The 101,317-nt window shown below is 70.8% G+C and carries 78 protein-coding genes, 1 tRNA gene and 2 pseudogenes (1 of these 81 running past the window's edge); 57 read left to right on the top strand and 24 right to left on the bottom strand.

Annotated elements, in window-relative coordinates; translation table 11 throughout:
* From C7444_RS09920 to C7444_RS09890, 7 genes and pseudogenes are all read left to right on the top strand, one after another.
* A pseudogene (locus C7444_RS09920) lies at nucleotides 1-91 on the top strand (amino acid ABC transporter ATP-binding protein); the annotation flags it as partial.
* 50 nt (nucleotides 92-141) lie between these two features.
* A complete protein-coding gene (locus tag C7444_RS09915) occupies nucleotides 142-2,118 on the top strand; it encodes an ATP-binding protein (protein WP_211317514.1) in 1,977 nt (658 codons plus the stop codon).
* Nucleotides 2,108-3,466, top strand: a complete 1,359-nt coding sequence (locus C7444_RS09910; RefSeq protein WP_110400690.1) for a sigma-54-dependent transcriptional regulator — start codon at nucleotides 2,108-2,110, stop codon at nucleotides 3,464-3,466. The genes C7444_RS09915 and C7444_RS09910 overlap by 11 nt, the downstream gene beginning before the upstream one ends.
* Before the next feature lie 74 nt (nucleotides 3,467-3,540).
* The gene (locus C7444_RS09905) at nucleotides 3,541-4,722 is read left to right on the top strand and encodes a vWA domain-containing protein (protein ID WP_110400689.1); all 1,182 of its coding nucleotides are present in this window, start codon (nucleotides 3,541-3,543) and stop codon (nucleotides 4,720-4,722) included.
* Nucleotides 4,719-6,770, top strand: a complete 2,052-nt coding sequence (locus tag C7444_RS09900; protein WP_110400688.1) for an autotransporter assembly complex protein TamA — start codon at nucleotides 4,719-4,721, stop codon at nucleotides 6,768-6,770. Before C7444_RS09905 ends, C7444_RS09900 begins: the two co-directional genes overlap by 4 nt.
* Before the next feature lie 16 nt (nucleotides 6,771-6,786).
* Nucleotides 6,787-11,205 (top strand): translocation/assembly module TamB domain-containing protein, encoded by a 4,419-nt coding sequence (locus C7444_RS09895; protein ID WP_146219370.1) that lies wholly within the window; start codon nucleotides 6,787-6,789, stop codon nucleotides 11,203-11,205.
* A 45-nt stretch (nucleotides 11,206-11,250) separates the two neighbouring features.
* Nucleotides 11,251-11,325: transfer RNA gene (locus tag C7444_RS09890), tRNA-Arg, on the top strand.
* Nucleotides 11,326-11,426: 101 nt separating this feature from the next.
* Here the strand turns inward: C7444_RS09890 and C7444_RS09885 are convergent.
* Nucleotides 11,427-12,425, bottom strand: coding sequence for a Bug family tripartite tricarboxylate transporter substrate binding protein (locus tag C7444_RS09885; RefSeq protein ID WP_110400686.1), 999 nt, complete (start codon nucleotides 12,423-12,425; stop codon nucleotides 11,427-11,429).
* A 181-nt stretch (nucleotides 12,426-12,606) separates the two neighbouring features.
* On the opposite strand from C7444_RS09885, the gene C7444_RS09880 reads away from it, so the two are divergent.
* A complete protein-coding gene (locus tag C7444_RS09880; protein ID WP_245909489.1) occupies nucleotides 12,607-14,784 on the top strand; it encodes a PAS domain S-box protein in 2,178 nt (725 codons plus the stop codon).
* Nucleotides 14,781-15,386 (top strand): response regulator transcription factor, encoded by a 606-nt coding sequence (locus C7444_RS09875; protein ID WP_110400685.1) that lies wholly within the window; start codon nucleotides 14,781-14,783, stop codon nucleotides 15,384-15,386. Before C7444_RS09880 ends, C7444_RS09875 begins: the two co-directional genes overlap by 4 nt.
* 73 nt (nucleotides 15,387-15,459) lie before the next feature.
* Here C7444_RS09875 and C7444_RS09870 read toward each other — a convergent pair whose 3' ends face one another.
* Nucleotides 15,460-17,010 carry a methyl-accepting chemotaxis protein gene (locus tag C7444_RS09870; protein ID WP_110400684.1) on the bottom strand — a complete coding sequence of 517 codons (1,551 nt, stop codon included), beginning with the start codon at nucleotides 17,008-17,010 and terminating at the stop codon, nucleotides 15,460-15,462.
* Between the two features lie 213 nt (nucleotides 17,011-17,223).
* Between C7444_RS09870 and C7444_RS09865 the strand changes: the two genes are divergently transcribed.
* On the top strand, nucleotides 17,224-17,700 hold the full coding sequence (locus C7444_RS09865) for a methyltransferase family protein (protein WP_110400683.1): 477 nt from the start codon (nucleotides 17,224-17,226) through the stop codon (nucleotides 17,698-17,700).
* Between the two features lie 19 nt (nucleotides 17,701-17,719).
* Here the strand turns inward: C7444_RS09865 and C7444_RS09860 are convergent, their stop codons facing one another.
* Entirely contained in the window at nucleotides 17,720-18,829 is a 1,110-nt protein-coding gene (locus tag C7444_RS09860; RefSeq protein ID WP_110400682.1) for a patatin-like phospholipase family protein, read from the bottom strand.
* Nucleotides 18,830-18,918: 89 nt separating this feature from the next.
* On the opposite strand from C7444_RS09860, the gene C7444_RS09855 reads away from it, so the two are divergent.
* A complete protein-coding gene (locus C7444_RS09855) occupies nucleotides 18,919-21,402 on the top strand; it encodes a UvrD-helicase domain-containing protein (protein WP_110400681.1) in 2,484 nt (827 codons plus the stop codon).
* Nucleotides 21,403-21,432: 30 nt separating this feature from the next.
* Here the strand turns inward: C7444_RS09855 and C7444_RS09850 are convergent, their stop codons facing one another.
* Nucleotides 21,433-21,651, bottom strand: coding sequence for a hypothetical protein (locus tag C7444_RS09850; RefSeq protein ID WP_110400680.1), 219 nt, complete (start codon nucleotides 21,649-21,651; stop codon nucleotides 21,433-21,435).
* A 216-nt stretch (nucleotides 21,652-21,867) separates the two neighbouring features.
* Between C7444_RS09850 and C7444_RS09845 the strand changes: the two genes are divergently transcribed.
* Nucleotides 21,868-24,075, top strand: a complete 2,208-nt coding sequence (locus C7444_RS09845) for a PhoX family protein (RefSeq protein WP_110400679.1) — start codon at nucleotides 21,868-21,870, stop codon at nucleotides 24,073-24,075.
* Nucleotides 24,076-24,149: 74 nt separating this feature from the next.
* On the opposite strand, the gene C7444_RS09840 is transcribed toward C7444_RS09845, so the two are convergent.
* Nucleotides 24,150-24,833 carry a glutaredoxin family protein gene (locus tag C7444_RS09840; RefSeq protein ID WP_170130695.1) on the bottom strand — a complete coding sequence of 228 codons (684 nt, stop codon included), beginning with the start codon at nucleotides 24,831-24,833 and terminating at the stop codon, nucleotides 24,150-24,152.
* Nucleotides 24,834-25,035: 202 nt separating this feature from the next.
* On the opposite strand from C7444_RS09840, the gene C7444_RS09835 reads away from it, so the two are divergent.
* The 9 genes from C7444_RS09835 (at nucleotide 25,036) to C7444_RS20890 (ending at nucleotide 35,192) form a co-directional block, all read left to right on the top strand.
* Entirely contained in the window at nucleotides 25,036-25,512 is a 477-nt protein-coding gene (locus C7444_RS09835; protein WP_110400677.1) for a type IV pilin protein, read from the top strand.
* Nucleotides 25,506-26,081, top strand: a complete 576-nt coding sequence (locus C7444_RS09830; protein WP_110400676.1) for a pilus assembly FimT family protein — start codon at nucleotides 25,506-25,508, stop codon at nucleotides 26,079-26,081. The genes C7444_RS09835 and C7444_RS09830 overlap by 7 nt, the downstream gene beginning before the upstream one ends.
* A 12-nt stretch (nucleotides 26,082-26,093) precedes the next feature.
* Nucleotides 26,094-26,519, top strand: coding sequence for a type IV pilus modification protein PilV (gene pilV / locus C7444_RS09825; RefSeq protein WP_110400675.1), 426 nt, complete (start codon nucleotides 26,094-26,096; stop codon nucleotides 26,517-26,519).
* On the top strand, nucleotides 26,516-27,721 hold the full coding sequence (locus C7444_RS09820) for a PilW family protein (RefSeq protein ID WP_110400674.1): 1,206 nt from the start codon (nucleotides 26,516-26,518) through the stop codon (nucleotides 27,719-27,721). Before pilV ends, C7444_RS09820 begins: the two co-directional genes overlap by 4 nt.
* Nucleotides 27,718-28,305, top strand: a complete 588-nt coding sequence (locus C7444_RS09815) for a hypothetical protein (RefSeq protein WP_110400673.1) — start codon at nucleotides 27,718-27,720, stop codon at nucleotides 28,303-28,305. The genes C7444_RS09820 and C7444_RS09815 overlap by 4 nt, the downstream gene beginning before the upstream one ends.
* 19 nt (nucleotides 28,306-28,324) lie before the next feature.
* Entirely contained in the window at nucleotides 28,325-32,167 is a 3,843-nt protein-coding gene (locus tag C7444_RS09810; RefSeq protein WP_110400672.1) for a pilus assembly protein, read from the top strand.
* 35 nt (nucleotides 32,168-32,202) lie between these two features.
* Complete coding sequence (locus C7444_RS09805) at nucleotides 32,203-32,901, top strand: hypothetical protein (RefSeq protein WP_110400671.1); 699 nt, start codon at nucleotides 32,203-32,205, stop codon at nucleotides 32,899-32,901.
* A 56-nt stretch (nucleotides 32,902-32,957) separates the two neighbouring features.
* Nucleotides 32,958-33,932, top strand: a complete 975-nt coding sequence (locus C7444_RS09800; protein ID WP_110400670.1) for an MBL fold metallo-hydrolase — start codon at nucleotides 32,958-32,960, stop codon at nucleotides 33,930-33,932.
* An 87-nt stretch (nucleotides 33,933-34,019) separates the two neighbouring features.
* The gene (locus C7444_RS20890) at nucleotides 34,020-35,192 is read left to right on the top strand and encodes a GGDEF domain-containing protein (RefSeq protein ID WP_110400669.1); all 1,173 of its coding nucleotides are present in this window, start codon (nucleotides 34,020-34,022) and stop codon (nucleotides 35,190-35,192) included.
* Nucleotides 35,193-35,259: 67 nt separating this feature from the next.
* Here C7444_RS20890 and lpdA read toward each other — a convergent pair whose 3' ends face one another.
* The 3 genes from lpdA to aceE all read right to left on the bottom strand — a co-directional run bounded on the left by lpdA (nucleotide 35,260) and on the right by aceE (nucleotide 41,585).
* Nucleotides 35,260-37,077: a dihydrolipoyl dehydrogenase gene (gene lpdA / locus C7444_RS09790; protein ID WP_110400668.1), complete on the bottom strand. Its 1,818-nt coding sequence runs from the start codon at nucleotides 37,075-37,077 to the stop codon at nucleotides 35,260-35,262.
* A gap of 114 nt (nucleotides 37,078-37,191) precedes the next feature.
* The gene (gene aceF, locus C7444_RS09785; RefSeq protein ID WP_110400667.1) at nucleotides 37,192-38,856 is read right to left on the bottom strand and encodes a dihydrolipoyllysine-residue acetyltransferase; all 1,665 of its coding nucleotides are present in this window, start codon (nucleotides 38,854-38,856) and stop codon (nucleotides 37,192-37,194) included.
* A gap of 23 nt (nucleotides 38,857-38,879) precedes the next feature.
* On the bottom strand, nucleotides 38,880-41,585 hold the full coding sequence (gene aceE, locus C7444_RS09780) for a pyruvate dehydrogenase (acetyl-transferring), homodimeric type (protein ID WP_110400666.1): 2,706 nt from the start codon (nucleotides 41,583-41,585) through the stop codon (nucleotides 38,880-38,882).
* Nucleotides 41,586-41,809: 224 nt separating this feature from the next.
* On the opposite strand from aceE, the gene C7444_RS09775 reads away from it, so the two are divergent.
* The 3 genes from C7444_RS09775 (at nucleotide 41,810) to folD (ending at nucleotide 45,903) form a co-directional block, all read left to right on the top strand.
* Nucleotides 41,810-44,329, top strand: coding sequence for a PAS domain S-box protein (locus C7444_RS09775; RefSeq protein WP_110400665.1), 2,520 nt, complete (start codon nucleotides 41,810-41,812; stop codon nucleotides 44,327-44,329).
* Nucleotides 44,326-44,949 carry a response regulator transcription factor gene (locus tag C7444_RS09770; protein WP_110400664.1) on the top strand — a complete coding sequence of 208 codons (624 nt, stop codon included), beginning with the start codon at nucleotides 44,326-44,328 and terminating at the stop codon, nucleotides 44,947-44,949. The genes C7444_RS09775 and C7444_RS09770 overlap by 4 nt, the downstream gene beginning before the upstream one ends.
* A 90-nt stretch (nucleotides 44,950-45,039) precedes the next feature.
* The gene (gene folD, locus C7444_RS09765; RefSeq protein ID WP_110400663.1) at nucleotides 45,040-45,903 is read left to right on the top strand and encodes a bifunctional methylenetetrahydrofolate dehydrogenase/methenyltetrahydrofolate cyclohydrolase FolD; all 864 of its coding nucleotides are present in this window, start codon (nucleotides 45,040-45,042) and stop codon (nucleotides 45,901-45,903) included.
* Nucleotides 45,904-45,934: 31 nt separating this feature from the next.
* On the opposite strand, the gene C7444_RS09760 is transcribed toward folD, so the two are convergent.
* On the bottom strand, nucleotides 45,935-47,881 hold the full coding sequence (locus tag C7444_RS09760) for a B12-binding domain-containing radical SAM protein (RefSeq protein WP_110400662.1): 1,947 nt from the start codon (nucleotides 47,879-47,881) through the stop codon (nucleotides 45,935-45,937).
* Between the two features lie 183 nt (nucleotides 47,882-48,064).
* Here C7444_RS09760 and C7444_RS09755 point away from each other — a divergent pair, with 183 nt between their 5' ends.
* Nucleotides 48,065-50,137: a M3 family metallopeptidase gene (locus C7444_RS09755; protein WP_110400704.1), complete on the top strand. Its 2,073-nt coding sequence runs from the start codon at nucleotides 48,065-48,067 to the stop codon at nucleotides 50,135-50,137.
* Nucleotides 50,138-50,394: 257 nt separating this feature from the next.
* Entirely contained in the window at nucleotides 50,395-53,244 is a 2,850-nt protein-coding gene (gene ileS, locus C7444_RS09750; RefSeq protein WP_110400661.1) for an isoleucine--tRNA ligase, read from the top strand.
* Nucleotides 53,245-53,327: 83 nt separating this feature from the next.
* On the opposite strand, the gene C7444_RS09745 is transcribed toward ileS, so the two are convergent.
* Entirely contained in the window at nucleotides 53,328-53,831 is a 504-nt protein-coding gene (locus tag C7444_RS09745; RefSeq protein WP_110400660.1) for a ribonuclease HI family protein, read from the bottom strand.
* A gap of 112 nt (nucleotides 53,832-53,943) precedes the next feature.
* Between C7444_RS09745 and lspA the strand changes: the two genes are divergently transcribed.
* Together lspA and C7444_RS09735 are read left to right on the top strand one after the other, a co-directional pair.
* A complete protein-coding gene (gene lspA / locus C7444_RS09740) occupies nucleotides 53,944-54,456 on the top strand; it encodes a signal peptidase II (RefSeq protein WP_110400659.1) in 513 nt (170 codons plus the stop codon).
* Nucleotides 54,457-54,573: 117 nt separating this feature from the next.
* Nucleotides 54,574-55,449 (top strand): DUF2189 domain-containing protein, encoded by an 876-nt coding sequence (locus C7444_RS09735; RefSeq protein ID WP_110400658.1) that lies wholly within the window; start codon nucleotides 54,574-54,576, stop codon nucleotides 55,447-55,449.
* 26 nt (nucleotides 55,450-55,475) lie between these two features.
* Here C7444_RS09735 and C7444_RS09730 read toward each other — a convergent pair whose 3' ends face one another.
* Nucleotides 55,476-56,459 carry a quinone oxidoreductase family protein gene (locus C7444_RS09730; protein ID WP_110400657.1) on the bottom strand — a complete coding sequence of 328 codons (984 nt, stop codon included), beginning with the start codon at nucleotides 56,457-56,459 and terminating at the stop codon, nucleotides 55,476-55,478.
* 140 nt (nucleotides 56,460-56,599) lie between these two features.
* Here C7444_RS09730 and C7444_RS09725 point away from each other — a divergent pair, with 140 nt between their 5' ends.
* A complete protein-coding gene (locus C7444_RS09725; RefSeq protein WP_110400656.1) occupies nucleotides 56,600-57,544 on the top strand; it encodes a DMT family transporter in 945 nt (314 codons plus the stop codon).
* 18 nt (nucleotides 57,545-57,562) lie between these two features.
* Here C7444_RS09725 and C7444_RS09720 read toward each other — a convergent pair whose 3' ends face one another.
* From C7444_RS09720 to pmbA, 3 genes are all read right to left on the bottom strand, one after another.
* Nucleotides 57,563-58,492 (bottom strand): DMT family transporter, encoded by a 930-nt coding sequence (locus C7444_RS09720; RefSeq protein ID WP_110400655.1) that lies wholly within the window; start codon nucleotides 58,490-58,492, stop codon nucleotides 57,563-57,565.
* A gap of 141 nt (nucleotides 58,493-58,633) precedes the next feature.
* Nucleotides 58,634-59,716 carry a TRAP transporter substrate-binding protein gene (locus tag C7444_RS09715; RefSeq protein ID WP_110400654.1) on the bottom strand — a complete coding sequence of 361 codons (1,083 nt, stop codon included), beginning with the start codon at nucleotides 59,714-59,716 and terminating at the stop codon, nucleotides 58,634-58,636.
* 132 nt (nucleotides 59,717-59,848) lie between these two features.
* The gene (gene pmbA, locus C7444_RS09710) at nucleotides 59,849-61,228 is read right to left on the bottom strand and encodes a metalloprotease PmbA (protein WP_110400653.1); all 1,380 of its coding nucleotides are present in this window, start codon (nucleotides 61,226-61,228) and stop codon (nucleotides 59,849-59,851) included.
* Between the two features lie 165 nt (nucleotides 61,229-61,393).
* On the opposite strand from pmbA, the gene yjgA reads away from it, so the two are divergent.
* On the top strand, nucleotides 61,394-61,990 hold the full coding sequence (gene yjgA / locus C7444_RS09705; RefSeq protein ID WP_245909488.1) for a ribosome biogenesis factor YjgA: 597 nt from the start codon (nucleotides 61,394-61,396) through the stop codon (nucleotides 61,988-61,990).
* On the top strand, nucleotides 61,977-62,573 hold the full coding sequence (mog, locus tag C7444_RS09700) for a molybdopterin adenylyltransferase (protein ID WP_110400651.1): 597 nt from the start codon (nucleotides 61,977-61,979) through the stop codon (nucleotides 62,571-62,573). The genes yjgA and mog overlap by 14 nt, the downstream gene beginning before the upstream one ends.
* Nucleotides 62,574-62,582: 9 nt before the next feature.
* Here mog and cysE read toward each other — a convergent pair whose 3' ends face one another.
* The gene (gene cysE / locus C7444_RS09695) at nucleotides 62,583-63,362 is read right to left on the bottom strand and encodes a serine O-acetyltransferase (protein WP_110400650.1); all 780 of its coding nucleotides are present in this window, start codon (nucleotides 63,360-63,362) and stop codon (nucleotides 62,583-62,585) included.
* A gap of 84 nt (nucleotides 63,363-63,446) precedes the next feature.
* Nucleotides 63,447-64,172 (bottom strand): RNA methyltransferase, encoded by a 726-nt coding sequence (locus C7444_RS09690; RefSeq protein WP_375136924.1) that lies wholly within the window; start codon nucleotides 64,170-64,172, stop codon nucleotides 63,447-63,449.
* A 253-nt stretch (nucleotides 64,173-64,425) separates the two neighbouring features.
* On the opposite strand from C7444_RS09690, the pseudogene C7444_RS09685 reads away from it, so the two are divergent.
* The 14 genes and pseudogenes from C7444_RS09685 to C7444_RS09620 form a co-directional block, all read left to right on the top strand.
* Nucleotides 64,426-65,215, top strand: a pseudogene (locus C7444_RS09685) (inositol monophosphatase family protein); the annotation flags it as partial.
* A 501-nt stretch (nucleotides 65,216-65,716) separates the two neighbouring features.
* Complete coding sequence (mutS, locus tag C7444_RS09680) at nucleotides 65,717-68,371, top strand: DNA mismatch repair protein MutS (protein ID WP_110400702.1); 2,655 nt, start codon at nucleotides 65,717-65,719, stop codon at nucleotides 68,369-68,371.
* A complete protein-coding gene (locus C7444_RS09675; RefSeq protein WP_110400649.1) occupies nucleotides 68,368-69,192 on the top strand; it encodes a proteasome-type protease in 825 nt (274 codons plus the stop codon). Before mutS ends, C7444_RS09675 begins: the two co-directional genes overlap by 4 nt.
* A gap of 5 nt (nucleotides 69,193-69,197) precedes the next feature.
* Nucleotides 69,198-70,025, top strand: a complete 828-nt coding sequence (locus tag C7444_RS09670; RefSeq protein WP_110400648.1) for an alpha/beta fold hydrolase — start codon at nucleotides 69,198-69,200, stop codon at nucleotides 70,023-70,025.
* A 159-nt stretch (nucleotides 70,026-70,184) separates the two neighbouring features.
* Entirely contained in the window at nucleotides 70,185-71,039 is an 855-nt protein-coding gene (panB, locus tag C7444_RS09665; RefSeq protein ID WP_110400647.1) for a 3-methyl-2-oxobutanoate hydroxymethyltransferase, read from the top strand.
* Between the two features lie 46 nt (nucleotides 71,040-71,085).
* Nucleotides 71,086-71,934 carry a pantoate--beta-alanine ligase gene (panC, locus tag C7444_RS09660; RefSeq protein WP_110400646.1) on the top strand — a complete coding sequence of 283 codons (849 nt, stop codon included), beginning with the start codon at nucleotides 71,086-71,088 and terminating at the stop codon, nucleotides 71,932-71,934.
* 141 nt (nucleotides 71,935-72,075) lie between these two features.
* Nucleotides 72,076-73,731 carry a CTP synthase gene (locus C7444_RS09655; RefSeq protein WP_110400645.1) on the top strand — a complete coding sequence of 552 codons (1,656 nt, stop codon included), beginning with the start codon at nucleotides 72,076-72,078 and terminating at the stop codon, nucleotides 73,729-73,731.
* Nucleotides 73,732-73,766: 35 nt separating this feature from the next.
* Nucleotides 73,767-74,624 carry a 3-deoxy-8-phosphooctulonate synthase gene (gene kdsA / locus C7444_RS09650; RefSeq protein ID WP_110400644.1) on the top strand — a complete coding sequence of 286 codons (858 nt, stop codon included), beginning with the start codon at nucleotides 73,767-73,769 and terminating at the stop codon, nucleotides 74,622-74,624.
* Between the two features lie 134 nt (nucleotides 74,625-74,758).
* Nucleotides 74,759-76,042, top strand: coding sequence for a phosphopyruvate hydratase (gene eno, locus C7444_RS09645; protein WP_110400643.1), 1,284 nt, complete (start codon nucleotides 74,759-74,761; stop codon nucleotides 76,040-76,042).
* Nucleotides 76,043-76,057: 15 nt separating this feature from the next.
* Complete coding sequence (locus C7444_RS09640) at nucleotides 76,058-76,333, top strand: septum formation initiator family protein (protein WP_110400642.1); 276 nt, start codon at nucleotides 76,058-76,060, stop codon at nucleotides 76,331-76,333.
* Between the two features lie 60 nt (nucleotides 76,334-76,393).
* A complete protein-coding gene (pnuC, locus tag C7444_RS09635) occupies nucleotides 76,394-77,038 on the top strand; it encodes a nicotinamide riboside transporter PnuC (protein ID WP_110400641.1) in 645 nt (214 codons plus the stop codon).
* Nucleotides 77,031-77,732 (top strand): AAA family ATPase, encoded by a 702-nt coding sequence (locus C7444_RS09630; RefSeq protein WP_110400640.1) that lies wholly within the window; start codon nucleotides 77,031-77,033, stop codon nucleotides 77,730-77,732. Before pnuC ends, C7444_RS09630 begins: the two co-directional genes overlap by 8 nt.
* A gap of 81 nt (nucleotides 77,733-77,813) precedes the next feature.
* Nucleotides 77,814-79,103 (top strand): acyltransferase family protein, encoded by a 1,290-nt coding sequence (locus C7444_RS09625; RefSeq protein WP_110400639.1) that lies wholly within the window; start codon nucleotides 77,814-77,816, stop codon nucleotides 79,101-79,103.
* Nucleotides 79,104-79,181: 78 nt separating this feature from the next.
* The gene (locus C7444_RS09620; RefSeq protein WP_110400638.1) at nucleotides 79,182-79,784 is read left to right on the top strand and encodes a MarC family protein; all 603 of its coding nucleotides are present in this window, start codon (nucleotides 79,182-79,184) and stop codon (nucleotides 79,782-79,784) included.
* Between the two features lie 55 nt (nucleotides 79,785-79,839).
* Here the strand turns inward: C7444_RS09620 and C7444_RS09615 are convergent, their stop codons facing one another.
* Nucleotides 79,840-80,649 (bottom strand): ferritin-like domain-containing protein, encoded by an 810-nt coding sequence (locus tag C7444_RS09615; RefSeq protein ID WP_110400637.1) that lies wholly within the window; start codon nucleotides 80,647-80,649, stop codon nucleotides 79,840-79,842.
* A gap of 74 nt (nucleotides 80,650-80,723) precedes the next feature.
* Between C7444_RS09615 and C7444_RS09610 the strand changes: the two genes are divergently transcribed.
* The 4 genes from C7444_RS09610 (at nucleotide 80,724) to C7444_RS09595 (ending at nucleotide 84,045) form a co-directional block, all read left to right on the top strand.
* Nucleotides 80,724-81,248, top strand: coding sequence for a gamma carbonic anhydrase family protein (locus C7444_RS09610; RefSeq protein ID WP_110400636.1), 525 nt, complete (start codon nucleotides 80,724-80,726; stop codon nucleotides 81,246-81,248).
* Nucleotides 81,249-81,252: 4 nt separating this feature from the next.
* Nucleotides 81,253-82,254, top strand: a complete 1,002-nt coding sequence (gene hslO / locus C7444_RS09605) for an Hsp33 family molecular chaperone HslO (protein ID WP_110400635.1) — start codon at nucleotides 81,253-81,255, stop codon at nucleotides 82,252-82,254.
* Nucleotides 82,255-82,422: 168 nt separating this feature from the next.
* Nucleotides 82,423-83,265 carry a basic amino acid ABC transporter substrate-binding protein gene (locus C7444_RS09600; protein WP_110400634.1) on the top strand — a complete coding sequence of 281 codons (843 nt, stop codon included), beginning with the start codon at nucleotides 82,423-82,425 and terminating at the stop codon, nucleotides 83,263-83,265.
* Between the two features lie 27 nt (nucleotides 83,266-83,292).
* Entirely contained in the window at nucleotides 83,293-84,045 is a 753-nt protein-coding gene (locus C7444_RS09595; protein WP_110400633.1) for an amino acid ABC transporter permease, read from the top strand.
* Nucleotides 84,046-84,373: 328 nt separating this feature from the next.
* Here the strand turns inward: C7444_RS09595 and C7444_RS09590 are convergent, their stop codons facing one another.
* From C7444_RS09590 to C7444_RS09580, 3 genes are all read right to left on the bottom strand, one after another.
* Complete coding sequence (locus C7444_RS09590) at nucleotides 84,374-85,279, bottom strand: porin (protein WP_110400632.1); 906 nt, start codon at nucleotides 85,277-85,279, stop codon at nucleotides 84,374-84,376.
* Nucleotides 85,280-85,568: 289 nt separating this feature from the next.
* A complete protein-coding gene (gene xerD, locus C7444_RS09585) occupies nucleotides 85,569-86,516 on the bottom strand; it encodes a site-specific tyrosine recombinase XerD (RefSeq protein ID WP_110400631.1) in 948 nt (315 codons plus the stop codon).
* Nucleotides 86,513-87,508, bottom strand: coding sequence for a tripartite tricarboxylate transporter substrate binding protein BugE (locus tag C7444_RS09580; protein WP_110400630.1), 996 nt, complete (start codon nucleotides 87,506-87,508; stop codon nucleotides 86,513-86,515). Before C7444_RS09580 ends, xerD begins: the two co-directional genes overlap by 4 nt.
* 184 nt (nucleotides 87,509-87,692) lie before the next feature.
* On the opposite strand from C7444_RS09580, the gene C7444_RS09575 reads away from it, so the two are divergent.
* Nucleotides 87,693-88,604, top strand: coding sequence for an AEC family transporter (locus tag C7444_RS09575; protein WP_110400629.1), 912 nt, complete (start codon nucleotides 87,693-87,695; stop codon nucleotides 88,602-88,604).
* Between the two features lie 22 nt (nucleotides 88,605-88,626).
* Here the strand turns inward: C7444_RS09575 and queG are convergent, their stop codons facing one another.
* Nucleotides 88,627-89,742 (bottom strand): tRNA epoxyqueuosine(34) reductase QueG, encoded by a 1,116-nt coding sequence (gene queG / locus C7444_RS09570; protein WP_211317513.1) that lies wholly within the window; start codon nucleotides 89,740-89,742, stop codon nucleotides 88,627-88,629.
* A 3-nt stretch (nucleotides 89,743-89,745) separates the two neighbouring features.
* Here queG and tsaE point away from each other — a divergent pair, with 3 nt between their 5' ends.
* A complete protein-coding gene (tsaE, locus tag C7444_RS09565) occupies nucleotides 89,746-90,234 on the top strand; it encodes a tRNA (adenosine(37)-N6)-threonylcarbamoyltransferase complex ATPase subunit type 1 TsaE (RefSeq protein ID WP_110400628.1) in 489 nt (162 codons plus the stop codon).
* A gap of 2 nt (nucleotides 90,235-90,236) precedes the next feature.
* Entirely contained in the window at nucleotides 90,237-91,673 is a 1,437-nt protein-coding gene (locus C7444_RS09560) for an N-acetylmuramoyl-L-alanine amidase (protein WP_110400627.1), read from the top strand.
* Between the two features lie 41 nt (nucleotides 91,674-91,714).
* Here the strand turns inward: C7444_RS09560 and C7444_RS09555 are convergent, their stop codons facing one another.
* Nucleotides 91,715-92,371 carry a DedA family protein gene (locus C7444_RS09555; RefSeq protein WP_110400626.1) on the bottom strand — a complete coding sequence of 219 codons (657 nt, stop codon included), beginning with the start codon at nucleotides 92,369-92,371 and terminating at the stop codon, nucleotides 91,715-91,717.
* 98 nt (nucleotides 92,372-92,469) lie between these two features.
* Between C7444_RS09555 and mutL the strand changes: the two genes are divergently transcribed.
* Nucleotides 92,470-94,338: a DNA mismatch repair endonuclease MutL gene (mutL, locus tag C7444_RS09550; protein ID WP_110400625.1), complete on the top strand. Its 1,869-nt coding sequence runs from the start codon at nucleotides 92,470-92,472 to the stop codon at nucleotides 94,336-94,338.
* Nucleotides 94,339-94,349: 11 nt separating this feature from the next.
* Here the strand turns inward: mutL and C7444_RS09545 are convergent, their stop codons facing one another.
* A complete protein-coding gene (locus tag C7444_RS09545; RefSeq protein WP_110400624.1) occupies nucleotides 94,350-97,247 on the bottom strand; it encodes a GspE/PulE family protein in 2,898 nt (965 codons plus the stop codon).
* 125 nt (nucleotides 97,248-97,372) lie between these two features.
* On the opposite strand from C7444_RS09545, the gene C7444_RS09540 reads away from it, so the two are divergent.
* Entirely contained in the window at nucleotides 97,373-97,801 is a 429-nt protein-coding gene (locus C7444_RS09540; protein ID WP_211317512.1) for an SRPBCC family protein, read from the top strand.
* A 36-nt stretch (nucleotides 97,802-97,837) separates the two neighbouring features.
* Here C7444_RS09540 and C7444_RS09535 read toward each other — a convergent pair whose 3' ends face one another.
* Nucleotides 97,838-98,089, bottom strand: coding sequence for a hypothetical protein (locus C7444_RS09535; RefSeq protein WP_110400622.1), 252 nt, complete (start codon nucleotides 98,087-98,089; stop codon nucleotides 97,838-97,840).
* A gap of 522 nt (nucleotides 98,090-98,611) precedes the next feature.
* On the opposite strand from C7444_RS09535, the gene C7444_RS09530 reads away from it, so the two are divergent.
* The 3 genes in view from C7444_RS09530 to C7444_RS09520 are tightly spaced (at most 8 nt apart) and all read left to right on the top strand, a layout consistent with a single transcriptional unit that may run on beyond the window.
* Complete coding sequence (locus tag C7444_RS09530; RefSeq protein WP_110400621.1) at nucleotides 98,612-99,871, top strand: glycosyltransferase; 1,260 nt, start codon at nucleotides 98,612-98,614, stop codon at nucleotides 99,869-99,871.
* An 8-nt stretch (nucleotides 99,872-99,879) separates the two neighbouring features.
* Nucleotides 99,880-100,956, top strand: coding sequence for a polysaccharide biosynthesis/export family protein (locus tag C7444_RS09525; RefSeq protein WP_110400620.1), 1,077 nt, complete (start codon nucleotides 99,880-99,882; stop codon nucleotides 100,954-100,956).
* Nucleotides 100,940-101,317, top strand: the beginning of a protein-coding gene (locus C7444_RS09520; protein ID WP_170130694.1) for a hypothetical protein. The gene runs 1,830 nt beyond the window's last position; the window shows 378 of its 2,208 coding nt (coding positions 1-378); it begins with the start codon at nucleotides 100,940-100,942; its stop codon lies beyond the right edge, outside the window. The genes C7444_RS09525 and C7444_RS09520 overlap by 17 nt, the downstream gene beginning before the upstream one ends.

The following is a 101,317-nucleotide window of genomic DNA, read 5'->3' as shown; positions in this document are numbered from 1 at the left end:
CGAGGACTGCAGGAAAGAAGACTTCTTCGGCAACCCCGACGCCCGTTCCCCTCGCGCCAAGGACTTCCTCTCCAAGATCCTCCAGCATTGAGCGCCTCCGCACGCGCGGCATGCGGATCGGAGCTGGCCACAGAATACGGGGTGAGCAGCGATCCGACCCCGTCCCAGACCATGCAGCGCCATGCACCGATGTGGCGGCGCGGCGCGGCCGCGCTGCTGGCGGTGCTGGTCGTGCTCGGCAGTGGCTGGGCCGGCTACGCGCTGAGCCTGAAGCAGGGCCTGCAGGCGCTGCGCCTGGAGTCCAGCCACCGGCTCGACCTGTTCGCCTCGGCGGTCGAGGGGGTGGTCAAGCGCCTGGAGCATGTGCCGGCCACCATCCAGCTCAACCCGGAGGTGCTGGCGCTGCTGCGCTCGCCGTCGCGCCAGGACCGGGTGGACGCGGTCAACATCTACCTGCGCCGGCTCAACGCCCACCTGGGCAGCCTGGCGGTGTTCGTGCTCGACGAGCGTGGCGTGGTGCTGTCCTCGAGCAACGCCGACAAGGGCGACGACAGCCTGGTCGGCGAGGACCTGGCCTTCCGGCCCTATTTCCTCGAGGCGCTGTCGGGCCGGGTCGGACGCCATTTCGCGATCGGTGCCAAGAGCCGCGAGCCGGGCTACTTCGTCTCGCACCCGATCCGCGACGGCGCGCGGGTGGTCGGGGTGGCCACGATCAAGATCAGCCTGGAGCCGATCGAGGCGACTTGGGACATGCTGGGCGCGCCGGCGCTGCTGGCCGACCTCAACCAGGTGGTGATCCTGTCGTCGCAGCCGGAGTGGCGCTACACCGCGCTGACGGCGCTGACGGTCGACCAGCGGGTCGACCTGCAGATGAGCCGGCTGTTCGACAACCTGCGCATCGAGCGTTTCCCGCTGCAGGTGCAGCTGTCGATCGACACCGACAGCCAGGTGCTCGAGGGGGTGCTGCCGGGCGGGCAGTCCGGGCGGCCGCGCGCGGGCAGCGGCGGCAGCTCCGACATGCTGGTGCTCGGCCGGGCGCTCGACGGCATGGACTGGCGGCTGCTGATCTTCTCGAGCCTGCGCGGGGTGCAGAACCAGGCGCTGCTCCATGCGATGCTGCTGGCCATCGCGGCGGGCTTCGTGCTGCTGCTGGCGCTCTACCTGAACCAGCGCCGCCGCATCCTGCGGCAGAAGCTCGACACCCAGCGCATGCTGCGCCAGGCCAACGTCGACCTGGAGCAGAAGGTCAACCGGCGCACGCGCGCGCTCAGCGAGACCAACACCCGCCTGCGCCACGAGGTGGCCGAGCGCCAGCAGGCCGAGCAGACGCTGCGGGCCGCGCAGGACGAGCTGGTCCATGCCGGCAAGATGGCCGTGCTGGGCCAGCTGGCCACCGGCATCACCCACGAGCTGACCCAGCCGCTGGGGGCGATCCGCACGCTGTCGGGCAACGCCAGCGAGTTCCTGCGCCGCGGCGACCTGAAGGCGGTCGCGGGCAACCTGGGCATCGTCGCGCGGCTGGCCGACCAGATGGGCAGCATCATCGAGCCGCTGAAGGGTTTCGCGCGCAAGTCGGCCGCCGTGCCGGCGGCCACCGACGTGGCCCATGCGCTGGGCAACGCCCTCTTCCTCTACGACCAGCGCCTGCGCAAGGAGCAGGTCGAGGTGCGCCGGCACTGCCGGCCCGGCCAGGCGATCGCCTGGTGCGATCCGAACCGGCTCGAGCAGGTGCTGATCAACCTGGTCGGCAACGCGATCGACGCGATGGCCGACGCCCCGGTGAAGGTGCTGACGCTCGACATCGCCGAGGCCCCGCCCGGCGAGCCGGCGCTGGCCCGGGCGCCGCACGGCGAGCTGCGGCTGCAGGTGCGCGACAGCGGCGCGGGGTTCACCGAGGCGCAGCGCCTGCGCCTGTTCGAGCCTTTTTTCACCACCAAGGACGCCGGGGTCGGGCTCGGGCTGGGACTGGCGATCTCCCGCGATATCGTGCGGGAGTTCGGCGGCGAGATCGAGGCCGAGCGCCCGGCCGAAGGGGGCGCGCTGTTCACGGTGCGCCTGCCGTGCGCCCCCGGCTCGCCCGCCGCTTCCCCGGCCACAGGAACAGATGATGCAGATTGAACTGACGGTGCTGATCGTCGAGGACGACATCCACGTGCAGCTGGGCTGCGTGCAGGCGCTGCAGCTCGCGGGCCTGCCGGTGGAGGCGGTCGACTCGGCCGAGGCCGCCCGGCAGCACCTCGCGCCGGGCTACGCGGGCGTGGTCGTGACCGACATGCGCCTGCCGGGCGCCGACGGGCTGAGCCTGGTGCGCCACTGCCGCACGCTGGACGCCGACCTGCCGGTCATCATGATCACCGGCCACGGCGACGTCAGCCTGGCGGTGGAGGCGATGCGCAGCGGCGCCTACGACTTCCTGCCCAAGCCGTTTTCGCCCGAGGTGCTGGTCGAGGTGGTGCGGCGGGCGCTGGAGAAGCGCCGCCTGACGCTGGAGGTGGCCACGCTGCGCCGGGCGCTGTCCACGCGCGAGGGGCTGGCCGGCCGGCTGGTGGGGCGCTCGCCGCAGATCGAGCGGGTGCGCCGCCTGGTGACGGACGTGGCGGACTCGCCGGTGGACGTGCTGATCCGCGGCGAGACCGGCTCGGGCAAGGAGGTGGTGGCGCGGGCGCTGCACGACCTGTCGCGGCGCCAGGGCGCACCCTTCGTCGCGCTGAACTGCGGCGGCGTGCCCGACAACCTGCTCGACAGCGAGCTCTTCGGCCACGAGGCGGGCGCCTTCACCGGCGCGCAGAAGCGCCGCATCGGCAAGATCGAGTACGCCCACGGCGGCACGCTCTTCCTCGACGAGCTCGAGAGCATGCCCATGGGCATGCAGGTCAAGCTGCTGCGGGTGCTGCAGGAGCGGGTGGTCGAGCGGCTGGGCTCCAACCAGGGCCAGCCGGTGGACGTGCGGGTGGTGGCCGCGACCAAGGACGACCTGCTGCAGCGCTCGCGCGAGCAGACCTTCCGCGCCGATCTCTACTACCGGCTCAACGTCGTCACCATCGACCTGCCGCCGCTGCGCGAGCGGCGCGAGGACATCCCGCTGCTGATGGAGCATTTCATGCTGCTGGCGGCCAGCCGCTTCCAGCGCCCCCAGCCCGCGCTGGACACCGAGCAGCTGCACCGGCTGATGGCCCACGCCTGGCCGGGCAATGTGCGCGAGCTGCGCAACGTGGCCGACTGCCTGGTGCTGGGCGTGCGCCAGGACCTGCTCGGCGACGTCGACGCCGCCGGGGCGGCGGGCGACCGGCTGGCCGGGCTGTCGCTGGCCGAGACGGTCGACGGCTTCGAGCGCAGCCTGATCGCCGAGGAGCTGCGCCGCCAGCAGGGCCACGTCGCCCGCACGGCCAAGGCGCTGAACATCGCCAAGACCACGCTGGCCGACAAGATCCGCAAGCACGGGCTGGCCGGCAACGACCCGGGCTGAGGCGCAGGCAGGTCGCCGCCGGCGCGGCATACTGCACGGATGATCCATCGCCCTCCTCCGGCCGCTGCGACACCATGCTGATCGACTTCTTCCAGACGCTGCGCGCGGCCCGGCTGCCGGTGTCGATCCGGGAATTCCTGGTCCTGCTCGAAGGCCTGCAGGCCGGGGTCCTCGACGACGATGGCGGCCCGACGGTGGACAAGTTCTACCACCTGGCGCGCACCACGCTGGTCAAGGACGAGGTGCACTTCGACAAGTTCGACCGGGCCTTCGGCGCCTACTTCAAGGGCGTGCAGGCGCTGACCGACTTCACCGGCGACATTCCGCTGGACTGGCTGCGCCAGGTGCTCGAGAAGGAGCTCAGCGCCGCCGAGAAGGCCGCCGTCGGCAAGATGGGCTGGGACGAACTGATGGCCACGCTCAGGAAACGCCTCGAGGAGCAGCAGGAACGCCACGAGGGCGGCAGCAAGTGGATCGGCACCGGGGGCACCAGCCCCTTCGGCCACGGCGGCCACAACCCGCAGGGCATCCGCATCGGCGGGCCGGGCAGGAACCGCAGCGCGGTCAAGGTCTGGGAGCAGCGGGCCTTCCGCGACTACGACGACACGCTCGAGCTGGGCACGCGCAACATCAAGGTCGCGCTGCGCCGGCTGCGCCGCTTCGCCCGCGAAGGGGCACAGAGCGAGCTCGACCTGGACGGCACCATCCACCACACCGCCGCCAACGCCGGCCTGCTCGACATCCGCATGCAGGCCGAGCGGCACAACCGGATCAAGGTGCTGCTGCTGATGGACGTGGGCGGCACGATGGACGAGCACGTCCACCGCGTCGAGGAGCTGTTCTCGGCCGCGCGCAGCGAGTTCAAGCACCTGGAGTTCTACTACTTCCACAACTGCGTCTACGACTTCATGTGGAAGGACAACCGGCGCCGCTACGGCGAGAGGACGCCGACCTGGGAGATCATCCGCAAGTACAACAAGGACTGGAAGCTGATCTTCATCGGCGACGCGACGATGAGCCCCTACGAGATCACCCAGACCGGCGGCAGCGTCGAGTACGGCAACGAGGAGCCGGGGGCGGACTGGCTGCAGCGCCTCACCCACGCCTTCCCGGCGTTCGCATGGATCAACCCCGAGCCGCCCGGCGTGTGGGACTACCGCCAGAGCATCGCGATGATCCAGCAGCTGATGAGCCAGCGCATGTTCCCGCTCAGCCTGCAGGGGCTGGAGCAGGCGATGCGCCTGCTCTCCCGATGAAGGGCCGGGGCCTGACGGCGATGGCACGCTGGCTGCTGATCCTGCTGGTCTGGGCCGCGACCGGGAGTGTGCGGGCGCAGGACGCGGCCCCGGCCCCGGCCGCCCCCGCCAGCGCCGTGCCGATGCCCTCGGGCCCGGCGGCGGACCTGCCGCCCGAGGACCGCAGCCTGCGCTGGGTGCTGCAGGTCGAGGCCCCCGAGGAGCTGCGCCTGCTGCTGGAGCGCCACCTCGACCTGGCCCGCTTCCAGCGCACCGCGCAGGACGAACTGATCACCCGCTCCGAGCTGCTGCGCCTGCTCGAGGCCACGCCGGCCGAGGCGCGCGCGCTGCTGGAGACCCAGGGGCATTTCGAGGCCGAGGTGCAGGCCAGCCTGATTGACCCGCAGCGCCCCGACGACCGCTCGGTGACGGTGGGCAGCACGGCCGGCAGCGGCCCGGGCGGCCTGGCCACGCGGCTGCTGGGCGACGTCGACGCGCTGCTGCAGAACATCCCCGGGGTGCGGCAGATCACCGGCAGCGGCAGCGGCGCCAGCACGCAGGAAGTGGCCAGCGTCACGGTGCGGGTGACCGTCACGCCCGGCCCGCGCACCCGGGTGCGCCAGGTGCGCATCGAGTTCGAGGGCGCGCTCTCGGTCGAGGCCGATGCGGGCGACCCGCGGGCGCTGGCGCTGGTCGAGCAGGTGCGCCAGCAGTGGTCGCTGCCCGTCGGTCGGGCGCACACCCAGGAGGCCTGGAGCGGCGCCAAGACCGCGGTGCTGGCCCTGCTGCGGGCCGAGGGTTACCCGCGCGCCACCTGGAGCGGCACGGTCGCCCAGGTCGACGCCGCGCAGCAGCAGTCCTCGCTGTTCCTGGTGGCCGACAGCGGGCCGCTGCACCGCTTCGGCGAACCGGTGTTCACCGGGCTGGCGCAGGTGCAGGCCGGCTCGCTGCGGGCGCTGATGAACTTCACGCCCGGCGATCCGCTGCGTGAGCAGGACCTGCTCGACTTCCAGGACCGGCTGATCAAGACCAACCTGTTCGACAGCGTCTCGGTGATGGTCGACCCCGACGTGCAGCGCACCGAGGCCGTGCCGGTGCAGGTCACGCTGCGCGAGAAGGCCCGGCTGCAGACCACGCTGGGCGTGGGCTACTCCGACACCACCGGCCCCCGCCTGACCGTCGAGCACACCGACCAGAGCCTGATGGGCCTGCCCTGGCTGGCCAAGACCAAGCTGCAGCTGGGCCGGCTCAACGGCAGTGCCTCGATCGACCTGACCTCGCACCCGCTGGGCAACGCCCACCGCAACCTGATGTCGGGTGCGCTGACCTATGCCCGCGAGAGCGATCTGGACGTGCGCAGCATGCGCGCCCGGGTCGGCCGCACGCAGGACAACGACCGCATCGAGCGCCTCTACTACCTCGAATGGCTGCGCGCGGCCACCAGCGAGCTCGACGGCACCACGGTCGACGACACCTCGGCGGTGACGGTCAACTACCAGTGGGTCTGGCGCCAGCTCGACCACCCGATCGTGCCCACCACCGGCTTCAGCGTCTCGGCCTCGATCGGCAGCGGGCGCTCCTATGCCGCCTACCCGCGCGACAACGGCTGGTTCACCCGTGCCACCGGCCGTTACACCGGCTACTGGATGATGGGCGAGCTGTGGCATGGCCAGGTGCGGCTGGAGCTGGCCGAGGTGTTCGCGCGCGACTCGGTCGCCGTGCCCTACACGCTGCTGTTCCGCGCCGGCGGCGACGATTCGGTGCGTGGCTACAGCTACCAGGGCCTGGGGCCGAGCAACGCCTCGGGCACGGCCGTCGGCGGCAAGGTGATGGGCACGACCAGCCTGGAGCTGGCCCGCCCCTTCGTGCGGCGCCAGCCGTCGCTGCTGGGGGCCGTGTTCGTCGACGCGGGCAACGCCGCCAGCAGCTGGAAGGAGTTCGGCCTGGTCAAGGGTTATGGCGTGGGCGTGCGCTGGCGCAGCCCGGTCGGGCCGCTGCGGCTGGACCTGGCCTATGGCGAGAAGGTCCGGCGGGTGCGCATGCACATCAGCGTCGGGCTGACGTTCTGAACCGGTGGCCACCGCCATGACCCCTGACGACACGAACCCGCCCGCCCCCGCGCCGACCGCAGCGGATGGGCCCCGGCCTCGGCGGCGCCGCTGGCCCTGGGCGCTGGCGGTGGTCGGCCTGCTCGGGGCGGCGCTGGGCGGGCTGGCCAGCCTGCCGTTCTCGGCCACCGGATCGCGCTGGCTGCTGGAGCAGGTGCCGGGACTGGCCGTGACGGCGCCCCGGGGCGCGCTGGCGGGTGACTTCCAGGCCGCCCGGCTGAGCTATCGGCTCGGTCCGGGCCGCACGCTGCTCATCGACGACCTGGCCTGGCAAGGCTGGCAGCGGGTGCCCGGCGGCCTGCGGCTGGCGACGCTGAAGGCCGGGCGCATCGACCTGCAGGGCAGCGCGCCCCCCGACGACCGCCCCACGGTGCTGCCCACCCGGCTGCAGCTGCCGTTCGGGCTCGAGGTGCAGCAGCTGCAGGTCGGCCAGCTGGTGGTCGACGCGATCCGGGACCGGCCGGTCGAGGCGCTGCAGGCCCGGGTGGCGCTGCGGGGTGGTGACGCGGCGACCCACGAGCTGCAGCTGCAGCACCTGGCCTGGGACCGGCTGGACCTGGCCGGCCGCGCGTCGATCGGGGCCGCGGCACCGCTGAACCTGGCCGCACGGCTGCAGCTCGGCACCCGTCGCGACCCCGGCGCACCGGCCGATGCGGCGGCGCCGGCCCTGCCGGCCGACACCTCGCTGCAGCTGCAGGCCGATGGCCCGCTGGCGCGTTTCCAGCTGCAGGCCGACCTGCAGGCCAGCGGCCAGTCGCTGCAGGCCCGGGCCGAAGTGCAGCCGGCGCAGCCCCTGCCGGTGAGCGCGCTGCAGGCCCGCCTGAAGGACCTCGATCTCGCCCCGCTGGCCACCGGCCTGCCGCAGACCGCGCTGAGCGGCCTCGTCGACCTGCGGCTGCAGCCCGGCGCCGGCACGGCGCCGGGCTCGGCACCGCTGCGCATCGACCTGCAGCTCGACAACCCCGCAGCCGGCCCGTGGGAGGCGCAGCGGCTGCCGGTGCGCCGGCTGCACGTGAGCGCCAGCAGCCGGGCCGACCACCCGCAGGCGGGTGAGCTCGGCACGCTGCTGGCCGAACTGGGCAGCACGCGCCAGCCCGCGGGCACGCTGCGGGGCAGCGGCCAGTGGCGCTTCGACGGCGGTCAGCCGCAGACCGCCCGGCTCGAGCTGCAGCTCGAGCAGATCCAGCCCATGAACCTGAGCGCGGCCGCCCCGTCGATGCGCATCAGCGGCCCGCTGTCGCTGGCGCTGCGCCGGACGGCGCCCCCCGTGGCGACCGGGGCGGCCGCCTCCAGCCCGGCCGACCGCCCGGCGCTGCTGCCCGCCGGCCTGTCGCTGACGCTGGACGGTGACCTGCAAGGCCAGCTGCTGTCGGCCGCCGGTCTGCCCCCCGCCGCACGCCAGGCGGTGCGGGTGCAGCTGGACACGACGCTCGAGGGGCAGCGCATCGAGGTCCGGCGTTTCATCGCCGAAGCCGGTGCGGCCCGGGCCCAGGCCCGCGGGGACCTGAGCCTCGAGGCCACCGGCGACACGGCCCGCTGGCAGCTGCGGGGCGACGCCGGGCTGACCCGATTCGATCCGGCACCGTGGTGGCCCGCCGCTGCCGCCTGGGGTGCCAGCCGGCTCGACGGCCGGCTCGAGGCCGACCTGAAGCTGCCGGCCCGCTCCGCTGCGGCGCCCGCGCCCGCCGCCCGCACCACGGCGGCGGACACGGCCCCCATCGAGCGGCTGCTGGCGTCGCTCGGCGGCTTGACGGGCCAGGCCCGGCTGCTGCTGTCGCCCAGCATGCTGGCGGGCGTGCCGGTGCAGGGCGACCTGCAGATCCGGCGCAGCGGCACCCAGACCGCGCCCCAGGCCCTGCTGCAGTTCGAGGCCGATGGCAGCCGGCTGGACGCCGAGGTGCAGCTCGACCGTGACGGCACCCGGGACCGGGGCCACCTGAGCCTGCAGAGCCCGGCGCTCGAACGGCTCGCCCCCTGGTGGCGCCTGGTCGGTGCCGACCTGCGGGCCAGCGGCGACCTCCAGGGCCGGCTCGACTGGCAGGGCCGCTGGCCGCAGCTGCGCAGCACCGGCCGCCTCGACAGCCAGCGCGTGCTGCTGCAGGGCCCGGCCGGCGCCGCCACCGCACCGGTCAAGAACGCCGCCGGCGGGCCGGCCGCCCCGGCGCTGACGACGCTCGCCAGCCTGCAGGCACTGCAGGCGCAGTGGGACCTGGGCAGCGCCGACGACGCCCCCTGGAGCCTCGAGCTGCGCGCCAGCCAGCTGACCCAGGGCGCCAACCGGCTCCAGGACGTGCAGGGCCAGCTGACCGGCACCCTCGGCCAGCATCGGCTGGAGCTGCGCTCGGGCCTGGACCGCGCGGCCGCCACCCCGCCCCCCGCGGGCACCCTCCCGATGCGGCCGCTGCAGGCCCGGCTGCAGGTCGACGGCGGCCTGCAGCGCAGCGCCCGGGCCTGGCGCTGGAACGGCCGCCTGCAGCAGCTGCTGGTGCAGGAAAGCGCCCCTGCCCGGCCCGCCACCGGGGTGGCGCTCGCGCCCCTGGCGGCCGCCAGCCCGCGCCACCTCGAGCTCGCCGACGTGCCGCTGCAGATCAGCGGGCAGCGGGACGCCGACGGCCACGCCAGCCTCGAGGCGCAGGTCGGCCCGGGCGTGCTGAACCTGTCGCTGGCGCGGCTGCAGCTCCAGCAGCTGCGCTGGCGCTCCGAGCAGACCGGCAGCGAGGCCGCGCGGCAGAGCCTGCGGGTGCTGGCGCAGCTGGAACCGCTGGCGGTGGCACCGCTGCTGGCCCGCTGGCAGCCCGATTTCGGCTGGGGGGGCGACCTGCTGGTGGGCGGGCGCATCGACATCGATGCCACCCCCGAGCAGATGCGCGCGGCCGTCGAGCTGCGGCGCGAGCGTGGCGACCTCGTCGTGCTCGACAGCGGCCGGCCGCTGCAGGTGCTCGGCCTGAGCGAGCTGCAGCTGGGCCTGACGGTGCAGGACGGCCTGTGGCGCCTGAGCCAGCGCATCGCCGGCCAGCGGCTGGGCAGCGTCACCGGCGACCAGAGCCTGCGCACCCGGGCCGGCGCCTGGGCGCCGCCGGCCGACGCGGCGCTGCAGGGCCAGTTGCGGCTGCAGGTGGCCGAGCTCGGCAACTGGGGCCGCTGGCTGCCCGCCGGCTGGCGCCTGACCGGCCAGCTCGCCGGCCAGGCCGACGTGGCCGGCACGCTCGGCGCGCCCGCCCTCGGCGGCGAGCTGAACGGCCAGCAGATCGCGGTGCGCAACCCGCTGCAGGGGGTGGACTGGCGCGACGCCCGGCTGAAGGTCGTCATGCAGGGCGAGACCGCCCGCCTCGAGCAGTTCCAGGTCCGCGGGGGCGACGGCCAGCTCGTCGCCAGCGGCGATCTGCTGCTGGGCGCCAGCCCGTCGGCGCGGCTCGACGTCAGGGCAGAGCGTTTTGCCGCGCTGCAGCGCATCGACCGCAAGCTGGTCGTCAGCGGCAGCACCCGACTCACCGTCGACGCCACCAGCACCCGCATCAGCGGCCAGCTGCGCGCCGACGAAGGCCGCATCGACTTCAGCCAGAGCGACGCTCCGTCGCTGTCCGACGACGTCGACGTGCAGCGCGGCGACACGGCCGGGGCGCCCCGGCCCGCCACCGGCGGCACCGAAGGCGACGCCACCAGCGTGCCACGCAGCCTGGTGCTCGACCTGCGGGCCCAGCTGGGCGAGAACTTCCGCCTCGTCGGCCGTGGCCTCGCCACGCGGCTCACCGGCGAGCTGCACGTCACCAGCCCGGCCAACCGCCTGGCGGTCTCCGGCGACATCCGCTCGGTGGACGGCACCTACGCCGCCTACGCGCAGAAGCTCACCGTCGACCGCGGCGTGATCACCTTCACCGGCACGCCCGACAACCCGCGCCTCGACATCCGCGCCGTGCGTCCCGACCTCGAGGACCGCATCGTCGGCGTCGCCATCACCGGCACCGCGCAGAACCCGCGCATCCGCCTGTTCAGCGAACCCGAGCTCACCGACACCGAGAAGCTCTCGTGGCTCGTGCTCGGCCGCGCCCCCGACGGCCTGGGCCGCACCGACCTGGCCGTGCTGCAGCGTGCCGCCTTCGCGCTGCTGACCGGCGAGGACAGCAGCCCGTCGCTGGTCGAGCGCCTCGGCCTGGACCAGCTCTCCGTGCGCCAGACCGACGGCGACACCAAGGAGACCGTGCTCTCGCTGGGCAAGCAGCTCTCGCGACGCTGGTACGTCGGCTACGAGCGCAGCCTCAACGCCGCCACCGGCACCTGGCAGCTCATCTACCGCCTCGGCCAGCGCTACACCCTGCGCGCCCAGACCGGATCGGACAACGCCCTCGACCTGATCTGGAGCTGGAAGTGGGGAACCGGCGACAACCGCACCCCCTGAAGCGATCCACCCCCCGCGACCGCGCTTAGAATGCCGGCTCCGCGCCTCGCCGTAGTTCAATGGATAGAACGAGTGCCTCCTAAGCGCTAGATACAGGTTCGATTCCTGTCGGCGGGACCAACCAAGGGTCCCAGAAGGTCCGAGGAAATTCACAAAGCCCTAGAGAATCAACGCTCTAGGGCTTTTTTGTGTCCGCCGAGGGCCGGGGGCAAGCGCAGGGATCAGTCGATCGTGGCGCCGCTCTGTTTCACGATGCGATCCCACTTCGCGGCTTCGGTCTTCACGAACTGCGCGAAGTGCGCGGGGGTGTCTCCCACGTATTCGGAGCCCGTTTCGGCCAGCACGCGCTGGAACTCGGGCGACTTCATCACCTGCAGCGCGGTGGCGTTGAGCTTGTCGACCACAGGCTGGGGTGTGCCCGCCTTGGCAAAGAAGCCGTACCAGGCGTACGACTCCACGCCCTGCACACCGGCTTCGGCCATGGTCGGCACGTTGGGCAGCAGCGGCGAGCGCTTGGCACCGGTGACGGCCAGCGGCTTGACCTTGCCCGACTTGATGTGCGGCATGATGGCCGCGAGGCTGTCGAACATCATCGGCACATGGCCCGCCAGCACGTCGGCGATGGCCGGTGCCGAGCCCTTGTAGGGCACGTGGTCGAGCTTGAGCTTGGCGGCGTCACGGAACAGCTCGGCCGTCAGGTGCTGCGGCGTGCCGTTGCCGGAGTTGGCGATCACCATGCCTTCGGGCTTGCTGCGCACCTGGGCCAGCAAGCCGGCCAGATCGTTGACGCCCGAGCCAGGGTGAGTGACCAGCACCAAGGGCATGCGCAGCACATTGGTGAGGGGCTGCAGATCCTTGGCCGCGTCGAACGGCATCTTCTTGTAGAGGCTGGCGTTGATGGCCACCGGCGCACTGGACGTGACCAGCAAGGTGTAGCCGTCGGCCGGCGCCTGCACCACGGCGGCGGTGCCCACATTGCCACCCGCACCGGCCTTGTTCTCGATCACGACGGGCTGGCCCAGCAGGTCTTGCAGGCCTTTGGCCAGGGGACGCGCGGCGATGTCGGACGGGCCGGCCGGCGGCCAGGGCACCACCACCGTGATCGCCTTGGTCGGCCAGGCAGGCGCTTGCGCTTGCACCGCCGGGGCCAGACACAGCAAGGCCCCCCAAGCCAGCAGGGTGCGACGGGGCAGTGCGGCGGTGCGCCTGGATGTGATCATGCTTGTCTCCTCATGGGGTGATGATGGGGCGCCTGCACGGCGCCTCTGCGGCCCGCAACCGGGCTGCGGCAGTGTGCGCCACCGGGGCGCATGGAGCATCCGCAAGGCTCCCACCACGGGCCTGCGTAGTTCTACGCAGGGAGGCCCGCCGGCCCGCGTCTTCATGCCAACATGAGCGCCCGTGACCGCGCCCGAGACCCCCACTGCTGCCCCGCCTCCCCCGCCTGCGCACGGCTGGCGCTGGGGCCGCGTGTGGCTGGGCGTGTGGCTGTTGGCGCTGGCCGTGTGGATGGTGGGCTCGGCGGGCGCCTGGGCCGAGCGCCGCGACATCGACGCACGCCGCGCCGCGCTGCAATCGGCGCTGGAGATGCACGCCCAGTGGCTGCGCGGCGTCACCGGCCAGTACGCCGCGCTGCCCACCGTGGTGGGCCAACAGGACGAGGTGCTGCACCTGCTGAGCCAGCCCGGCGACAGTGACCAGCGTGACCGCATCAACCGCTACCTGGAGGCGATCGGCCAGAAGGCGGGCGCCACCGCGCTCTACCTGATGGACGGCCAGGGGCTGACCCTGGCCGCCAGCAACTGGCGCACGGCGGACAGCTTCGTCGGCCAGCGCTATGGCCGACGGCCCTACTTCGTGCAGGCGATGGCGGGCGGCACCGGCTTGTTCTACGGGGTGGGCATCACCACCAGCAAACCGGGCCTGTTCATCGCCGAGCCGATCCGGCAGGACGGCCGCGTGATCGGGGTGGTGGCCGTGAAGGTGGCGCTCGATTCGCTGGCCGACAGCTGGGCGCGATCGCCCGAGCCCGTGCTGCTGCGCGACGAGCGCGGCGTGAGCATTCTGGCCACCCACGCGGCGTGGCGCTTTCGGCCCACCCGCGTGCTCAGCGCTGCCGAACAGCGCTGGCTGCGCGACAGCCAGGCCTACGGCCCTGTCGCCCCACTGGTGGCACTGCCCTGGGCGGCCTCGCCAGGCCCGCAACCCGGCGACCTGTGGGTGCGCACCGAGCTGGGTGGCCAGCCGCGCAGCTTTCTGGCGCGCGAGTCGCGCATGCCCGAGTTCGGCTGGACGCTCACGGCCCTGAGCAGCCGCGACGACATCCTGCAAACCCGCCACGCGGCCTGGGCCATGGCCACGCTGGCGCTGGCGGTGCTGGGCCTGGGCGCGCTGCACTGGCGGCTGCGTGCCCGGCGCGATGCCGAGCAGCGCGAGGCGCGTGCGGCCCTGGAGCAGCGCGTGCAAGACCGCACCCGCGAGCTGCGGGACGCGCACGCGTTTCGCCACGCGATGGAAGAGTCGCTGCTGGTGGGCATGCGCGCGCGCGACCTGCAGGGCCGCATCATCTACGTGAACCGCGCGCTGTGCGAGATGGTGGGCTTCGAGGCCCACGAGCTGCTCGGCCGCCAGCCGCCCTACCCCTATTGGCACCCGGACGATCTGGAGCGGCACTGGAGCGAAAGCAACGCCGGGCTCCAGGGCCAGGCGGAGCCCACGGGGTATGAGTCACGCGTGCGCCACCGCGACGGGCACGACGTGATCACCATGGTCTACACCGCGGCGCTGATCGACGCCGAGGGCGTGCAACGCGGCTGGATGAGCTCGGTGGTGGACATCACCGAACAACGCCGCACCGACGACCGCCAGCGCGCGCAAGAAGCGCAGCTGCAACGCAGCGCCCGGCTGGCCGGCCTGGGCGAGATGGCCTCGACGCTGGCGCACGAGCTCAACCAGCCGCTGATGGCACTCTCCAACTACGCGGCGGCGGCCAACGCGCTGGTGCACGTCGGCCCGCAGCAGCTGCTGGTGGAGAGCCTGGTCGACATCCAGGCCCAGGCGCAACGTGCGTCGGAGATCGTGCGCCGCATCCGCGGCCTGGTGCGCCCGGGCCGCCACCCCGAGGAGCGCTTTGCCGTGGCCGACCTGCTGGCCAGCGTGCTGCGCTGGCTGCAACCCGAACTGCAGGCCCGCCGGGCCCGGGTCCACAGCCACCTGCCGGCCGACCTGCCCCTGCTCCACGCCGACCGCGTGCTGCTGGAGCAGGTGCTGCTCAACCTGCTGCTCAATGCGCTGCAAAGCATCGACGACCAGCCGGCACCGCGGCGCCTGATCGACGTGACGGCGCGCGTGGGCGATGACGGACACCTGCACCTGGGCGTGGCCGACCGCGGCCCGGGCGTGGCCCCCGAGCACGCGGCACACCTGTTCGATGCCTTTTTCACCACCAAGGCCGAGGGTCTGGGCCTGGGCCTGAAAATCTGCCGCTCCGCCATCGAGAGCCAAGGCGGCGCGCTGCACTGGCATCCGCGCCCGGGTGGCGGTGCGGTGTTCGAGTTCAACCTGCCTCTGCAACGATGACTGCCCTGCCCCAGCCCCCCGTCTACGTGGTGGACGACGACGAAGCCGTGCGCCGCTCACTGCTGATGCTGCTGTTTCCGCAAGGCCTGGCGGTGCAGGGCTTCGCCTCGGGCGAGGACTTCCTCGCCGGGGTCGACCTGCAGCAGCCGGCTTGCGTGGTGCTCGATCTGCGCATGGGCGGCCTCAGCGGCCTGCAGGTGCTGGAGCGCCTGCGGGCGGCGCACAGCCCACAGGTCGTGCTCTTTCTCAGCGGGCATGGCGACATTCCGATGGCGCTCGACGCCGTGCGCCAGGGCGCGTTCGACTGGGTCGTCAAACCCGACACCGCGGTGCTGCTGGCCAAGCTGCCGCTGGCGCTGGCCGAAGCCGCCGAGCGCGGCCAGGCGCAAGCGCTGTGGGCACAGCTGACGCCGCGCGAGCGCGAGGTGGCGCGCTGGGTGGCCCTGGGCGAATCGAACAAGGCCATCGCCCGTGCCCTGGTGCCCGAGTGCAGCCCGCGCTCGGTGGAAACCCACCGCGCCAACCTGTTCGCCAAGCTCGGCCTCGCCAACGACAACACGCTGGGACGCTGGATGGCGCGCCATGCCGCGCTGCTGCATTGATCGGACCCGCCATGGTGGCGCAGGGCTCAGCGACCGAGCCATGGACCGGGACGGCCAGATTCGTTCCAGCCCGTCAGGCGACGGACGCAGGCAAGCGGAAGCGCTCGACGACATCGGCCAGGCGACGGGCATCATCACGCAGCATCGCAGCCAGACCGGCGGTCTGAGTCACCAGGGCCACGTTGGATTCAGCACTGCTGGACAGCACCGCCATGCTCTCGGACGCCATGTTGATGCCGGAAATCTGGGCGAAGGTGGATTCCCAGATGCTGCCGATCCGCTGGCTCATCTGGTCCACCTGACGGACCATGTCATCGAAGGCGACGCTGGCCTCGCGTGCCATCTCGTTGCCCCGCCCGACATCGGACGTGCTGGCGGCCGCCAGGTCACGGATCTCGCGAGCCGCTTCAGACGAGCGTTTGGCCAGTTGGCGAACCTCGCCGGCCACCACGGCAAAACCACGTCCCTGCTCACCTGCCCGAGCGGCTTCCACCGCTGCATTCAGCGCCAGCAGGTTGGTCTGGAAGGCAATGCCCTCGATGACGCCGACGATGCTGCCGACCCGCTGTGACGACGTGGAAATCCCGTCCATCGTCGAGGACAAGGCCCCCACGGCAGAGCTGCCCTGGAGAGCCGCGGCCGAGATGGCCTGCACCAGCGTCCTGGCATCCTCGGCACTGACGGCGTTTTCCTGCACGGATTCGAGGCCGGCACGCATGCTGGCCGCGGTCAGATCCAGCTCGGACTGGTGGACGACCGTGCGGGACTTGAGGTCATCGTTGCCTGCCGCCAGCTGATGCACCGCCGCCGCCAGGTTCAGACTGCTGGAACGAGCTTGTCCGACCGTATCCGCCAGGGAAGCGCACATGCGATTGAGCGACTGCAACAGACGGGCAGGCTCATCCCGGCCGTCCACCTGGATCTGGCGGGTCAGATCGCCGCGTGCCACGGCCTGCGCCACCTCGACGGCATGGCGCAGCGGCTGCACGACCGAGCGGGCGATGAGCCAGCTCAACAGGCCCAGGCCGATCAGCCCGGTCACCAGCACCAGGGACTGCACACGCCAACCCTGTTCAGCCGTGCGGTCGAAGGCCGCCATCGCGAGATCCGCGTGATCCAGCCCGAGCTTGACGGTCACGTCCACCGCCGCACGATGCGCCCGATAGAGTTGATCCACCTGCGGCAACAGCGCACGGGCCGCGTCCTGACCCTGATCACGCAGGGTCTCGGTGAGCGTCTGTGCCAGCACCATCAGACGCTGGCCATCGGCATGCTGGCGACCGAGCAGGTCGGATGCCAGCGCCGCTGGCGGATGAGCGCTCCACCAGGCCACGCGCTCTTCATACTCCTTGCGCAGACGCTGGACTTCAGCGATCGCCTGTTCAGGCTCGAGCGTGCCTTCGATGCCCTGGGACAGCACCAGGCGCAGTTCGATCAGGTACATGGGTGGAGGCAGGATGTCGGCGACCACGTCCTTGGCGACGAAGGCCTCCTGGCTGCTTTGTCCCAGACGCTCGATGGCGAACAATCCCACGGCGACGCAGACGCTGACCACCACCGCACTGATCGTCAACAAGGCCCATTGACGCGTGGCAACGGAAAACTGGTTCAGGAACTTCATCATCGCGGTACAGCCTTCATGATTTGCTCATCCACGGAGCATAGAAATGTCAGTTATTGTCAGCAGGCATCAGGCGGTGAACGATTCAAGAAGACCCGAATTTTCGTGCTTGATCAGATCTAGCACTCATCGTCCTGCGTGGTGGTCGACACCCCCATCGAGCGCTCACCAGCGCCCGGACGGCCGATGGCGGTTCACCCCCCGGGGCGGACGGCCATGCTGAGCCGACTGCTGAAGGCGCTCGAGCTCAAGGTGCCGCCACCGGTGGTGGGGCTGCTGATGGCGCTGGGCATGAAGCTGCTCGCCGCGCAGGGGCCGGCGTGGGCGCTGCCGGAGCCGGTGCGCACGGGTGGAGCGCTGGTGCTGGTGCTGATCGGGCTGGGGCTGGATCTGGCGGGGCTGCTGTCGTTCCGGCGGGCGCGCACGACGGTGCATCCGCTCAAGCCGGGCAACACCTCGACGCTGGTCTGCACGGGGGTCTACCGGCTGACCCGCAACCCGATGTATGCGGGCATGCTGTCGATGCTGCTGGGCTGGGCGCTGTACCTGTCGACGCCCTGGGCGCTGCTGGGGCCGATGGGCTTCGTGCTGTTCATCCAGCGCTTCCAGATCCGGCCCGAGGAGCGGGTGCTGGCGCGGCGGTTCGGCCGGGCGTATGCCGAGTACCGCTCGACGGTGCGCCGCTGGCTGTGAGCCCTGGCGAGGCACCGGCTCAGCCGGCCAGCAGCTCGTCGGCGCGCCGGCCGTCGTCGAGCGTGGCGGGGCTGCGGCAGGCGAACAGGGCCTGCAGGTCGACGGTGCCCAGCTGCCCGACACGGCAGCCTTCGTGCGCCAGCCAGGCCCGCGTGCGGGCGCGGCCCTGCTCGAACAGCCACTGCAGGAAGGGCCGGTGCGGCAACATCCGGGTGTGGGCCGACAGGTGGCCGAGCGCGTCGCTGGCGTCGATGAGGTGGAAACGCAGGCGGACCAGGCGCCGCTCCTGCGCGCCGATGACGAAGGTCGGATGGCGGGCCTGGGCACAGGCCTCGCCCAGCGCGACGGCCTCGCGCAGGAAGGCGGCGTTGAAGCCGATCTCCAGCGCGCGCAGCCGGATGTCGGCGACGGAGGTCGGCGTGGCGGTGTGCTGCGGGTTGCTCAGCAGCACGATCAGCAGGTCCGGCGCCCGGGCGTGCTGCACCAGCGGGAACAGCGCGGGATTGGCGCTGTAGCCACCGTCCCAGTAGGGCTCGCCGTCGATCAGCACCGCCGGGTGCAGCGTGGGCAGGCAGGCGGAGGCCAGCGCGACGTCGACGCTCATCTCGGCGTTGCGGAACAGCCGCAGCCGGCCGGTGTTGGCCTGCGTGGCGGCGATGAACAGGCGCACCGGGCTGTCGCGGCGCAGGCGCTCGAAGTCGACATGGCGCTCCAGCACGTCACGCAGCGGGTTGAGCTGCAGCGGGTTGAGCTGGTGCGGTGCCAGCACCTGGCTCCACTGCATCAGGATGCGCGCGGCCGGCGACAGCGTCGGGTTGCTCACGTCCCCGCCGGTGAGCCAGTCGAAGGGCAGCTGGGTGGCCAGGGCCTCCCAGAACGAGGCCAGCGCCTCGCGGGCGGCCTCGGCCGCCCGCGGCCTTGACGCACCGGCGGCGACGCTGGCCAGGCCGTGGGCCATGACGATGGCGTTCATCGCCCCGGCACTGGTGCCGCTGATGCCGTCGAAGTCGAAGCGGCCGCTTTCCAGCAGCGCATCGAGCACCCCCCAGGTGTAGGCACCGTGGGCGCCACCCCCCTGGAGCGCCAGGCTCAGGGGGCGCGGGCGAGGAAGCGCATTCCATCCCAGCATGGGTTGCTCCTTCCCGGTGGACCGGGAGCCATGTTGCAGTGCAGCATAACAGCACCAACCCTCGGGCGGGGAGTCCTTAAAATCCCCCCATGCCCTTGCCCTCCTCCCCCAGCCTGCCGCCCGCCGACCTGTTCGATGCCCCGGCCGAACCCCCGAGCCCGCCATCGCACGGCCCCGCCGGCAGCAGCCGCCTGCTGCAGGGCCTGAATCCGGAACAGCTCGCCGCGGTGACGCTGCCGGGCGAGCCGGCGCTGATCCTGGCCGGCGCCGGCTCGGGCAAGACCCGGGTGCTGACCACCCGCATCGCCTGGCTGATGCAGACCGGCCAGATCACGCCCGGCGGCGTGATGGCGGTGACCTTCACCAACAAGGCGGCCAAGGAGATGCTGACCCGCCTGTCGGCCATGCTGCCGGTGAACGTGCGCGGCATGTGGATCGGCACCTTCCACGGCCTGTGCAACCGCTTCCTGCGTGCGCACTGGAAGCTGGCCGCGCTGCCGCAGAGCTTCCAGATCCTCGACACCGGCGACTCGCTCAGCGCGGTCAAGCGCATCATCAAGGCGATGAAGCTCGACGAGGAGCGCTTCGTGCCCAAGCAGGTGAGCTGGTTCATCGCGGGCAGCAAGGAAGACGGGCTGCGCCCGCAGGACGTGGTGATCCACGACGCGCAGTCGCAGAAGATGGTCGAGATCTACCAGGCCTACGAAGACCAGTGCCAGCGCGAGGGCGTGGTCGACTTCGCCGAGCTGATGCTGCGCACCTACGAGCTGATGCGCGACCACGCCTCGCTGCGCGAGCACTACCGCCACCGTTTCCAGCACATCCTGGTCGACGAGTTCCAGGACACCAACAAGCTGCAGTACGCCTGGCTGAAGATGTTCGCCGGCGACCCGGCCGACGGGCGCACCGCCGCGGTGCTGGCCGTCGGCGACGACGACCAGAGCATCTACGCCTTCCGCGGCGCGCAGGTCGGCAACATGAGCGACTTCGAGCGGGAGTACCACGTCCGGCAGGTCATCAAGCTCGAGCGCAACTACCGCAGCTACGGCAACATCCTCGACTCGGCCAACGCGCTGATCAGCCACAACACCCGGCGCCTGGGCAAGAACCTGCGCACCGAGGCCGGCCCGGGCGAGCCGGTGCGGGTCTACGAGGCCACCAGCGACTACGCCGAGGCGCAGTGGCTGCTCGAGGAGGCGCAGCAGCTGCACCGCGCCGGCACGCCGCGGGTGGAGATCGCCATCCTCTACCGCAGCAACGCGCAGTCGCGGGTGCTGGAGTCGGCGCTGTTCAACGCCGGCGTGCCCTACCGGGTCTACGGTGGCCAGCGCTTCTTCGAGCGGGCGGAAATCAAGCACGCGCTGGCCTACCTGCGCCTGACCGAGAACCCCAACGACGACACCAGCTTCCTGCGGGTGGTGAACTTCCCGACCCGCGGCATCGGCGCGCGCACGGTCGAGCAGCTGCAGGACGCGGCCCGCGCCAGCGGGCGCAGCCTCTACCAGAGCGTGGGCTCGGTCGGCGGTGCGGCCGGCAGCAAGCTGGCCGGCTTCACGACGCTGATCGACCGCCTGCGCGAGGACACGCGCGGGCTGACGCTGCGCGAGATCATCGAGCGCATGCTCGAGGCCAGCGGCCTGATCACCTTCTACCGCACGGAGAAGGAAGGCCAGGACCGCATCGAGAACCTGGAGGAGCTGGTCACCGCCGCCGAGGCCTTCGTCACCATCGAGGGCTTCGGCAAGGACGCGGTGGCGCTGCCGGTGGACGAGACCTCGCCGGGCACCATCGCCGCGCCGCTGCCCGGCCAGCCCGAGGCGCTGGCCGCGGTCGACCTGCTGCCCGACGCGGAGACCGGCGAGATCCTCTCGCCGCTGGCCGCCTTCCTGACCCACGCGGCGCTGGAGGCGGGCGACAACCAGGCCCAGGCCGGCCAGGACGCGATCCAGCTGATGACGGTGCACGCGGCCAAGGGCCTGGAGTTCGACTGCGTCTTCATCACCGGCCTGGAAGAAGGCCTGTGCCCGCACGAGAACGCGATGACCGAGGCCGACGGCCTGGAGGAGGAGCGCCGGCTGATGTACGTGGCCATCACGCGGGCGCGCCAGCGGCTCTACATGAGCTTCAGCCAGACGCGCATGCTGCACGGCCAGACCCGCTACAACGTCAAGAGCCGCTTCCTCGAGGAGCTGCCCGAGTCGGCGCTGAAGTGGATCACGCCCAAGCAGCAGGGTTTCGGCTCGGGCCACGCACAGCAGTACCAGCAGGCCTGGCAGCGTGGAAGCGGCCCGGGCGGCATCGTCGGCGCGGGGCGCAACGGCGGCTGGCAGCCGGCGGCCGCGCCGCCCCCCGCCTGGGCCGCACCGGTGCCCACGGCCATGGCGCAGAGCGCGGCCAAGGCCTCGGGCCACGGGCTGCGCCAGGGCCAGAGCGTGTTCCACAACAAGTTCGGCGAAGGCGTGATCCTGACGCTCGAGGGCAAGGGCGACGACGCCCGGGCGCAGATCAACTTCGGCCGCCACGGCACCAAGTGGCTGGCGCTGAGCGTGGCCAAGCTGACGCCGATCGAGTGAACGCCAGCGGCCCCCGCCGCGCCTGAAGGCTCAGCGCGGCGCCGAGGCCGCCTCGTCGCCGGAGACGGCATCGACCGCCGCCCCGACCACGGCGGTGGTCGCCTTCACGCCGGTGCTCACCACGGTGGTGGTCACGCTCACGGCCGCGCCGACCACGGTGGCGCCGACGGCCACCACCGCGCACGACGACAGCAGGCAGGCTGCACCACAGGCCACCAGGCCTCGACCGATCAGGGTGGACACGTTCATCCGGAGCTTCCATGGAGCACGCCCGGCATCGTGCCGGACCGACGGGCCGCGCCGCCGTGGCGCGCGCCGCCGGCAGTGTGCCCCATCACGCCCGGGCACCGGCCGGACCGCAGTGGTACTGCACCGTGTCACGGAACGGACTTCATTTGTTCACGGGCGCTTCACGATCAGCAACGAGCATCCGTGCGTTCTTCCCCCAACCGGATCGCACCCTCCATGAACAAGCCCGTCGACCAGAGCCTCCTGGCTTTCCGCGAAGAAGACCACAGCAACACCAGCGACAACCCGACGTTCGAGTCGGTGCTGAATGCGCGCCTGAGCCGCCGCGGCGTGCTGCGTGGCAGCGTGGGCACGGCCGCCACCGCCGTGATGGGCAGCCTGAGCCTGAGCGCCTGTGGTGGCGGCGACGACGACACGCCGGCCGCGGGCAGCACCGGCGCGATCACCAGCCTGGGCTTCACCGCCGTGGCCAAGACCCTGGCCGACACCATCACCGTGCCCGCCGGCTACACCGCCACCGTGCTCTACCGCACCGGTGACCCGATCGCCTCGGGCATCGCCGCGGCGAAGAACGACGGCACCGACGGCGACTTCGACAAGCGCTCGGGCGACTGCCACGACGGCATCGAGTACTTCGGCCTGAACGCCGCCGGCACCGGACCGGACGCCTCCAACAGCGAGCGCGGCCTGCTGGGCATGAACCACGAGTACCAGAACAACCTGTTCCTGCACGCCAACGGCCCGACCGCCAACCCGCGCCCGGCCGCCGAGGTGGACAAGGAAGTGGCGGTGCACGGCCTGTCGATCGTCGAGGTCAAGCGCAGCGGCGGAGTCATCAGCTACGTGCAGGACTCGAGCTTCAACCGCCGCATCACCGCCGCGACGACGATGGTGCTGTCCGGCGCGGCCGCCGGGGACGCGCTGATGAAGACGAAGTACTCCATCGACGGCTCGACCACGCGCGGCACGCAGAACAACTGCGGCACCGGCACGACGCCCTGGGGCACGCTGATCACCTGCGAAGAGAACTGGATCGGCTACTTCACCCGCTCGTCGACCGACGACACCACCCGCGGCGGCAGCACCGCGCGCAGCGTGGTCTCGCTCAAGCGCTACGGCCTGGCCGCCGGCGCCGCCAGCCGCTACGGCTGGGAGACCGGCGGCAGCGCCGACCTGTACGCACGCTGGAACGCCAGCCAGATCGGCACGTCGACCGACGGCACCGACGACTACCGCAACATCACCAACAACTTCGGCTGGAACGTCGAGATCGACCCGTACAACAGGTCGGCCGCGATCAGGAAGCGCACGTCGATGGGCCGTTTCGCCCACGAAGCCGCCGCCTACCTGACCCCGGTGGCCGGCAAGCCGCTGGCCTTCTACATGGGTGACGACTCGCGCGGCGAGTACATCTACAAGTTCGTCTCCACCGCGAACTGGGCCGCCGCCGACGCCACCCCGGCCGACCGCATCGCCACCGGCGACAAGTACCTGGACTCGGGCAAGCTCTACGTCGCCAAGTTCAACGCCGACGGCACCGGCCAGTGGCTGCTGCTGGACATCGGCGTGGCCGCCATCGCCGGCTACGCCACCTACACCTTCGCCAACCAGGCCGACGTGCTGATCAACGCCCGCCTGGCCGCCGACGCGGTGGGCGCGACGAAGATGGACCGTCCGGAGTGGAGCACCGTCAACCCGGCCACCGACGACATCTACTTCACGCTGACGAACAACACGAACCGCGTGCTGACCGGCACGGCGTATCCGCTGGTCGACGCCGCCAACCCGCGTGCCTACAACGACACCAAGGGCACGGCCACGGCGCAGAAGGGCAACGTCAACGGCCACATCATCCGCATCTCGGAAACCGGCCGTGACCCGGCGGCCACGGCGTTCAGCTGGGACGTCTACCTGTTCGGTGCCGAGTCGACCGCGGCGGAAGCCATCAACCTGTCGGGCCTGACCGCCGACCAGGACTTCTCCAGCCCGGACGGCATGCGCTTTGCCAACAGCACCGGCCTGGCCTGGATCGAGACCGACGACGGCGCCTACACCGACGTGACCAACTGCATGCTGCTGGCCGCGGTGGCGGGCACGCGTGGCGACGGGGGCAAGGTGACGGTCAACAACACGCGCGACACCGTCACGCTGGCCGTGGACACCTACATGGGCAAGAAGCCCACGGCGACCACGCTCAAGCGTTTCCTGGTCGGCCCGGCGCAGGCCGAGGTCACCGGCATCTGCGAGACGCCGGACGGCAAGGCGATCTTCATCAACATCCAGCACCCGGGTGAAGACACCACGGCCGCGACGCTGGCGACGCCGTCGGCCTACGGCAGCCACTGGCCCGATGGCGGCACGGCCCGTCCGCGCTCGGCCACGGTCGTGATCACGAAGAACGACGGCGGCCGCATCGGCAGCTGACGCGTGTCACGCCGCCCCTCGCGGGGCGGCGATGAGCCCACCCGAACGCCAGTCCCCGGACTGGCGTTTTTCATTCAGAAGCGGATGCGCGGCCCGGACGCCGCCGGCTCGACCGGCACGCTGACCGTGGTGTCGCGGCGGACCGCCTCGCGCCCGGGCTCGGCCGCAGCGGCCGGCACGGCCGGGGCCAGCGACTGCGCCGCGGGCATCGCATAGGACGCGGGCAGGCGGCTGGTGGACGGATAACCGGCCGCGTCGAGCGTCAGCCCCCATTCACGCTCCTGCCAGCCGACGAGGCGCTGCGAGCCCACCCGCAGCACGGGCAGCTCGGCCACGCCTTCCTGGCGCTGCAGCACGGCGCGGTCGGCATCGGTGGTGACGGTCGACTCGGTGAACGGGATGCCACGCTGCTGCAGGCTCTGGCGGGCCTGGTCGCAGGGCCCGCAGGACGGCGTGCTGTAGAGGCGCACCGGGTAGCGGGCCACGACCTGCCTGAGCTCGTAGGGCAGCGTCGACGCGGGCGCCGCGGCGGAGGCCGCCCGGGCGGCGCGCGGGGCCGTGTCGAGCGCACCGGCCGGTGGCATGTCGGTGTAGGTCACGCGGCCATCCGGCCCGACGATCTTGTACTGGGCCCAGGCCGGAGCGGCCAGCAGCACGAGCACCGCCACGCCGCGCCGGGCGCCGGCACGCCAGCGCCCGCAACAGGCCACGCCGGACGGTGGCCAGGCCCCGGCGGGCGCGGTGGTGAGATCGGGCATGGGATCCTCCATTCAGGGTATGGTCAGAATCTTAACGATGCTGTTACCACCCCCAGCATTGAAAGAACGGCATCGGTGCGTGTTAGTCTCGACGAACAGGAGCCAGGGTTGACCGCGGTCGTAAAATCATGTAACCAGGGCTGAAATCTCGTCACATCTCGGGTGTTTGATCCGGGAACAACTGGTGAATAGTCGCGTGGTCATGGCGTGCACCGCTCCCTTCTTTCCCCGGACGCCGGCCACGGCGTCCACCGTGCGCAGCGCCCAGGGCGGCTTCACCCTGCTGGAGCTGATGATCGCCGTGGTGATCGTCGCGATCCTGGCGGTGGTGGCCAACGCGACCTACCGCGAGCAGGTCGTGCGGGCCCATGCGGCCGATGCCACGGCGGCGCTGTCGGACGGGCGCCACCGCATGGAGCAGTACATCCTGGGCCAGCGGACCTATGTCGGCGGCCCCTGCACGACCAGCCGGACGGTCGGCTCCTTCGCGGTGGTCTGCGCCACGCCGACCGCCTCGGCCTACACCATCACCGCCACCGGCAGCGGCGCGACCAGCGGCCTGGTCTATTCGATCGACCAGAACGCCCGCCAGCGCACGACCGCCGTGCCGACCGGCTGGCCGGCCCTGCCCACGGGCGGCGCGGCCTGCTGGCTGTTCCGCAAGGGGGACACATGCTGAGCCGGACCCGCGGCTTCTCGCTGATCGAGCTGCTGGTGACGCTGTCGGTGGCCGCGCTGATCCTGGTGGCCGCGGCGCCGCAGATGACCGCCTGGATGGCCAACGCGCGCGTGCGCAACATGGCCGAGCAGCTGATCAACGGCATCCGGCTGGCGCAGTCGGTCGCGATGCAGCGGGGCCGGCAGGCCGCCTTCGTGCTGACCAGCGCCGCCCCGGCGGTGTCGGCCACGCCGGTGGCCAACGGCCCGAACTGGTACGTGCAGACCCTGCCCCTGCTCACCGGCGAGACCGTCAGCGACGCCACGGCCTTCGTCCAGGGCAGCACGATCTCGACCGGATCGCGGGCCAGCCTGACCGGGCCGGCCGTGGTCTGCTTCAACAGCATCGGCCGCCAGGTGAGCAACACCAGCACCGGGCTGGGCAGCAACTGCAGCGCCGCCGCCCAGACCTACGACGTGACCGCCACCGGCGGCACGCTGAGGCTGCGCATCACCATCACCACCGGCGGCCAGGTGCGTCTGTGCAACCGGGACAAGACCCTGTCGAGCACCGTCCCGGACGGCTGCTGAAGGAAAACGGGAATGACCCTGGCTCCCCCGCCATCACGCCGGCCGGCCGGCGCGCGCCGCCACCAGCGGGGCGTCTCGCTGATCGAGGCGCTGATCGCCTTCCTGCTGCTGTCCATCGGCGTGCTGGGCATGGCCGCGCTGCACGCCCGGGCCATCCAGTACGCGGTCGATGGCGAGGACCGCAACCGCGCCGCGCTGCTGGCCTCCGAGCTGAGCAGCCAGATGTGGACCGCGCGCACCACCTCGCTGCCGGCGGCCACCATCACGGCCTGGACCACCCGCGTGCAGACCCCCACGGCCTCCGGCCTGCCCAACGCGACCGCGACGGTGGGCACCCCCGACGCCAACGGCGTGGTGAGCATCACCATCACCTGGCGCCCGCCCGCCCGCCCGAGCAACGAGGGCAGTTTCCGCTACATCACCAAGGTCGCGCTGTGAACACCGGACCCACCCGCCTGCGGCCCCCGCGCACGGCCTCCCGGGGCATGACCCTGATCGAGCTGATGGTGGGCCTGCTGATCGGTCTGATCATCAGTGCCGCCGTGATCAGCGTGCTGGGCCTGGCCGATGCCAGCCGCCGCCGCACGATGGCCAGTGGCGACACCACCCAGCTGAGCGCCTACACGCAGATGCTGCTCGACCGCTGGGTGCGCAGCGCCGGCTCGGGCTTCATGCAGGGCAGCTTCGCGCTGGGCTGCGCGCTGCACGTGTCCCGGTCGAGCACGCAGATCCTGCCGGTGACCGGCACGCTGCCGGCACCCTTCGCCAGCGTGAACCCGGGCACCGCCGGGGTGTTCCGGCTCGCGCCGGTGCTGATCGCCTCGGGACAGACGACCCCGGGCGTGTCCGGCCAGGCCTCCGACGTGCTGATCGTCACGGCCGGCACCGGCGGCCGCTCGGAGATGCCGATCAACCTGAGCGCCATCACCACCAGCACCACGCTGTCGCTGACCAGCGGCGTGGGCCTGCGGGCCAACGACCTGCTGCTGCTGGCCGATCGCCAGACCAGCAACACCGGCGCCACCCTGCCCTGCACGCTGACGCAGGTCAGCAGCACCTACGCCACGGGCGACGACGGCAACGTCGCGCTGGCCGGCACCTTCCACGCCAGCACGATCAACTCGCGCGCGCTGACCGACTACTCGACCGAAGCGGCCATCTTCAGCCTGGGCAACGCGAGCGACAACCCGCCCAGCGTGCTGCTGATCGGCGTGGGCAACGACAACACGCTGTTCAGCTACGACCTGCTGCAAGGCTCGGGCACGACGGCGCAGGCCGTCGCCGACGGCGTCTTCGAGCTGCAGGCGCTCTACGGCGTGGACACCAGCGGGGACGGCCGGGTCGACAGCTGGCAGGCGCCCACCGGCACCTACGCGATCGCCTCGCTGAGCGACGGCTCGGCGGCGGCCAGCGCCAACCTGCAGCGCATCGTCGCGCTGCGGGTCGGGCTGATCCTGCGGGCCAGCAGCAAGGAGGCCGCGGCGGTGGCCCCGGCCTCGCTGACGCTGTTCTCCGACCTGGGCAGCACGCTGACCCACACCCGCACGCTGAGCAGCACCGAGCAGCAGTACCGCTACCAGACCGTGGACCTGACGATCCCGCTCGTCAACACCATCCTGCCGAACTGGAGCACACCATGACGCCGCGGCACCGGCTCCAGCACCAGCGGGGCTCCGCCCTGATCCTGACCCTGATCGCGCTGGCCGCGATGCTGCTGGCGGGCGCCGCGCTGATCCGCGCGATGGACAACTCGCTGCTGCAGGTGGGCAACATCGCCTACCGCCGGGATCTGGTGCACCAGGCCCAGAGGGCGGTGGGCGTGGTCAGCACCGCCATGACCTCGGGCGCGCTGGCGACCGAAGCGGCCCGCGAGGCCGATCTGGCCAGCGCCAACTACTACGCCAGCCTGCAGGCCAGCAATGCGCAGGGCATCCCGACCGTGCTGACCAGCGACGCCGCCTTCACCGCCGCCGGCCTGACCGGCGCCGACCTCACCGACAGCGACACCGGCGTGACGCTGCGCTACGTGGTCGATCGCCAGTGCGCCAGCGCCGGGGACTACAGCACCCGCAGCTGCGTGCTGGCCTACAGCACCACGGACAACTCGGCCGACGCGATCTACCGCAAGGTCAATGCCGAGGGCCGCGCGGTCTACCGCATCACCGTGCGCGCCACCGGTCCGCGCAACACCCAGGCGTTCTTCCAGGCGACGATCGCGCGCTGAATCCGGCCCCAGAGACACCATGACGCAGCCCACACCGACCCTGCCCACCCGCCTCAGCCGGCGCCTGCGCCAGGCCGCGTCACGCGGCCTGCTGCTGTCGCTGGCCGCGGCACTGGCCTGCGCGGCCCAGACCACCGAGCTGGCCGACCGGCCGCTGTTCGCCACCGTCAGCGTGCCGGGCAACCTGCTGCTGTCGCTGTCGGTCGAGTACCCGACCGCCAGCACCCCCGCCTACCTGTCGACCAGCGCCTACGACGTCAGCCGCATCTACTACGGCTACTTCGACCCGGCCAAGTGCTACCGCTACAACCACGTCAACACCGGCACGAGCTTCGCACCCAACTATTCGACCAGCTACTTCGAGCCCAAGGAGATCACCAGCACCCGCACCTGCGTGAGCAACGCCTCGCAGTCACGCTGGAGCGGCAACTACCTGAACTGGGCGACGACGCAGACCATCGACGCCTTCCGGTGGGCGATGACCGGGGGACACCGCAGCGTGGACACCACGTCGTCGACCATCATCGACAAGACCTACCACGCCGGTTATGCCAGCCATGCGTGGGACTATCCGGACAAGGCCCTGACCTCGGGCACCAGCGGGGCGACCCCCTTCAACTGGGCCAACGTGACCACCCGGGTCTGGGCCGGCGGCCTGAAGATGTGGGTCACCGGCACCAACGCCAACATCAGCACCGACGTGACGCCGCCCTCGGGCGCCGAGCCCTACCAGGGGCACAACTCCTACCAGTCGCTGTTCTCCAGCCTGCTGGCGCGACAGGGCGACATCTACGAGCTCTACGTGCGCATCAAGGTCTGCGACAGCACCGTCGGGCTGGAGTCGAACTGCGTGCAGTACGGCAGCACGGCGGCCAAGCCCGAGGGGCTGATCCAGAAGTACGCGAGCAAGCTGCGCTACTCGGCCTTCGGCTACCTGACCGACGACAGCAACCTGCGTGACGGCGGCGTGATGCGCGCGCGCATGAAGTACGTCGGTCCGACCCAGCCGGTGCCGGGCTCGTCGGCCATCACCAACAGCGCCACGGAATGGAATGCCACGACCGGCATCCTGGTCGGCAACCCCGACAGCGCCGACGTGACCAGCACCAACAGCGCCGCCGTCAGCCAGTCGGGCTACAACCCGGGCATCAGCAGGAGCGGGGTGATCAACTACCTGAACCAGTTCGGCCTGGCCACCTACCAGCTCAAGAGCCTCGACCCGGTCAGCGAGCTCTACTACGCCGGCCTGCGCTACTTCAGCAACCTCGGCAACGTGCCCGAATACTCGTCGCTGGCGGGTGCCGGCAACCTCGCCACGATGCAGCGCTGGGTCGACGGCTTCCCGGTGATCCAGACCTGGGACGACCCGATCGTCTACAGCTGCCAGAAGAACTTCGTGCTGGGCATCGGCGACGTCAACAGCTGGCAGGACGCCAACCTGCCCGGCAGCACGATCCGCACCTCAGAGCCGACCACCCCGTCGGCCGTGAGCACGGACAGCAGCGTCAACGTCAAGACGGCCACCGACATGGTCGGGCAGCTCGAGGGCATCAGCGACCTGGGCAGCTACTCCTCGGGGCGATACAACAGCTTCTTCATCGCCGGGCTGGCCTACGACGCCCACACCCGCGACCTGCGCTCCGACCTGACGGGCAAGCAGACGGTGTCCACCTACTGGGTCGACGTGCTCGAAGGCCAGTACTACCAGCCGAAGAACCAGTACTGGCTGGCCGCCAAGTACGGCGGCTTCGAGGTGCCGTCCAGCTTCGAACCCTACGCCACCACCAACGGCAGCAGCACGCTGTCGCTGTCGAGCTGGTACAACTCGTCGGACCTGGTGGGCACCGACCGCCGGCCGGACAACTACTTCACCGGCGCCCAGGCCGACACGATGCTCAACGGCCTGACCTCGGCCTTCGAGAAGATCGTCGGCGAGACCGAGCGGGCGACCACGACGGCCTTCTCCAGCACCTCGCCCAACGAGACCAGCACCGGCTCGACCAGCTACCAGACCAGCTACGACCCGGCCACCTGGAGCGCCAACCTGCAGGCGGTCTCGACCAGCTACTCCACCACCGGCACCATCACGGCCACGCCGCTGTGGGAGGCCTCGGCCGTGCTGGACGCGATGGCCACGAGCGACCGCAAGATCGTCACGCACAACGGCACGACCGCGCTGGAATTCACCCATGCGGCGATGACCACCAGCGCCTCGACGCAGCTGGCCACGTTCGGCGCCGTCACCGGCGCCACCTCGCAGAGCACGGCCAACTTCCTCAACTACCTGCGGGGTGACCGCAGCCAGGAGCGGGCCAACGGCGGCCCCTACCGCAGCCGGGCCAGCCGGCTGGGCGACATCGTCAACAGCAAGCTGACAGCCGTCGGGGCGCCGGACGCGTCCTACTACGACAACACCAACCCGGGCTACTCGGCGTTCAAGCGCGCCCGTGCCAGCCGCCAGGTCGTCGTCTACGCCGGATCCAACGACGGCATGATGCACGCCTTCGACGGCCGGGCCAGCGGCAGCAACGCCGGCAAGGAGCTGTTCGCCTTCATCCCCAGCTACGTCTACGGCAGCAGCACCACCGCGCCCACCACCGGCCTGGCCGCGCTGGGCAACCCCAACTACACCCACCGCTACTACGTCGACGCGACCCCGCAGGTCTACGACGTCGACTTCAACCGCTCGGGCACGGCCACCGCGGCGAGCACGTCGGACTGGCGCTCGATGCTGATCGGCGGCCTGGGCAAGGGGGGCAAGGGCTACTACGCGATCGACGTGAGCAACCCCACCGACTGGACCACGCAGACCGCGATGGTCAGCAAGGTGAAGTGGCAGTTCACCGACTCGGACATGGGCTACTCCTATGGCGACGCCCGGGTGGTCAAGACCGCCAAGTACGGCTGGGTCGCGGTGCTGACCTCGGGCTACGGCAACGGCACGGGCCGGGGCTACATCTACTTCGTCAACCCCAGCACCGGCGCGCTGCTGGAGAAGGTGGTCACGCCCACCGGCTACGGCAGCAGCACCGCCCCGCTGGACCTGGCCCACGTGAACGCCTTCATCCCCGACATCACCGACTACACCGCCACCGCGCTGTACGCCGGGGACATGCGCGGCAACCTGTGGCGCTACGACCTCACCGGCACCACCGGCGACTACCCGCAGCCGATCCGGCTGGCCACGCTGGCCAACGCCAGCGGCAGCGCGCAGCCGGTCACCACGCCGCCGCGCATCATGGTCGACCCGACCACCGGCAAGCGCTACGTCATGGTCGGCACCGGCCGCCTGCTGGCCGACAGCGACATCAAGAGCACGCAGGCTCAGTCCTTCTACGCCATCATCGACGGTGACGTCGACAACTTCTACACGACGTCCACGCTGCCCACCGGCGCCAGCTTTCCGGTCACCCGGTCCCAGCTGAGCGCCAACACCGACCTGCTGACCGGCATCGGCAGCTCGCCGAGCGGGCCGATGGGCTGGTACCTCGACCTGGCGGTGAACACCACCTCCGGCATCGCCGAGCGCATCAACGTGGCCCCGACGGTCAACAACGGCGTGGTCGGCGTGGCCGTGAACCTGCCCAACGGGGATGTCTGCACGCCGACCGGCTCGAGCTACATCTTCGCCGTCAGCTTCGCCACCGGCCGGTCGGTGCTGACCAACAGCACGGGCACGCTGATCGCGACCACCTCGTCGGCCTCGGGCATCGTGACCGACCTCGCCTTCAAGAGCAGCGGCGGCAAGGTGCGCCTGGTGGGCGGACGCAGCGACGGCACGGTGACCAGCCTGCCCGGCACCTACTCCAGCTCGGACGGCGTGCGCCGCCTGAACTGGCGTGAAGTGCCGACGCTGAACTGAGCCATGGGCCGCACCGGATCCGGCACCGGGCTGGCATGACTCGGCAGCGCCCCCCCCGGTCCGGTCCTCGGGCCGGCCTGCTGACCGGCCTGGTCGCCGTGGTCGCGGGCGCACACGCGGCGGTGATCGCGCTCGCCACCGGCGCCCTCGGCCCGCCACCCGGCTCGTCGGTGCAGGGCCGGATGGCGCTGCCGGCCACCACCGAGGCCCTGGCCCCGCGGCCGGTCACGCTGGCCACGCCGCGGCGACCGGTGCCTGAGCCCGAGGCCCCCGCCGGCGACCCGGCCTTCTCCGCTGCGGCCCGCGCCACGCCGGCCACGAGCCATGCGCCCGCCCCGGCCGCGTACGCCGACGAGGCCGTCACCACCGAGCCCAGCGCACGCGATCCGGCCGCAGCCTTCATGCCGACGGCCCTGCTCGACCGGGGTGCGGTGCCGGTCTCGGCCCCCGAGGCCGACGGTCTGACCGGCAGCTTCGCCACCGGCCTGCCGCTGACCGTGCGGCTGCTGATCGATGCGCATGGCACGGTGGTGGCCGTGCTGCCGCAGCAGGTCAACGAGGACGACCGGGAGCTGTTCGAGCGCATCCGGCAGATGTTCCTGGCCACCCGTTTCCTGCCCGGTCGCCTGGGCGGCCGCGACGTGGCCTCGCGGCTGGACATCGAGCTGCAGAGCCAGCGGGTCGAGCCGGAATCGGCGCCTGAGGCATCCCCCGGTGCCGCCGTCCATCCGTGACTGCACCGACCCGGCCGTCAGGCTGCGGCAGGCCTGCGGTGGATACGATCAGGGACATGAACTCAGCCCCCCTGCCCCCGTGGCTCCATCCGCTCGGCCCCGGCCTCTGGTGCATCGACACCGGACTGGAACGTGATCATTTCGACGCCTGCTACCTGATGGTCGACGAGGGCCGCGCGGCCTTCCTCGACACCGGCCACAACGCCGCCGTGCCGCGCCTGCTCGGCGCGCTGGACCACCTCGGACTGGGACCGGACTCGGTCGACTGGGTCATCCCGACCCATGTGCACCTCGACCATGCCGGCGGCGCCGGCCTGCTGATGCAGCAGCTGCCACACGCCCGGGCGCTGATCCACCCGAAGGGCGCCCGCCACCTGATCCAGCCGATCGCGCTGATCGAAGGGGCCAAGGCGGTCTACGGGGCCGAGGTCATGGCGCGCACCTACGGCGAGATCCAGCCGATCGACGAGCAGCGGGTGGTGCGCAGCCACGACGAGCAGCGCATCCAGGTCGGCCAGCGTGAGCTGAGGCTGATCGACGCGCCCGGCCACGCCAACCACCACCATGCGATCTGGGACGAACGCAGCCGCGGCTGGTTCACCGGCGACACCTACGGCATCAGCTACCGGGAGCTCGACGGCGCCGCGGGCATCTTCCTGTTCCCGACCACCACGCCGGTGCAGTTCGACCCGGCCGCGCTGCGGCAGACCACCGCCCGCATGGCCGCCGCCCATCCGCAGTGGCTCTACCTGACCCACTACGGCGCCGTGCCGCACGACGAGCGGGTGGCCCGGCAGTTCCAGGACCTGCTGACGGTCTTCGAGACCCGCACGCTGGCCCTGGCGGACGAGCCGGTCGCCGGGCGCGAGGCCGCGCTGCGCCACATGGTCGGCCAGGCGCTGCTCGAGGCCCTGCGGGAGTCGGGCTCGACCGTCAGCGACGAACGGGCGCACGACGTGCTCGACTTCGACATCCAGCTCAATGCCCAGGGGCTCCAGGTGTGGCTGAATCGACGCTCAAGCGTACGGTGACACCATCGATCGTGGCGGGCTGAAGCGTACCGCTCAAGTCACCTGGCCGGTGGCCGAAACGAAGGAGGTCCCGACCCCCATCATCCCATGCGCCTCGAAGCCCACGACCCGCCGAACGCCGTCGCCCTGCAGCGGGAGATCGCCCGCCAGTTCGGACAGCGCGAGTTCGGCGCGGCGATGACCTCGTGGCTGGGCTTCTGCCTGCTGGCCTACACGATGCGTGATGTCGCACCGGCCCGTCACATCGCGCTGTGGCTGGGCCTGTGCGCGCTGTGGGAAAGCTGCAACCTGGTCCAGAGCCGGCTGCTGTCTCAGGCCCGGGTGTCCGACACCCGGCGGCCGCGGCTGTTGCGCGGCCTGACGGTCACCATCGGCCTCGACGGCCTGACCTGGGGACTCGCGCCGTTCCTGATGGCCGTGCCCGGCAACCCGCCCTACCTGATGCTGCAGACGCTCTACCTGGCCTGCGTCTGCGCGCTGTCCATCCAGGGCGTGTGCATGCACCGCCCGGCGATGCTGGGCTTCATGGTGCCGCTGATGCTGCCGCTGGGCATCGCCCATCTGCTCGCCGACGAGCCGCTGCGCCACATCATGGGCCTGGGCTGCCTGATCATCCTGGCGCTGAGCCTGTTCTACGGGATCATCTCGCGCCGGCTCAACGTGTCGGCCATCACCGCGATGGTCGACAACCGCGAGATGGCCGCCACGCTGCAGCGCCGCAACGGCGAACTGCGCACCGCGCTGGACACCATCCAGGAACTCGCCCAGCGTGACCCGCTGACCAATGCACTGAACCGCCGGGCGCTGCTCGAGCGCCTGCAGGCCGAATTCGCCCGCCAGGACCGCCTGGGCACGCCGGTCGGGCTGCTGCTGATCGACCTGGACCACTTCAAGCGGGTCAACGATCAACATGGCCACCTGGCCGGCGACGACGTGCTGCGGGCGACGGCACGCCGGCTGGAGGAGACGATGCGGGCCAGCGACCTGGTCGCGCGCTTCGGTGGCGAGGAGTTCGCCTGCGTGCTCGCGGTGCGCGACGCCGACGAGCTGCGCGAAGCCGCGCGCCGGGTGCACGCAGCGCTGGGTGGCACGCCCTTCGTGCTGCCCTCGGCCGCCCAGGCACCGATCACCGTCACCGCGTCCGTCGGCGCCGCGCTGCGGCAGCGCAACGAATCGATCAATGCGCTGATCGGCCGGGTCGACCGGGCGCTCTACCAGGCCAAGGCACAGGGCCGCGACCAGGTGGTCGAGGCGCCATGAAAAAGCCCGGCCGGGTCGAGACCGGGCCGGGCGGGATGGATCACGGGCCGCGCAGGCCCGTCCGGGGTCAGCGCTTGGCGGGCGGCAGGTCGGTGCAGCTGCCGTGCGCCACTTCCGCGGCCATGCCGATGCTTTCGCCCAGCGTCGGGTGCGGGTGGATGGTCTTGCCGATGTCCACCGCGTCGGCGCCCATCTCGATGGCCAGCGCGATCTCGCCGATCATGTCGCCCGCATGCGTGCCGACCATGCCGCCGCCGAGGATCTTGCCGTGGCCGTGGGCCTCGGGCGAGTCATCGAACAGCAGCTTGGTCACGCCTTCGTCGCGGCCGTTGGCGATGGCGCGGCCCGAGGCCGTCCACGGGAACAGGCCCTTCCTGACCTTGATGCCCTGCGCCTTGGCCTGGTCCTCGGTCAGGCCAACCCACGCCACTTCGGGATCGGTGTAGGCCACGCTCGGGATCACGCGGGCGTTGAAGGCGGCCGAGGCCAGTTCCTTGTTGCCCTGCAGCGTGCCGGCGATGACTTCCGCCGCCACGTGCGCCTCGTGCACCGCCTTGTGGGCGAGCATCGGCTGGCCGACGATGTCGCCGATCGCGAAGATGTGCGCGACGTTCGTGCGCATCTGGATGTCGACGTTGATGAAGCCGCGATCCGTCACCGCCACGCCGGCCTTGTCGGCGGCGATCTTCTTGCCGTTGGGCGTGCGGCCCACGGCCTGCAGCACCAGGTCGTAGACGCCTTCGGACTTCGTGCCGTCCAGGCCCTCGAACTGCACCTTGATGCCTTCGGGGGTGGCAACGGCGCCGACCGTCTTCGTCTTCAACATGATGTTGTCGAAGCGCTTGGCGTTCATCTTCTGCCAGATCTTGACCAGGTCACGGTCGGCGCCCTGCATCAGGCCGTCGAGCATCTCGACCACGTCCAGGCGCGCGCCCAGCGTCGAATACACCGTGCCCATTTCCAGGCCGATGATGCCGCCGCCGACGATCAGCATCTTCTTGGGCACTTCCTTCAAGGCCAGTGCGCCGGTGCTGTCGACGATGCGGTCGTCCTGCGGGAAGAACGGCAGCTTCACCGACTGCGAACCCGCGGCGATGATGGCGTGCTTGAACTTCACGACCTTGCTGGCGCCCGCGCGCTCGGTGCCCGTGCCGGTGGTCTCTTCCACCTGCACGTGGTACGGGTCGAGGAACTGGCCCACGCCACGCACGGTCGTGACCTTGCGCATCTTGGCCATCGCCGCCAGGCCGCCGGTCAGCTTGCCGATGACCTTTTCCTTGTGGCCACGCAGCTTGTCGACGTTGACCACCGGGGCGCCGAACTCCACGCCCAGGTCACCCAGGTGCGACACCTCGTCCATCACGGCGGCCACGTGCAGCAGCGCCTTGGACGGGATGCAGCCCACGTTCAGGCAGACCCCGCCCAGCGTCGCGTAACGCTCGACGATGACGACCTTCAGGCCCAGGTCGGCCGCACGGAAGGCGGCCGAATAACCGCCGGGGCCGGCGCCGAGCACGAGCAGGTCGCACTCGACGTCGGCCGCGCCGGCGTAGCTGCCGGCCGGACCGGCGGCCACGGCCACCGGGGCCGGTGCGGGCGCCGCGGCGGTGGGGGCCGGCGCGGCCGCCGGAGCCGGTGCCGCGGCACCTTCGGCTTCCAGCGTCAGCAGCACCGTGCCCTGGTTGATCTTGTCGCCCAGCTTGACCTTGAGCTCCTTGACCACGCCCGCGTGCGAGCAGGGAATCTCCATCGAGGCCTTGTCGGACTCGACGGTGATCAGGCTCTGCTCGGCCTTGACGGTGTCACCGGGCTGCACCAGCAGCTCGATGATCGCCACGTCCTTGAAGTCGCCGATGTCCGGCACTTGCACTTCGATCAATGCCATTTCTTGTCTGCTCCACATGTCTGGTTGGCGCGCTCGGTCAGCGCCGGGCTGGACCCGGGGCGGACCGAGAACCCGCTTGGCGGGTGGCGGCGAACGCCGCCACCGGATGCCGACTTACAACACGATGCGGCGGAAATCCGCCAGCAGGCTCGCGAAGTAGACGTTGAAGCGGGCCGCGGCCGCTCCGTCGATGACGCGGTGGTCCCACGACAGCGACAGCGGCAGCATCAGGCGCGGCTGGAAGGCCTTGCCGTCCCACTTGGGCTCGATGGCGCTCTTGCACACACCCATGATCGCGACCTCGGGGGCGTTGATGATGGGGGTGAAATAACGCCCGCCGATGCCGCCCAGCGAGCTGATGCTGAAGCAGCCACCGCTCATGTCGGCCGGTCCGAGCTTGCCGTCGCGGGCCTTCTTGGCCAGCTCGCCCATTTCCTGGCTGATCTGGAAGATGCCCTTCTTGTCGGCATCCTTGATGACCGGGACCACCAGGCCGTTGGGCGTGTCCGCCGCGAAGCCGATGTGGAAGTAGTTCTTGAAGACGATCTGGTCGCCATCGAGCGAGGCATTGAACTCCGGGAACTTCTTGAGCGCCGCGACCGCCGCCTTGATCATGAAGGCCAGCATCGTGACCTTGATGCCGGACTTCTCGTTTTCCTTGTTCGTCTGGACGCGGAAGGCCTCGAGCTCGGTGATGTCCGCGTCGTCATGGTTGGTGACGTGCGGGATGACCACCCAGTTGCGGTGCAGGTTCGCGCCCGAGATCTTCTTGATGCGCGAGAGGTCGCGGCGCTCGACCGGGCCGAACTTGGCGAAGTCCACCTTGGGCCAGGGCAGCAGGCCCGGGAAGGCCTCGCCACCACCGGCGGGCGCCGGTGCCGGCGCCTTGGCCTTCTGGGCGACGGTCTGCACCGCGCCGGCCATCACGCCCTTGACGAAGCCCTGCACGTCGGCCTCGGTGATGCGGCCCTTCAGGCCCGAACCCTTGACCTCGGCCAGCGGCACGCCCAGCTCGCGGGCGAACTTGCGGATCGACGGCGAGGCGTGCGGCAGGCTCAGGTTCAGCACGGTCGGCTCGTGGGCCGGCTGCGCCACGGGCGCCGCCGCTGCAGCCACCACCGGTGCCGCCGCCACGGCGACCGCCGCAGCCGGCGCGGCAGCAGCCGCCACCGCGGGAGCCGCCGCCACCGCGCCAGCCACCCCTTCGAGCACCAGCACCAGCGAGCCCTTGGCCACCTTGTCGCCGAGCTTGACCTTCAGCTCCTTGACGACACCGGCGTGCGAGCTCGGGATCTCCATCGAGGCCTTGTCGGACTCGACGGTGATCAGGCTCTGCTCGGCCGCGACGGTGTCACCCGGCTTGACCAGCAGCTCGATGACCGCCACCTCGGCGAAGTCGCCGATGTCGGGCACGAACACCTCGATCGGACCGGCTGCCGCCGGGGCGGCGGCCACCACCGCCGCAGCGGCAGGCGCGGCCACGGGAGCCGCCACCGGGGCGGCCGGGGCCGCGGCGGGCGCCGGTGCCGGCGCGGCCGCACCGGCGACTTCCAGCGTCAGCACCAGCGAGCCTTCCTTGATCTTGTCGCCGAGCTTGACCTTGAGCTCCTTGACCACGCCCGCGTGCGAGCTGGGGATCTCCATCGAGGCCTTGTCGGACTCGACGGTGATCAGGCTCTGCTCGGCCTTGATGGTGTCGCCTTCCTTGACGAGCACTTCGATGATCGCGACTTCGCTGAAGTCCCCGATGTCGGGGACCTTCACTTCTATCAATGCCATGTCTTGTCTCCGGATGCTGGACTTCAGGCGTAAAGCGGGTTGATCTTGTCGACCTTGATGCCGTACTTGGCGATGGCCTCGGCGACCTTGGCCACCGGCACCGTGCCTTCGTCGGCCAGGGCCCTGAGCGCGGCGACGACGATGTAGTGGCGGTTGATCTCGAAGTGCTCGCGCAGCTTGCCGCGGAAGTCGCTGCGACCGAAGCCGTCGGTGCCCAGCACCTTGTAGACACGGCCCTTGGGGATGAAGGCGCGGATCTGCTCGGCGTAGCTCTTCATGTAGTCGGTCGACGCGATGACCGGGCCCACGTGCGGCTGCAACTGCGAGGTGACGAAGGCCACTTTCTGCTCGTCCGTCGGGTGCAGCAGGTTGTGGCGCTCGACGTTCTGGCCGTCACGGGCCAGCTCGTTGAAGCTCGGGCAGCTCCAGACGTTGGCCGCCACGCCCCACTCCTCTTCCAGCAGCTTCCTGGCGGCGATCGACTCGCGCAGGATGGTGCCCGAACCCAGCAGGTTGACGCGCGGGGTGATCTTGGCGCCTTCCTCCAGCAGGTACATGCCCTTGATGATCTGCTCTTCGGTGCCGGCCTTCAGGCCCGGCATCGGGTAGTTCTCGTTGAGCAGCGTCAGGTAGTAGAAGACGTTTTCCTGCTTCTCGACCATGCGCTTCAGGCCGTCCTGCATGATGACCGCGACCTCGTGGGCGAAGGTCGGGTCGTAGCTGATGCAGTTGGGGATCGTGCCGGCCAGGATGTGGCTGTGGCCGTCCTCGTGCTGCAGGCCTTCGCCGTTGAGCGTGGTGCGACCCGACGTGCCGCCCAGCAGGAAGCCGCGCGCCTGCATGTCACCGGCCGCCCAGGCCAGGTCACCGATGCGCTGGAAGCCGAACATCGAGTAGTACACGTAGAACGGCACCATGATGCGGTTGCTGGTGCTGTAGGACGTGGCCGCCGCGATCCAGCTGCTCATGCCGCCGGCCTCGTTGATGCCTTCCTGCAGGATCTGGCCGGCCTTGTCTTCCTTGTAGTACATGACCTGGTCCTTGTCGACCGGCGTGTACTGCTGACCCAGCGGGTTGTAGATGCCGACCTGGCGGAACAGGCCTTCCATGCCGAAGGTGCGGGCCTCGTCGACCAGGATGGGCACCACGCGCGGGCCCAGGGCCTGGTCGCGCAGCAGCTGCGTCAGGAAGCGCACGTAGGCCTGGGTGGTGCTGATCTCGCGGCCTTCGGCCGTCGGCTCCAGCACGGCCTTGAAGGTCTCCAGCGCGGGCACGGTGAAGCTCTCGTCGGCCTTGACGCGGCGCTTGGGCAGGTAGCCGCCCAGCGCCTTGCGGCGCTCGTGCAGGTACTGCATTTCCGGGGTGTCGTCGGCGGGCTTGTAGAACGGGATGTTCGCCAGCTCGCTGTCGGGCACGGGGATGTTGAAGCGGTCGCGGAAGGCCTTGATGTCCTCGTCGATCAGCTTCTTGGTCTGGTGCACGGTGTTCTTGCCTTCACCGACCTTGCCCATGCCGAAGCCCTTGACGGTCTTGATCAGCAGCACCGTCGGCTGGCCCTTGGTGTTGACCGCCTTGTGGAAGGCGGCATACACCTTCTGCGGGTCGTGGCCGCCACGCTTGAGGTTCCAGATGTCGTCGTCGCTCATCTTGGCGACCATCTCCAGCGTGCGCGGGTCACGACCGAAGAAATGCTTGCGCACGTAGGCGCCGTCGTTGGCCTTGAAGGCCTGGTAGTCGCCGTCCAGCGTCTCCATCATCAGCTTGCGCAGCGCGCCGTCCTTGTCGCGGGCCAGCAGCGAGTCCCAGCCATTGCCCCACAGCAGCTTGATGACGTTCCAGCCGGCGCCGCGGAACTCGCCTTCGAGCTCCTGCACGATCTTGCCGTTGCCGCGCACCGGGCCGTCCAGGCGCTGCAGGTTGCAGTTGATGACGAAGACGAGGTTGTCGAGGTTCTCGCGCGCGGCCAGGCCGATGGCGCCCAGCGATTCGGGCTCGTCCATCTCGCCGTCGCCGCAGAAGACCCAGACCTTGCGGTTGCTGGTGTCGGCAATGCCGCGGGCGTGCAGGTACTTCAGGAAGCGGGCCTGGTAGATCGCCATCAAGGGGCCCAGGCCCATCGAGACGGTCGGGAACTGCCAGAACTCGGGCATCAGCTTCGGATGCGGGTAGCTCGACAGGCCCTTGCCGTCGACTTCCTGGCGGAAGTTCAGCAGCTGCTCTTCGGTCAGGCGGCCTTCCAGGTAGGCGCGGGCGTAGACGCCGGGCGACACGTGACCCTGGATGTAGAGGCAGTCGCCGCCGTGGTTCTCGCTCTCGGCATGCCAGAAGTGGTTGAAGCCGGCGCCGAACATGTGGGCCAGCGAGGCGAAGGAGCCGATGTGGCCACCCAGGTCGCCGCCGTCTTCGGGGTTGTGGCGGTTGGCCTTGACGACCATCGCCATCGCGTTCCAGCGCATGTAGGCGCGCAGACGCTCTTCGATTTCAATGTTGCCGGGGCAACGCTCTTCCTGGTCGGCAGGAATGGTGTTGACGTAGGCGGTGTTGGCCGAGAACGGCACGTCGATGCCGGCCTGGCGGGCCTGGTCGATCAGATGCTCCAGCAGGAAGTGGGCGCGCTCGCCGCCTTCGGCGCCGATCACGGCCGCCAGGGCATCCTGCCACTCGCGCGTTTCCTGCGCATCGATGTCGTTGGCCGCCGCTTGGGGCAGGCTCTCGGGCAATGCAGACATTGTTGTCTCCTCGTGCTGCTGCAGTGATCTGTCCCGCCACCGCGGGTGGGCCGGCCCTCGTCAGAGGCCAGGGGTCCATTGCGCGCGCGGCCACCGGCCGGCGCGGCACGAAGTCTCGCACAGAGGCGAAGACATTTCAAATGGTGCGTAACGATTTCATATAGTGATATTCATCGCCGATTCCACCGATTTCAGACCCTTCCGGCAGCGCCGATAATCCCGGGATGTTGTGGAGCCCCCAGGATCGACCGGTGCAGTCCGGCACGTACGCTCGCCAACGGCCGCTGTGGTCGTGGTGGCGCCGGCTGTCGCCCTCACGCCAGGACCGCTTCGCGGCCCTGGCCCCGCTGCTGTCCGTGCTGCTGTTCCTCGCCGCCATCGTGGCGGCGTTCTGGTACCTGCGCAATGAGGAAGTCGAGAGGGAGGTCGAGTCGGTCAAGCGGGATGCGGAACTGGTGCAGCAGCAGATCCGACTGCGCCTGATCGAGAACCAGGAGCAGCTGGTGCGCATCGCGCGTGAGGTCGGCACCCGCACGATCAACCGCGAGCAGTTCATCGGCCAGGCGGAGACCCTGGTGCGCAGCCGCCCGGAGATCGTCGGCCTGACCTGGCTGACCTCCAGCCGGCAGGTCGTGGCCCGCCACACGCCACCGGACATGCTCACCGCGATGCCGCGCCTGGCCCTGCCCAGCGGCAGCGACGATCCACGCACCACCGAAGGCCGCGCGGTCTTCAACGATGCCCGCGACCTGCGGGCACCGGTCTACGGCCGCCCGGTGCGGCTGGACGACCACCTGGTGGTGTTCCAGGTGCATGTGCCGGTGATCGACCAGGGCGCGTTCGCCGGCACGCTGGTGGCCGAGTATTCGGTCGAGTCGATGCTGCGCTACTTCGTGCCGGCCGAGGTGTCGCGCCGCCGAGTGATCAGCCTGGTCGATGGCGACGACACCGTGCTCGCCAGCACGGTGGCCGGTGCCGCCCCCCGGGCCAGCACCCCGCTGGTCTACAGCGTCGCCTTCGCCCCGGTCGGCAACGGCGTGACCTTGCGGGGCGAAGGCTACCGGACCTCGGTCGGGCTGATCGGCAACACGCTGTTCTGGATGGTGCTGGCGCTGTCGATGCTGACGCTGTGGATGCTGCTGGGCACCTGGCGCCACATGCGCCGGCGCCTGCAGATCCAGGGCGCGCTGGTGCAGGAGACCAACTTCCGCCGCGCGATGGAGAACTCCATGCTGACCGGCATGCGGGCGATGGACCTGGAAGGCCGCATCACCTACGTGAACCCGGCCTTCTGCGCGATGACCGGTTTTTCGGAGGCCGAGCTGATCGGCCACCTGCCGCCCTTCCCGCACTGGCCGCACGACCGGCTCGAGGAGAACAACCGCCTGCTCGCCCAGGAGCTGTCGGGCCGCAGTCCGGCCGGTGGCATCGAGGTCAAGGTCATGCGCAAGGACGGCTCGCAGTTCGACGCGCGCATGTACGTCTCGCCGCTGATCGACGCGCGCGGCCAGCAGACCGGCTGGATGACCTCGATGACCAACATCACCGAGGCCAAGCGCATCCGCGACCAGCTCAGCGCGTCGCACGAACGCTTCACCACCGTGCTCGAGGGGCTGGACGCCGCGGTCTCGGTGATGTCGGTGTCGGCCGCGCAGGGCACCGAGCTGCTGTTCGCCAACCGGTCCTACCGGCTGTGGTTCGGCGCCGATTCGCACTGGCACGCCCGGCTGGTGGGCAGCGGCGACGCCGACGGACAGGACGCCGAGGACGCGATCGACGGCCTGTCGGGCCTGCCCACGGCCGAGATCACCGACGTGGGCTCGGACTCGCGCGAGGTCTATGTCGGCGAGACGCAGAAGTGGTACGAGGTGCGCACCCGCTACCTGCAGTGGACCGACGGCCGGCTCGCGCAGATGCTGATCGCCACCGACATCACCAGCCGCCGCCACATGGAGGAGGCCGCCGCGCTGCAGGCCGACCGTGCCCAGGAGACCAGCCGGCTGATCACCATGGGCGAGATGGCCTCCTCGGTGGCTCACGAGCTGAACCAGCCGCTGGCCGCGATCACCAACTACTGCAACGGCATGCTGACCCGCCAGCGCAACGGCACGCTCAGCGGCGAGGACCTGATCGGCGCGCTGGAGAAGACCTCGCGCCAGGCCCAGCGCGCCGGGCAGATCATCCACCGCATCCGCGCCTTCGTGAAGCGCAGCGAGCCCCAGCGCCAGCCGACCAAGATCACCGAGATCGTCGAGGACACGCTGGAGCTGGCCGGCATCGAGCTGCGCCGGCGCAACGTCGCGATCCAGAGCTACGTCGCCCAGCGCATGCCGCTGATCTCGGTCGATCCGATCCTGATCGAGCAGGTGCTGCTGAACCTGCTGAAGAACGCGGCCGAGGCGATCGACAACGCCAGCCTGCCGCCCGGGCGGCGCAAGATCGAGCTGCGCGTCACGCCGCGCCACGACTCGGAGATCGGCGGGGCGATCGAGTTCAGCGTGCGCGACAGCGGACCGGGCATGCCCGAGGACGTGATCAAGCGCATCTACGAGGCCTTCTTCTCGACCAAGTCCGACGGCATGGGCATCGGGCTGTCGCTGTGCCGCTCGATCATCGAGTCGCACCGCGGCCGGATCCGGGCGGAGAACCTCTACAATCAGGACTCCGTGGTGGGGTGTTGTTTCACCTTCGTTCTCCCGGTGGGCCACTTCGCCGAAACCACCAAGCACATAGAGCAGTCATGAGCCTGATTCCGAAAAAAGGGACGGTCTACGTCGTCGATGACGACGAGGCGGTGAGAGATTCTCTGCAATGGTTGCTCGAGGGCAAGGACTACCGGGTGAAGTGCTTCGACTCCGCCGAAGCCTTCCTGTCGCGCTTCGATCCCCGTGAAGTGGCCTGCCTGGTCGCCGACATCCGCATGGAAGGCATGACCGGCCTGGAGCTGCAGGACCGCCTGCTCGAACGCAAGAGCCCCCTGCCGATCGTCTTCATCACCGGCCACGGCGACGTGCCGATGGCGGTGACGACGATGAAGAAGGGGGCCGAGGACTTCATCGAGAAGCCCTTCAAGGAAGAGGAGCTGGTCGCCCTGGTCGAGCGCATGCTCGAGCGGGCCCGCTCGGCCTTCTCGCACCACCAGGAACAGGCCAGCCGCGACGCGCTGCTCGCCCGCCTGACCACGCGGGAATCCCAGGTGCTCGAGCGCATCGTCGCCGGCCGCCTGAACAAGCAGATCGCCGACGACCTGGGCATCAGCATCAAGACGGTGGAGGCGCACCGCGCCAACATCATGGAAAAGCTCAACGCCAACACCGTGGCCGATCTGCTGAAGATCGCCCTGGGCGCCAACGCCAAGGTCTGACCATCTTGGTGCAACAAGAGGCCGCATGACGCGGCCTTTTGTGTTTTGATGCGGCCCCGTACGAGTCCCCACCCGACCGAGACACAGAACATGACCGCCCAGATCATCGACGGCAACGCCCTGTCCAGACAACTCCGCGCCGACGTGGCGCAGCGCGCCAGCGCCCTCACCGCGCGCGGCGTGAAGCCGGGCCTGGCGGTGATCCTCGTCGGCGAGAACCCGGCCAGCGCCGTCTACGTGCGCAACAAGGTCAAGGCCTGCGAGGACAGCGGCCTGCACTCGGTGCTGGAGAAGTACGACGCGACGATGAGCGAGGCCGAACTGCTGGCCCGCGTCCAGGCGCTGAACGACGATCCGTCCATCCACGGCATCCTGGTGCAGCTGCCGCTGCCCGCCCACATCGACGACCACAAGGTGATCGAGGCGATCTCGCCGCTCAAGGACGTCGACGGTTTCCATGTCGCCAGCGCCGGGGCGCTGGTGGTGGGCGAGGTCGGCTTCAAGGCCTGCACGCCCTACGGCTGCATGAAGATGCTCGAGTCCATCGGCCGCAAGGACCTGCGCGGCCAGCACGCGGTGGTGATCGGGCGCAGCAACATCGTCGGCAAGCCGATGGCGCTGATGCTGCTGGGCGCCAATGCCACCGTCACCGTCTGCCACAGCGGCACGCCCGACCTGGGCCACCACACCCGCCAGGCCGACATCGTCGTGGCGGCCGTGGGCAAGCGCAACGTGCTGACCGCCGACATGGTCAAGCCCGGCGCCGTCGTCATCGACGTGGGCATGAACCGCAACGACGAAGGCAAGCTCTGCGGCGACGTCGACTTCGACGGCGTCAAGGAAGTGGCCGGCTGGATCACCCCCGTGCCGGGTGGCGTCGGCCCGATGACCATCACGATGCTGCTGGTCAACACGATGGAGGCGGCCGAGCGGGCCGCCGCCGCCGCGGCCTGAACCGCAGCGCCGGGGCCCGACCCCGGCCCGGTCAGGCCGAGCGTCCCCGGGCGTCCAGCGCCCGGGCGATGCGGTGGCGGTTCACCGTCGACTTCGGCACCTTGCCGCGCAGCTTCGGGTGCTCGAACCACCGCCTCACGTCCTCGTCCACGCACAGGCCGTGCATGTAGTTGTAGAGCGCCTTCTTCAGCCCGACGCCCAGCGCGTCGTGGTCGGTGCCGGTCGGGTCGATGAAGCCGACGTCGTTCTTCGCGAAGGTGACCGGCGGCAGCGGCCGCAGCTTCACGCCGTACTCCGCCGGGTTGCGCCCGACCGGTGAATGCACCGTGCAGGCGAAGCGGTGGAAGAAGCCGCTGTGGATGCAGCCGTTCTCGAACAGCTGGCGCACGTACTCCAGCGCGTCGACCGTGTCCTGCACCGTCTGGGTCGGGAAGCCGTACATCAGGTAGGCGTGCACCAGGATGCCGGCGTCGGCGAAGCCCTTGGTGACGCGCGCGACCTGCTCCACCGACACGCCCTTGTTCATCAGCTGGAGCAGCCGGTCGGAGGCCACCTCGAGCCCGCCCGACATGGCGATGCAGCCGCTGTCGGCCAGCTCCTGGCAGAGCTCGGGCGAGAACGTCTTCTCGAAGCGGATGTTGCCCCACCACGAGATCTGCACGTTGCGCCGCTTGAGCTCGGCCGCCAGCGCCTTGAGCGCCTTGGGCGGCGCGGCCTCGTCGACGAAGTGGAAACCGGTCTGGCCGGTCTCGGCCACGATGGCCTCGATGCGGTCGACCAGCGTCGCGGCCGAGGCCCCTTCGTAGCGCGAGATGTAGTCCAGGCTGACGTCGCAGAAGCTGCACTTCTTCCAGTAGCAGCCGTGGGCCACCGTCAGCTTGTTCCAGCGCCCGTCGCTCCACAGCCGGTTCATCGGGTTGAGCATGTCGAGCAGCGACAGGTAGCGGTCCAGCGGCAGGCCGTCCCAGGTCGGCGTGCCGACCTCGGCGAAGGCGATGTCGGGCTCGACGAAGTTGATGTAGCGCACCTGGCCCGACTCGGGCTCGCGCACGAAGGTGCGCACCAGCCGGGACCGTGATCGCCGGCCGTCCAGGTGCTCGAGCAGCGCCAGCAGCGGACGCTCGCCGCCGTCGAGCGTGACGTAGTCGATGTGCTCGAACACGCGCGGCTCGGCGAGTTCACGCAGCTCGGTGTTGACGAAGCCGCCGCCCAGCGCCACGACGATCGTCGGGTCGACCGCCTTGACCGCCTGCGCGATGCGGAACGCGGCATACACCGCGCCCGGGAACGGCACCGACAGCAGCACCAGACGCGGCCGGTGGCGCTCGACCGCCGCGCGGGTCAGCTCGGTCAGCACCTCGTCGACCAGGTTCGGCGCGGCGGCCAGCGCCTGCGCCAGCGGATCGAAGGTCGGCTGGCTGGTGGCCAGCGACTCGGCGTAGCGCACGAACTCGAAGCGGGGATCGATCGCGTCGCGCAGCACGTCGGCCAGGTCGTTCAGGCAGAGCGTGGCCAGGTGACGGGCCCGGTCCTGCAGGCCCAGCGCCCCGAAGGCCCAGGCCAGCGGGTCGCCGCCCTCGTCGTCCCCGTAGGCGTCGAGCGTGCGAAAGCGCGGCCCCTCGGGCAGGAAGGTGCGGCTGTTGATGCGGTGCGCCAGCGTCGGGTCGCGCCCCTGCAGGAAGGCGATGGTGCGGTCGATCGTCGCCACGTGGCGGTCGAACTGCGCCATGAAGCTCTGCACCGGCTCGGTCGGGCGCGCGGGAGGAGCGGCCTCGAGGCGCCGGCGCACCTCGCGCAGCCCCTCGGCCGACAGCAGCCGCAGCACCAGCGCCAGCGCCAGGTCCTCCTGCACCGCATCGACGCCGCGCGAACGCAGGAAACCGGTCAGGTAGGCGGTGGACGGATAAGGGGTGTTGAGCTGCGTCATCGGCGGGATGACGGACAGCACACGCAGGGGGCGCAGGAGGGTGTCGGACATGGTGGGCTCGCAGGGCGGCACATTCTGCCAGCGCGGGGTCGCCCGGCTCCGCCAGGGGGCACCGGTACATCCCGTCACGATCGGCGCGGCCGCGCACCGGCCCGCGGCACGCCGGGGTTGATTTTTTGTGTCACGCTCTTCATATCGCCGACAGGCCCACTCGAGCGCACCGCTCCTCCGATGATGGACAACCCGACCGACACCCTCGCCCACAACCCGCTGCTCGCCACGGAGCCGGCAGCCACCGCCCTGCCCGCGTTCGCCAGCATCCGCCCCGAGCACGTGAGCCCGGCGGTCGATGCGCTGCTGGCCGAGGCCGAGGCGGCGCTGGAGAGCGCCGTGAGCGAGGCCACGCCGGCCGACTACGACACGCTGTCGCGCCTGCTGAGCGTGGCCAACGAACGCATGGGCCGCGCCTGGGGCGCCGTCGGCCACCTCAAGGGCGTGGCCGACACGCCCGAGCTGCGGGCGGCCTACAACGACAACCTGCCCAAGGTCACCGAGTTCTACACCCGCCAGGGGGCCGACGAGCGGCTCTACGCCAAGTACAAGGCCATCGCCGCCAGCCCGGCCGCGGCCACGCTGAGCCCGGCGCGCCGCCAGGCGCTGGACCACTGGCTGCGCGACTTCGTGCTGTCGGGCGCCGAGCTGCAGGGCGAGGCCAAGGTCCGCTTCGCCAAGATCCAGGAGCAGCTGGCCGACCTGGGCCAGAAGTTCTCCGAGCACGTGCTCGACGCGACCGACGCGTTCGCGCTGTACGTGGGCACCGAACAGCTCGCCGGCGTGCCGCAGGACGTGCAGGACGCCACCCGCGCGGCCGCGCTCGCCGAGGGCAAGGACGGCCACAAGCTGACGCTGCACATGCCGTGCTACCTGCCGGTGATGCAGTACGCCGAGCGCCGTGAGCTGCGCCAGCAGCTCTACACCGCCTACGTCAGCCGGGCCTGCGAGCGCGGGCCGGCCGAGCTGGACAACACGCCGGTGATGGCCGAGATCCTGCGCCTGCGCCAGGAAGAGGCGGCGCTGCTGGGCTACGGCAGCCACGCCGAGGTCTCGCTGGTCAGCAAGATGGCCGAGAGCCCGCAGCAGGTCATCGACTTCCTGCTCGACCTGGCCCGCCGCGCCCGCCCCTACGCCGAGAAGGACCTGGCCGAGCTGCGCGAGTTCGCAGCGCGTGAACTGGGCCTGGACGACCTGCAGGCCTGGGACAACGCCTACGCCGGCGAGAAGCTCAAGGAAGCCCGCTACGCCTTCAGCGACCAGGAGGTCAAGCAGTACTTCACCGAGCCCAAGGTGCTCGACGGCCTGTTCCGCATCATCGAGACGCTGTTCGAGGTGGCGATCCGCCCCGACACCGCGCCGGTCTGGCACGACTCGGTGCGCTTCTACCGCATCGAGCGCCGCACGGCGGCCGGCCCGCAGCTCGTCGGCCAGTTCTACCTCGACCCCTACGCCCGCCCCGGCAAGCGCCCGGGCGCCTGGATGGACGACGTGCGCGGACGCTGGAGCCGTCCGGACGACGGCCGGCTGCAGACCCCGGTGGCGCATCTGGTGTGCAACTTCAGCGCCCCGGTCGGCGGGCAGCCGGCGCTGCTGACGCACGACGAGGTGCAGACCCTGTTCCACGAGTTCGGCCACGGACTGCACCACATGCTGACCCAGGTCGACGAGCTGGCGGTGTCGGGCATCTCCGGCGTCGAGTGGGATGCGGTCGAGCTGCCCAGCCAGTTCATGGAGAACTTCTGCTGGGAGTGGGACGTGCTCAAGCACATGACCGCCCACGTGCAGACCGGCGAGCCGCTGCCGCGCCCGCTCTACGACAAGATGATCGCCGCCAAGAACTTCCAGAGCGGCCTGCAGACGCTGCGCCAGGTGGAGTTCTCGCTGTTCGACATGCGCCTGCACGCCCGGGTCGACAGCGCCGACCGGGTCCAGCAGGTGCTCGACGAGGTGCGCGCCGAGGTCGCGGTGCTGATCCCGCCGGCGATCAACCGCTTCCAGCACAGCTTCTCGCACATCTTCGCGGGCGGCTACTCGGCGGGCTACTACAGCTACAAGTGGGCCGAGGTGCTGAGCGCCGACGCCTGGGGCGCGTTCGAGGAGGAAGGCGTGCTCAACGTCGAGACCGGCCGGCGCTACCGCCAGCAGATCCTCGAGGCGGGGGGCGCGCGGGATGCGATGGACAACTTCAAGGCCTTCCGCGGCCGCGAGCCGAGCATCGACGCGCTGCTGCGCCATCAGGGCATGGGCAGCTGAGCGGCCGGGGCCCCGTTAGAATCGGGGCCCATGTCGCCCACCCACACCGCCACCGGCCCGACCCTGCGGGGCTACGCGGCCACGCGCCGGCAGACGACCCGCGACCGAATTCTGCGCGCGGCCGCTGTCTGAAGCTGCCGCTGCCGCCCTCCACGCGGCACTCTCCCCGTGACCGGGAACCGGCGCCTGAGCGCCCGGACGCCCGCAACGCCTTCCCCCTGCCTGAGCTTCACCCGCGTCCCGGGTGCCCGAGTGCCATGACCGAACCGAAACAGCCCACCGACGCCCGCAACTACCGCGCCACGCTGAACATGCCCGACACCCCCTTCCCGATGCGCGGCGACCTGCCCAAGCGCGAACCGGGCTGGGTCAAGGCGTGGAACGAGCAGGGCCTGTACCAGCGGCTGCGTGCCGCCCGCGCCGGGGCCCCCAAGTTCGTGCTGCACGACGGCCCGCCGTACGCCAACGGCCAGATCCACATCGGTCACGCGGTCAACAAGGTGCTCAAGGACATGATCACCAAGTCGCGCCAGCTGGCCGGCTTCGACGCCAGCTACGTGCCCGGCTGGGACTGCCACGGCCTGCCGATCGAGAACCAGATCGAGAAGACCCACGGCCGCCACCTGCCGCGTGCCGAGGTGCAGGCCCGCAGCCGCGCCTATGCGGGCGAGCAGATCGCCCAGCAGATGGCCGACTTCAAGCGCCTGGGCGTGCTCGGCGACTGGGAGCACCCCTACCGCACGATGGACTTCGGCAACGAGGCCGGCGAGATCCGCGTGCTAAAGCGCCTGATGGAGCGCGGTTTCGTCTACCGCGGCCTCAAGCCGGTCTACTGGTGCTTCGACTGCGGCTCCTCGCTGGCCGAGTTCGAGATCGAGTACCAGGACAAGGTCTCGCCGACCGTCGACGTGGCCTTCCTGTGCGCCGAGCCGGCCCGGCTGGCCGCCGCCTTCGGCCTCGAGGCGCTGGAGCAGGACGCCTTCGTCGTGATCTGGACCACCACGCCCTGGACCCTCCCGGCCAACCAGGCGCTCAACCTGAACCCCGAGCTGCCCTACGCGCTGGTGCGCACCGAGCGTGGCCTGCTGCTGCTGGCCGAGGCCCTGGTCGAGAAGTGCCTGGAGCGTTACGGCCTGACGGGCACGGTGATCGCCACCACGCCCGGCAAGGCGCTGGCCGGCCTGAACTTCAGGCACCCGTTGGCCCATGTGGACGCCGGCTACGACCGCCTCTCGCCGGTCTACCTGGCCGACTACGCCACCGCCGACGACGGCACCGGCATCGTGCACTCGGCGCCGGCCTACGGCGTGGACGACTTCAACTCCTGCGTCGCGCACGGCATGAAGTTCGACGAGATCATCAACCCGGTGCAGGGCAACGGCGTCTACGAAGCCGACCTGCCGCTGTTCGGCGGCCAGTTCATCTGGAAGGCCAACCCCAACATCGTCCAGGCGCTGCGCGACGCCGGCCGCCTGATGGCCACCGCCCAGCTGACCCACAGCTACCCGCACTGCTGGCGCCACAAGACGCCGGTGATCTACCGCGCCGCCGCGCAGTGGTTCGTGCGCATGGACGAGGGCGACGGCGTCTGCAGCGTCGACAAGGCGCCGCGCACGCTGCGCCAGACCGCGCTGGACGCGATCGACGCCACCCACTTCTACCCCGAGAACGGCCGTGCCCGCCTGCGCGACATGATCGCCAACCGGCCCGACTGGTGCATCAGCCGCCAGCGCAACTGGGGCGTGCCGCTGCCGTTCTTCCTGCACAAGGTGACGGGTGAACTGCACCCCGACACGCTGGCCTTCATGGACCGCGCCGCCGCGCTGGTCGAGGCCGGCGGGGTCGAGGCCTGGTCGACGCTGGATCCGGCCGACTGGCTGGGCGACGAGGCCGAACACTACAGCAAGAGCACCGACATCCTCGACGTGTGGTTCGACTCGGGCTCGACCTTCTCGCACGTGCTCAAGGGCAGCCACGCCGGAGCCGCCCAGGCCGAAGGCCCGGAGGCCGACCTCTACCTCGAGGGCCACGACCAGCACCGCGGCTGGTTCCACTCCTCGCTGCTGATCGCCTGCGCGCTCGAGGGCCGCGCGCCCTACAAGGGCCTGCTCACCCACGGTTTCACCGTCGACGGCCATGGCCGCAAGATGAGCAAGTCGGTGGGCAACGTGGTCGCCCCGCAGCAGGTCAGCGACAAGATGGGCGCCGAGATCATCCGCCTGTGGGTGGCCGCGACCGACTACTCGGGCGACCTGGGCATCGACGACAAGATCCTGGCGCGGGTGGTGGACGCCTACCGCCGCATCCGCAACACGCTGCGCTTCCTGCTCGCCAACACCAGCGACTTCGATCCGGCCACCGACGCGGTGCCGGTCGAGCAGATGCTCGAGGTCGACCGCTTCGCGCTGGCGCGCGCCGCGCAGCTGCAGGCCGACATCCTGGCGCACTACGAGGTCTACGAGTTCCACCCGGTGGTCGCCAAGCTGCAGGTCTACTGCTCCGAGGACCTGGGCGCCTTCTACCTCGACGTGCTGAAGGACCGCCTCTACACCTCGGCCACCGGCAGCCTGGCGCGCCGCTCGGCCCAGACCGCGCTGTGGCAGATCACCCATGCGATGCTGCGCTGGATGGCGCCGTTCCTCAGCTTCACCGCCGAGGAGGCCTGGCCGATCTTCGCCCCGGGCCGGTCGGTGTCGATCTTCACCGAGACCTACTGGACCTTCGCCACGCCCGACGAGGCGCTGCTGGCCCGATGGGCCCGCGTGCGCACCGTGCGCGAGGCGGTGAACAAGGAGATCGAGAACGTGCGCACCGGCGGCACGGTCGGCTCGTCGCTGCAGGCCACGGTGCAGATCACCGCCCCGCAGGCCGACTTCGACGTGCTCGCCTCGCTGGGCGAGGACCTGAAGTTCGTCCTCATCACCTCGGCCGCCAGCCTGGCCGTGGGCGAGGAGCTGAAGATCACCGTGACCCCCAGCACCGCGACCAAGTGCGAACGCTGCTGGCACTACCGCGACGACGTGGGCATCAACCCCGAACACCCGACGATCTGCGGACGCTGCGACAGCAATCTGCACGGCGACGGGGAGCGCCGCACCGCGGCCTGAGGCGTGCACGCCCCGGAGCGACCCGCTCCGGGGTGCTGCAGGCCCTGCTCCAGCCGGCCTCCGCCCGGCATGGCACCGCGGCTTCAGCGTTCCGGCGCCGCACCGGCCAGCGCCGCCGTGGCCAGCCGATCGGCCCCGGCGTTGCGGTGCCGGGGAATCCAGCGCGCGTCCAGGCACTCGAAACCCGCCACGAGGGCCTGCAGGCGCAGGCGCCACGCGGCGAGCCGGGCGGCCTTGCCGGACTGCTCGCCGAGCGCCTGGCGCACGACCAGCTCGCTGTCGCCCCAGACGATGACCCGGCGGGCGCCCTGCGCCTGCAGCCACTCCAGCACGCCGATCAGCGCGCGGTACTCGGCCTCGTTGCTGCAGCCGGTGCCCGGCAGCGGCACGCCCAGCTCATGGACCGTCCCGTCGGGCGCGAAGACCAGCCCGCCTCCGGCCAGGCGCCCGTGCCCGCCCGCGGCCGTGCCGTCGAAGGTGGCCTGCCAGACGCCGTCGCGCACGGCCTGCAGCTGCAGCCCGGCCTCGAAGCGGGCGCTGGCGCGCTGCACCAGCCGTTCAGGATCGGGATGGCGTCTTTTTTTCAAGGGAGGACCGGTCGATGCACATCGGCCGGATTATCCGGAGCCGCCGGCCCGTCGGGCACCGTGCGGGTGCGGCTACAGTACCGGCTCCCGCATCCAGCTCCTCCCTGACCCGATGGCCACCCAATCGAGATCGTCGACCCCGCTCACCACCTGGCTCGCCCTGTCCGCGCTGATCATCCTGGCCGACCAGGTCACCAAGGTCATGATCCTCGGGCGCTTCCAGTACGGCGACAGCGTCACCCTGACCTCCTTCTTCAACCTCGTGAGGGCCCACAACACCGGCGCGGCGTTCAGCTTCCTGGCCGACGCCGCCGGCTGGCAGCGCTGGTTCTTCGTCGTGCTGGGCTTCGGCGCCTCGGCGATGTTCATCTGGATGCTCAAGCAGCACGGCAAGCAGCGGCTGTTCGCGTTTTCGGTCGCCATGCTGCTGGGCGGCGCGATCGGCAACGTGATCGACCGCCTGTGGCACGGCTACGTGGTCGACTTCCTGCAGTTCCACTGGGATGTCCTCGCCCCGCTGTTCCCGGGCGGCTACTTCCCGGCCTTCAACGTCGCCGACAGCGCGATCACGGCCGGGGCCATCGGCCTGATCCTCGACGAGCTGCTGCGCGTGCGGCGCAGCTGAGGCCGCCGGCCGGCCCGGGAATTACCCGCAGGCCGGCCCGATCCTGGGGGAGACCCGCTGGCCCGCCCGGTCAGGGCCTCGTAAGGTCCGTCGAGACCCTTCGAGGAGAGGCCGCCCATGGACCATGTCAGCCCCCACCCGGCCGCCGCCGGCCCCCTGCAGCCTGGCGGCCACGACGCCGGACCGCCCCGGCCCGACGACGGGGCCCCAGGCGGCACCGCCGAGGCGCTGTCCCGTGCGGCCGACTCGACCTTCCCCGAGCTGCGCCCGCTGACGCTGGGCGACCCGCTGCGCTGGCTGGCGCTGGGCTGGCGCGACTACACCCGCCACCCCGGCATCGGCTCGTTCTACGGCCTGTGCTTCATGGTCATGGGCTGGCTGCTGCTGAAGGTCTACGAAAACGCGCCCGCCTACATGCTGGCCCTGTCGGCCGGTTTCCTGCTGATGGGGCCCTTCCTGTGCATGGGCCTCTACCAGGTGTCGATGCGGCTGGAGCGGGGCGAGTCGCCCGACTTCGGCGACTCGCTGACCGCCTGGGACAGCCACATGGGCCAGATGGCGATCTTCGGCTTCGTGCTGCTGGTGCTCGAGATGCTGTGGGGACGCGCGGCGATGGTGGTGTTCGCGGTCAGCTTCGACGGCATGCCCGACCTGAGGGGCTCGCTGATGGCGCTGGTGAACCCGGACAACCTCGGCTTCATCGTCACCTACCTGGGCGTGGGCGGCATCTTCGCCGGGCTGATCTTCGCGATCAGCGTGGTCAGCATCCCGATGATGCTGGACCGCCAGGTCGACGCGATCACCGCCGGGCTGACCAGCCTGAGGCTGGTGCTGACCCAGCCGATGGTGATGATCTTCTGGGGCGCGCTGATCACGGCCCTGGTGGTCGTGGCGCTGCTGCCCTGGTTCTTCGGCCTGCTGGTGATCGGCCCGGTGGTGGGGCACGCCAGCTGGCACGCCTACCGGGCCGCGGTGCAGCACCCGGCGAACTGAAGCGCTCGCCGGGGAGCGTCACCGCCTCACACCGTCAGGATCGAGCAGCCCGTGGTCACGCGGGCCTCCAGATCGCGGTGGGCCTGGGCCACCTGCTCCAGCGCGTAACGCTGGCCGATCGGGATGCTGACCAGGCCCTGGCCGACCATGTCGAACAGGTCATCGGCCATCTCCTGGGTGCTTTCCCGGCTGGACAGGTGGGTGAACAGGGTCGGCCGCGTCAGGTGCAGCGAGCCCTTGGCCGCCAGCAGGCCCAGATTGACCGGCGGCACCGGCCCGGAGGCATTGCCGAAGCTCACCATCAGCCCCAGCGGCTGCAGGCTGTCGAGCGAACCCTCGAAGGTGGACTGGCCGATCGAGTCGTAGACCACCTTCACGCCGCGCCCGCCGGTGATCTCGCGCACCCGCTTGGCGAAGTCCTCGGTGCGGTAGTTGATCACGTGGGCCGCCCCGTGCTGCAGGGCCAGCTGGCACTTGGCCTCGTTGCCGGCGGTGCCGATCAGCTGCAGGCCCATCGCCCGGGCCCACTGGCAGGCGATCAGGCCCACCCCGCCCGCGGCGGCATGGAACAGCACGAAGTCGCCCGGCTGCAGGCCGCCCTGCGGCTGGGTGCGCCTCAGCAGGTACTGCACGGTCAGGCCCTTGAGCATCATCGCCGCACCGGTGTCCATGTCGATGGCATCGGGCAGGCGCACCACGCAGCGTGCCGGCATCACCCGGACCTCGCTGTAGCTGCCCGGGGGCTGGCTGGCATAGGCCACCCGGTCGCCGATCGACAGGTGCATCACGTCGTCACCCACCGCCTCGACCACGCCGGCGCCTTCCATGCCCAGGGTCAGCGGCAGCGCATTGGGGTAGAGGCCGGTGCGCTGGTAGACGTCGATGAAGTTCACGCCGATCGCCTCGTGGCGGATGCGGACCTCGGCAGGTCCGGGCGGACCGACCTCGACCTCGACGCAACGAAGCACCTCGGGGCCGCCGAACTGGTGGATCTGGATGGCACGGGACATGGGAATCTCCTCTCGACGCAGACAGAAGCCGGACAGCTTAACGTCGCCCGGGGAGCGTGCAGGAACGGGGTCTTGCACCGACGCGACAGACAGCCACCCGGCTTCACCGATAGGATGCCAGTCCTCGAGAGACGCCACCCATGAAACTGAATCCACGCCTGATCGGCCTGCTGACCCTGCCCCCGTTCCTGTGGGCCGGCAATGCGGTGGTCGGCCGCATGACCGTGCCCTTCGTGCCGCCGCTGATGCTCAACGCGGTGCGCTGGGCCATCGTGCTGCTGGTGCTGGTGGTGATGAGCCGGCGCTTCATCCTCGATGCCTCGGCACGTGGCCAGATCGCCGCACGCTGGCCCCATCTGGCGCTGATCGGCCTGCTGGGCATCGGCGCCTACAACGCGCTGCAGTACCTGGCGCTGACCACCTCGACGCCGCTGAACGTGACGCTGATCGCCGCCAGCATGCCGCTGTGGATGCTCAGCGTGGGCGCCCTGTTCTTCGGCGAGCGCCCCCGGACGGCCCAGATGGCCGGCGCGGCGCTGTCGCTGCTGGGCGTGGCCACCGTGCTGACGCGCGGCCACCTGTCGGCCATCGCCCAGGTGCAGTTTGTCCAGGGGGACCTGTTCATGCTGCTGGCCGCGGCCTCCTGGGCGGGCTACAGCTGGCTGCTGGCCCGCCCGCCGGCGTCGATGCGCGACACCGGCCGCCCGCTGGTGCACGAGCCCGACGGCCGCTCGCGGCCCTGGAACTGGCACGAGTTCATGCTGGCCCAGGCGCTGTTCGGCGTGGTCTGGGCCGGCACGGCCGCAGGCGTCGAGGCCGCGGTGTCCGACCGCGTGCTGGTGCTCAACGGCTGGGTCGTGCTGGCGGTCGTCTACATCGTGATCGGCCCGTCCATCATCGCCTACTGGTTCTGGGGCCGCGCGGTGGCCCAGGCCGGCCCGACGCTGGCCAGCCTGTTCGTCAACCTGACGCCGCTGTTCGCCGCGCTGCTGTCGGGCGCCCTGCTGGGCGACCGGCCGCAGGGCTACCACGCGCTCGCCTTCGCGCTGATCGTCGCCGGCATCCTGGTGTCGTCGCGGCGCTGAGGCGCCGCGACCGGTTCATCAGCGCCAGCGCGCCAGCAGCCCGACGCCGACGAACACCAGCACGGTGCCGGCCACCAGCCACAGCGTCATCGGCTCGCCGAGGATGAACACGCCCATCACGATGGTGCTCATCGGCCCGACCAGGCCGGTCTGCGCGGCCAGCGTCGCGCCGATGCGCTCGATGCCCATCATCACCAGGATGACCGGCGCGAAGGTGCAGGCCGTGGCATTGAGCAGCGACAGCCACAGCACCGGCTCGGGCACCCGCAGGATGTCGCCGACCGGGCGCAGCAGCAGGAACTGGCCGATGCACAGCAGGCAGGCCACCGTCGTGGCCAGGCCGGTCAGGCGCAGCGACCCCAGCCGCTTGACCTCCTCGCCGCTGTAGACCAGGTAGACCGCGTAGCTGATCGCGCTACCCAGCACCAGCGCCGTGCCGAGCAGCACATGGTCACCGGCCAGATGCAGCTCCTGCCCGAAGACCAGCAGCACGCCGCCGTAGCTCACCGCCAGCGCCAGCATCTGGCGTGCATGGACCCGGCGCCGGAACAGCACCACGCCCAGCAGCAGCACCAGCGTGGGGTTGAGGTAGAGGATCAGCCGCTCGAGGCTGGCGCTGATGTAGGCCAGGCCGGCGAAGTCCAGCATGCTGGCCAGGTAGTAGCCCGAGAAGCCCAGGCCCAGCACGACCCGCCAGTCGCGCCCGGTCAGCGGCGCCTTGCCTCGGCTCGCCCACCAGGTCAGGGCCAGGAACAGCGGCAGCGCGAACAGCATGCGCAGCATGATGAGCGTGACGGCATCGACACCGTGGCGATAGGCCAGCTTGACGATGATCGCCTTGCCGGAGAAGGCGATGGAGCCGACCAGCGCGAATGCCAGGCCCGGCCACAGGGGCACGTGGGGCGGTGGCTGCACGGCGACGGCGGCGGCAGAGGAACTCGAGGTCATCGCGCCGATTCTAGGCAGCCGGCGCCCGCGTGCCCCGACCGGGCGGACCAGGAAGGACAAAACCCCGTCCGCACGGGGCGGACGGGGTTGGCGGGGCAGAGGTGCCGGGGGTGCCGCGAGGCACCCGCCGTGCGGGCCGGATTACAGCTTCTGGCTCTGCATGAAGCTGTCGAACTTGGCCTCGGTGAACTTGAACCACAGGTTCTGGTCGGCGCGGAACTTCGAGAAGTCGTCGTAGACCTTCTTCCAGTTCGGGTTCTTGGCCGAGATCTCGCTGTAGAGCGCCATCGACTCCTTGAAGGCCGCGTCCATCACGTCCTTCGGGAACGGGAAGAGCTTGGTGCCACCGGCGACCAGCTGCTTGAGCGCCAGCGGGTTCTTGGCGTCGTACTTGGCCTGCATGCTGCTGTGGGCCGCGGCGGCCGCGCACTCGACGATGGCCTTGTACTCGGCCGACAGCGCGTCATACGCCTTCTGGTTGATGAAGAAGTCGATCTGCGGGCCGCCTTCCCACCAGGCCGGGTAGGCGTAGTTCGGCGCGACCTTGTTGAAGCCCAGCTTCTGGTCGTCGTAGGGGCCGATCCACTCGGCCGCGTCGATGGTGCCCTTCTCCAGCGCCTGGTAGATCTCGCCCCCCGGGATGTTCTGCGGCACGCCACCCAGGCGCTCGACCACCTTGCCGGCGAAGCCGCCGACGCGGAACTTCAGGCCCTTCATGTCGGCCATCGACTTGATGGGCTTGCGGTACCAGCCGCCCATCTGGGCCCCGGTGTTGCCGCCGGGGAAGTTGATCATCGAGTACTTGGCGTAGAACTCGCGCATCAGCTTCAGACCGTTGCCTTCGTACATCCAGGCCGTCATCTGGCGGCTGTTCATGCCGAAGGGGATCGCCGCGCCCAGCGCGAAGGTCTCGTCCTTGCCGAAGAAGTAGTAGGGCACGGTGTGGGCCATCTCGACCGTGCCGTTCTGCACGCCGTCGACCACGCCGAACGCCGGCATCAGCTCACCACCGGCGTGCACCGAGATGGTGAACTTGCCGCCCGTCATCTCGCTGACCTTCTTGGAGAAGACGTCTGCCCCGCCATAGATGGTGTCGAGCGACTTGGGGAAACTCGACGCCAGGCGCCAGCGGATGGTCGACTGGGCGTGGACCACCGCCGGTGCGGAGGCGGCAGCCAGAACGCCTGCCAGACCGGTCTTGCGGATGAAGGAACGACGTTCCATGTGCGGGACTCCTGCGTGTTTGAGACGTGTTGGTGAGCGAGATGATTCTAGGAAGCGCTCCCGCCCGACCGCGACGGGGCTAACCCCTGCGCGGTATTGCGTAGTGATGCGCGCCCGCCACGCCGCCGAGTCTCAGTGCCCGGCCAGGGTCATGCGCTCGATCAGGATCGAGCCGACGGTCTTGCCGCCCATCGTGTAGGCGTCGGCACCGACCGCGGCGATCTGGCGGAACATGTCGCCCAGGTGGCCGGCGATGGTGATCTCGTGCACCGGGTAGGCGATGCGGCCGTCCTCGACCCAGAAACCGGCCGCGCCACGCGAATAATCGCCGGTCACGTAGTTGACGCCCTGGCCCATCAGCTCGACGACGAACAGGCCGCGGTGCAGCTTGCGCAGCATCTCCTCGAGGTGGTCGTCGGCGCGGGTGAAGCGGCTGTTCATCACCAGGTTCTGCGAGCCGCCGGCGTTGCCGGTGGTGCGCATGCCGAGCTTGCGGGCCGAGTAGCTCGACAGGAAATAACCCTGCGTGACCCCGCCGTCGACGACCTGGCGCGGCCGGGTGACCACCCCCTCGTCGTCGAAGGGCGCGCTGCCCTTGCCCTTGAGCCGGTGCGGATCCTCGTGGATGTCGATGTGGTCCGGGAACACGGCCTGGCCGAGGCTGTCGTTCAGGAAGGTGGTCTTGCGGTAGAGCGCGCCGCCGCTGGTGGCCTGCACGTAGGCGCCCAGCAGGCCGGCGGCCACCGGCGCCTCGAACAGCACCGGCACCTCGCAGGTGGCGATCTTGCGCGACTTCAGCCGCGACAGCGCCCGCTCGGCGGCGTAGCGGCCGATCGCCTCGGGCGAGGCCAGGTCGTCGGCCGAGCGCATCGAGCTGTACCAGCCGTCGCGCTGCATGTCCTTGCCGCGCCCGGCGATCGGCGAGACCGACAGCGAGTGGCGCGAGCTGGCGTAACCGCCGCGGAAACCGCGGCTGTTGCCGGAGAAGAAGTGCGACTGCTGGGCCGAGACGGCAGCACCTTCGGAGTTGGTGATTCGCGCGTCGACCCCCATCGCGGCCGCCTCGCAGCGCAGCGCCAGTTCGGCCGCAGCCGCGGCATCGACCGCCCAGGGGTGGAACAGGTCGAGGTCACGCTCGGCCGCCTCGCCCAGGGCCAGGTCGGCCACGTCGGGCAGGCCGGCGGCGCTGTCCTCGGCGGTGAAGCGGGCGATGTCGAAGGCCGCCTGCACGGTCTGGCGCAGCGCGGTCGGCGAGAAGTCGGAGGTGCTGGCGTTGCCGCGGCGCTGGCCGAGGTAGACGCTCACGCCGATGCCCTTGTCCCGGTTGCGCTCGACGTTCTCGATCTGGCCCTTGCGCACCGACACCGACAGGCCCGCGCCCTCGGAGACTTCGACGCCGGCATCGCTGGCGCCGAGCTGGCGGGCGATGGCCAGCGTGTCCTCGACCAGCTGCTGGAACTGGGCTCGGGTATGGGCAAATCCGGGGCTTTGGGTTTCGTTGGCTGCGGTCATGTGGGGGTCCGGGGCGAGACGGTCGGACAAGGCCGACGACCACGGTGATCGGCAGCCTGTCCGGGGCGCTCGTATGATAGCCGCCGGTCATGCGCGCCCAGGGGCGGGCGACCGGCTACCCAGCGCCGCACTCCGGCTCCTCAGGCTCCCTTGCCCACCATCCCCGTGAACACACCCGACACCAACATCGAAGACGGCGACGACCGTCCCAGCAAGACCCAGCTCAAGAAGGTCAGCCACGACCTCCAGGCCCTGGGTTCGGCCCTGCTGGAACTGCCCGAGAACCGGCTGGCCGCGCTGGACATGCCCGAGAACCTGCGCGACGCGCTGAACGACCTGCGCGGCATCCGCTCGCACGAAGGCCGGCGCCGCCAGCTGCAGTACGTGGGCAAGCTGATGCGGGGCATCGACCCGGAGCCGCTGCGCGAGGCGGTGGCCGCCATGAAGGTGCCCGGCGCGCGCGAGACGCTCGCGCTGCACGAGGCCGAGCGCTGGCGCGACCTGCTGCTGGCCGACGACCAGGCCCTGACGACCTGGATGGGCGACCACCCCGACACCGACGTGCAGCAGCTGCGCTCGCTGATCCGCAGCGCCCGCAAGGACATCGAGAAGGCGCTGCAGGCCCAGCCCGCCGGCGGCACGCCGGACCGCAAGGGCCGCTCCTACCGCGACCTGTTCCAGCTGGTCAAGGCCGCGCAGGCCGCCGCGACTGCAGCCGCGGCGGCCCGTGACGAGGAAGAGGACGACGATGGCGACGAATGACGCCGCACCGGTGCGGGTGGGCCTGGTCTCGATCAGCGACCGCGCCAGCAGCGGGGTCTACGAGGACAAGGGCCTGCCGGCGCTGCAGGACTGGCTCGGCCGCGCCCTGCGCAACCCGGTGCAGTGGGTCACGCGGCTGATTCCGGACGAGCAGGCGGGCATCAGCGCCACGCTGATCGAGCTGGTCGACCAGCAGGCCTGCGACCTGGTGCTGACCACCGGCGGCACCGGCCCGGCCCGGCGCGACGTGACGCCCGAGGCGACGCTGGCGGTGGCGGACAAGGAGATGCCGGGTTTCGGCGAGCAGATGCGCCAGATCAGCCTGCGCTTCGTGCCCACGGCCATCCTGTCGCGCCAGGTCGCGGTGATTCGCGGCCGCACACTGATCATCAACCTGCCGGGCCAGCCGCGGGCGATCGCCGAGACGCTCGAGGGCCTGCCGCAGGCCGTGCCGCCCTGCCCGGGCATCTTCGCCGCGGTGCCCTACTGCATCGACCTCATCGGCGGGCCCTACCTGGAGACCGACGACAGCGTCTGCCAGGCCTTCCGGCCGAAGTCGGCGCAGCGTCCCGCCCGCGCCTGAAGCGCCGGCTCACTTCACCAGGCGGGTGAGGCGCTCGGCGTCGAAACGCTCGGTGGTGCAGGCGTCCTGCGGCACGCAGGGGTCGGCCGGCAGCTCGCGGGCGCGCGCCGACAGCTTCTCGATCGCCTGCCACAGCAGCGCGATCTGGTGCTCGTGCCCGGCCGCGTTGTCGATCAGGCCCTTCATCGCCTGGGCCACCGGATCGTCGCCCTGGGTCACGCCATAGGCCGAGAAGCCCATGCGGGCGGCCACGCTCTCGCGCTTGGCCTCCTCGCTGGCGACGATGATGCGCGCCGGGTTGCCCACGGCCGTGGCGTTGGCCGGCACCGGCTTGGTGACCACCGCGCCGGAGCCCACGCGTGCGCCCTCGCCCACCGTGAAGCCGCCCAGCACGCAGGCATGGGCGCCGACGATGACCCCGCGCCCGAGCGTCGGGTGGCGCTTGGCGCCCTTGACCAGCGAGGTGCCGCCCAGCGTCACGCCCTGGTAGATGGTGCAGTCGTCGCCGATCTCGGCCATCTCGCCGATGACCACGCCCATGCCGTGGTCGATGAACACCCGGCGACCGAAGGTCGCGCCCGGGTGGATCTCGATGCCGGTCAGCCAGCGGGCGATGTGGGAGATGAAACGCCCCGGCCAGCGCAGGCCGTGGACCCAGCAGGCGTGGGCCCAGCGGTGCATGACCAGCGCGTGCAGGCCGGGATAGCAGGTCAGCACCTCGAAGGCGGACTTGGCGGCGGGGTCGCGCTCGAGGATGCAGGCGACGTCTTCACGCAGGCGGGAGAACATGGCGGCGGTCGGTGATGAGGATCGTTGGGCTTCAGTGTAGGGTCTGGGCCGGATCCGTGCAGGCCGTCACGGCGCCGGCGCGGCTCAGCGCTTCAGGATGGCCCGGGCGATGCCGCGCAGGATGTGCACCTCTTCATCGCCCAGCTCGGCCCGGTTGAGCAACTGGTTCAGGCGCGGCATCAGCTTGCGCGGGGCCGCCGGGTCGAGAAAGCCGAGGTGCACCAGCGCCTGCTCCCAGTGCGACAGCACCCCCTGCACCGCCGGGATCGTCGCGCGCTGCGGCTCGGCGGTGCGCGGCGCGACGTCGAAGCCCCCCAGCGCCTGGCGCCATTCGTAGGCCATCAGCTGCACCGCCTGCGCCAGGTTCAGCGAGCCGTAGGCCTCGCGGGTCGGGATGGACAGGCAGACCTGGCAGCGGTAGACATCCTCGTTGGACATGCCGTAGCGCTCGCTGCCGAACACGAAGGCCACCGAGGCCGCACCGGCGGCCAGCACGGGCAGGTGCTCACGCGGCGCATGGGTGGGCGGGCCGAAGTCGCGTGGCGTCATCGCCGTGGCGCAGGCCACCTGCACGCCCTCGAGCGCCTGCTCCAGCGTGTCGACGATGCGCGTGCGCACCAGGATGTCGGCCGCACCGCTGGCCATGGCGACGGTCTCCTCGCGGCTGAGCACGTCCCGGAACCGGGGCGCGACCAGCACCAGGTCGGAAAACCCCATCACCTTCATCGCCCGTGCGGTCGAGCCGACATTGCCGGGGTGGCTGGTGTTCACCAGCACGAAACGGGTGCTGTCGCGGGCGGGAGCGGGCACGTGGCAGGCGGTGGCGGGAATCGGTTCTTCGAGGTCGGACACAGGGACGGCGCAATCCAGGCAGGTGACAGGCAGCGGGGCGGCCCGCTAGAATGGCCGACCATCATAGGCTGGACGACCGCGGTCGTCGGTCTGGCGGATGACAGCGGGCGCCTCGAGCGCACCGCGCGGTCGTCCGGCCAGAGGCACCGAGCGTGCCCGGCCCCGCTCTTTTTTTCCGTCAGCCCCTTCTTCACGTCAGAGAGTTGCACTCATGTCGCAAGCCAATCTGCATCCGATGCTCAACATCGCCATCAAGGCCGCGCGAGCAGCCGGTGCGATCATCAACCGCGCCAGCCTGGATCTGGACCGCCTGACCGTGACCAGCAAGGGGCCCAACGACTTCGTCACCGAAGTCGACCAGGCGGCCGAGCAGGCCATCATCGACACGCTGCTGCAGGCCTATCCCGGCCACGCCATCCTCGGCGAGGAGACCGGCCGCGCCCAGGGCGCCAAGCACAGCGACTTCGTCTGGATCATCGATCCGCTCGACGGCACGACCAACTTCATCCACGGCTTCCCGCAGTACGCGGTCTCGATCGCGCTGGCCTTCAAGGGCCGGGTCGAGCAGGCCGTCGTCTACGACCCGAGCCGCAACGACCTGTTCTACGCGACCAAGGGCCGCGGGGCCTACCTCAACGACAAGCGCCTGCGCGTGTCGCGGCGCATCCGCCTGGCCGACTGCCTGATCGGCACCGGCTTCCCCTTCCGCAAGGGCGACAACTTCCGCCGCTACATGAAGATGTTCGACGAGATCATGCAGAGCTGCGCCGGCGTGCGCCGCCCGGGCGCCGCGGCGCTCGACCTCTGCTACGTCGCCGCCGGCTGGTATGACGGCTTCTTCGAGACCGGCCTGCAGCCCTGGGACGTCGCCGCGGGCTCGCTGATCGTCACCGAGGCCGGCGGCCTGGTGGGCAACTTCACCGGCGAGGCCGACTACCTCTACCAGCGTGAGCTGGTCTGCGGCTCGCCCAAGATCTATGCCCAGCTGGTGCAGATCCTGGCGCCCTACACCCGCATGATCAAGGACGACGAGCCGGCCGCCGAGACGCGTGCCGCCGCCGCGCAGGCCGCCGCCCCCGCTCCGGCCAAGCCGGCGCGCAGCACCAGCCGCCTGAAGACTCGGGTGACGGCCGCAGCCGCCGAAGCCGAGGCCGCAGCCGCCGCCCCGGCCGACGAGGTGCTGGTGCCGTTCTCGGCCAGCCGCCCGGGCTCGACGCTGGTCGAGCCGACGTTCGAGATGACCCCGGCCCAGGCGCTGGCCGCGGCCTTCGATCCGGTCGAGGAAGAGGCCCCGGCGCCGGTGCCCGTGGTCGTGCGCAAGCCCACGCGCATCCGCAAGGCCGACATGCCGCCGGCCGAGCCGGAACCCGCACCGCGCCGTGGCGGCCCGCGCCGCGACGACGACGCGCCGTTCTGATCCGGGCGCAGCGGAGCCGCCTGCCGTGAACGCCATCACCTCCCCGCCGCCGGGCGCCGAGCCGAGCTTTGCCGGCCACACGCCGATGATGGCGCAGTACCTGCGCATCAAGACCGAGTTCCCGGACACGCTGGTGTTCTACCGGATGGGCGACTTCTACGAGCTCTTCTTCGAGGACGCCCGTCGTGCCCACCGGCTGCTCGACATCACCATCACCACCCGCGGCCAGAGCAATGGCGAGCCGGTGGTGATGGCCGGCGTGCCGGTGCATTCGGTCGAGAACTACCTGGCCCGGCTGATCCGCCTGGGCGAGGCGGTGGCGATCGCCGAGCAGGTCGGCGAGGTCGGGGCGAGCAAGGGGCCGGTCGAGCGCAAGGTGGTGCGGGTCGTCACCCCCGGCACCATCACCGACACCGAGCTGCTCGACGACCGCGAGGACACCCGCCTGCTGGCGCTGTGCCGGCAGGGGCCTGCGGCCTCGCCGAGCTTCGGCCTGGCGTGGCTGGCGCTGGCCAGCGGCCAGCTCGGCCTGACCGAATGCAGCGAACGTGAACTCGGCGCCTGGCTGGCACGGCTCGCGCCGGCGGAGGTGCTGGTCAGCGCGGAGACCGCCGCCGACCAGCGCCCGGCCGCCCTGCGCGCCTGCAGCGCACCGGTGATCACCCGCCCGGGCTGGCAGTTCGATCGTGGCCTGGGCGAGCGCAAGCTGCGCGAGCAGCTGCGGGTGGCGCACCTGGCCGGCTTCAATGCCCAGGACCTGGGCGTGGCGCATGCCGCCGCCTCGGCGCTGCTGAGCTACGCCGAACACACCCAGGGGCGGGCGCTCTCGCACATCAACACCCTGACGGTCGAGCGCAGCGGCGACCTGCTGGAGCTGCCGCCGGCCACGCACCGCAACCTCGAGCTGACGCAGACGCTGCGCGGCGAGGCCGCCCCGACGCTGCTGTCGCTGCTCGACACCTGCCGCACCGGCATGGGCAGCCGCATGCTGCGCCACTGGCTGACCCACCCGCTGCGCGATCGGGCGGTGGCGCGTGAACGCCATGGCGCGATCGCCGCGCTGCTCGAGGCCCGCGCGACCGAGCCGCTGCGCGATGCGCTGCGCCACGTCAGCGACGTGCAGCGCATCACCGCGCGCACGGCACTGCGCCAGGTGCGCCCGCGGGAGCTCGCCGGCCTGCGCGAGACCCTGGCCACGCTGCCCGCCCTGCGCGGCCAGGTGCCCGACGGCGCCGCGCTGCTGCGCACGCTGCACGGCGCGCTGACGCCGGACGAGGCGATCGCCTCGCTGCTGCGGCGGGCCATCGCCGAGGAGCCCGCGGTGCTGCTGCGCGACGGTGGCGTGATCGCCCCCGGCTTCGACGCCGACCTCGACGAGCTGCGGGGCATCGCCACCCACTGCGACACCTTCCTGCTCGACCTGGAGAGCCGCGAGCGGACCCGCACCGGCATCAACAACCTGCGGGTGCAGTACAACAAGGTGCACGGCTTCTACATCGAAGTGACGATGGGCCAGGTCGACAAGGTGCCGCTGGACTACCAGCGCCGCCAGACGCTGAAGAACGCCGAGCGCTTCATCACGCCCGAGCTGAAGGCCTTCGAGGACAAGGCCCTGTCGGCCCAGGAGCGCTCGCTCGCACGCGAGAAGTGGCTCTACGAGCAGGTGCTTGATGCGCTGCAGGCCCATCTGGTGCCGCTGGCCGAGCTGGGCCGGGCGCTGGCCAGCCTGGATGCGCTGGCCGCGCTGGCCGAACGGGCGGCCACGCTCGGCTGGTGCGCGCCGGAGTTCGTCGGCCACCCCTGCCTGGACATCGAGCAGGGCCGCCACCCGGTGGTCGAGGCCCGGCTGGCCGAGACCGGCGCCGGCAGCTTCATCGCCAACGACTGCCGGCTCGACGCCGCGCGCCGCATGGTCATCCTGACCGGCCCGAACATGGGCGGCAAGAGCACCTTCATGCGCCAGGTGGCGGTGATCGTGCTGCTGGCGGCGATCGGCTCCTGGGTGCCGGCGGCGCGCTGCCGGCTCGGCCCGATCGACGCCATCCACACCCGCATCGGCGCGGCCGACGACCTGGCCAACGCCCAGTCGACCTTCATGCTCGAGATGACCGAAGGCAGCGCCATCCTGCACGGGGCCACCGAACATTCGCTGGTGCTGATGGACGAGATCGGCCGCGGCACCTCGACCTTCGACGGCCTGGCGCTGGCCGGCGCGATCGCCAGCCACCTGCACGACCGCAACCGGTCCTTCACGCTGTTCGCGACGCACTACTTCGAGCTGACCGAATTCCCGGCCCGCCACCGGCAGGCGGTGAACATGCACGTCTCGGCCGCCGAGAGCGGCGACGACATCGTGTTCCTGCACGCCATCGAGGCCGGCCCGGCCAGCCGCAGCTACGGCGTGCAGGTCGCCCGCCTCGCCGGCATGCCGGGTTCGGTGCTGCGCCAGGCGCGCAGCGCGCTCGAGTCGCTCGAAGCCCAGCAGCGGGCCGGCGAGACCCAGATCGACCTGTTCGGTGCCGAGCCGGAACCGCTGCCGGCCGTGGCGGCGACCGCGGCCGAGCCGGCGCCCGCCGCGGTGATCACGGCCGCCGCCGCACCCGCCCCCGTGCTGGACGAACTGGCACGGATCGACCCTGATACCCTCACCCCTCGGGCTGCCCTGGACGCGCTGTACCGTCTCAAGTCGCTGGCCGAGTCTTCCTCCCCCTCCTGCAGCCTGTCCTCGGAACGCCCATGACCTACTGCGTCGGCATCCGGCTCAACGCCGGCCTCGTCTTCCTCTCCGATTCCCGTACCAACGCCGGCCTGGATGCGATCAGCACCTTCCGCAAGATGATGGTCTACGAGAAGCCGGGAGACCGCTTCATGGTGATGCTCTCCGCGGGCAACCTGAGCATCTCCCAGTCCGTGCGCGAGATCCTGCAGGTCGAGAAGATCCCCAACGGGGACGACGAGCCGATCACCATCTGGAACGCCAAGAGCATGTTCGACGCCACGCGGGTGCTCGGCTCGGCAGTGCGGCGGGTCTATGAACAGGACGGTCCGTCGCTGAAGGCCGCGGGCATCGACTTCAACTGCTCGATGATCTTCGGCGGCCAGATCGCCGGCGAGGCGATGCGCCTGTTCCTGGTCTATTCGGCCGGCAACTTCATCGAGTCGACCCGCGAGACCTGCTTCTTCCAGGTCGGCGAGTCGAAGTACGGCAAGCCCATCCTCGACCGGGTGCTGACGCCGACGACGCCGCTGGACGAGGCGGCCAAGTGCGCGCTGGTGTCGATGGACTCGACGCTGAAGTCCAACCTCAGCGTCGGCCTGCCGCTGGACCTGCTGGTCTACCGCGCCGGAGCGCTCGAGAGCGACCAGATCGTCTGCATCGACGACAAGAACCCCTACTTCAAGATGATCCACGACACCTGGGGCCAGCGCCTGCGCGAGGTGTTCGAGGGCATCGACGATCCACGCTGGGACGGTGGCGACAGCGCCCACCCGCTGCTGGCCCGATCCGAGCGCTACGAGACGCTGCCCAAGATCGGCACGGTGGACGACAAGATCGTCTGAACCCCATGTCCGCCGAGCGCCCGCTGCTGGTGTTCTGCCATGCGAACGGTTTTCCGGCCGGCACCTACCGGCGGCTGTTCGAGGCCTGGCAGGCCGCGGGCTGGCGGGTCGAGGCCCTGGCCCGGTCCGGCCACGACCCGGCCTTCCCCGTCACCGCCAACTGGCCGCACCTGCGCGACGAGCTGCTTCGCTTCATCGACTCGGTCGCCCCGGCGGGCACCCCCGTGGTGCTGGTCGGCCATTCGATGGGCGGCTACCTCAGCCTGAAGGCGGCCAGCCGGCGACCGCAGCAGGTGCGGGCGGTCGTGCTGCTGGACTCGCCGGTGATCGGCGGCTGGCGGGCGCACAGCCTGCGGGTGCTGCAGGCCACGGGCCTGATGCGGCGCCATTCACCCGGGCGCCTGTCCGAGCGGCGCCGCCAGCAGTGGCCCGACCTCGACAGCGTGCGCCACCACTACGGCAGCAAGGCCGTCTTCGCACGCTGGCATCCGGACGTGCTGGAGGACTACCTGCAGGCCGGCATCGAGCCGGACCCCGCCGGCGGGGTGCGCCTGGCCTTCGACCGCCGCGTCGAGACCCGCATCTACGACACCCTGCCCCACCAGCTCGCGACCACGCTGCGCCGCCACCCGCTGCGCGCCCCGGTGGGCTTCATCGGCGGCACCCGCTCCCGCGAGGTGCGCCAGGTCGGGCTGGCGACCACGCGCGCACTGGTGCACGACCACCTGCATTGGCTCGAGGGCGGCCACCTCTTCCCGATGGAGCAGCCCGCGGCGACGGCCGCTGTCGTGCTGTCGATGCTCGCCGCCCTGGGCGTGACCGCCCCGGCCTGACGCGCCGGTCGAACCGGGCCGTGCCGGGCCTTGCGGCAGATCAGTGCCGCGCCGCAGCGGCTGCCCAGGCCCCGTGCTGCGCTGCAACAGCGCCACGGCGACTGGCTAGAATCCGCCGCCACCGGAGCCGACGGTGCCCCGACGCCCCCAGGAGACACGATGAGCAGCCACGCCCAGACCCCCGCACGCACCGATGCCCGCAAGCCGCTGACCCTGCACGGCCTGCGCGCGCTGCAGGCCCGGGGCGAGAAGATCTCGATGCTGACCGCCTACGACGCCACCTTCGCCCGCCTGTGCGACGACGCGGGCGTGGACTGCCTGCTGGTGGGCGACTCGCTGGGCATGGTCATCCAGGGCCAGACCAGCACGCTGCCCGTGACGCTCGAGGAGACCGTCTACCACACACGCTGCGTCGTGCGCGGCCTGGTCGGTGGCGCCGCCTGGCTGATCGCCGACCTGCCGTTCGCCAGCTACCAGCAGGGCCCGGCCCAGGCCATGGCCAGCGCCGCGGCGCTGATGCAGGCGGGCGCGCAGATGGTCAAGCTCGAAGGGGGCGGCTGGACCGCCGAGACGGTGCGTTTCCTGACCGAGCGGGGCGTGCCGGTCTGCGCCCACCTCGGACTGACCCCGCAGAGCGTGCATGCGCTGGGCGGCTACCGCATCCAGGGCCGTGACGATGCCAGCGCGGGCACGCTGCGCCGCCACGCCACCGAACTGACCCAGGCCGGCGCCAGCATGATGGTGCTCGAGCTGATGCCCAGCGCGGTGGCCGAGGCGGTGCAGGCCGACAACCCGACGCTGATGACCATCGGCATCGGCGCCGGCCCCGCCACGGCGGGCCAGGTGCTGGTGCTGCACGACATGCTCGGCCTGACCCGCGGGCGCCTGCCCCGTTTCGTGCGCAACTTCCTGAGCGGCCACGACAGCGCCGAAGCCGCCGTGCGCGCCTACGTGGCCGCCGTCAAGTCCGGCGAGTTCCCCGACCCGGTGGCCCACAGCTACGCCGCGGCCTGACCCGGCGCCCCCCCCCCCCCGATTCCCGACACGACGAGACACCACCATGCGCGTCCTCCACACGATCGCCGAACTGCGCAGCGCACTGGCCGGCACCCGCGACATCGCCCTGGTGCCCACCATGGGCAATCTGCATGACGGCCACCTGGCGCTGGTGCGCCAGGCCCGGGCCCGCGCCGGCGACAGCGGCCTGGTGGTCGCCAGCATCTTCGTCAACCGGCTGCAGTTCGCCCCGCACGAGGACTTCGACCGCTACCCGCGCACGCTTGAACGCGACGGCGAACTGCTCGACGGCGCCGGCTGCGACATCGTCTTCGCCCCGGCCGAGGACGAGCTCTATGCGCAGCCGCAGACCTTCAAGGTGGTCCCGGACGCCGCGCTGGCCGACCTGCTGGAGGGGCATTTCCGGCCCGGCTTCTTCACCGGCGTGTGCACCGTCGTGATGAAGCTGCTGTGCATCGTGCAGCCGCGCTGGGCCGTGTTCGGCAAGAAGGACTACCAGCAGCTGATGGTCATCACCCGCATGGTCGAGCAGTTCGCGCTGCCGGTCGAGGTGATCGCGGGCGAGACCCGGCGCGCCGACGACGGCCTGGCGCTGTCCTCGCGCAACGGCTACCTGGACCCGGCCGAGCGGGCCCGGGCCGTGCAGCTGGCGCAGGCGCTGCAGGCGATGGCCGCCGCGATCGGCCAGGGCGAGCGTGACCTCGCCGCCATCGAGGCCCGCGCCATGCAGACGATGCACGAGCAGGGCTGGGTGCCCGACTACCTGACGCTGCGCCGCCGCGCCGATCTGCTGGCGCCGCAGGCCGGCGACCTGGAGGGCGGCACCCCGCTGGTGGCGCTGGCCGCCGCCCGCCTGGGCCACACCCGGCTGATCGACAACCTCGAGTTCTGAAGCCCCCCCCGCAGGCCGGGCCTGAGCCACGCTTGCTGGCAACAGGCCGAGTGCCTTCTATAATCTCGGTTTACCACCACGGCCCTCCTGAAAGGTGTCACCGGCACGAGCTGGTGCATCGGCAAGGGAGGGCCGCTTGACATGACCAAATTCGTCTTCGTCACCGGCGGTGTGGTGTCTTCCCTGGGCAAGGGCATCGCCGCAGCGTCACTGGCGGCCATCCTCGAGTCGCGCGGTCTGACCGTCACCCTCATCAAGCTCGATCCCTACCTGAATGTGGATCCGGGCACCATGTCGCCATTCCAGCACGGCGAGGTCTTCGTCACCGATGACGGTGCGGAGACCGACCTGGACCTCGGCCACTACGAGCGCTTCATCACCACGCGGATGAGGAAGTCCAACAACTTCACCAGCGGACAGATCTACATGTCCGTGCTGGAGAAGGAGCGCCGTGGCGACTACCTGGGCAAGACCGTGCAGGTCATCCCCCATGTCACCAACGAGATCCAGGACTACGTCAAGCGCGGCGCCGGCGTGGGCACGCCCGAGGCGGTCGACGTGGCCATCGTCGAGATCGGCGGCACGGTGGGTGACATCGAGTCCCTGCCCTTCCTCGAGGCCGTGCGCCAGATGGCGCTCAAGCTGGGCCCGAGCAACTCGGCCTTCGTGCACCTGACCTACGTGCCCTTCATCGCCGCGGCCGGTGAACTGAAGACCAAGCCGACCCAGCACACGGTGCAGAAGATGCGCGAGATCGGCATCCAGCCCGACGCGCTGCTGTGCCGCGCCGATCGCCCGATCCCCGACGAGGAACGCGAGAAGATCTCGCTGTTCACCAACGTCGCGCCGCACGGCGTGATCTCGGTGTGGGACGCGGACACGATCTACAAGGTGCCACGCATGCTGCACGAGCAGGGCCTGGACGAGATGATCTGCATGAAGTTCCAGCTGCTGACCAAGCCGGCCAACCTCGGCCGCTGGGACCGGCTGGTCAAGGAAGTCGCCAACCCGAAGGGCGAGGTCACGATCGCGATGGCCGGCAAGTACACCGAGCTGTCGGACTCGTACAAGTCGCTCAACGAGGCGCTGCGCCATGCCGGCATCCACCACCACGTCAAGGTCAACATCGAGTATGTCGACTCCGAGACGCTGACGCCCGAGGCCGCGCCTCAGCTGTCGAAGTACGACGCGATCCTGGTGCCCGGCGGCTTCGGCAAGCGTGGCATCGAGGGCAAGATCGTCGCGGCGCAGTACGCCCGCGAGCACGGCATCCCCTACCTCGGCATCTGCCTGGGCATGCAGGTGGCCACGATCGAGTACGCCCGCCACATGGCCGGCCTGAGCGGCGCGAACTCCACCGAGTTCGAGCCCGACAGCCCGCACCCGGTGATCGCGCTGATCGACGAATGGCAGGACGCCGACGGCTCGATCCAGAAGCGTGACGCCAACTCGGACCTCGGCGGCACGATGCGCCTGGGCGCGCAGAGCTCGGACGTCAAGCCCGGCACGATCGCGCACGGCATCTACGGCGACGTCGTCACCGAGCGCCACCGCCACCGCTACGAGGCCAACGAGAAGTACCTGCAGCGCCTGCAGGACGCCGGCCTCGTGATCTCGGCGATCACCCAGCGCGAGAAGCTCACCGAGATGGTCGAGCTGCCGAAGGCGGTGCACCCGTGGTACGTGGGCGTGCAGTTCCACCCCGAGTTCAAGTCGACGCCCTGGGACGGCCACCCGCTGTTCATCAGCTACATCGACGCGGCCCTGGCCCACCGCCAGGCCACCCGGGCCGACTGAGCCCGCGCCCGCCCCTCACTTCAAGAGACAGCACCATGAAGCTCTGCGGATTCGACGTCGGCCTGGACCGGCCCTTCTTCCTGATCGCCGGCACCTGCTCGATCGAAAGCCTGCAGATGTCCCTCGATGTGGCGGGCCAGCTCAAGGAAGCCTGCACCGCGCTGGGCATCCCGCTGATCTACAAGGGCTCGTTCGACAAGGCCAACCGCTCGTCGGGCAAGACCCAACGGGGCGTGGGCATCGACGCGGGCCTGAAGATCCTCGACGAGGTGCGCCGCCAGACGGGCCTGCCCGTGCTGACCGACGTGCACGACGAGTCGCAGGTGGCCGAGGTCGCCAGCGTGGTCGACGTGCTGCAGACGCCCGCCTTCCTGTGCCGGCAGACCGACTTCATCCGCGCCGTCGCCCGCAGCGGCAAGCCGGTGAACATCAAGAAGGGCCAGTTCCTGGCCCCTCACGACATGAAGAACGTCATCCAGAAGGCCCGCGACGCCGCCCGCGACGCGGGCCTGCCGGAGGACAGCTTCCTGGCCTGCGAGCGTGGCGCCAGCTTCGGCTACAACAACCTGGTCTCGGACATGCGTTCGCTGGCGATCATGCGCGAGACCGGCGCCCCGGTGGTGTTCGACGTGACCCACAGCGTGCAGCTGCCGGGCGGCCAGGGCAGCAGCTCGGGCGGCCAGCGCGAGTTCGTGCCGGTGCTGGCCCGGGCCGGCGTGGCCGTCGGCGTGGCCGGCCTGTTCATGGAGACGCACCCGGATCCGGTCCACGCGATGAGCGACGGCCCGAACGCCGTGCCGCTGCGCCACATGCGGGCACTGCTCGAGCAGCTGGTGGCGCTGGACCGCGTGATCAAGGCCCGGCCGCTGCTGGAAGACGACTTCGACTGCTGATCGAGCCCCCTCATTCAGGCGGGCAGGCCGTGCCGGATTCGACGTTCCCCTGATCGGATGTCCGCTCGATGTAACCCGCTTGGGGCACCATGCGCAGCGCCCCGTTTTTTGATGAACCCAGGAGAAGAGACCCAATGAGTGCAATCGTAGACATCGTGGCCCGCGAGATCCTCGACAGCCGTGGCAACCCCACCGTGGAATGTGACGTGCTGCTGGAGTCCGGCACCATGGGCCGTGCGGCCGTGCCGAGCGGCGCGTCCACCGGTTCGCGCGAAGCCATCGAGCTGCGCGACGGCGACAAGGCCCGCTACCTGGGCAAGGGCGTGCTCAACGCGGTCCAGAACATCAACACCGAGATCAGCGAAGCCGTGCTGGGCCTGGACGCTTCCGAGCAGGCCTTCCTGGACAAGACCCTGATCGACCTCGACGGCACCGACAACAAGAGCCGCCTGGGTGCCAACGCCATGCTGGCCGTCTCGATGGCCGTGGCCCGCGCCGCGGCCGAAGAGTCGGGCCTGCCCCTGTACCGCTACTTCGGCGGCATGGGCGGCGTGCAGCTGCCGGTGCCGATGATGAACGTCATCAACGGCGGCGCCCACGCCAACAACAACCTCGACCTGCAAGAGCTGATGATCATCCCGGTCGGTGCGCCCACCTTCCGTGAAGCCGTGCGCTGGGGCGCCGAGGTGTTCCACGCGCTCAAGAAGATCATCCACGACAAGGGCATGAGCACCGCCGTGGGCGACGAGGGTGGTTTCGCCCCGAGCGTGCCCAACCATGAAGCCGCGATCCAGCTGATCCTCGACGCCATCGAGAAGGCCGGCTACCGCGCCGGCGAGCAGATCGCCCTGGGCCTGGACTGCGCCGCCTCCGAGTTCTACAAGGACGGCAAGTACCACCTGGAAGGCGAAGGCCTGACGCTGACCGCCGAGGAGTGGACCAACATCCTGGCCACCTGGTGCGACAAGTACCCGATCATCTCGATCGAGGACGGCATGGCCGAAGGCGACTGGGCCGGCTGGAAGCACCTGACGGACCGCCTGGGCAAGAACGTGCAGATCGTGGGCGACGACCTGTTCGTCACCAACACGAAGATCCTGAAGGAAGGCATCGACAAGGGCATCGCCAACTCGATCCTGATCAAGATCAACCAGATCGGCACGCTGTCGGAAACCTTCGCCGCCATCGAGATGGCCAAGCGCGCCGGCTACACCGCCGTGATCTCGCACCGCTCGGGCGAGACCGAGGACTCGACGATCTCCGACATCGCCGTGGGCCTGAACGCCGGCCAGATCAAGACCGGCTCGATGAGCCGCAGCGACCGCATCGCCAAGTACAACCAGCTGCTGCGCATCGAAGAAGACCTGGGCGACATCGCCGTCTACCCGGGCCGCGCCGCGTTCTACAACCTGCGCTGATCGGGAAGTCCGCGCGTGCGCAGCGTCACCATCATCCTCGGCGTGCTGATCGCGCTGGTGCATGTCGAACTCTGGTTCGGCGACAACGGTGTGCCGCGGGTGATGGAGCTGCGCCGCCTGCTCGACGAGCAGGACTCGCGCAACGCGCAGGCCCGCACGCGCAACGACCGGCTGCTGGCGGAGGTGCGTGACCTGCAGCAGGGTCTGGAGATGTTCGAGGAGCGGGCCCGCAGCCAGCTGGGCATGCTCAAGCCGGACGAGATCCTGGTGCAGTACACGCCGCCCCGCTGACCCGGGCTGCGCCACCCCCCGAGGCCCGCAAGGGCCTTTTTTCATGCAGGCAGGACCCACATGGACAGCCTCTCGACCCTGTTTCAACCCCTGATGGCCGCGGCCTTCACGCTGTGGGGCGCCCCCGTGAGCTGGCTGGAGGTGCTCGCCTTCGTGCTCGCCCTGGTGATGGTGCTGTGCAACATGCGCGTCAACCCGATGGGCTGGCCGCTGGCCATCGTCAGCTCGCTGCTCTATTTCGAGCTGTTCCGCAGCAGCAAGCTCTATGGCGACGCCGGGCTGCAGATCTTCTTCGCCGTGGTCGCGCTGTGGGGCTGGTGGCAGTGGCTGCGTGGCCACGACGCCGGCGGCGAGCCGCTGCGGGTGCGTCACCTGCCGCCGGCGCTGCGCCTGCGGGTGCTGCTGGCCACCGCGCTGGCCTGGCCGGCCCTGGGCTGGTTCCTCGACACGTGCACCGACACCGACGTGCCCTGGTGGGACGCCTTCCCGACCGCGCTGAGCCTGACCGGCCAGTGGCTGCTGGGGCGCAAGTACATCGAGAACTGGCCGACCTGGATCGTCGTCAACGTCGTCAGCGTCGCGCTGTTCGCCTACAAGGGCCTGTGGCTGACGGTCGTGCTCTACACGGTGTTCGTGGTGCTGGCCGCGCTGGGCTGGCGCGCCTGGCTGCGACGGCACCACGACGGACGGTCCGCCCATGCCTGACGGCGGCGCCTGGGTCGTCGCGCTGGTCGGCGCCGAAAGCACCGGCAAGACCACGCTCGCCGCCGAATTGGCCGAGGCGCTGCCGGCGCTCTGGTCGGCCCATGCCGGCCCCGCCGAGCGGGCCCGCTGGCCCCGGCCGCAGGCGGCCCGGGTCGGTGAGTACCTGCGCGAGTTCTGCGACCTGCACCAGCGCACCCCGACCCGCGACGAGCAGCAGGCCATCGCCCGGGAGCAGAGCCGGCGCATCGCCGCAGCCTGCCGGCAGCACCCGGTGGTCGTGGCCGACACGACCGCCCTGCTCACCGCCGTCTACAGCGAACAGGTCTTCGGCGACACCTCGCTGCACGTCGACGCGCTGGCCATGCACCGCTGCCAGGTGCACCTGACGCTGCTGACCGGCCTGGACCTGCCGTGGCAGGCCGACGGCCTGCAGCGCGACGGCCCGCAGGTGCGCGAGCCGGTGGACCACAAGCTGCGGCGAGCGCTGCTCGGCGACGGCCAGTCGTTCTCGGTGGTCAGTGGCAGCGGCGGTGCGCGGCTGGAGGCTGCGCTGGCGATCTGCGGCCCCGCGCTGCGCCGGCACCTGGACCGCACGCCACCGACCGTCGAACGCCCGCGCTGGCGCCACCTGTGCGGCCGCTGCGGCGATCCCGCCTGTGAACAGCTGACGCTGAGGCTGGCACGCGACAGCTGAGGCCCGACGGCAGGACATCGCCTGCCCCGCCAGCGCCGGGATGGCGCAGAATGTCCGTGATATTTTTCACAATTATCACGGATGGTTACAACGCTTCCAGCCCCGCCCCCGGGCACCGACCCGGGGCACCTGCCGGCGCTCGACGGGCTGCGTGGCCTGGCCATCGTGCTGGTGCTGCTGCACAACCTCGACGTGCTGGAGATCTCCGCCGGCAGCGGCCTGCTCGGCCGGCTGGTGAAGGAGCTGATGTTCCTGGGCTGGATCGGCGTGCAGCTGTTCTTCGTGCTCAGCGGCTACCTGATCACGCGCGGACTGCTGGCCCGGTCGGCCGGACCGGGCTGGTACGGGCGCTTCCTGGTCCGGCGCAGCCTGCGCATCCTGCCGCTCTACCTTGTCAGCCTGCTGCTGTTCACGCTGCTGCTGCCCGGTCTGCTGCCGCAGTGGGCCGGCCCGCTGCAGCGGGGGGACGGCTGGCTGTGGGTCTTCGTGGCGAACTGGACCGGCCCGATCGGCTGGGGCGGCCAGGACCGGCTGCCGCACTTCTGGTCGCTGGCGGTCGAGGAGCAGTTCTACCTGCTCTGGCCGCTGCTGCTGCACCGGCGCCCGCCCTGGCAGGTGGTGGCGCTGTGCGCGGGGCTGATCGTGCTCGGCCCGCCGCTGCGGGCGGCGCTGCTGGCCGGCGGGACGAGCCCGGAGGCGGTCTACGCGTTCACCATCAGCCGCATGGATGCGCTGGCCACCGGGGCCGCGCTGGCAGCCTGGCAGGCGCTGCAGGGCGCACGACGCCGCCCGTGCGGGCCGCTGCCGCGGGTCGACCCCGGCCACCCCGAGCAGGCACTGAAATCCGCCGGCCTGGTCTGGCTGGCCGGACTGAGCCTGCTGCTGGCCGCCGGCGTGGTCTCGCACGGTTTCCAGCGCACGTCCGGGCCGTCGCAGGTCTGGGGCTACAGCCTGCTGTCGCTGGGCTTCGTGCTGCTGCTGTGGACCGCCGTGCGGCCCCGTTCGCCGATCGGCCTGAAGGCGCTGTCGCGCTCCCCGCTGGCGCTGCTGCTGCACTGGCCCTACGTCGGGCTGAGGCTGTGGCAGCGCCTGCTGCGGCTGGACGCGCTGCGGCAGCTGGGCCGCTACAGCTTCGCGATCTACGTGCTGCACAAGCCGGTGCACGACCTGATCGGCCTGCCGCTGCTCGAGGCCTGGCTGCCCCAGGCCCGCGGGCACACCGGGCTGTCAGTGCTCTACATCGGCCTGGTCGGCGCGCTGGTGGTGGCGCTGGCCTGGGTGTCCTGGCACTGCCTGGAGCAGCCGATGCTGACGCTGAAGGAGCGGCTGACGACCCCGGCCCGCGGCGCCGCCCCTGCCGCGCGCGCCTGAACCGGGGCGGGCGCGGCGCGGCGTGCACGACACGCACGCCACGCACGCCACGCACGCCACGCACGCCACAATGGCGGCATGGATCATTCATTCACGTCCGCCTTCGTGCTGCTGCTGCTGGTGCTCGACCCCTTCGGCAGCCTGCCGATCTACATCTCGGTGCTGCGTGGCGTGCCCGAGCAGCGGCGCACCCGCGTGGCGCTGCGCGAGGCGCTGATCGCCTTCACCGTGCTGGCGCTGTTCATGGCCGGCGGCCAGCACTTCCTGTCGCTGATGCGGCTGTCCGAGCGCTCGCTGGAGGTGGCCGGCGGCGTGATCCTGCTGATCATCGCCATGCGCATGATCTTCTCCGGCTCGAACGAGATGTACGCCAGCGACGGCGAGGGCCGCGAGCCGCTGATCTTCCCGCTGGCGGTGCCGCTGCTGGCCGGGCCGTCGGCGATGGCCACCGTGCTGCTGCTGGCCTCGCGCCAGCCCGAGCACCTGTGGACCTGGGCCGCCGCGCTGAGCGCGGCCATGCTGGTGTCCACCGCCGTGCTGCTGGGCGCGGACCGGCTGCGCCACTGGCTGGGCGACTCGATGGTGTCGGCCATCGAGAAGCTGATGGGCCTGGTGCTGACCGCCGTGGCGGTGGAGATGATCCTGGCCGGCCTGAAGCGTTATTTCTTCGACGCGAGCTGAGCGGGGACCGGCTCGGGTGGCTCAGCCGGTCAGCGGGCGGCCGTGGCGCGTGTCGTCATGTGCGCTCCCGGGCCGGTGCCGGCACCTGCAGCCACACCAGCTCCTCGGCGGTGAACCCCGCGGCCCGGCGGGCCGCCAGGTTGAAGGGCGGGCGCAGCCGCGGGGCTTCGTAGCGCCGCACCAGCTCCGGGTATAGCGCCACCGGATCCTGCCCCGCCCGCTCGCAGGCCCAGCGGTACCAGTGGTTGCCGATGGCCACGTGGCCGACCTCCTCGCGCAGGATCACGTCGAGGATGGCCACCGCGGCGAGGTCACCGACCTCGCGCAGCTTGTCCTGGATCAGCGGGGTCGCGTCCAGCCCGCGGGCCTCGAGCGTGCGGGGCACCAGCGCCATGCGGGCGATGAAGTCGTGGCGGGTGTTCCAGGTCATGGTCCACAGGCCGTCGTGGGCGTCGAAGTCACCGTAGCGGTGGCCCAGCGTGGCCAGGTGGCCGACCACCAGCAGGTGGTGCTCGGCCTCCTCGGCAGCGACCCGCAGCCAGTCCAGGTAATAGGCCGGCGGCAGGCCGGGAAAGCGCCAGACCGCGTCGAGCGCCAGGTTGATGGCATTGAACTCGATGTGGGCGATCGCGTGCATCAGCGCGGCCAGGCCCAGCGGGTGGCGGTGCGAGCGCCGCGGCACCGCCATCGCCGGCACCAGACGCGGCAGCGCCGGCCGCCCGGGCAGACCGGCCGGCTCGTCCAGCACCGCCCCGGGATCCAGGGTCAGCGTCGTGGCACGGGCGTGCAAGTCCCGGACGACGGCGGCTTTTTCGGCCGGGTCGATGATGCACAAGGCCCGCAGGGCCGATGGTCTCAAGTCCATCCCTACAATTTTGCCTTCGACGGCGTGGCGGCCGCTCCACAAGCCTGCGCGCTTGACCCTGATCAGGAAACCCGATGAGCATCTACCAGCTGGGCGAACACATGCCCGAGATCCACCCCACCGCCTGGGTGGCCGACAGCGCCGACGTGATCGGGCGGGTGCACCTGGGCGAGGACGCCAGCGTCTGGTACGGTGCCGTGCTGCGTGGGGACACCGACCACATCCGCATCGGCCGGGGCAGCAACATCCAGGACAATTCGGTGCTCCACACCGACCAGGGCATCGAGCTGGTGGTGGGTGAGGAGGTGACCGTCGGCCACCAGGTGATGCTGCACGGCTGCACGATCGGCGACGGTTCGCTGATCGGCATCGGCGCGATCGTGCTCAACCGCGCGCGCATCGGCCGGCACTGCGTGGTCGGCGCCGGCGCGCTGGTCACCGAAGGCAAGGAATTCCCGGACTACTCGATGATCGTGGGCAGCCCCGCCCGGGTGGTCCGCACCCTCACCCCCGAAGAGGCCGAGGCCTACGGCCGGGGGGCCCGACACTATGTCCACCAAGCGCAGCACCACGCACGCGAGCTCAAGAAAGCAGGCTGAATCCATGGGCAGCAGTTCCCACCCCACCACCACCGTCAGCACGATCGCCGGTGGTGAACTCCATCGCTTCCTGTTCGAGGGCCTGCCCGTGCGCGGCATGCTGGTGCGGCTGACCGGTGCCTGGACCGAGATGCTGGCGCGCCGCGAGGCCGCCGGCGGCTACCCCGCCCCGGTCACCATGCTGCTGGGCGAGATGTCCGCGGCGGCCGTGCTGATGCAGGCCAACATCAAGTTCAACGGCCCGCTGATCCTGCAGATGCTGGGCGACGGCCCGGTCAAGCTCGCGGTGGCCGAGGTCCAGCCCGATCTGGCGCTGCGCGCGACCGCCACGGTGCAGGGCCCGGTGGCCGACGACGCGCGCCTGGAGGCGCTGCTCAACGTCAACGGCCAGGGCCGCTGCGCGATCACGCTCGACCCGCAGGACCGCCAGCCCGGACAGCAGCCCTACCAGGGCATCGTGCCGCTGCACGGCGACCAGCGTGAACCGCTGCAGAACCTCAACGAGGTGCTGGAGCACTACATGCTGCAGTCCGAGCAGCTCGACACCCGGCTGGTGCTGGCGGCCAACGGGCAGGTCGCCGCCGGGCTGCTGATCCAGCGCCTGCCCGTCGAGGGGGAAGGCAATCTGGGCGGGCGGCACCACGAGGACGAGATCGGCCTCAACGAGGGCTACAACCGCATCTCGCACCTGGCGGCCACGCTGACCCGCGACGAACTGCTGACGCTGGACGTCGACACCATCCTGCGCCGGCTGTTCTGGGAAGAGGACCTGCGCCGCTACGAGCCGCAGACGCCGCGATTCGCCTGCACCTGCTCGCGCGAGCGGGTCGCGCGCATGCTCACGGGCCTGGGCCGCGAGGAGGTCGACGGCGTGATCGCCGAGCGGGGCCTGGTCGAGGTGGGCTGCGAGTTCTGCGGCGCGCAGTACCCCTTCGACGCGGTCGACGTGGGCGAGCTGTTCATTCCCCCGGCCGAGCACCTGCCGGGCTCGGGCAGCATCCAGTGAGGCCCTGAGCCGGCCGCCCCCGCGCCGCAGGCCTGATCTGGATCAGGCGCCGGGCTCGCCCGGGTACCGGCCCGGAACCTGCTGGTGCATGCTTGCGGGCTGCCGCCGCCATGCGTGCTGCTCGCCGATACACTCCCGACACCTTTCCTGCCCCTTCAAGGACCCCTCATGAGCCTCTGGACCACCCGACGATTCCTGCAGACTTCCGGCCTGATGGCCGCCGCCGTGCTGCTGGCGGCCTGCGGCAAGAAGGAAGCCGCCGCCCCGATGGACGCCGCCTCGGCCTCTGCCAGCGCCCCCGCTGCGGCCGTCGTCTACACCGTGGGCACCGACGCCGCCTATGCGCCGTTCGAGTCGCAGAACGAGAAGGGCGAGATCGTCGGCTTCGACATCGACGTGGTCAGCGCCGCCGCGAAGAAGGCCGGCATCGAGGTCAAGTTCGTCAACACGCCGTGGGAAGGCATCTTCAATGCGCTGGGCCAGGGTGACCGCGACCTGCTGGTCTCGGCCATCACGATCACCGACGAGCGCAAGCAGACGATGGACTTCAGCTCGCCGTACTTCGACGCGCAGCAGCTGATCGCCGTCAAGGACGACTCCAAGGTCGGCAAGTTCGACGACCTGAAGAAGCTCAAGGTCGGCGTGCAGACCGGCACCACCGGCGACGAGGTCGTGACCAAGCTGATCGGCAAGACCAGCACGGCCATCAAGCGCTTCGAGTCGACCCCGCTGGCGCTCAAGGAGCTCGAGTCGGGTGGCGTGGACGCGGTGGTCGCCGACAACGGCGTGGTCATCCACTACGTGACCAACAACACCGGGGCGAAGTTCAAGACCGTCGCCGACACCAGCTTCACGCCCGAGCAGTACGGCATCGCCGTCAAGAAGGGCAACACCGAGCTGCTGGAGAAGATCAACAAGGGCCTGGCCGACATCAAGGCCGACGGCACCTACGCCCAGATCTACAGCAAGTACTTCGGTGCCGCCCCTGCCGCCCCGGCAGCGTCGAACTGATCCCCGCCGGCGTCGACGGAGCACCACGTGGATCTGCGCTGGGAAATCCTGGCGGGCTACGGCCCGCTGTTCTGGGAAGGCATGCTGGCGACGGTCCAGCTGACCCTCGTGGCCATCACGGCCGGCCTGATGCTCGGGGTGCTGTTCGGCCTCGTCAGCAGTTCACGCTCGGCCCCGCCGCCCCGCTCGACGGCGGCACGCGGGCTGATGGTGCTGCTGCGAGGCTTCACCACCGCCTACGTGACCTTCTTCCGCGGCACGCCGCTGTTCGTGCAGATCCTGCTGGTGCACTTCGCGCTGATGCCCGCGCTGATCCAGCCCGATCACGGGCTGCTGCTCAGCGGCGAGGCGGCCCGCACCTTCCGCCAGGAGCACGGCGCGTTCTTCTCGGGCTGCCTGGCGCTGAGCCTGAACGCGGGGGCCTACATCTCGGAGATCTTCCGGGCCGGCATCCAGAGCATCCACCGGGGCCAGACGCAGGCGGCCTACAGCCTGGGCCTGACCCACGCGCAGAGCATGCGCTTCGTGATCCTGCCGCAGGCCTTCCGGCGCATGGTGCCGGCGCTGGTCAACGAAGGCGTCACGCTGATCAAGGACTCGTCGCTGGTCTCGGCCATCGGCCTGGCTGAACTGGCACTGGCCGCACGAACCGTCGCGGGGGCCTATTCCCGATATTGGGAGCCTTACCTCGCCATATCGGCGGTATACCTGCTGCTGACGTTGACATTATCCCTGCTGGCCCGACGGTTCGAGGCTTCGACCGCGGCCGGCGGCCGCTGACCTTGCGCACCAACAGGAAGATTCAATGCACCAGCAGGCAGATTCGATGCACCAGTAGATTGCATCCACAGGAAAGATAAGTAATTCCATGGTCACGCCCCCCGCATGCGGGGTCGTGGTCACGACCGGAGAATCACGGAGCGGGGAATCACGGACTTATGCGCGGGGGGCGGCTTGACCGTCCCCCGCGCCATTTCAGGGCTCACTTCACGCCACCCGATCCGGTCCCGCCGAGCGGGTTTGCAAAGGCAAAAAAAAAGCCTCCACGACATCGTGGAGGCTCCGGACGTTCGATCGGTCGCGGCGGCCCGCGGGCCGCCGCTCAGCATCAGAACGCGTGCTGCAGGCCAGCGCCGTAGCGGCGGTCCGGACCGGCGTTCTTGGTGTCGAGGTAACCACCGTACACGAAGGTGCGCTTGGACAGCGCGTAGGTCGCGCCCAGCGACACGCCGGTGGCGCGCTCGGCGCCTTCGGTCTTGGACGAGGCGTAGCCGGCCGACACGGTCACGGCAGCCGTCACCGGCACGTTCGCGCCGAGGGTCCACTCGTTGGTCTTCGTCTCGTCAGCGGCCTTGACGTGGCCGTAGCCCGCCAGCAGCTTGACGGAGCCGAAGTCGTAGCTGGCGTTCAGGCGGGCGAACTTGGTGTCGCCGTCACGCTGGTAGGCGACGCCGGCGTAGATCGGGCCGCCGTCGTACTTGACGTGAGCCGCGGAGGAACGGGCACCCGAGACACCTTCCGGCGCGTTGGTGCTGACCGCGGCGCTCACGCCACCGAAGGTCGGGGACGCGTAGTAGACGCCGTTGTTCGGGTTGGCGTTGTAGCCGGTGCTGGCCCACACGGCGGTGGGGGACAGGACCGAGTCGAACACCGGGTTGGTGGCGCCCGAGATGTCGTCGTAGGCCGACCAGATCTTGCCGAACTTGACTTCACCGAAGCCGCCCGACAGGCTCACGTAGGCCTGACGACCCCAGAAGGCGCTGCCGGCCGTGGTGCCGGTGTCGAGGTTGAAGCCATGTTCCAGCAGGAAGTTGGCCTTCAGGCCGCCACCCAGGTCTTCGCTGCCCTTGACGCCCAGGCGGCTCTGGTTCACGCCACCGGAAGTCATTTTCCAGCCAGCGCCCTTGTCCTTGTGCGCCACCACGTCGACGAGACCGTACAGGGTCACGGACTGGGCTTGCGCCAGACCCGCGACGGAACCCAGCAGGGCCAGAGCGATCAGAGATTTTTTCATGTGCTTCTCCTAATTAAACTGGACTCGACACGAGTCCGACAGAAACGATCCAGCGTGACAAATGCTACCGCGTCCAAAGTCGCCTTGTAGTAAATACCCGCATGACACGGCCACACATCCAGAGTTCGTTGGATTCCGACAACAGAGGTCGACCCACCCTGACCTGGGGCCAATTGCCGCGCGCCAGGCTCGCTGGATACGGACAACACAAGAATCGCGCCGGAGAAACTCGGGCATTAACCGCCGCGCCGAAAGATGAAGCCGGCGCGGCGACCGCCAGCCGCCTGATTCAGCCTCGCGGGTGGTGCCTGGCGTGCAACTGGCGCAGGCGCTCGCGGGCGACGTGGGTGTAAATCTGCGTGGTGGCGATGTCAGCATGCCCCAGCAGCAGTTGCACCGCGCGCAGATCCGCACCATGGTTGAGCAGGTGGGTCGCAAAAGCGTGCCGCAGCGTGTGCGGCGAGAGGTGCGCGCGGATGCCCGCCTGCACCGCGTGGCGCCGCACCAGCACCCAGAACATCTGGCGGGTCATGGCCTCGCCCGCCCGCAGCGTGACGAACAGGTCGTCGCTGTCGCGCCCGCCCAGCAGGGCCGGACGGGCCTCGGCGACATAGGCCAGCAGCCAGCGCAGCGCCTCCTGGCCGAAGGGCAGCAGGCGCTCCTTCGCGCCCTTGCCGGTGACCCGCAGCACCGCGTCACCGGTGACGACGTCGAGGCAACGCAGCCCGACCAGCTCGCTGACGCGCAGCCCGGCGGCATACATCAGCTCGAGCATCGCCCGGTCGCGCAGGCCCAGCGGCGTGGCCACGTCGGGGGCGGCCAGCAGCGCCTCGACCTGGGCCTCGGTGAGCGTCTGCGGCGTGCGGGGCGGCTGGCGGGCCGGGCTCAGGCGCAGCGTCGGATCCCGCTCGATGCCCTGCTCGCGCAGGGCCCAGCGGTAGAAGCGCCGGAACACCGCCAGGCGCCGGTTGGCCGAGGTGGCCCGGCTGGACGCATGGCGATCGGCGATGTAGCCGAGCAGATCGGCCTCGTGTGCCTGCTCCAGCCCGAGGCCGGCCTCGCAGGCCAGCCAGTCGGCCAGGCCCTGCAGGTCACGGCGATAGGCCTGCAGCGTGTTGGCCGCCAGACCATCCTCGAGCCAGAGCGCCTCGAGGAAACGGTCGATCGACACGGCGCTGCGCTGCAGCGCCAGGGCGGACACGGTGCCCGCCGCGCCGGGGGTGGGATCGGCCGTCAATCGAGCGCGAGCTTCTGCTTCTCGACCACCCGCTGGTAGACCTCGTACTCGGCCTTGATCTGGGCGGCGAACTGCTCGGGCGTGTTGGCCACGATGAGCGAGCCGGTGTCCTCGATGCGCTTGCGCACCGACGGGTCCTCCAGCGTCTTGCGCACCGCCTGGTAGACCTTGTCGACGACCTCCCTGGGCAGGCCCTTGGGGCCGTAGATGCCGTAGAACGCCATGCGGTTGACCGGCTCCAGCCCCACCTCCTTGAAGGTGGGCACGTTGGGCAGCACGGCCAGGCGCTGGGGCGCGGCCACGACGATGGGCATCAGCCGGCCGTCCTTGATGAAGGGCAGCGCCGAGGGCAGGTTGTCGAAGATCATCGGCACCTGGCCGGCCACGGTGTCGTTGAGCGCCGGACCCGCGCCCCGGTAGGGGATGTGGGTGACGAACACGCCGGTCAGCGTCTTGTAGAGCTCCATCTGCAGGTGGCCGATGCCCCCGGTGCCGGAGCTGCTGAAGCTGTAGCGCCCGGGCGACTTCTTCAGCGCGGCGAGGAAGGCCGCATGGTCACGCGCCGGAAAGCTCGGGTGCACCGCGATCACGTTCGGCGTGGCCGCCATGTTGATGATCGGCGTGAAGTCGGTCAGCGTGTTGTAGGGCGTGCGCGGGTTGATCGCCGGGTTGGAGGCGGTGGTCGACACCGTCGCCACGCCCAGCGTGTAGCCGTCGGGCGCGGACTTGGCGATCTCGGCCGCACCGATGATGCCCCCGCCACCGGCCTTGTTCTCGACCACCATGGTCTGGCCCAGCGCGGCGCCGATGCGCTCGGCCACCACGCGGGCGATGATGTCGGTGGTCCCCCCGGGCGCGAACGGCACGATCAGCCGCACCGGCTTGCCCGGGTAGGTCTGCGCCGAAGCCGCCGGGGCCAGCAGGGCGCCGGTCAGCGTGGCGGCCACGGCCGCAGCGGACTTCAGGATCAGACGACGGGGGGATCGAATCATGGCGGAGGTCTCCTGGTGAAGGCAGCGGCGCGGCACACGCCCCGTGCATGGGACGGCGCGACGCATCGAAGGATGCTACCCCGGTCGATGCGCCGCGGCGCCCCCGCTGTGGCCGCACAGGCACACCCCGCGGGTCATTGCGCTTGTGGATCGTGCGTACGCCCGCCACCGTTAAGCTGCGGCGATGCTCGAATTTGCCCTGTTGCTGCTGCCCGACTTCCTGCTGATCGCCCTGGGCTTCGTGATCTGCCGCCACACCGCCCTGGACCGCAGCGTCTGGTCCGGCGTCGAACGCCTGGTGTACTGGCTGCTGTTCCCGGTGCTGCTGTTCACCGCCATCGTGCGCCAGCCGCTGGCGCTGGACACCACGCTGAAGCTCGGCCTGGGCGGCACGGCGGTGGTGGGCCTGGGCTTCGTGCTGGCCACGGCCCTGGGCCGGGTGCCGGGCGTGCCCTCGCGCCTGCAGGCCTCGGGCGCCCAGGTCGCGTTCCGCTTCAACTCCTACGTCGGCCTGGCGCTGGCCGAACGGCTGGGCGGCAGCGCCTCGGTGGCCTCGATCGCGGTGCTGATCGCGCTGTGCGTGCCGCTGTGCAATCTGGGCGCGGTGTGGTCGCTGGCCCGCCATGGCCGCCACGACACCTGGCGCGAGCTGCTGCACAACCCGCTGATCCTGGCCACGGTCGCCGGCCTGCTGGCCAACCTGGCCGGTCTGCGCCTGCCCGAACCGGTCGCGGTCACGCTCGCCCGCATCGGCGCGGCCGCGCTGCCGCTGGGGCTGATGGCCGTGGGTGCCGGGCTGGAGTTCGGCGGCCTGCAGCAGGCCCCGCGGCTGGCCGCCGCGCTGCTGGCGATCCGGCACCTGGCACTGCCCGCGGCCGGGCTGGCGATCGGCCTGCTGTGGGCCCTGCCCCGTGGGCAGGCCCAGATGCTGGCCGCGTTCGCCGCGCTGCCCACCGCCTCGAGCTGCTACGTGCTGGCCGCCCGCATGGGCGGGGACGGCCCCTACACCGCCGGGCTGGTCACCGCCTCGACGCTGCTGGGCATGGCCAGCGTGCCGGTCACGATGGCGCTGTTCGGCTGGCTGCACCCGGCCTGACCCGGCGCCACCGCCCGGCCGGTCAGGCGGCCGGGCGCTGCGCCAGCGCCCAGTCGATGTGCTCGGCCAGCACCGGATCGGCCGGTGCCTCGCCCAGGCTCGCCCGACGCTCGAGCAGCGCGGCCCGCACCGCCGGATCCCCGGCCTCGCGCCAGGCATTGCCCAGCGCCACCGCCAGGTTGCGCTGCCAGCGGCGGTGGCCGATGCGGCGGATCGCGCTGCCTTCGGTGCGGTGCAGGAACTGCGCCTCGTCCCAGGCCCACAGCGCCAGCAGCGTGGCGTCGCCCAGCGGCGCGCGCACGTCGAAGTCGGGCAAGGCGCTGCGCTGCGCGTACTTGTTCCACGGGCAGGCCAGCTGGCAGTCGTCGCAGCCGTAGATGCGGTTGCCGAAGGCCGCCCGCAGCGGCTCGGGGATCGGGCCGTCGTGCTCGATGGTCAGGTAGCTGATGCAGCGGCGGGCATCGAGCCGGTAGGGCGCGACGATGGCTCCGGTCGGACAGGCCGACAGGCAGGCACTGCAGCGGCCGCAGTGCCCCGCCCCGGCCGCGCCGGTGAGCGGCAGCGCCAGGTCGATGTAGATCTCGCCGAGAAAGAACATCGAGCCGGCCGAACGGTCGAGCAGCAGCGTGTGCTTGCCGCGCCAGCCCAGCGCCGCGCGGCGGGCCAGCTCCACCTCCAGCACCGGCGCCGAGTCGCAGAACACCCGATGGCCGGTCGGTCCGACCTCGGCCTGCAGGCGCTCGGCCAGCTGCTGCAGGCGCTGGCGCAGCACCTTGTGATAGTCACGCCCTCTGGCGTACATGGACACGATCGCCTGATCCGGCTGATGCTGGCGGGCCTGCTCGTGTTCGCGCCAGCCGAGCGGGGTCGCCGCCGGCAGGTAGTCCATGCGGGCGCTGACGACGCGCACCGTGCCCGGCACCAGCTCGGCCGGCCGGGCCCGGCGCAGTCCGTGGCGGGCCATGTAGTCCATTTCCCCGTGGAAACCCGCGTCCAGCCACTGCAACAAGCCCTTTTCAGCCCCCTGCAGGTTCACATCGCTGACGCCGATCTGGGAGAATCCCAGCTCGAGAGCCCAGGTCCGCAGGCGCTCCACGAGTGCCGCGCCGTCCGGTTCTTCCACACGCTGACTGTTCATCGAGTGATTCTAGAAACACTGACCCTGCACTGGTCGGACGAGACGGCGTGCGTGGCCACCGCCGCGTCGCTGGCCGCCCGGCCCGAACTGCGCCAGGCCTGCATCGAGCTGCACGGCACGCTGGGGGCGGGCAAGACCACCTTCGTGCGCCATCTGCTGCGCGCCATGGGCGTGCAGGGCCGCATCAAGAGCCCGAGCTACGCCATCGTCGAGACCTACGATCTGCCGGACTGCACCGTGTGGCACTTCGATTTCTATCGCTTCGGCGACCCCCGCGAATGGGAAGATGCGGGGTTCAGGGAGCTGTTCGCTGCCCGTGGACTGAAGCTGGTCGAGTGGCCGGACCAAGCCGCCGGGCTGCTTCCGGTGCCCGACCTGCGTGTCCACCTCGGCCTGCGGCCGGACGACGGGCGCGAGGTCAGGCTGGAGGCCGCCACCCCGCTGGGCGTGGCGCTGCTGTCGACCCTGCAGCCCAGCATCACGGAACCATGACCATGAAGCGTCGTCGCCTGCACAGCCTGATCGCCGAACTGCCCGCACGCCTGCCGACGCTGACCCGCCGGCAGTGGTTCCGACACGCCGGCTGCTGGACGCTGCTGCTGGGTGCGCCCCAGCTGGCGCGGGGCGCCAGCGTCGTGGCCGTGCGGGTCTGGCCGGCCTCGGACTACACCCGGGTGACGCTGGAGTCCGACACGGCGCTGGCCGCGACGTCCTTCATGATCGACCAGCCCCCCCGGCTGGTCATCGACATCGACGGCCTGGAACTCAGCGCCCGGCTCAAGGAGCTGGTCGCCAAGGTCGGCCTGAACGATCCGCACATCGCCGGCGTGCGCCTGGGGCAGAGCCAGCCCGGCCGGGTGCGCATGGTCTTCGACCTGAAGAAACGTGCCACGCCGCAGGTGTTCTCGCTCGGCCCGGTGGCCTCGTACCGCCACCGGCTGGTGTTCGACCTGCATCCGGCCACGGCGCCCGACCCGCTCGTCGCGCTGGCGCAGGAGCCCGCGACCCCGGCCCCGACCGTGCAGTCGCCCGCCTCCGAGCGGGCCGCCTCCGAGGTCGGGGACGCGCTGGGAGAGTTCATCGGCCAGGTCGGTCGCACCCCGGCCCCGCCCGCCGCCCCCGCGCCGGTCCCCAATGCCTCGGCACACGCGGCGGCACCGGCCTCCCCTCGCCTGCCGGTCGAAGCCGCGCCGGAGCGCAAGCCGACGCCCGGCAGCATCAACCGGCTGATCGTCGTGGCCATCGATCCGGGCCATGGAGGCGAGGATCCCGGCGCCATCGGACCCAGCGGGCTGCGCGAGAAGGATGTCGTGCTGCAGATCGCCACCCAGCTGCAGGAGCGCTTGAACGCCCGGCCCGGCATGCGGGCGATGCTGACCCGTGACGGCGACTACTTCGTGCCGCTGCATGAGCGGGTGCGCAAGGCGCGCCGGGTGCAGGCCGACCTGTTCATCTCGATCCATGCCGACGCGTTCATGAACCCCGAGGCACGGGGCGCGTCGGTGTTCGCGCTCTCCGACTCGGGCGCGACCAGCGCCGCGGCGCGCTGGATGGCCCAGCGCGAGAACAATGCCGACGCGATCGGCGGCCTGAACATCAAGGCGGCCGACACCCATGTGCTGCGCGCGCTGCTCGACATGAGCACCACCGCGCAGATCAAGGACAGCATGCGGCTGGGCCGCGAGGTGCTGGGCCACATCGGCAAGGTCGGCCGGCTGCACAAGCAGCAGGTCGAGCAGGCCGGATTCGCGGTGCTCAAGGCCCCGGACATCCCGTCCATCCTGGTCGAGACCGCCTTCATCTCGAACCCGGAGGAAGAGGACCGGCTGCGCGACGCGGGCTACCAGGCCCGGCTGGTGCAGGCGGTCTACACCGGCATCCACCGCTACTTCTCGAAGAATCCGCCGCTGTCGCGCGAGCGCATGCTCTGAACGGCGGCGGGCCGGCGCCCGGCAGCCCCGGAGGCGCGGCCTCAGGCCGCGGCGGTGGCCGCTTCCTTGCGGCGCGCGCGCCACGAGCCGAACACCACCAGCAGGCCCGGCACGACGATCAGTGCCCAGATGATCTTCTGCAGGTGCAACTGCACCCAGGGCAGGTTGCCGAACAGATAGCCCACCAGCGTCAGGCCGACCACCCACAGCACGGCGCCGGCGGCATTGAACATCATGAAACGCGAGCGTGTCATCTCGGCCACCCCGGCAACGAACGGCGCGAAGGTGCGGATGAAAGGCATGAAGCGCGCGACGATGATCGTGACGCCGCCGTGGCGCTCGTAGAAGTCGTGCGCCTGCATGAAGGCCTTCTTGTTGAAGAAGCGCGAGTTCTCCCAGCCGAACACCTTGGGGCCCAGCGCCCGACCGATGGTGTAGTTGAGCTGGTCGCCCGAGAACGCGGCCACCAGCAGCACGGCCATCAGCACCGGCAGCTCCATCAGCCCCAGGCCGCACAGCGCCCCGGCGACGAACAGCAGCGAGTCGCCCGGCAGGAAAGGCATCACCACCAGGCCGGTCTCGACGAAGATGATGGCGAACAGCAGCAGATAGACCCAGACGCCGTAGTCGCGCACGAACTCGATGAGGTGCTTGTCGACGTGCAGGATGAAGTCGACGAGGAAAGTGATCATGTCCATGGGGCGGGATTATCCGGATGCCGGACGGCCTGTCGGTGACATTTTGGGCGCATCCCCCCGAGCCGGGCGGCGGCGGCGGTCTTTCTACAATCCCGGGCATGACCGACACCCTGCGCCGCCCCATCCGAGAACTGCCCGACGAGCTGATCAGCCAGATCGCCGCGGGCGAAGTGGTGGAGCGCCCGGCCTCGGTCGTGCGCGAGCTGGTCGACAACGCGCTGGACGCGGGCGCCCGCCAGATCACCGTGCGGCTGGCCGCCGGCGGCGTGCGGGCCATCCTGGTCGAGGACGATGGCGGGGGCATCGCCGCGGCCGAGCTGCCGCTGGCGCTGCGCCGCCACGCCACCAGCAAGATCGACACGCTGCAGGACCTCGAGCAGGTCGGCACGATGGGTTTCCGGGGCGAGGCGCTGGCGGCCATCGGCTCGATCGCCGAGCTGTCCATCACCAGCCGCACGCCCGACGACGGCCACGCCCTGCGCATCGACGCGCGCACCGGCGAGATCAGCCCGGCCGCGCGGGCGGTGGGCACGACGGTCGAGGTGCGCGAGCTGTTCTTCGCGACCCCCGCCCGGCGCAAGTTCCTGAAGACCGACGCCACCGAGCTGGCGCATTGCCTGGAGGCCGTGCGCCGCCATGCACTGGCCCGGCCGGCGGTCGGCTTCGCGGTCTGGCACGAAGGCCGCCTGGTCGAGCAGTGGCGGCCGACCACGCTCGAGCAGCGCCTGCGCGACGTGCTGGGCCTGGACTTCATGGCCGCCAGCCGCGAGGTGCTGGCGCAGGTCGGCCCGCTGGTCGTGCGGGGCCGGGTCGGCCTGCCCGAGGCGGCCCGCGCGCGTGCCGACCTGCAGTACGCGTACGTGAACGGCCGCCACGTGCGCGATCGCCTGGTCGCTCACGGCGTGCGTTCGGCCTACGAGGACGTGCTGCACGGCTCGCGCCAGCCCAGCTACGTGCTTTTCATCGACATCACGCCCGAGCGGGTCGACGTCAACGTGCATCCGACCAAGATCGAGGTGCGCTTTCGCGACTCGCGCGAGGTGCACCAGGCCGTGCGCCGGGCGGTCGAGGGCGCCCTCGCGCTGTCGCGCACCGCGGACGCCGCCCTGCCGCCCGACGGCGGCACCGCGCTCGCCCGGCCGCCCGGGCAGCCACCGGCACAGGCGACCGGAGCCGTCGAGGCGCGCCCCCTCGCCGCGGCCGCCGGCCACCGCTGGCCGGTGCAGACCACGCTGGGCCTGCCCGAGGCCCCCCACCTGCAGGCCCGCGAACCGCTGCCGAACTGGCGCCCGGGCATGCTCGCCGACGCCACCGGCCGCGCCGCCCCCGCACCGGTCGACACGGCCACCGAGGCGACGCTGCCCACGGGCGACTGGCCGCTCGGCCGGGCCATCGCCCAGTTGCAGGGGGTCTACATCCTGGCGGAGAACCGCCACGGGCTGGTCATCGTCGACATGCATGCGGCCCACGAGCGCATCGTCTACGAACGCCTGAAGGCCAGCCTGGGCACGCACCGGGACGAACGTGACATCGACAGCCAGCCGCTGCTGGTGGCCGTGACCTTCCAGGCCACGCCGACCGAGGTGGCGATCGCCGAGACCCATGCCGGCGCGCTGCGCCAGCTCGGGCTGGACGTGGCGCCGCTGTCACCCGGGGTGCTGGCGGTGCGCTCGGTGCCGGCCGCGCTGCGGGGCGGGGATGCGGCCGCCCTCGCCCGCTCGGTGCTGGCCGAACTGGGCGAGACCGGGGGCAGCGCGGTGGTGCAGCGGGCGCACGACGAGATCCTCGCCACGATGGCCTGCCACGGCGCGGTGCGCGCCAACCGCCGGCTGACGCTCGACGAGATGAACGCGCTGCTGCGCGACATGGAGACCACCGAGCGGGCCGACCTGTGCAACCACGGCCGGCCGACCTGGCGCCAGCTCGGCATGAAGGAGCTGGACCAGCTGTTCCTGCGCGGGCGCTGAGCGCCCGCGGCTCACAGGTCCGCGATGCCGCGGACCTCGTCGAAGGACACCAGGCCGCCGAGCATCTTGTCGACGGCATCCTGGCGCAGCGTGCGCATGCCGTCCTTCATGGCCTGGCGCTGCAGGTTCCAGGACGGCGCACCGGCGCGGATCAGGCGACGCAGCTCGCGGCTGACCAGCATCACCTCGTGCACGGCCTGACGCCCGCGCAGGCCCGAGGACTTGCAGCGCTCGCAGCCCGGGCTGTGGAAGCGGCGCAGGCGGCCCTCCCGGCCGAAGCGCTCGACCCAGCCCGCCAGCACCTGCTCGCGCATCGCCGCCGCGTCGTCGGCCGGCATGCCGTGCAGATAACCCTCGAGCCATTCACCCACCTCCTGCTCCTTGGCCGGACGGCTCATGCGGCAGGCGTTGCAGAGGCGGTTCAGCAGGCGCTGGGCCTGCACGCCCAGCAGGCATTCGCTGAGGTTCCAGGCGTCCAGGCCCTGGTCGATCAGGCGCATCACCGCCTCGGTGGTGTTGCGCGCCGGCAGGCAGCCCAGCACCAGGCGACCGTCGAGCGCGGCCTCCAGCGCCAGCCGGCTGACCGACGGGCGGCTCAGGTCGGCCACCATGATGACGTCGGCATCGGCCTGCATCACCGCACGCAGGGCCTGCTCGTAGTCCTGGCCGGCCCGCGGGTTGATCTCGATCTGCCGCAGGCCCGGCTGCGTGAGCTCGATGCGCGACTCGATCGCGCAGACCATGCGCTCGGGCCGGTTCAGGTGGGCCAGCCCGGCGTGCAGCGAGGTGGTGCGCCCGGAGCGGGGCGGACCGACCGTCAGCAGCAGGCCGCCGGGGCGGTCGAGCGCCAGGCGCCAGCGCTCGAGGTCGCGGGTGGACAGGCCCAGGGCCTCCAGCGCCAGCGGCTTCAGGCGGCTCGGCAGGGTCAGGATCAGGTCCTCGAGGCCGGACTGCGTCGGCAGCGTCGCCACCGGCAGCTCGGCCTTCTGTCCGGGCAGCACCCGCCCGAGCGGCAGCAGGCCCTGCTGGGGACGCCGCGTCTCGGCCACGTCCAGCTCGGCCAGCGACTTGATGCGCCCCGGCAGGGTGTTGCGGTAGACCGCGGGCAGCTCGCGCAGCAGCTCCAGCTGCCCGCGCACCCGCATGCGCACCTGCAGCAGGTCGGGCTCGAGCTGGGGCTCGAAGTGCAGGCTCTGCGCCCCCTTCTGCTGCGCCTCGGCCAGCAGGCCGGCCAGCAGCTGGATCAGCGGGCTGTCGCTGCGGGCCTCGGCCCGGGGGGCGGTCGGGGCGGCCGCGTCAGCCGCCGGCACCACGACCGGGCGGGCCTGGGGTGCGGCAGCGGCCTCGGCCTGGCGAGCCGCCCGGCGTGAGCTCGCCGCCTTCGGCACCACCAGGGGCGGCGCCGGGGCGTCGGGGACCGCGCCCGGAGCGGGCGTGGCGGGCGGCACCGGCGATGGCGCGGCCGCCCCCGGCGACAGGCCCGACAGGTCCGGCCAGCCCAGGTCGACCGCAGGGGCCGGGGCAGCCTCGAGCTCGATCATCAGGCCGGCGGTCTCGAGCGGCTCCGGGGCCGGGGCACCAGCCGGCTTGCGTTCGGGCTCGGCCGTCGGGGCGAAGGTGGAAGGATCCGTCAGCAGCGCCTCGGCGCCCAGGTCGAGGTCGGGCATGCGGCCCGGCTCGACCTCGAGCATGCGGATGACCGGCAGCGGATTGGCCCGGGCGTAGGCGGACTCGATGGCCGCGGCCAGGTCGCCCCCGTCGGACAGCGCCGGCGCGATCTGGCAGCGGGTCAGCCGCGACAGCTCGTCGAGCAGGCTGCGCCGGCTGGCATCCTCGACCGCGACCACCAGGCGCAGGCCGCGACGCATCAGCGGCAGCGCTCCCAGGCGCCGTGCCGCGTCCAGCGGCAGGCACTGCACCGCCTGGGCATCGACCGGAAAGCGGCTGACGTCGACGACCGGATAACCCATCTTGCGCGCCAGCGCATGGCGCACCTGCTCGAGCGTCACCAGCTGGCGGCTCAGCAGCAGCTCGCCCAGCGGCTGGCTGCGCTCGTCACGCTGCTGGCGCAGCGACTCCTGCAGCTGCTCGTCGCTCAGCGCGCCCAGCGACACCAGCGCCTCGCCCAGGCGCAGCGTCGGCAGGCGGGCCTGCTGGTCGAGCGCGGCGAGCAGCTGGTCGGCCGTCACCACCTGCTGGGCCACCAGGGCCTCGCCGATGCGCTGCTCGCGCAGCGCACGCTGCAGGCGCGCGACGTCCTCGATCTGGCGCAGGCGCTCGGCCTCGCCGCCGGCGAGCAGCTGGCCGAGCCGCTCGCCGACATCGAGCCGGCCGACCATGCCACGGGGCACCAGCACCCGCTGCACGCTGCCCGAGGCCGCATCCAGCGGCGGGAACAGGAACAGGCCCCAGTCCAGCTCGACATGGCCGACGGTCTGGCCCTGGATCGATTCGCCGGAACTCAGCTGGAGCTGGTAGGGCACGCTCGGCCAGTGCTTGAGCACCTGCTGCAGGGCCTCGACCGGCTCGCCGGCCTCGTCGCCCGGCACCCGGCGCTGCGGGGCGCTGACCAGCGGCCACAGCGGACGGGTCAGCGTCAGGCGGCGGATCTGCGCCAGGCGCAGCACGGTCACGTGGCGTTCGGCGGGCAGCTGCAGGCGCAGCAGGCCCTCGACCGGATCGAGCGACAGCAGCACCGCCTGGCGGGGCTCGCCCTGGCGGGGCTCGTACTCGCAGGGCTCGGGGTCGATCTGGCAGACCGGCGGCGCGTAGGCGGCCAGCGGCGGCGTCGGCCAGGCAAAAGGCTCGGACTTCGGCGCCTCGACGGCGACCCGCCCACCCGCGCCCGTCGGACGGGGTTGGCCCTCCAGGGGCATCAGCGACAGATCGGGGACAGGCAGTTCAGCCATGGACGTTCCTGAGAATGACGCCCCGATGCTAGGCCGGTTCCCGATCCGGCAAACTCGGATAAACGCCTGCGTATCCTGTCGATTCCCGATCCATCCGCGGCCGGCTGCACTCAGGATGCACGGCCATGCAACGAGAATACGCGCCCATGAAATCCATCACCCGTTCCGTCACGATCGCAGCGCCCGCCGCGCTGGTCTACGCCTTTGCCTCGAACCCGGCCCACCTGCCGCTGTGGGCGCCGCAGTTCTGCCCGTCGGTCGAGTACCTGGACGGCCAGTGGGTGATCGAGTCGCCGGAGGGGCTGATCGACATCCGCTTCGCGCGCTTCAACGACCTGGGCATCCTGGACCACACGGTCACGCTGCCCTGCGGCACGCAGCTGACCAACACCATGCGGGTGGTCGGCAACGGCGCGGGCAGCGAGGTGCTGTTCACGCTGTTCCAGCACGAGGACACGCCCGACGAGGCCTTCGAGGACGACGCCGATCTGGCCGAGGACGGCCTGGACCACCTGCGCCAGACGGTCGAGCGCCTGCTGGGCGTCGACGCCTGAACCGCGCCATGGCGCCGGGCGGCGCCGCAAGGACGATCAGGCCTGCTGGGCCAGGATGCCGTCGACTTCCGCGCAGTTCGGGGCGCAGACCGCCTCGTTGCGGCCGAGCAGGCGCCGGCTCTTGAGCATGTTGCGCGGCCGATGCTTGCCGCACAGGAAACACGACATGGTGCCCGAGGCGAAGGCACCCTGGGCGGCGAACGGTGAACCTGGGGTCTTGTTGCGGTAACGCAGGCCGTTGGAATCGATCTTGTCAGTGGGATTGCGGTCGTCGGTCTTGGTGCTCATCGGGTTTCAACGGCAAGAGAGAAATTCGCGCTGACACGAAAAAGCCCGCGCAGCGAGGCCCGACATATTGACAGGTTTGAGCCGGGAAAACGAACAAGTCGCACCCGGGAGTGGCAATTCCGGGGGTGGATCGTTGCGCATACGCAAGCGTACGCGTGACAATCCTCGGGCAGAAGCTTCGATCCCGCCGGGCCGCGCGGACCGCCGCGGCGGCATGGCTCCCGCCGATCGGGGGTGAAAGACCGCACCGGGGGCCATCGGACCGTGACCGATGGCACGGCATGCAGGCTCATCGACTGAGCCTGACCGGGCGATTTTTCGCGTTTCGCGTGCGCTGCGCGGCCCGGGTGAACGAGGCCCCCTCGGTGCGGGATCCAGTCGGCCGGCCACCGGCCCGCAGGCCCGCCGGCCGGACCGCTTCTTCACATTTGCGGCTCTTTCGCCCGCCGACCTGCAAGCGCGGGGCACGGGGCGGCGGGACGCGGGGCAGACGGCGCACGCGTACCCGGACACGATGGCGGCATGGCCACCGAAGCATCCCGACGCCCGTCCGGCGCACCCTCCCGTCCTGCCGACCACCGCCCCCACCTGGCCATCCTCGGCATCCGCGGGGTGCCGGCGGCGCATGGCGGTTTCGAGACCTTCGCCCAGCGCCTGGCGCTGCACCTGGTGGCCTGCGGCTGGCGCGTGACGGTCTACTGCCAGGAAGACGGCCACGGGCCGGTGCACGCCGACGTCTGGCAGGGCGTCGACCGCATCCACCTGCCTTCGGGCGCCGACACGGCCCGCGCCACCATCGGCTTCGACTGGCGCTGCGTGGCTCATGCCGTGCGCCACCGCCCCGACGTGGCGCTGACCCTGGGCTACAACACCGCGGCGTTCTGCGCCCGGCTGCGGCTGGCGGGCGTGCCCAACGTGATCAACATGGACGGCATCGAGTGGCAGCGCGAGAAGTGGAGCGGCCTGGCCAAGGCCTGGCTCTACGCCAACGAGTTCCTCGGCTGCAAGCTCGGCGACCACCTGGTGGCCGACCACCCGAGCATCGCCACCCACCTGGCGCGGCTGGCCGATCCGGGCAAGATCACCGTCATCCCCTACGGCGCGCCCGAGGTGCGCAACGCGCCGATCACGCCGGTGCTGGCGCTGGGCCTGCAGCCGGGTGAATACGTCACGCTGATCGCGCGCCCCGAGATCGAGAACTCGGTGCTCGAGATCGTGCAGGCCTTTTCCACCCGCCGCCGCGGCCTCCGGCTGGCCGTGCTGGGCCGCTACGCGCCCGACACCCAGCCCTACCACCGTGCGGTGATGGAGGCGGCCAGCGACGAGGTGTGTTTCCTCGGCCCGGTCTACGACCCTGACCGGGTGCAGGCCCTGCGTTTCCACAGCCTGCTCTACGTGCACGGCCACCGCGTGGGTGGCACCAACCCGTCGCTGGTCGAGGCCCTGGGCGCGGGCAACCCGGTGATGGCGCAGCGCAACCGCTTCAACAGCTGGGTGGCCGGACCGTATGCCGCGTACTTCGATGGTGTGCAGGAAGCCACGGCCACCTTCGATCGACTGCTCAAGGATCGGGCCCAGCTGGCCGATATGTCACGGGCCAGTCGGCTGCGCCACCACGAACGTTTTCGCTGGGAGCCGGTGCTGGCGGTCTATGAACAACTGCTGAGGCGCCACATCCGACGTACCGTGGAATTCCGCGAACCCTTCTCCACGACCTCCACGACCCCCTCGGGGCCGAGGCTCGGTGCCGGCCTGTCGCTGCGTCGCGAGCGGCTGAAGTGAGCCACGCCATGAACCCGTCTCCCCGGCCGCGGCACGCTGCCCGCGCCCTGCTGCTCGGCAGCGTGCTGGCCGGCCTGCTCGCGGGCTGCCAGAGCCCGCCGCCGGCCCGCCCGTCGACCGGCGGCATCGCCATGCCCGCCGGGTCCGGCCCGAACGCCGACGCAGCGCTCACGCCCCGGATCCCCGCCCCCGCCTACACGCTGCAGCCCGGTGACGAGCTCGACCTGCGGTTCGCGGACCACCCGCAGCTCGACCGCAGCCTGAAGGTGCAGCCCGACGGCCTGGTGACCGCGCCGCTGGTGGGCTCGCTGAACGCGCTGGGCCGCACGCCCGAGGCGCTGCAGGCCGAGCTGCTGGCGCGTTACCAGGCGCTGGCCCCGCAGGCCGACGAGCGCCAGTACCTGATCCGCCCCGGCGACGAGCTGGAGGTCAAGTTCGCCTACCTGCCGCAGTTCAACGAGGTGGTCAAGGTGCGTCCCGACGGCCGCATCACGGTGCAGCTGGCCGGCACGGTGATGGCCCAGGGGCTGAGCCCCGAGGCGCTGCAGGCCGCGCTGGCGCAGCGTTATCGCCGGGTGCTGCGCCAGCCGGAACTGGTCGTGATCATGCGCAGCTTCACCAGCCAGGCGCTGACGGTGGTGCAGGACGGCCGCCGCCGCGAGACCCGCGCCGGCGCGGAGGACCTGCGCCCGGTGCTGGCGCTGCGCCAGAGCGGACCGACGCAGGTCTTCGTCGGCGGCGAGGTGCTGCGCCCCGGCGTGCTCGCCTGGCGTCCGGGCCTGACCGTGATGCAGGCGCTGATGGAGGTCGGCGGCCAGCTGCCGTCGGCGCGCCTGACCGGCGTGCTGGTGCTGCGCCGCCGCGACGGGCAGTCGCCCGAGGTGCTGCGGCTGGACCTGCGCGCCGACCTCGACGGCACCGGCAGCCAGGACATCGCGCTGGCCCCGACCGATGTGGTCGTGCTGCCCGCGCTGGGTGTCACCACGCTGGCCCGCACGCTGGACCAGTACGTCTTCAACCTGCTGCCGCCGCTGCGCAACAGCTCCTTCGGATTTGCCTATGACCTGCGTGGCCAACGTGACTGACGCCCGGGACCTGTTCGTGTCCGGCGCGGTGCCGGCCCCGGTGCAGCCCGCCTTCACGCTGCGCGACGGCCTGCACCTGCTGTTCAAGCACGGCCGGCTGATCGCCGGCTGCACGGCCCTGGTGACCGCCCTGGTCTGGACCGGCGCGGCCATGCAGCCGCGGCCCTACGTGGGCACGGCCAAGCTGTGGATCAAGACCGAGCAGCAGGCCATCCCGGCCTTCCTGACCGGCATCGCCGCCTACCGCGACAGCGTCGCGCCCGATCCGGTCAACCGCAAGATCGAGACCGAGATGGAGCTGCTGCTGTCGCGCGACAACGCCGAGCAGGTGATCCGCCAGCTGAAGATCCGGCCGAACCAG

Origin of the sequence: Sphaerotilus hippei (genome assembly GCF_003201595.1) — a bacterium.
Taxonomy (GTDB): domain Bacteria; phylum Pseudomonadota; class Gammaproteobacteria; order Burkholderiales; family Burkholderiaceae_C; genus Sphaerotilus; species Sphaerotilus hippei.
The sequence above is the reverse complement of the archived record's forward strand: the minus strand, read 5'-3'. Positions and strand labels throughout refer to the sequence as shown.

What these genes read in the sequence shown, in the direction of transcription:
- cysE (WP_110400650.1), bottom strand. Translation starts at nt 63,362, where the DNA reads ATGTTCTCCCGCCTGCGTGAAGACGTCGCCTGCATCCTCGAGCGCGAC.
- C7444_RS09715 (WP_110400654.1), bottom strand. Translation starts at nt 59,716, where the DNA reads ATGGAACGTCGTTCCTTCATCCGCAAGACCGGTCTGGCAGGCGTTCTG.
- pnuC (WP_110400641.1), top strand. Translation starts at nt 76,394, where the DNA reads ATGGACAGCCTCTCGACCCTGTTTCAACCCCTGATGGCCGCGGCCTTC.
- C7444_RS09725 (WP_110400656.1), top strand. Translation starts at nt 56,600, where the DNA reads ATGAAACTGAATCCACGCCTGATCGGCCTGCTGACCCTGCCCCCGTTC.
- pilV (WP_110400675.1), top strand. Translation starts at nt 26,094, where the DNA reads ATGACCCTGGCTCCCCCGCCATCACGCCGGCCGGCCGGCGCGCGCCGC.
- panC (WP_110400646.1), top strand. Translation starts at nt 71,086, where the DNA reads ATGCGCGTCCTCCACACGATCGCCGAACTGCGCAGCGCACTGGCCGGC.
- C7444_RS09885 (WP_110400686.1), bottom strand. Translation starts at nt 12,425, where the DNA reads ATGATCACATCCAGGCGCACCGCCGCACTGCCCCGTCGCACCCTGCTG.
- C7444_RS09875 (WP_110400685.1), top strand. Translation starts at nt 14,781, where the DNA reads ATGACTGCCCTGCCCCAGCCCCCCGTCTACGTGGTGGACGACGACGAA.
- C7444_RS09850 (WP_110400680.1), bottom strand. Translation starts at nt 21,651, where the DNA reads ATGAACGTGTCCACCCTGATCGGTCGAGGCCTGGTGGCCTGTGGTGCA.
- C7444_RS09905 (WP_110400689.1), top strand. Translation starts at nt 3,541, where the DNA reads ATGCTGATCGACTTCTTCCAGACGCTGCGCGCGGCCCGGCTGCCGGTG.
- C7444_RS09590 (WP_110400632.1), bottom strand. Translation starts at nt 85,279, where the DNA reads ATGAAAAAATCTCTGATCGCTCTGGCCCTGCTGGGTTCCGTCGCGGGT.
- C7444_RS09575 (WP_110400629.1), top strand. Translation starts at nt 87,693, where the DNA reads ATGCTCGAATTTGCCCTGTTGCTGCTGCCCGACTTCCTGCTGATCGCC.
- mutS (WP_110400702.1), top strand. Translation starts at nt 65,717, where the DNA reads ATGATGGCGCAGTACCTGCGCATCAAGACCGAGTTCCCGGACACGCTG.
- C7444_RS09730 (WP_110400657.1), bottom strand. Translation starts at nt 56,459, where the DNA reads ATGTCCCGTGCCATCCAGATCCACCAGTTCGGCGGCCCCGAGGTGCTT.
- C7444_RS09530 (WP_110400621.1), top strand. Translation starts at nt 98,612, where the DNA reads ATGGCCACCGAAGCATCCCGACGCCCGTCCGGCGCACCCTCCCGTCCT.
- C7444_RS09655 (WP_110400645.1), top strand. Translation starts at nt 72,076, where the DNA reads ATGACCAAATTCGTCTTCGTCACCGGCGGTGTGGTGTCTTCCCTGGGC.
- C7444_RS09675 (WP_110400649.1), top strand. Translation starts at nt 68,368, where the DNA reads ATGACCTACTGCGTCGGCATCCGGCTCAACGCCGGCCTCGTCTTCCTC.
- C7444_RS09610 (WP_110400636.1), top strand. Translation starts at nt 80,724, where the DNA reads ATGAGCATCTACCAGCTGGGCGAACACATGCCCGAGATCCACCCCACC.
- folD (WP_110400663.1), top strand. Translation starts at nt 45,040, where the DNA reads ATGACCGCCCAGATCATCGACGGCAACGCCCTGTCCAGACAACTCCGC.
- C7444_RS09775 (WP_110400665.1), top strand. Translation starts at nt 41,810, where the DNA reads ATGTTGTGGAGCCCCCAGGATCGACCGGTGCAGTCCGGCACGTACGCT.
- panB (WP_110400647.1), top strand. Translation starts at nt 70,185, where the DNA reads ATGAGCAGCCACGCCCAGACCCCCGCACGCACCGATGCCCGCAAGCCG.
- C7444_RS09600 (WP_110400634.1), top strand. Translation starts at nt 82,423, where the DNA reads ATGAGCCTCTGGACCACCCGACGATTCCTGCAGACTTCCGGCCTGATG.
- C7444_RS20890 (WP_110400669.1), top strand. Translation starts at nt 34,020, where the DNA reads ATGCGCCTCGAAGCCCACGACCCGCCGAACGCCGTCGCCCTGCAGCGG.
- hslO (WP_110400635.1), top strand. Translation starts at nt 81,253, where the DNA reads ATGGGCAGCAGTTCCCACCCCACCACCACCGTCAGCACGATCGCCGGT.
- C7444_RS09810 (WP_110400672.1), top strand. Translation starts at nt 28,325, where the DNA reads ATGACGCAGCCCACACCGACCCTGCCCACCCGCCTCAGCCGGCGCCTG.
- C7444_RS09910 (WP_110400690.1), top strand. Translation starts at nt 2,108, where the DNA reads ATGCAGATTGAACTGACGGTGCTGATCGTCGAGGACGACATCCACGTG.
- kdsA (WP_110400644.1), top strand. Translation starts at nt 73,767, where the DNA reads ATGAAGCTCTGCGGATTCGACGTCGGCCTGGACCGGCCCTTCTTCCTG.
- C7444_RS09755 (WP_110400704.1), top strand. Translation starts at nt 48,065, where the DNA reads ATGGACAACCCGACCGACACCCTCGCCCACAACCCGCTGCTCGCCACG.
- C7444_RS09545 (WP_110400624.1), bottom strand. Translation starts at nt 97,247, where the DNA reads ATGGCTGAACTGCCTGTCCCCGATCTGTCGCTGATGCCCCTGGAGGGC.
- C7444_RS09770 (WP_110400664.1), top strand. Translation starts at nt 44,326, where the DNA reads ATGAGCCTGATTCCGAAAAAAGGGACGGTCTACGTCGTCGATGACGAC.
- C7444_RS09835 (WP_110400677.1), top strand. Translation starts at nt 25,036, where the DNA reads ATGGCGTGCACCGCTCCCTTCTTTCCCCGGACGCCGGCCACGGCGTCC.
- C7444_RS09555 (WP_110400626.1), bottom strand. Translation starts at nt 92,371, where the DNA reads ATGGACATGATCACTTTCCTCGTCGACTTCATCCTGCACGTCGACAAG.
- C7444_RS09865 (WP_110400683.1), top strand. Translation starts at nt 17,224, where the DNA reads ATGCTGAGCCGACTGCTGAAGGCGCTCGAGCTCAAGGTGCCGCCACCG.
- pmbA (WP_110400653.1), bottom strand. Translation starts at nt 61,228, where the DNA reads ATGACCGCAGCCAACGAAACCCAAAGCCCCGGATTTGCCCATACCCGA.
- C7444_RS09620 (WP_110400638.1), top strand. Translation starts at nt 79,182, where the DNA reads ATGGATCATTCATTCACGTCCGCCTTCGTGCTGCTGCTGCTGGTGCTC.
- C7444_RS09815 (WP_110400673.1), top strand. Translation starts at nt 27,718, where the DNA reads ATGACGCCGCGGCACCGGCTCCAGCACCAGCGGGGCTCCGCCCTGATC.
- lspA (WP_110400659.1), top strand. Translation starts at nt 53,944, where the DNA reads ATGGCCACCCAATCGAGATCGTCGACCCCGCTCACCACCTGGCTCGCC.
- C7444_RS09830 (WP_110400676.1), top strand. Translation starts at nt 25,506, where the DNA reads ATGCTGAGCCGGACCCGCGGCTTCTCGCTGATCGAGCTGCTGGTGACG.
- C7444_RS09525 (WP_110400620.1), top strand. Translation starts at nt 99,880, where the DNA reads ATGAACCCGTCTCCCCGGCCGCGGCACGCTGCCCGCGCCCTGCTGCTC.
- C7444_RS09720 (WP_110400655.1), bottom strand. Translation starts at nt 58,492, where the DNA reads ATGACCTCGAGTTCCTCTGCCGCCGCCGTCGCCGTGCAGCCACCGCCC.
- queG (WP_211317513.1), bottom strand. Translation starts at nt 89,742, where the DNA reads ATGAACAGTCAGCGTGTGGAAGAACCGGACGGCGCGGCACTCGTGGAG.
- lpdA (WP_110400668.1), bottom strand. Translation starts at nt 37,077, where the DNA reads ATGGCATTGATCGAAGTGCAAGTGCCGGACATCGGCGACTTCAAGGAC.
- C7444_RS09860 (WP_110400682.1), bottom strand. Translation starts at nt 18,829, where the DNA reads ATGCTGGGATGGAATGCGCTTCCTCGCCCGCGCCCCCTGAGCCTGGCG.
- mog (WP_110400651.1), top strand. Translation starts at nt 61,977, where the DNA reads ATGGCGACGAATGACGCCGCACCGGTGCGGGTGGGCCTGGTCTCGATC.
- C7444_RS09805 (WP_110400671.1), top strand. Translation starts at nt 32,203, where the DNA reads ATGACTCGGCAGCGCCCCCCCCGGTCCGGTCCTCGGGCCGGCCTGCTG.
- aceF (WP_110400667.1), bottom strand. Translation starts at nt 38,856, where the DNA reads ATGGCATTGATAGAAGTGAAGGTCCCCGACATCGGGGACTTCAGCGAA.
- C7444_RS09735 (WP_110400658.1), top strand. Translation starts at nt 54,574, where the DNA reads ATGGACCATGTCAGCCCCCACCCGGCCGCCGCCGGCCCCCTGCAGCCT.
- eno (WP_110400643.1), top strand. Translation starts at nt 74,759, where the DNA reads ATGAGTGCAATCGTAGACATCGTGGCCCGCGAGATCCTCGACAGCCGT.
- C7444_RS09800 (WP_110400670.1), top strand. Translation starts at nt 32,958, where the DNA reads ATGAACTCAGCCCCCCTGCCCCCGTGGCTCCATCCGCTCGGCCCCGGC.
- C7444_RS09840 (WP_170130695.1), bottom strand. Translation starts at nt 24,833, where the DNA reads ATGCCCGATCTCACCACCGCGCCCGCCGGGGCCTGGCCACCGTCCGGC.
- C7444_RS09630 (WP_110400640.1), top strand. Translation starts at nt 77,031, where the DNA reads ATGCCTGACGGCGGCGCCTGGGTCGTCGCGCTGGTCGGCGCCGAAAGC.
- ileS (WP_110400661.1), top strand. Translation starts at nt 50,395, where the DNA reads ATGACCGAACCGAAACAGCCCACCGACGCCCGCAACTACCGCGCCACG.
- C7444_RS09615 (WP_110400637.1), bottom strand. Translation starts at nt 80,649, where the DNA reads ATGGACTTGAGACCATCGGCCCTGCGGGCCTTGTGCATCATCGACCCG.
- C7444_RS09900 (WP_110400688.1), top strand. Translation starts at nt 4,719, where the DNA reads ATGAAGGGCCGGGGCCTGACGGCGATGGCACGCTGGCTGCTGATCCTG.
- C7444_RS09760 (WP_110400662.1), bottom strand. Translation starts at nt 47,881, where the DNA reads ATGTCCGACACCCTCCTGCGCCCCCTGCGTGTGCTGTCCGTCATCCCG.
- C7444_RS09580 (WP_110400630.1), bottom strand. Translation starts at nt 87,508, where the DNA reads ATGATTCGATCCCCCCGTCGTCTGATCCTGAAGTCCGCTGCGGCCGTG.
- C7444_RS09670 (WP_110400648.1), top strand. Translation starts at nt 69,198, where the DNA reads ATGTCCGCCGAGCGCCCGCTGCTGGTGTTCTGCCATGCGAACGGTTTT.
- C7444_RS09560 (WP_110400627.1), top strand. Translation starts at nt 90,237, where the DNA reads ATGAAGCGTCGTCGCCTGCACAGCCTGATCGCCGAACTGCCCGCACGC.
- C7444_RS09625 (WP_110400639.1), top strand. Translation starts at nt 77,814, where the DNA reads ATGGTTACAACGCTTCCAGCCCCGCCCCCGGGCACCGACCCGGGGCAC.
- C7444_RS09540 (WP_211317512.1), top strand. Translation starts at nt 97,373, where the DNA reads ATGCAACGAGAATACGCGCCCATGAAATCCATCACCCGTTCCGTCACG.
- C7444_RS09845 (WP_110400679.1), top strand. Translation starts at nt 21,868, where the DNA reads ATGAACAAGCCCGTCGACCAGAGCCTCCTGGCTTTCCGCGAAGAAGAC.
- mutL (WP_110400625.1), top strand. Translation starts at nt 92,470, where the DNA reads ATGACCGACACCCTGCGCCGCCCCATCCGAGAACTGCCCGACGAGCTG.
- aceE (WP_110400666.1), bottom strand. Translation starts at nt 41,585, where the DNA reads ATGTCTGCATTGCCCGAGAGCCTGCCCCAAGCGGCGGCCAACGACATC.
- C7444_RS09870 (WP_110400684.1), bottom strand. Translation starts at nt 17,010, where the DNA reads ATGATGAAGTTCCTGAACCAGTTTTCCGTTGCCACGCGTCAATGGGCC.
- C7444_RS09895 (WP_146219370.1), top strand. Translation starts at nt 6,787, where the DNA reads ATGACCCCTGACGACACGAACCCGCCCGCCCCCGCGCCGACCGCAGCG.
- C7444_RS09855 (WP_110400681.1), top strand. Translation starts at nt 18,919, where the DNA reads ATGCCCTTGCCCTCCTCCCCCAGCCTGCCGCCCGCCGACCTGTTCGAT.
- C7444_RS09535 (WP_110400622.1), bottom strand. Translation starts at nt 98,089, where the DNA reads ATGAGCACCAAGACCGACGACCGCAATCCCACTGACAAGATCGATTCC.